Annotated in this window: 77 protein-coding genes, 1 tRNA gene and 2 pseudogenes; 19 read left to right on the forward strand and 61 right to left on the reverse strand. The window is 36.1% G+C overall.

From position 1 onward, the window contains the following. Positions 1–20: 20 nt before the first annotated feature. The 18 genes from HMPREF1528_RS09215 to HMPREF1528_RS09305 all read right to left on the reverse strand — a co-directional run bounded on the left by HMPREF1528_RS09215 (position 21) and on the right by HMPREF1528_RS09305 (position 13,503). Positions 21–95 (reverse strand) — tRNA-Val (locus tag HMPREF1528_RS09215). A gap of 111 nt (positions 96–206) precedes the next feature. After that, positions 207–2,321 carry an ATP-dependent DNA helicase RecG gene (recG, locus tag HMPREF1528_RS09220; RefSeq protein WP_016479537.1) on the reverse strand — a complete coding sequence of 705 codons (2,115 nt, stop codon included), beginning with the start codon at positions 2,319–2,321 and terminating at the stop codon, positions 207–209. Positions 2,322–2,389: 68 nt separating this feature from the next. Further along, on the reverse strand, positions 2,390–2,800 hold the full coding sequence (locus tag HMPREF1528_RS09225) for a HEAT repeat domain-containing protein (RefSeq protein ID WP_016479538.1): 411 nt from the start codon (positions 2,798–2,800) through the stop codon (positions 2,390–2,392). A 232-nt stretch (positions 2,801–3,032) separates the two neighbouring features. Continuing rightward, positions 3,033–3,590, reverse strand: a complete 558-nt coding sequence (locus tag HMPREF1528_RS09230) for a hypothetical protein (RefSeq protein ID WP_016479539.1) — start codon at positions 3,588–3,590, stop codon at positions 3,033–3,035. Continuing rightward, a complete protein-coding gene (locus tag HMPREF1528_RS12975; RefSeq protein WP_034568001.1) occupies positions 3,583–4,023 on the reverse strand; it encodes a hypothetical protein in 441 nt (146 codons plus the stop codon). Before HMPREF1528_RS12975 ends, HMPREF1528_RS09230 begins: the two co-directional genes overlap by 8 nt. A 638-nt stretch (positions 4,024–4,661) precedes the next feature. Next, the gene (locus HMPREF1528_RS09245) at positions 4,662–4,994 is read right to left on the reverse strand and encodes a hypothetical protein (RefSeq protein ID WP_016479540.1); all 333 of its coding nucleotides are present in this window, start codon (positions 4,992–4,994) and stop codon (positions 4,662–4,664) included. Positions 4,995–5,042: 48 nt separating this feature from the next. Beyond that, positions 5,043–5,492 carry a hypothetical protein gene (locus HMPREF1528_RS09250; protein ID WP_016479541.1) on the reverse strand — a complete coding sequence of 150 codons (450 nt, stop codon included), beginning with the start codon at positions 5,490–5,492 and terminating at the stop codon, positions 5,043–5,045. A gap of 108 nt (positions 5,493–5,600) precedes the next feature. Continuing rightward, complete coding sequence (locus HMPREF1528_RS09255; protein ID WP_016479542.1) at positions 5,601–5,966, reverse strand: hypothetical protein; 366 nt, start codon at positions 5,964–5,966, stop codon at positions 5,601–5,603. A gap of 11 nt (positions 5,967–5,977) precedes the next feature. Then, positions 5,978–6,301, reverse strand: coding sequence for a hypothetical protein (locus HMPREF1528_RS09260; RefSeq protein WP_016479543.1), 324 nt, complete (start codon positions 6,299–6,301; stop codon positions 5,978–5,980). Positions 6,302–6,366: 65 nt separating this feature from the next. Next, positions 6,367–7,035 (reverse strand): DUF4304 domain-containing protein, encoded by a 669-nt coding sequence (locus tag HMPREF1528_RS09265; RefSeq protein WP_016479544.1) that lies wholly within the window; start codon positions 7,033–7,035, stop codon positions 6,367–6,369. Positions 7,036–7,077: 42 nt separating this feature from the next. Beyond that, the gene (locus HMPREF1528_RS09270; RefSeq protein ID WP_016479545.1) at positions 7,078–8,133 is read right to left on the reverse strand and encodes a glutaminyl-peptide cyclotransferase; all 1,056 of its coding nucleotides are present in this window, start codon (positions 8,131–8,133) and stop codon (positions 7,078–7,080) included. Position 8,134: 1 nt separating this feature from the next. Further along, a complete protein-coding gene (gene truB / locus HMPREF1528_RS09275) occupies positions 8,135–9,802 on the reverse strand; it encodes a tRNA pseudouridine(55) synthase TruB (protein WP_016479546.1) in 1,668 nt (555 codons plus the stop codon). A 5-nt stretch (positions 9,803–9,807) separates the two neighbouring features. Then, positions 9,808–10,458, reverse strand: coding sequence for an epoxyqueuosine reductase QueH (locus tag HMPREF1528_RS09280; RefSeq protein ID WP_016479547.1), 651 nt, complete (start codon positions 10,456–10,458; stop codon positions 9,808–9,810). Positions 10,459–10,513: 55 nt separating this feature from the next. Beyond that, positions 10,514–10,960 carry a GNAT family N-acetyltransferase gene (locus HMPREF1528_RS09285; RefSeq protein WP_002672071.1) on the reverse strand — a complete coding sequence of 149 codons (447 nt, stop codon included), beginning with the start codon at positions 10,958–10,960 and terminating at the stop codon, positions 10,514–10,516. A 136-nt stretch (positions 10,961–11,096) separates the two neighbouring features. Next, positions 11,097–11,933, reverse strand: a complete 837-nt coding sequence (gene pyrF, locus HMPREF1528_RS09290; protein WP_016479548.1) for an orotidine-5'-phosphate decarboxylase — start codon at positions 11,931–11,933, stop codon at positions 11,097–11,099. Continuing rightward, positions 11,923–12,162, reverse strand: a complete 240-nt coding sequence (locus tag HMPREF1528_RS09295) for a hypothetical protein (RefSeq protein ID WP_002672069.1) — start codon at positions 12,160–12,162, stop codon at positions 11,923–11,925. The genes pyrF and HMPREF1528_RS09295 overlap by 11 nt, the downstream gene beginning before the upstream one ends. Continuing rightward, positions 12,159–12,848 (reverse strand): SIR2 family NAD-dependent protein deacylase, encoded by a 690-nt coding sequence (locus HMPREF1528_RS09300; protein WP_016479549.1) that lies wholly within the window; start codon positions 12,846–12,848, stop codon positions 12,159–12,161. Before HMPREF1528_RS09300 ends, HMPREF1528_RS09295 begins: the two co-directional genes overlap by 4 nt. Before the next feature lie 364 nt (positions 12,849–13,212). Continuing rightward, positions 13,213–13,503: an HU family DNA-binding protein gene (locus HMPREF1528_RS09305; protein ID WP_255346883.1), complete on the reverse strand. Its 291-nt coding sequence runs from the start codon at positions 13,501–13,503 to the stop codon at positions 13,213–13,215. A gap of 186 nt (positions 13,504–13,689) precedes the next feature. On the opposite strand from HMPREF1528_RS09305, the gene HMPREF1528_RS09310 reads away from it, so the two are divergent. Next, positions 13,690–14,631, forward strand: a complete 942-nt coding sequence (locus HMPREF1528_RS09310; RefSeq protein WP_034568004.1) for a transcription antitermination protein NusB — start codon at positions 13,690–13,692, stop codon at positions 14,629–14,631. A 75-nt stretch (positions 14,632–14,706) separates the two neighbouring features. Beyond that, on the forward strand, positions 14,707–15,015 hold the full coding sequence (gene yajC / locus HMPREF1528_RS09315; RefSeq protein ID WP_009421643.1) for a preprotein translocase subunit YajC: 309 nt from the start codon (positions 14,707–14,709) through the stop codon (positions 15,013–15,015). 78 nt (positions 15,016–15,093) lie between these two features. On the opposite strand, the gene HMPREF1528_RS09320 is transcribed toward yajC, so the two are convergent. Next, entirely contained in the window at positions 15,094–15,783 is a 690-nt protein-coding gene (locus HMPREF1528_RS09320) for a PAS domain-containing protein (RefSeq protein WP_009419714.1), read from the reverse strand. 371 nt (positions 15,784–16,154) lie between these two features. Here HMPREF1528_RS09320 and HMPREF1528_RS09325 point away from each other — a divergent pair, with 371 nt between their 5' ends. Next, the gene (locus HMPREF1528_RS09325) at positions 16,155–17,810 is read left to right on the forward strand and encodes a ribonucleoside-diphosphate reductase subunit alpha (RefSeq protein ID WP_002672050.1); all 1,656 of its coding nucleotides are present in this window, start codon (positions 16,155–16,157) and stop codon (positions 17,808–17,810) included. 103 nt (positions 17,811–17,913) lie between these two features. Here the strand turns inward: HMPREF1528_RS09325 and serC are convergent, their stop codons facing one another. From serC to HMPREF1528_RS09340, 3 genes are all read right to left on the reverse strand, one after another. Then, entirely contained in the window at positions 17,914–18,975 is a 1,062-nt protein-coding gene (serC, locus tag HMPREF1528_RS09330) for a 3-phosphoserine/phosphohydroxythreonine transaminase (protein ID WP_016479552.1), read from the reverse strand. Next, entirely contained in the window at positions 18,962–19,927 is a 966-nt protein-coding gene (locus tag HMPREF1528_RS09335; protein WP_009419717.1) for a D-2-hydroxyacid dehydrogenase, read from the reverse strand. Before HMPREF1528_RS09335 ends, serC begins: the two co-directional genes overlap by 14 nt. Before the next feature lie 163 nt (positions 19,928–20,090). After that, a complete protein-coding gene (locus HMPREF1528_RS09340) occupies positions 20,091–20,372 on the reverse strand; it encodes a GNAT family N-acetyltransferase (protein ID WP_002672042.1) in 282 nt (93 codons plus the stop codon). Positions 20,373–20,582: 210 nt separating this feature from the next. On the opposite strand from HMPREF1528_RS09340, the gene HMPREF1528_RS09345 reads away from it, so the two are divergent. The 3 genes from HMPREF1528_RS09345 to mscL all read left to right on the forward strand — a co-directional run bounded on the left by HMPREF1528_RS09345 (position 20,583) and on the right by mscL (position 23,494). Next, positions 20,583–21,251: an alpha/beta fold hydrolase gene (locus tag HMPREF1528_RS09345; protein WP_009417152.1), complete on the forward strand. Its 669-nt coding sequence runs from the start codon at positions 20,583–20,585 to the stop codon at positions 21,249–21,251. Positions 21,252–21,587: 336 nt separating this feature from the next. Next, positions 21,588–22,952, forward strand: coding sequence for an oxygen-independent coproporphyrinogen III oxidase (gene hemN, locus HMPREF1528_RS09350; protein ID WP_016479553.1), 1,365 nt, complete (start codon positions 21,588–21,590; stop codon positions 22,950–22,952). Positions 22,953–23,110: 158 nt separating this feature from the next. Then, a complete protein-coding gene (gene mscL / locus HMPREF1528_RS09355; protein ID WP_002672032.1) occupies positions 23,111–23,494 on the forward strand; it encodes a large conductance mechanosensitive channel protein MscL in 384 nt (127 codons plus the stop codon). Positions 23,495–23,590: 96 nt separating this feature from the next. Here mscL and HMPREF1528_RS09360 read toward each other — a convergent pair whose 3' ends face one another. From HMPREF1528_RS09360 to HMPREF1528_RS09385, 6 genes are all read right to left on the reverse strand, one after another. Then, complete coding sequence (locus HMPREF1528_RS09360; protein ID WP_016479554.1) at positions 23,591–24,490, reverse strand: NifU family protein; 900 nt, start codon at positions 24,488–24,490, stop codon at positions 23,591–23,593. 26 nt (positions 24,491–24,516) lie between these two features. Beyond that, positions 24,517–25,152 (reverse strand): viroplasmin family protein, encoded by a 636-nt coding sequence (locus HMPREF1528_RS09365; protein ID WP_016479555.1) that lies wholly within the window; start codon positions 25,150–25,152, stop codon positions 24,517–24,519. An 88-nt stretch (positions 25,153–25,240) separates the two neighbouring features. Further along, positions 25,241–26,314 carry a peptide chain release factor 1 gene (prfA, locus tag HMPREF1528_RS09370; RefSeq protein WP_002672024.1) on the reverse strand — a complete coding sequence of 358 codons (1,074 nt, stop codon included), beginning with the start codon at positions 26,312–26,314 and terminating at the stop codon, positions 25,241–25,243. A gap of 113 nt (positions 26,315–26,427) precedes the next feature. Continuing rightward, complete coding sequence (gene pckA, locus HMPREF1528_RS09375; protein WP_002672023.1) at positions 26,428–28,011, reverse strand: phosphoenolpyruvate carboxykinase (ATP); 1,584 nt, start codon at positions 28,009–28,011, stop codon at positions 26,428–26,430. Positions 28,012–28,621: 610 nt separating this feature from the next. Further along, positions 28,622–30,811, reverse strand: coding sequence for a DNA helicase RecQ (recQ, locus tag HMPREF1528_RS09380; RefSeq protein ID WP_009419726.1), 2,190 nt, complete (start codon positions 30,809–30,811; stop codon positions 28,622–28,624). Positions 30,812–31,027: 216 nt separating this feature from the next. Then, positions 31,028–31,636 carry a master DNA invertase Mpi family serine-type recombinase gene (locus HMPREF1528_RS09385; protein WP_016479556.1) on the reverse strand — a complete coding sequence of 203 codons (609 nt, stop codon included), beginning with the start codon at positions 31,634–31,636 and terminating at the stop codon, positions 31,028–31,030. A 133-nt stretch (positions 31,637–31,769) separates the two neighbouring features. On the opposite strand from HMPREF1528_RS09385, the pseudogene HMPREF1528_RS13205 reads away from it, so the two are divergent. Then, positions 31,770–32,987 (forward strand): annotated as a pseudogene (locus HMPREF1528_RS13205) (Eco57I restriction-modification methylase domain-containing protein); the annotation flags it as partial. A gap of 16 nt (positions 32,988–33,003) precedes the next feature. Here HMPREF1528_RS13205 and HMPREF1528_RS09395 read toward each other — a convergent pair. Together HMPREF1528_RS09395 and HMPREF1528_RS09400 are read right to left on the reverse strand one after the other, a co-directional pair. Continuing rightward, a complete protein-coding gene (locus HMPREF1528_RS09395) occupies positions 33,004–36,099 on the reverse strand; it encodes an Eco57I restriction-modification methylase domain-containing protein (RefSeq protein WP_016479558.1) in 3,096 nt (1,031 codons plus the stop codon). Between the two features lies 1 nt (position 36,100). Next, positions 36,101–39,400, reverse strand: coding sequence for a helicase-related protein (locus tag HMPREF1528_RS09400; protein WP_016479559.1), 3,300 nt, complete (start codon positions 39,398–39,400; stop codon positions 36,101–36,103). A 612-nt stretch (positions 39,401–40,012) separates the two neighbouring features. Between HMPREF1528_RS09400 and HMPREF1528_RS09405 the strand changes: the two genes are divergently transcribed. From HMPREF1528_RS09405 to HMPREF1528_RS09440, 7 genes are all read left to right on the forward strand, one after another. After that, positions 40,013–40,732 carry an ABC transporter permease subunit gene (locus HMPREF1528_RS09405; RefSeq protein ID WP_016479560.1) on the forward strand — a complete coding sequence of 240 codons (720 nt, stop codon included), beginning with the start codon at positions 40,013–40,015 and terminating at the stop codon, positions 40,730–40,732. Continuing rightward, a complete protein-coding gene (gene gldG / locus HMPREF1528_RS09410) occupies positions 40,729–42,417 on the forward strand; it encodes a gliding motility-associated ABC transporter substrate-binding protein GldG (RefSeq protein WP_016479561.1) in 1,689 nt (562 codons plus the stop codon). Before HMPREF1528_RS09405 ends, gldG begins: the two co-directional genes overlap by 4 nt. A gap of 1 nt (position 42,418) precedes the next feature. After that, positions 42,419–43,612: a tRNA 2-thiouridine(34) synthase MnmA gene (mnmA, locus tag HMPREF1528_RS09415; RefSeq protein ID WP_016479562.1), complete on the forward strand. Its 1,194-nt coding sequence runs from the start codon at positions 42,419–42,421 to the stop codon at positions 43,610–43,612. A gap of 66 nt (positions 43,613–43,678) precedes the next feature. Then, positions 43,679–44,953 (forward strand): glycosyltransferase family 4 protein, encoded by a 1,275-nt coding sequence (locus tag HMPREF1528_RS09420; protein ID WP_016479563.1) that lies wholly within the window; start codon positions 43,679–43,681, stop codon positions 44,951–44,953. Between the two features lie 357 nt (positions 44,954–45,310). Beyond that, positions 45,311–45,622 (forward strand): hypothetical protein, encoded by a 312-nt coding sequence (locus tag HMPREF1528_RS09430; protein WP_002672015.1) that lies wholly within the window; start codon positions 45,311–45,313, stop codon positions 45,620–45,622. A gap of 133 nt (positions 45,623–45,755) precedes the next feature. Further along, positions 45,756–47,054 (forward strand): TolC family protein, encoded by a 1,299-nt coding sequence (locus HMPREF1528_RS09435; protein ID WP_016479564.1) that lies wholly within the window; start codon positions 45,756–45,758, stop codon positions 47,052–47,054. A 191-nt stretch (positions 47,055–47,245) separates the two neighbouring features. After that, positions 47,246–48,472 (forward strand): alpha/beta hydrolase, encoded by a 1,227-nt coding sequence (locus tag HMPREF1528_RS09440; RefSeq protein ID WP_016479565.1) that lies wholly within the window; start codon positions 47,246–47,248, stop codon positions 48,470–48,472. Between the two features lie 106 nt (positions 48,473–48,578). On the opposite strand, the gene HMPREF1528_RS09445 is transcribed toward HMPREF1528_RS09440, so the two are convergent. Together HMPREF1528_RS09445 and dnaA are read right to left on the reverse strand one after the other, a co-directional pair. Beyond that, the gene (locus HMPREF1528_RS09445; protein ID WP_016479566.1) at positions 48,579–49,751 is read right to left on the reverse strand and encodes an alanine dehydrogenase; all 1,173 of its coding nucleotides are present in this window, start codon (positions 49,749–49,751) and stop codon (positions 48,579–48,581) included. After that, complete coding sequence (gene dnaA, locus HMPREF1528_RS09450; protein ID WP_016479567.1) at positions 49,751–51,172, reverse strand: chromosomal replication initiator protein DnaA; 1,422 nt, start codon at positions 51,170–51,172, stop codon at positions 49,751–49,753. Before dnaA ends, HMPREF1528_RS09445 begins: the two co-directional genes overlap by 1 nt. A gap of 201 nt (positions 51,173–51,373) precedes the next feature. On the opposite strand from dnaA, the gene HMPREF1528_RS09455 reads away from it, so the two are divergent. Then, positions 51,374–51,790 (forward strand): acyl-CoA thioesterase, encoded by a 417-nt coding sequence (locus HMPREF1528_RS09455; RefSeq protein ID WP_009417733.1) that lies wholly within the window; start codon positions 51,374–51,376, stop codon positions 51,788–51,790. A 97-nt stretch (positions 51,791–51,887) separates the two neighbouring features. Here HMPREF1528_RS09455 and HMPREF1528_RS09460 read toward each other — a convergent pair whose 3' ends face one another. Together HMPREF1528_RS09460 and HMPREF1528_RS09465 are read right to left on the reverse strand one after the other, a co-directional pair. Next, a complete protein-coding gene (locus tag HMPREF1528_RS09460) occupies positions 51,888–52,715 on the reverse strand; it encodes a purine-nucleoside phosphorylase (RefSeq protein ID WP_016479568.1) in 828 nt (275 codons plus the stop codon). A gap of 89 nt (positions 52,716–52,804) precedes the next feature. Beyond that, positions 52,805–53,620, reverse strand: coding sequence for a M48 family metallopeptidase (locus HMPREF1528_RS09465; RefSeq protein ID WP_015782949.1), 816 nt, complete (start codon positions 53,618–53,620; stop codon positions 52,805–52,807). A 948-nt stretch (positions 53,621–54,568) separates the two neighbouring features. Between HMPREF1528_RS09465 and HMPREF1528_RS09470 the strand changes: the two genes are divergently transcribed. From HMPREF1528_RS09470 to HMPREF1528_RS09480, 3 genes are read left to right on the forward strand one after another with little or no spacing between them, the layout of a single operon-like run. After that, positions 54,569–55,828: a tetratricopeptide repeat protein gene (locus HMPREF1528_RS09470; RefSeq protein WP_016479570.1), complete on the forward strand. Its 1,260-nt coding sequence runs from the start codon at positions 54,569–54,571 to the stop codon at positions 55,826–55,828. 39 nt (positions 55,829–55,867) lie between these two features. Then, entirely contained in the window at positions 55,868–56,656 is a 789-nt protein-coding gene (truA, locus tag HMPREF1528_RS09475) for a tRNA pseudouridine(38-40) synthase TruA (RefSeq protein WP_016479571.1), read from the forward strand. Positions 56,657–56,715: 59 nt separating this feature from the next. Continuing rightward, entirely contained in the window at positions 56,716–57,240 is a 525-nt protein-coding gene (locus HMPREF1528_RS09480; RefSeq protein ID WP_009421613.1) for a membrane protein, read from the forward strand. 56 nt (positions 57,241–57,296) lie between these two features. Here HMPREF1528_RS09480 and rsmG read toward each other — a convergent pair whose 3' ends face one another. After that, positions 57,297–57,914: a 16S rRNA (guanine(527)-N(7))-methyltransferase RsmG gene (gene rsmG, locus HMPREF1528_RS09485; RefSeq protein ID WP_016479572.1), complete on the reverse strand. Its 618-nt coding sequence runs from the start codon at positions 57,912–57,914 to the stop codon at positions 57,297–57,299. 46 nt (positions 57,915–57,960) lie between these two features. On the opposite strand from rsmG, the gene HMPREF1528_RS09490 reads away from it, so the two are divergent. Then, positions 57,961–58,926: a DUF4421 family protein gene (locus HMPREF1528_RS09490; RefSeq protein ID WP_016479573.1), complete on the forward strand. Its 966-nt coding sequence runs from the start codon at positions 57,961–57,963 to the stop codon at positions 58,924–58,926. On the opposite strand, the pseudogene HMPREF1528_RS09495 reads toward HMPREF1528_RS09490, so the two are convergent. From HMPREF1528_RS09495 to HMPREF1528_RS12985, 26 genes and pseudogenes are all read right to left on the reverse strand, one after another. Next, a pseudogene (locus HMPREF1528_RS09495) lies at positions 58,874–60,030 on the reverse strand (class I SAM-dependent methyltransferase). The gene HMPREF1528_RS09490 and the pseudogene HMPREF1528_RS09495 overlap by 53 nt on opposite strands. A 31-nt stretch (positions 60,031–60,061) precedes the next feature. Next, the gene (gene corA / locus HMPREF1528_RS09500) at positions 60,062–61,150 is read right to left on the reverse strand and encodes a magnesium/cobalt transporter CorA (protein ID WP_016479575.1); all 1,089 of its coding nucleotides are present in this window, start codon (positions 61,148–61,150) and stop codon (positions 60,062–60,064) included. A gap of 236 nt (positions 61,151–61,386) precedes the next feature. Beyond that, entirely contained in the window at positions 61,387–62,016 is a 630-nt protein-coding gene (locus tag HMPREF1528_RS09505) for a class I SAM-dependent methyltransferase (RefSeq protein WP_016479576.1), read from the reverse strand. A 15-nt stretch (positions 62,017–62,031) separates the two neighbouring features. After that, the gene (locus tag HMPREF1528_RS09510; RefSeq protein ID WP_016479577.1) at positions 62,032–62,319 is read right to left on the reverse strand and encodes a YciI family protein; all 288 of its coding nucleotides are present in this window, start codon (positions 62,317–62,319) and stop codon (positions 62,032–62,034) included. Positions 62,320–62,359: 40 nt separating this feature from the next. Then, the gene (locus tag HMPREF1528_RS09515) at positions 62,360–63,037 is read right to left on the reverse strand and encodes an SDR family NAD(P)-dependent oxidoreductase (protein ID WP_016479578.1); all 678 of its coding nucleotides are present in this window, start codon (positions 63,035–63,037) and stop codon (positions 62,360–62,362) included. Position 63,038: 1 nt separating this feature from the next. Then, entirely contained in the window at positions 63,039–64,514 is a 1,476-nt protein-coding gene (locus tag HMPREF1528_RS09520) for an SLC13 family permease (protein ID WP_016479579.1), read from the reverse strand. A gap of 165 nt (positions 64,515–64,679) precedes the next feature. Beyond that, positions 64,680–64,958 (reverse strand): SemiSWEET family transporter, encoded by a 279-nt coding sequence (locus HMPREF1528_RS09525; protein WP_009750494.1) that lies wholly within the window; start codon positions 64,956–64,958, stop codon positions 64,680–64,682. 81 nt (positions 64,959–65,039) lie between these two features. Next, positions 65,040–65,561, reverse strand: a complete 522-nt coding sequence (locus tag HMPREF1528_RS09530; RefSeq protein WP_009750493.1) for a hypothetical protein — start codon at positions 65,559–65,561, stop codon at positions 65,040–65,042. Then, on the reverse strand, positions 65,558–66,001 hold the full coding sequence (locus HMPREF1528_RS09535; RefSeq protein WP_016479580.1) for a hypothetical protein: 444 nt from the start codon (positions 65,999–66,001) through the stop codon (positions 65,558–65,560). The genes HMPREF1528_RS09530 and HMPREF1528_RS09535 overlap by 4 nt, the downstream gene beginning before the upstream one ends. A gap of 250 nt (positions 66,002–66,251) precedes the next feature. Then, positions 66,252–67,706: a lipopolysaccharide biosynthesis protein gene (locus HMPREF1528_RS09540; RefSeq protein WP_016479581.1), complete on the reverse strand. Its 1,455-nt coding sequence runs from the start codon at positions 67,704–67,706 to the stop codon at positions 66,252–66,254. Positions 67,707–67,712: 6 nt separating this feature from the next. Beyond that, positions 67,713–69,056, reverse strand: a complete 1,344-nt coding sequence (locus HMPREF1528_RS09545) for a tetratricopeptide repeat protein (protein ID WP_016479582.1) — start codon at positions 69,054–69,056, stop codon at positions 67,713–67,715. Positions 69,057–69,093: 37 nt separating this feature from the next. Beyond that, positions 69,094–69,795, reverse strand: a complete 702-nt coding sequence (locus tag HMPREF1528_RS09550; RefSeq protein WP_016479583.1) for an SMI1/KNR4 family protein — start codon at positions 69,793–69,795, stop codon at positions 69,094–69,096. A gap of 19 nt (positions 69,796–69,814) precedes the next feature. Continuing rightward, positions 69,815–70,876: a Fic family protein gene (locus tag HMPREF1528_RS09555; RefSeq protein ID WP_016479584.1), complete on the reverse strand. Its 1,062-nt coding sequence runs from the start codon at positions 70,874–70,876 to the stop codon at positions 69,815–69,817. A 94-nt stretch (positions 70,877–70,970) separates the two neighbouring features. Continuing rightward, entirely contained in the window at positions 70,971–71,426 is a 456-nt protein-coding gene (locus HMPREF1528_RS09560) for a DUF1569 domain-containing protein (RefSeq protein ID WP_002667695.1), read from the reverse strand. A 13-nt stretch (positions 71,427–71,439) separates the two neighbouring features. Then, positions 71,440–71,886, reverse strand: coding sequence for a GyrI-like domain-containing protein (locus HMPREF1528_RS09565; protein WP_016479585.1), 447 nt, complete (start codon positions 71,884–71,886; stop codon positions 71,440–71,442). A gap of 36 nt (positions 71,887–71,922) precedes the next feature. Continuing rightward, positions 71,923–72,576 carry a hypothetical protein gene (locus HMPREF1528_RS09570; protein WP_016479586.1) on the reverse strand — a complete coding sequence of 218 codons (654 nt, stop codon included), beginning with the start codon at positions 72,574–72,576 and terminating at the stop codon, positions 71,923–71,925. A gap of 231 nt (positions 72,577–72,807) precedes the next feature. Beyond that, positions 72,808–74,952, reverse strand: a complete 2,145-nt coding sequence (locus tag HMPREF1528_RS09575) for an AAA family ATPase (protein ID WP_016479587.1) — start codon at positions 74,950–74,952, stop codon at positions 72,808–72,810. A 68-nt stretch (positions 74,953–75,020) separates the two neighbouring features. Further along, positions 75,021–76,640, reverse strand: a complete 1,620-nt coding sequence (locus HMPREF1528_RS09580) for an ABC-F family ATP-binding cassette domain-containing protein (protein ID WP_016479588.1) — start codon at positions 76,638–76,640, stop codon at positions 75,021–75,023. A 30-nt stretch (positions 76,641–76,670) separates the two neighbouring features. After that, positions 76,671–76,964 carry a Txe/YoeB family addiction module toxin gene (locus HMPREF1528_RS09585; RefSeq protein ID WP_016479589.1) on the reverse strand — a complete coding sequence of 98 codons (294 nt, stop codon included), beginning with the start codon at positions 76,962–76,964 and terminating at the stop codon, positions 76,671–76,673. Further along, positions 76,964–77,185: a hypothetical protein gene (locus HMPREF1528_RS09590; protein WP_009422069.1), complete on the reverse strand. Its 222-nt coding sequence runs from the start codon at positions 77,183–77,185 to the stop codon at positions 76,964–76,966. The genes HMPREF1528_RS09585 and HMPREF1528_RS09590 overlap by 1 nt, the downstream gene beginning before the upstream one ends. A gap of 22 nt (positions 77,186–77,207) precedes the next feature. Beyond that, on the reverse strand, positions 77,208–77,699 hold the full coding sequence (locus HMPREF1528_RS09595; RefSeq protein ID WP_009422092.1) for a YfbM family protein: 492 nt from the start codon (positions 77,697–77,699) through the stop codon (positions 77,208–77,210). Positions 77,700–77,772: 73 nt separating this feature from the next. Further along, positions 77,773–78,468 carry a class I SAM-dependent methyltransferase gene (locus tag HMPREF1528_RS09600; RefSeq protein WP_016479590.1) on the reverse strand — a complete coding sequence of 232 codons (696 nt, stop codon included), beginning with the start codon at positions 78,466–78,468 and terminating at the stop codon, positions 77,773–77,775. Between the two features lie 19 nt (positions 78,469–78,487). Continuing rightward, positions 78,488–79,801 carry a 5-methylcytosine restriction system specificity protein McrC gene (locus HMPREF1528_RS09605; RefSeq protein ID WP_016479591.1) on the reverse strand — a complete coding sequence of 438 codons (1,314 nt, stop codon included), beginning with the start codon at positions 79,799–79,801 and terminating at the stop codon, positions 78,488–78,490. Then, a complete protein-coding gene (locus tag HMPREF1528_RS09610; RefSeq protein ID WP_016479592.1) occupies positions 79,782–82,160 on the reverse strand; it encodes an McrB family protein in 2,379 nt (792 codons plus the stop codon). The genes HMPREF1528_RS09605 and HMPREF1528_RS09610 overlap by 20 nt, the downstream gene beginning before the upstream one ends. A 96-nt stretch (positions 82,161–82,256) precedes the next feature. Then, positions 82,257–82,763: an Lrp/AsnC family transcriptional regulator gene (locus tag HMPREF1528_RS09615; protein ID WP_016479593.1), complete on the reverse strand. Its 507-nt coding sequence runs from the start codon at positions 82,761–82,763 to the stop codon at positions 82,257–82,259. Next, positions 82,750–82,956 (reverse strand): hypothetical protein (locus HMPREF1528_RS12985; RefSeq protein ID WP_232211474.1); only part of this gene is annotated, 207 nt, incomplete at its 5' end. The genes HMPREF1528_RS12985 and HMPREF1528_RS09615, both read right to left, overlap by 14 nt.

Genomic DNA, 82,956 nt, shown 5'->3' on the forward strand with positions numbered 1-82,956 from the left:
TTTTTAAAATTTAACCTAAGTGGGTCCTACTGGATTCGAACCAGTGACCCTCTGCTTGTAAGGCAGATGCTCTGAACCAGCTGAGCTAAGAACCCTTACGTTTAATTCGGGTGCAAAGGTACTATTTTTTTTTTACTCTCCAAATTTTTTGGTGAAAAAAAGTAGAAAAAGATTACAATGTAGTAAGCATCACCTCTTCAGCTCCTTTATGAAATGTATGTCCAGAGGTTCTTATAGCGTTGTAACTGATAGAGCGTGTGGGCTATACGTTGGTTTTGGGGCAACTCTAAATTAGGGTCGGCTTTCAGTAGATCGATAGCTTGAAAGCGTGCTGCTTTTAGTATATCTTGGTCTTTTACAAGGTCGGCTATTTTTAGAGCGAGCACTCCACTTTGTTGCGTACCCATTAGGTCACCAGGTCCACGCAATTTTAGGTCTACTTCAGCGATTTCAAAACCGTCGTTAGTACGCACCATCGTTTCCATACGCGTACGAGTATCGTTACTCATTTTGTTGCCAGTGAGTAATATACAATAACTCTGTTCACTGCCACGCCCTACACGTCCACGCAACTGGTGTAGTTGTGAGAGTCCAAAACGCTCGGCACTCTCAATTACCATTACGGAGGCATTGGGTACATTTACCCCCACTTCTATCACGGTGGTAGCCACCATTATTTGTGTTTCATTACGTAGGAAGCGCTCCATTTCAGCATCTTTTTCAGCTGGTTTGAGTCTACCGTGTACCATAGAAACCTTATATTTTGGCAAAGGGAAGCTTGCCGTGATATAATCATAGCCTTCGGTAAGGTTCTTAAAATCTAACGCTTCCGATTCTTCTATAAGTGGATATACTACATAAGCTTGTCGTCCTTTATCTATCTCTTTTTTAATAAATTCATAAGTCTCTGCACGGTGGTTTTCAAACTGATGTAGAGTTTTAATAGGCTTACGTCCGGGGGGGAGCTCATCTATTATCGAAACATCTAAATCACCATATACACTCATCGCTAAAGTGCGTGGGATAGGGGTGGCGGTCATTACTAAAATATGAGGCGGAATAGTGTTTTTATGCCATAACTTCGAGCGCTGTTCTACCCCAAATCGGTGTTGCTCATCGATAATGGCGAGTCCTAAGTTTCTGAACTGTACTTTGTTTTCCAAAAGAGCGTGAGTGCCTATAAGGATAGAAAGCTCTCCAGACTGTAATTGTTCGTCTAACATTTTGCGTTCTTTAGTTTTAGACGAACCTGTGAGCAGTGCTACAGTTACTCCTGTTTCTTTTAGTAGTTCACTAATGTTTTGGTAATGCTGATTGGCGAGAATTTCGGTAGGTGCCATCAAGCAGGCTTGACAACCATTATCTACTGCTAAAAGCATCGTCATTAGGGCTACGATGGTTTTACCAGAGCCTACATCGCCTTGCAACAAGCGGTTCATTTGGGCATTTGAGCCCACATCGGCGCGTATTTCTTTCAATACTCGTTTTTGGGCATCGGTAAGCGGAAAAGGCAAATGATGATTATAGAAGTTCATAAAAGCATCGCCTACATTCTTGAAAGGTTGTCCTTGGAACTTCTGTTTGTGCAGAAGATTCTTGCGTACCAACTGCACTTGTATGTAGAAAAGCTCTTCAAATTTGAGTCGTAAAGAGGCTTTAGTAAGCAAAGTTTGATTTGTAGGGAAGTGGATATTGCGCATTGCCTCCTGCTTGGAGATGAGGTTCATAGAAACGAGTATGTTATCCGGTAAATTCTCGGCAAAGCTATTGCCTATTTCTTCAAAAACTGTTTGTACTAATTGGCGCATCACTCTATTGGTAATGTTGCGTTTAGCTAATTTTTCGGTAGAAGGATATACGGGCTGAATACTGCTGTGTCCTGCCTTCTTGAATTCGCTGAGCAAGTCCATTTCGGGGTGAGGCATAGAGAAAGTGCCTCCAAAGAAATTCAGTTTGCCAAAAATCACATAAGGTTCGTTGATTTTTAGGGATTCACGCAACCATTTGAGTCCTTTGAACCACACGAGCTCCATAGCGCCCGTATCGTCTACAAAGGTAGCAACAAGACGAGTACCTTTTTGGTGAGCCGACTCTACTGTGCGTAAGTTTACTATCTTGCCTACGAGTTGCACCTCGGTATTATTGTTCTGCAATTCGTTGATTTTGTAAAACTTGGTACGGTCGATATACCTGTTGGGGAACAAGTTCAGCAAATCTTGATACTCATAGATACTGAGCTCTGTTTTCAGGAGTTCAGCCCGCTGATTGCCTACACCACGCAGGTAGTTGATGGGAGTATGTAAGATATTCTCTGGAATCATAAGAGCAAAAGTAATAAAAAAATACGAATGACGGTATATTGACCTTGATAAAGCATCATTATATAATACTATAATACACTATCTCTTAATTTTAAAATCCTCATCGCCTCTTTAGATATTTCATCATCCTTATCATTTACCATTTTTTTTAATAAATCAATTGGGATTCTCTTATTTCTAACAACAGCCATTCGGATTGAAAAGTCAGGGTCATTCATCAAAATCTCAAAAATATATCTATCATTTTTATTTTTCATTGCAACAGTAAATCGAACATCCGAATTTTTATCTTTACAAAGCAATTTTAATACATCAATGGGTATATATTTATTATGAACGAGCCACGCTTTCCTTTCAGGATAGTTATGTATTATCTCAGAGATTACTTCGGAAGATAATTGCTCTATTTTGGTTCTATTATTATCTTCCAAATCATCACTGTCTGCTAATTTTATATATTCTTTTATATTGTTAATCATATAATTATCCTCCACAAACTCTTTTTTCTTTTGTCGTAAATGTCATAAGTCGGCACTCCATACAAGTTCGCCATTGTCATCTATCGAACGTATAGGTCTACCTATATGGTCGGTTATTATGCTGTACGATTTACCGTTTGCAAGCTTCGCCGTCGGGGTAAAGCCTTCAAATATCCACGTCGTTAATTCATCTTCTCTTTTTCCCTCCCTTTTTATTTCGTGCAAAGGTACGTTACCTATTTGTGAAATTAACTATCTGATTATTTTTATTGAAAGCTCTTATAGTTTCCAATCTTTCACTTGAACATATCTTTTCCAATAATGTTTTTTGCATTTCAATTTCTTTAGCAATAATTGAATTATAATTTTCTTCCACTTCATAGCAAATATAAAAACATTGGAAAGGCATATCGCTACAATAGTTGATACTATTAATATCTTTATTTATCATATAATCAAAACCATAGGCGACACATAAAGAGGGCTTTTGAGCCAAGTCAGATATAGTAGTAGCTATTTCTTCCATATCGGGAGTTAGTCTGAAAACACAATTATCTATTATTTGTTGAATAATTAAAGGGTCTATTTTTGCTCCAGTACTAACATAATTAAATCCTCTGGACAAAATATTTTCTAATTCTTTATAATGGCCAAAATCATATATGTCTGTATGATTATTACATAAGTCATAATATAAAGGCATCATTCGTTCAGCCATTGAGAAAGCAAAAAGCTCTCTCTCTTTATCATTTAAAGATTCTATTCTTTGATATATTATTACATTATCCATCTTTGCAATCTATTTTCCTTTTTTTACTTTTTTTGCCTGTTGTTTCTGTCTCAAATTTTATATTCTTTTCTTCCATTAAAGTTTGGCAATCTATACATATTTTGGAACTGGCTTCAATTGCTATTATTCCATTGTTAGACCTCGCTAATGCTTCTTCTGCGTGAACATTTTCTAATCTACTATGCACAACTGTAATATTATTATCCTCAGCCCATTTCACAATTTTACTATCAACTTTTGGGGTGCTTGAAGAAACAAATAATGTACCATATTCATTTACACCAACAGCTGTAACTCTTCTTTTTTGAGCAAATTTATCCAAATTACTGTGAGCTTCTTTTGCTAAATCTTGTAATTCATTTAGCCCAAATACATCAACCCAACTATTTGTATCGTGAACATAAGCGTACAACGTAGGATTATTCCCTGCCAACCCTATCGGGTCTTGGCTTATGTAACAGCCTGTCTCTGAATTATACCATCTGTACCTAGTTATAATATAATTTTTCTATTATAAGTTCTTCTTGATACCCTCTGGACTTCAATTCTACCCCTCCAAACCTCAATTTTACTCCTCTGGACTTCAGTTTTACTCCTCCGAACCTCAATTTTACTCCTCCGGACTTCAATTCTACCCCTCCGGATTTCAGTTTTACTCCTCCAGACCTCAAATGCACCGCAACGGAGCATTACAAGACCGCAACGGAGCATTACAGGACTGCAACGGAGGGCTTCTGAAGTGGTAATTTGGTGTAAAATTGAAGTCCGGAGGACTAAAAAACACCTACGGAGGACTAAAAAAGAGGTTCGTACTACTAAAAAACTCCATCGGAGTTGTTTTATAGCGGTTCCGATGGAGAGTAAGAAAGAAAATACATACTTTATGTACGAATAATCGGTGGGGTTGCCTGATAATTGTCGTTATTGTGCATTAGCTTAGCATTGTAAACCCCTATGTTTAGCCTTTCTAAAACTGCGGTAGTGGTCGGAGATTATCGAATAATGTTTATTGCCTTGTGTTTTAGCGACAGAAACAAATTTTGGAAAACCTACGTTGTTATTTCACTTTAATTATATACTATTTTTTAATTTATTGAAATATTTTTCCAGCATTTTTACATTGTTTATTCTATCAATTTTACCATCCGTTTTATCCGTATAAACAAACCATTTTTCTGCTAAATCATCAAATAGTTGTTTTCCTAAGTCTGTTAAATCGCTTTCCTTGATGATTGTATCAATATTCAAATCACCTTGTTCATCGAAGGGATTTTTCTGTAAGAGCTCTTTTTCACAAGAAAAACGGAGCAAATGAAAACATATAGTAAACATTGCTATCTTATCGTCTTTCATTGGATAAGCATTAATCATACTGCTAACATTTAATAATACTGTATCTTTCATATTTTATAATTTGTGTTGGAACAAAAGATATGATATATTATGCTGTTACTAACTTTTTGTGTAAAAGGATAATATATCACCATAGTTATGTGTGTTACTGATGCATTCTATAACTATATTTTTATTAGGGAATTTATGTTTAAAATAAATACTCCAAGAAAATTGTAAGAACTCACCTATGTTTTTAAATAATTTATCATCTGTAATATCAGTACAATGAGCAAATAAATCATATAAATATAATTTATTTATCTCAAATTCTATTTCACTACTATTGTTATATTTCTTTTTGAGATTCTCATAGAGAAAATAATCATAATTATCCTTTAATAAAATACAGTTCTCAATTTCTATAATCTCAGGAAATAGCAATTTACCTATAATCAAAATGTCATCAGGATGAATATTAAAACTTATATATTGATATATGTCAATATTATCTTTCTGAGACCATCTGTTTTTCCATTCTATATACTTACCTATCTCTTCCAAATTCATATATTAAATATTTCGGGGGATTTCTTACTTTACCAATTTCTAAACGCTTAGTTCTATTGTTTATAATTAAAGTTGGAGTACCTTCTTCATTTATTTATAGGTTTAAAATTAATCATCATTAAACTGCCCACATTCAAGAACAACATCTTTAATTTCATTTGATTCAATAAGAAAATCTAATTGTTCTAAAGAAATATCTAAAGGAAATTTTCTATTGCTTTTAATATAATTCTGCAATAAACTTACTATAATATCAAATTGAGTTAGAGACATAAAAACAATAATATTACTATCTTTTATAACTATTTTTGATTCTTCGGACTGTATAATTTGCAAACTTATTCCATTACGAGAGATAAAGCTACTATTTTTTGATGTAAATAATTTGTAAAAAGCCTCTATATCTTCTTCATTTATGGATATGATTAAAACATCTTTGTAAGTATAAGTATTTATTGTTATTATATCTTTCATTTTCTCTGTTTTTATAATGTTTTATCATCAGTTATAATGATACCCGATATACCAATAGAAGGATTTAAATAATAAATAATCAGATGGTTGTTACGATTATTATGATAGTTTGATAAAAAGGGATAATCTTTAAGCAATATTTTTGGAACATTATTCATCGTGTATATTTCTATATCGAATAATACATTTTGGTCAGAAAAGAAGTTTAGTTCAAATTGAATGATATTATTGAAACTCAAATCTCCCTTATCAGCAAAGTAAAAAGTTAATTTTTTCTTTTCCTTATCATAAAAAACTCCTGTAATTTCCTTATCGTGATAATCATTCTTCTCCATAGTTGCTATTTTTTATTCTTTTGCATTTGTTTTTAGTAATCTCCGTTTCGAGCTTTTTATCAGTATTACCTCAATCTCAGTCCCTGCAAATATGCCATCTTCATTTCTCCCGCTCCCACAAACTCATTGTATTTAGGATCTATGTTATCTTCTTTCATATTTAATAAGGTATTATATAGTTTCATATATTGTCCTTTGTACCGACATTGGTTTATCTTCGTTTGAAATACTTGCTCTGCCGTTTCTTTTCCGCCGAATACAAGAAAATATGATAACGAAATGTCTAGCTTCTGGGTAATGCCGTATTCGATAATTTCGTCCGGCGATTTACAAAAGACATCGAACAACGGAAGTACCGTATCGGTAAGGGCTTTTTGTATTTCAGAAACTGTCCGTGCATAATTGGTTTTTGCAAGATCCCATACCTTATATTCAGCCCCAAGGATATAGCAAAGCTGTTTCCCCCAAACTATTCCGGTGCAATATTCGTTTTTATAGGCTTTAATATCAAACGTTTTTACGGCTTTTGAATACACAGTGATATGCGGAATAATCGTAACGGAATTTTCATCATTATAATGTGAAGACTGAAAATAAACCTGCAACGTAATATCCTTATTTGGTCTTTTTGAAACGGTTTGCCCTTTTTGTGCTACCTTAAATCCGTGCAGGATTAATACCTCTGCTATCTCGTTGCATCCCTTTAAAAATATTTCTCTCGGTTTCTTACTCATAAAATGGTCTCTCCTTATAGTTGAATGTATGAATAATTTATGTTACTTATTATTTGCTTCTATAAAAACCACCTCAAATATCTTACTCCAATTTTTACCCGTGATGAAGAACGTACTACGCCTAGCGTGATAAGCAATGCCATTAAGAACATCTAAATCAGGAGTTTGTTCTACTTTTTCTTTTAATCCTCGTACATCTACAACGCCTTCTATAGCACCATTATTGGGGTTGATAATCATAATACCATCTTTTAGATAAGTATTAGCATATATTTTCCCGTCTACAAATTCTAATTCGTTAGCATTGGTAAAAATAGATTTATTAGTACATAGTTGTAAACTGTCTACTTCTTCAAAAGTGTTAGGATTGAGTATCCAAATCTTTTCTGAACCATCACTTTTGTAAAGTTTACCACTACCGTTATGACAGAGCCCCCAACCTTCTTTACTTTTATTGTAAGAGAATATTTTTAACAATTTTAGCTGAGTATCATATACGAATCCTATATTTTCTCTCCAAGTGAGTTGAATAATTTTATCTCTAAAAACGGTAGCTCCTTCACCAAAATACATTGCTTGTAAAGGTACATTTTTGTACATTTCGCCCGTAAAAGGATTCCATTTGCGTATGGAAGATTCTCGGTATTGCCCTGTGCTTTCTACTAAAGTATCACCTATAAATTCTAAACCTTGAGTATAAGCCTGTTTGTCGTGGGGATATTCATTTAGTATTTTATAAGTATACAATTTAGGAGCTTGTCCTGCTAAAAGTAAAATTTCTTTTCGTACTTTATAAACTTCTCCTTTATCAGTATATACAGTTACTTCTAAAGGCTGTTTACCTAACATTAGGTTTTTAAGTACTATGTTCTCATTAGTAACAACAAGCTCTTGGTGATGAAACTGATAGCTAATCTTTACTATTTTACCTTCAAATTTAGGATTCACAACTTTTATCTGTAAAGTTTCTCCTATGTGGTATTCCTTCTTTTTAGGATACAGTTCTATATTGAAAGCGTCTTGCTTAGGTGGATTTGCATTTTTGCAAGCTCCTATTAATAAGAAACTTAATATGCAAATTAACTGTTGTAATTTCATTCTATCGTTTACTTTGAAAAATATAAGTAATAGTTCCTGTTTGCTCTTTTTTGCCTGTTACAGCATTAAATCTGGCTCTGCTAGCATATAGTAATGAGTTTTCTATAAGGCAATCATCATTGGTAGTTGAATTCATTTTGTCAAGAGCTGTTCTAATAACTCTTCCTGCTTCATCAACTGTAATAATAATCACTACTTGCCCTTCTTTTTCACAAGTAAATACAGGGTTAGGTATATTTCCTGTCCTGCCAGATAAGGCATATTTTACTAAAGTATTCTTATTTACTTTATTATCAGATGAAATTTTAGTTGTTTTTTGAAGAGTATTATCGTCCGATATTACTAAGTTAGACGACATTTTATTATTACTCACCAATTCTTCTTTAGCACTTTCCATCTCTTTAGAAGCACGCTCTGCCATTATTTCGTCTAAAGTTTTAAAATTCTCAGTATGACGTAAGTCAGCATCGGCTTGATTATAAGCATTAGTAGTCAGTTTCGCATTCATAGTTTGAGAAAGATCAGGCGCTTCAGTTTGTTCCTCTAATTTTGGAGGTTCATAAGGTAAATCATCTGGAGTGAGTGCCATTTCAATCATTATTTCTTTCTCTCTACTGCTAAGTTGTATCACCATAAGGGTTACTATCGTACCGAAAAGTATCAGTAAAGTAAGCATAATTGCCTTATCAGTATTTGAAAACATCGATAGAAAGTAGCGAAACTCATATTTGATTCCTGAGGTCTTTTTTTTCTTTTTTCGAGGAAAAATGGCTTCTATATTAAGGTCGGAAGTGTGTTGTTGTTTATTAAGGCGTTCTCGCTCTCGCTCTTCATACACTTCATTAATAGATTTTTTCCTATTGTTTTGTGTGTTCAAAGTAGATTCTTTTCGAGCGAAATGGTCATTAAGAGTTGTTTTATTCTTATCGATAAATCGCTCGAATACAGTAGTGAGAATAATAGGTTTTGTTTGCATTTTTGGAATATGTATGTTTATAAATTCATCAGGCGTTAAGGCATCATTTACCGAGAAATCACCTATCTTAGTACGTCGCAATGCAGATAGATAGCCACCAGACCCTAAGGCTTTACCAAAGTCGTTTGCCAAGGAGCGTATGTAGGTGCCTTTGCTACATACCACCTCAAAGTGCAATTTAGGAAACTGACTTGCATCTATATCGAAACTGTAAATATAGATAGTGCGTTGAGGAACTTCTATTTCTTTCCCGTCGCGCGCAAATTCGTAGAGCCGTTTGCCTTCTTTCTTGATAGCCGAAAATACGGGAGGCGTTTGCGTGAGCTCCCCTATAAACTGCATTCGTACTTCTTCTATCAGTTCAGGAGTGATATGGTCAGTAGGGTAGTGGGCATCTATTTCGGTTTCCTTATCGTAGGAAGGAGTCGTAGCCCCTACGGTGATAGTACCCGTATAAGTTTTTACAGCGTCTTGTATTTCAGTAATCTTCTTAGTAAATTTGCCCGTACAAATCACCAATAAACCAGAGGCAAGCGGGTCTAATGTTCCTGCGTGCCCTATCTTTATCTTCTTGAGCTTATAGTGTTTGAGTATTGCCCATTTGATTTTGTTCACCGCTTGAAACGACGACCATTGCAGGGGCTTATCGATAAGCAAGATACGCCCTTCTGTAAGTTCTTCTGGAGTTATCATACTATTCACTTTTCACTTCCGTAGTATTTTTCCCCTATTCGTATTTTTTCTCTTCCGTTGGCTACTCGCCATTTGTTAGCATCGCGCAACGAGAAAGCACAACCGCAGTACTCTTGTTGGTAGAACTTCTCGTTTTTACAGATTTCCATATTGCAGGCAGCACCTCCGTTTTTGCGCCAATTGTAGTCCCAATAGGTAAGTCCCTCGTACTTATTGGCAGCATTTTTACCTGCTTCATTCACTTGGTTGAGGTCTTTCCAACGCGAGATGCCCAGTGAGGTTGCAATGGTATCGAAACCGTTTTCGTAAGCATATAAAGCCGTACGCTCCATACGCATATCAAAGCACATTGCGCAACGGCTACCGCGTTCGGGTTCAAATTCCATACCTTTGGCACGTGCGTACCAATTATCAGTGTCGTATTCGGCATCTACAATAGGTACGCCACACTTTTTGGCAAAGCGTATATTTTCCTCTTTGCGAATTTCGTATTCTTTTTGAGGGTGAATATTAGGGTTGTAAAAAAATATAGTAAAGTCTATCCCCGATGCTTGAATAGATAGTATAATAGAGCCCGAGCAAGGCGCACAACAAGTGTGCAATAAGAGCTTTTTGCCATTATTGGGCAATATGAGATTCTTGTGGACTAATTCCATAGTATTTTTATTGTTTCCTTATCAGAGGGCAAAAATACAAAGAAATAGTAATATATCAAGATTCTGGTGGGTACATTTGTTTGAGAGCGTTCACATATACCTCTGCACCTTTACGTTTAAAGCCTTCATTTTCATAAAGCTTAATAGCTGCTTCGTTAGTAGGCGAGGTAAAGAGCAATATTTCTCCCAAACCCAATTCTTTGCCTTTGGCGATAAGAAGTTGTATGAGCTGAGTCCCTATTTTTTTACCACGTGCCATCTCGTCTACCACCACATCTTCTATCCAACCTTTATAGCCCGAAATCACTCTGTAGATAGCCATAGAAGCCATTCCGTGTAGGCGACCGTCTTCTATATAACCTACTACATAAGGTGCTTTAGTTTTGTCTTGAAAAAGGTCAGATAGTCGTTGTTGGTAGCGCCTGCTCAACAGTGAAAAAAGTCTGTGGGCGTCATCTTCAATGGTTGGTGTAATGTTGCTTTTATTTAAAAATGTAATCATATTATTTAGTTGTTAGTCATTAGTTTACTAGTTCTTAATCACCATATTCTGACAAAGTTTTAAACTTGTACAAAGTTGATATACCTATTACTTCTCACACTTATCATTTCTCTTGCCCCTTTTCATTACTACTCATTTACCACTTATCATTTACCATTAAGCAATTAAGCATTAATTTCATCTTCTGTTGTAGTTCCTCAGCTTTTTCACCTGCTACTTTGGCAAAGTCTTCGCCCTTAGAAGCGTAGATAATGCCTCTTGACGAGTTGATAAGCAGTCCGTAGTGGTCGTTCAAACCATACTTACATACCTCTTCCAAGCTACCTCCCTGAGCACCTACTCCTGGTACTAACAAGAAATGTTTAGGTATAATTTTGCGTATTTCCTTTAGGTATTCCGCCTTGGTCGCACCTACTACGTACATCAGGTTTTGACTGTTTTGCCAAGTGAGTGAGGTGCGTAATACCCTTTTGTACAGCTCTTCATCGTTGAGTTTTTGCGTTTGGAAGTCGAAAGCCCCTTCATTAGAAGTTAGTGCTAAGAGAATGGTGTGTTTGTTCTCAAAAGCTAAAAAAGGCTCTACCGAATCCCTTCCCATATAGGGGGCTACTGTCACGCTATCGAATTGCATATCTTCAAAAAAAGCTTTGGCATACATACTTGAAGTGTTGCCTATATCCCCGCGTTTGGCATCGGCAATAGTGAAAATCTCAGGGTGGTGACGGTTCAGGTAGTCAATCGTCTTTTTTAAGGCGCGCCAACCTTTTTCGCCGTGGGCTTCGTAGAAAGCTGTATTGGGTTTGTAGGCTACCGCAAAAGCGTGGGTAACCTCTATAATCGCCTTGTTGAACGCAAAGAGCGGGTCTTCCTCTTCAAGCAAGTGAGGAGGAATTTTAGTCATATCGGTATCCAAGCCCACACATAACAGCGATTGTTTAGCTTCGATTTGCTGTATGAGTTGCTTAGTAGTCATTTTCTTCTATACGGGCGATTTCTCGTTCGTAGAAAGCAATAGCTTCTTCTATAAGGTTCTCGCTTTCAGCCTCTAACTCTTTGGTGTCTTCTTCGTCAAACTCTTCAAGCCATTCTACTTCATCGTTGTCTAAGTTCAGCACGAAGCGCGGATACTCTAAATGCACCACGAACATAGCGTCGGGCATATCGGTGTTGTCACCTAAAATAAATTTTGGGAAGTTACTCATTTCAATTCTTTTATTAGTTCAATAGCTTTAGCTACCCCTCTTGAAGCAACGTCTTTAATTACAGTGATTTTATCTTTACTACTGATGCTTGGACGTGGGTCTATATAATATATAGGTGTATCTTTCTTGGCACAGTTCATCAATCCAGCAGCGGGATACACTTGTAATGAAGTACCTACAATAACCACTATATCGGCAGTTTCTACCTCTTCGGCAGCCTTTACAATCATTGGTACATCTTCGCCAAACCACACGATGTGAGGTCGTAATTGTGCTCCACTGGGGCTCAGGTCGCCCACTTTAATGTCGTCAGTACAGTCGTAGAGCGTATAGGGGTCATCTACTCCCCTCATTTTTAGCAGTTCGCCGTGTAAGTGAATAATGTGATGGCTACCCGCACGTTCGTGCAAGTCATCTACATTTTGAGTGATGATCACCACGTCGTACTCTTTTTCCAACTCGGCTAATAATAAGTGAGCGGGATTAGGTTGCACATTTTTCACCTGTTTGCGTAAGCCGTTGTAGAAGTTCAATACAAGTTCAGGGTCTTTCTCAAAACCATAAGGTGTTGCCACTTGTTCTATATCGTGACCTTCCCACAAACCATCGGCATCTCGGAAAGTTTTTACACCACTTTCAGCACTAATCCCTGCCCCTGTGAGGACTACTATTTTCTTCTTTTTCATATTGGTAATGTTAGTTATGGTCTTGTCAGAGAATTAATTTGCGCTTTCGTGCGCTTTGCACCTTGCCAAAGTTTTTAATTGCCTATCGTGCTACGATTTGCCTGTTGTGCTACGACTTTTAGCAAAGTAGAAGTCTACCAATTCCCTTCTTTTTATCTCTACTTTAGCATCAACTTAACTTCACTTTTCCTTCGTTCATTGTTCGTCCTTTGTTCGTCTTTCCTATAAGCTTTCTATAAGCTTCTCCCAAATTAACCATTAATCGTTAACCATTAATCATTAAATAAGGCTTCTATGCTAATTAACTCATCTACTAATAAATAAAAAAAGTCCCTTTCAACTGAAAGGGACTTTTTTACTGCAATTACTTTTTGTTTACTGCTTCAGATAATTCAGCCCCTGCTTTGAATTTTACAACTTTCTTAGCAGGTACTTTAATTACTGCACCAGTACGAGGGTTGCGAGCCTCTCTGGCTTCTTTTTTAGCAACTGACCAAGAACCGAATCCTACGACAGCTACTTTGTCACCTTTTTTTAGAGCCTTTTCAACACTTGAAAAGAACGCTTCAACAGCTTTTTTAGAGTCGGTTTTTGTAAGTCCAGACCCTGCTGCAATTGCATCAATTAATTCTGATTTGTTCATATGATAACTTATAAATACAGTTAATAAGGACAAAGGTAGTAATATATTTCATCATAGCAAGTATAAAACAAGAAAAAATGCGATTTTTAGTAAAAAATTAACATTTTAGGTGCTTTTTTAGCGCTTTTTTTTGGCTCGTTAAACCTTTTTTTCTACTTTTGCACTCTCAAAATAAAGTTAAGAAAGTTCTTACAAATTATGCTTACAAGACGACATATTAGGGCAAAAGTAATGCAATCAATTTATGCAATGCGTCAGAGCCAAAGTCAGGATTTAGACAAAGAATTGAAGTTCTTGCAAAACAGTGCTGATGAAATGCGACACCTATATTTATTAATATTATCACTTTTCATTGAACTGCATTCTTTGGCAACTCATCAACACAAAGTAGCTCAGAAAAAATATTTGGCTACTACTGAAGAAAGAACAGTACATCAAAAATTCTCTGAAAACCTTTTGCTCTTAGCCATCGTTCATAATACATTATTACAAGAAGCCATTGCTGATGCACGTATAAATCATTGGGAAATACACGAAGAGTATGTGCGTACTATATATAAAAACATTGTAGAAAGTGAGTTTTATAAGAAATACAGCAAACAGAAGAGCAGTTTTGAAGCTGATAAATCTTTTTTAATGACTATTTTTGAAGAAATTATAGCTCCCGATGAGACAATGTATGAATATATTGAAGATTATAATCTCACTTGGGTAGATGATTATCCCATTGTAAATACCTATATAAGTAGGTTATTTAGAGAAGTGCTTCCTACCTCACCTGATAAATATTTTGTTCCTTCACTTTATAAAGATGAAGAAGAAAAAGATTTTCTTACAGGTTTACTAAAAAAAGCAGTGCTCAATGATAGTAAGTGGGAGAATGAAATTATTAGTAGAATGACGGGTTGGGAGAAAGATCGTGTGGCTGTAATAGATAGTATATTGTTAAAAATGGCTGTTTGTGAAATGCTTAGTTTTCCTAGTATTCCAGTGAAAGTAACACTTAATGAATATTTAGAACTTGCCAAGGAATATTCTACTACTAAAAGTAGTGCGTTTATTAATGGTGTAATGAAAAATGTACATAAAGAACTCGAAGAAAGACAACAAATTAAAAAGATAGGAAGAGGACTTTTATAATTGAAAACCAAAAGCTAAAAGTTCCTAATTACAATTTTCTAAAATAACTAAAAACTAATAATTAAATTAATAAATATGCAACAATTGATGAACAGTGGTTTACTACCTCTTATATTGATAATCTTAGTATTCTACTTTTTTATGATTCGTCCGCAAGTAAGACGACAAAAACAAGAAAAAAACTTTATTGAAGGAATGAAAAGAGGCGATAAAGTAATTACTAAAAGTGGTATGCACGGACGCATTGTAGAACTTACTGATGATACTTGTGTCATAGAAACACTTTCAGGAAAAATCAAATTTGAACGTTCTGCTATTTCTATGGAACTGTCAGCTAAATTAAAAGACGACAAGAAAGAAATTCAAGACAAGAAAGAATCGTAGTCATAGAAAGAACCCAAAATGAGAGCGTATCTATTACAATAGATACGCTCTCATTTTTATTGTGATATTTGCAAAATTCTAATTCGTAGAAAATAATTTTGCAAAGAAACTCTTGCGTTGCATCATAGTTTCTTCTTCGTGATGTTCTTCACTAAATATATCATCAGAAATTTCATAGTCTCCAATGTTAGTATCGGTGTGAGGCATATTAGGGATAGGATCAAAGTGAATTTCTCGCTTGCTTTCGTCCATAATATCCATAATATATTCAATATATGATTTGCCTTGTTTTTCTAAAAAGCCCTTAAAATAACGATTACTGAGCTCCATATCTCCTATTTTTTCAAGTTTAAGGAGCGTTTGATATAAAGGCTCAATATGCTCTGTAATTACATACTTAGGTACTGAATGCTGACGCGCCATAATAGTAACAACATCCCCAATAATATTCCTGCCTACTTCAAAATCGGTAATTACCCAATAATACTTACCCGATTTAGCTAAGTTTTTAATAATAGCGTGAAAGTTCCTCCCCGCCAAAATATTATCCCAAGTAATCTTAAATATGATTTTAGGCATATCGGGGTGACGAATGATGCTATGTGGTTTTCCTAATAATTCAACCGCAGGATAACCACAAACGTCTATAAATGTTTGATTTACGTCAGTAATAGCACCCAACTTATCAGTAGTACTGATAATAGTTTTTGTTTTATCCCACACTACTTCTTCATCAATAGGTATAGGTCTAGTAATTAGTTCTGACATAAGATTTCCTTTTATACTTAACGCTACAAAAGTACAAAAGTTATCTGAAAGAACAAAATATTTTAGATAAAATCGTATTACTATTTTGTTTTAAATATAACAATTCTTTTTAACACGTTGATTTGTAGTGATTAACAGCTATATTTCTACTCTTCTATATCTTCTTATTTTTAGTAGTTTTTGCTTTCCCATATATTTAATTTTAATTATTTTAGCCATTCAAGTAATATAAAAGTATAACTGTATGTTAAAAAATTATCCTAAGAGGCTGATTTTATTATATTGTTAAAAACTTTGTTAATAACTTATTTTGGATAGAGAGTGAAATTAGGATATAAAGCTGTTACTTTGCACCCCGAAAATAAAAAGTTATGAACGAAGAAAAAGACATTTGGTGGCTCAATGAAGAGTCTGAACAAATCCTCAATAGAGGCTATTTACTAAAAGGAGAAAGCGTAGAAGGTGCAATAGACCGCATTACAAGTGCTGCTGCACATAGGCTTTATAAACCCGAATTACAGCCTGCTTTCAAAGAAATGATTACTAAAGGGTGGATTAGTTTCTCATCTCCTATTTGGGCAAATATGGGTACTGAAAGAGGTTTGCCTATTTCTTGTTTCAATGTGCACGTACCTGATAGCATCGAGGGGATTACTCATAAACTTGGAGAGGTGATTATGCAAACCAAAATAGGGGGAGGCACTTCTGGTTATTTTGGTGAATTGCGCAGTCGCGGTTCTGCAGTTACCGATAATGGTAAATCAAGTGGGGCAGTTAGTTTTATGAAGTTGTTCGATTCAGCTATGGACGTTGTATCACAAGGAGGAGTAAGACGCGGTGCTTTTGCTGCTTATTTAGATATAGACCATCCCGATGCCGAAGAGTTTCTACAAATTAAAGATGTAGAATTTCCTATTCAGAATCTTTTTTTTGGTATTTGTGTACCTGATTATTGGATGCAAGAGATGATAGATGGTGATGTAGAAAAACGTCGCCTATGGGCTCGTGTCTTGGAGTCTCGCCAGCAAAAAGGGTTACCTTACATTATCTTTACGGATAATGCCAATCGTAATCGCCCTCAAGTGTATAAAGATAAAGATATGCTCATTCGTTCAAGTAACTTGTGCAGTGAGATTATGTTACCTTCTAGTGAAGATGAATCGTTTATTTGCTGTCTTTCTTCTATGAACTTAGAGCTCTTTGATGAGTGGAAAGATACAAAAGCAGTAAAGTTAGCGGTATTCTTTTTAGATGCGGTACTTTCAGAGTTTATAGAAAAAACAAAGGGTAATTACTATTTACAGGCAGCTCGCAATTTTGCTATTCGTCACCGTGCTTTAGGTTTGGGTGTATTGGGATATCATTCTTACTTGCAACGTAATATGATACCTTTTGAGAGCTTTGAGGCAACTCAGTTCAATGCCCGCGCTTTTAGATACATTCGTGAAGAAGCTGATAAGGCAACTAAAGAATTAGCTCATATTTATGGAGAACCAGAAATTTTAAAAGGATATGGCAGACGAAATACTACCACTATGGCAATCGCTCCTACCACTTCCAGCTCGGCTATTTTAGGACAGGTATCACCAGGTATCGAACCTTATTCGAGCAATTACTATAAAGTAGGGCTTTCTAAAGGGAACTTTATGCGCAAAAATAAGTATCTCACTCAACTTTTGGAGGAAAAAGGTCTTAATAATGAAGAGGTATGGCGTTCTATTCGTTTGAATAATGGCTCTGTACAACACTTGCAAGAGTTATCTCAATTAGAGAAGAATGTGTTTAAAACTTTTAAAGAGATTTCACCGATGGAAATTATATCACAAGCGGCACAGCGTCAAGCATACATTGATCAAACGCAGAGTTTGAACTTAAATATTCCTTCAGCGATGCCTATTCGCGATGTGAATAAAGTGCTTATTGAGGCTTGGAAATTAGGAGTTAAAAGTTTGTACTATCAGCGCAGTCAATCAGTAGCAAAAGAAATGATGATGAATTTTGTAAACTGTAGTAGTTGTGAAGCTTAATACATTTGATTATAAATCCTTAGAAATTAAATAACATATTGTATAATATAAAATAAGTCCGATACAAATATCGGACTTATTTTGTTTTCCATATTATTCTTCTTTACGCGGTGCGTTCAAATTCTTTAAGTACATCTACTAATACTTGTACACTTTCTAAAGGCAAAGCGTTGTAGATAGAAGCACGATAACCTCCCACACTGCGGTGTCCTTTTATTCCACTGATATTGGCTTCTTTACACAAAGCGTCAAAGCGTTCTTTGGTGCTTTCATTGGTGAGGTTGAACACTACGTTCATTAGGGAGCGGTCTTCTTTGTTGGCATATCCTACTACTAACGGATTGCGGTCGATTTCTCCGTAAAGCAAATCGGCTTTAGCTCGGTTGCGTTTGCCTAAGGCTTGTAATCCACCTTGTGCTTGTATCCATTCGAGTACCAATAGGTTCACATATACTGCAAAAGTAGAAGGTGTATTGAACATACTATCGTTTTTAATATGCAACTGGTAGTCCATCATCGAAGGCAGTTTCCGACTTACCTTGCCCAATAAATCCTTCTTCACAATCACTAAGGTAGACCCTGAAGCTCCTAAATTCTTCTGTGAACCCGCATAAATCAAACTAAACTGCTTGTAGTCTAACGGACGTGAGAAAATATCAGAACTCATATCGGCTACCAAAGGGACGCTCGTTTGAGGTAAACTGTGGTACTCGGTACCGTAAATCGTATTATTGGTAGTGATGTGCAGATAATCGATATCAGTAGGAACAGTCACATTTTTTGGAATATACTTATACCCATCGGCTTTAGAAGAGGCTATCACTTCGGCATTTCCAAAGAGAGAAGCTTCCTTTTGTGCTTTGTTAGCCCAAGTACCTGTATCTATATAAGCAGCTTTGGTCTCGAGGAGGTTGTAAGGCACCATCAGGAATTGCATACTAGCTCCTCCTTGCAAGAAGAGTGTAGTGTACGAATCGTCCAATCCGGCGATTTCCAAAGCCAATACACGAGCGCGTTCTATCACGCGTACAAACTCTGGACTGCGGTGTGATATTTCTATTACCGATAAGCCAGTCCCCTCAAAATCTAATAAGGCTTCAGAGGCTTTTTGGAATACCTCAGGTGCTAAGATAGAGGGACCTGCGCTAAAATTATGCTTTTTCATTTTCCTTATGTTCTGTTTTATATTTTACGATAAAATCTTCTACTTGGCGTTTCAAGATACGCCATAACTTATCTTGTGCGTATTCGCTTGCCCAAGCTACGTGAGGAGTGTAAATCACACGAGGGTGGTTGGCTATTTTTAGTAGAGGGTCGTTAGCCATTGGAGGTTCTTCTTCAAACACATCGGTAGCAAAGCCCATTATACGATTGCTTTCTATAGCTTCATATACCGCCTGAGGGTCTACTATAGCTCCACGAGCCATATTGATAATTAATGGTTTTTTACGCAATTTAGAGATGAAATCTTCATCTACTAAATGCTTAGTCTCAGGAGTAAGCGGACAGTTAAGCGAGATGATATCACTCTGTGCCAATACCTTGTCGAATTCAGTATATTCTTTACTACGTGGCGCTTTACCTTGGCGTTCAGCCCATAGCACTTTCATACCAAAGGCTTCAGCTACTTTACTAATAGCTTTCCCTATGTTGCCTACTCCTATAATCCCTAAGGTTTTGGTATGCAATTCAAACACCGGTGGCTCAGTAAGGCAAAAACGACCATCTTTTTCCCAAGTACCATCTTCTACACTTGTGTGATAGGTTTTTAGGGCACGCATAGCCGATAGTAACAACAAGAAGAAGTGTTCTGTAACACTTTCAGTAGAGTAACCCGCTACGTTTTTCACTTCTATACCCAAGGCTTTCGCAGCCTCTTTATCGATATTATCCATACCAGTAGCGGTGAGGTGAATGAGCTTGAGGTTAGGCAATTGCCTAAGGATACTCTCATCGAGTTTCACCTTGTTCACAATAGCTATATCAGCAGGTTTGAGACGTTGAACAATTTCATCGGGAGCTGTTTTTTGGAAGGCTACCCATTGGGCTATCCCTTTTGGGATATCTACATCTATGCGCTCAGAGAGCGTGTTGCGGTCTAAAAATACGGCTTTCATATAATATATTATTAATTCTTTTTTATCTACATAGTTAAGAGAGTAGGGGAGAGCCCTGCTCTTTTTGTTAGAGCGTATACCTTACATACTCTGCCCTCGCATACTTCATCTGTATATAATCAATGTAAAACTAAGTTTTTAATTAACCGTTAATCATTAACTATTAAATCCTGATACCAGCAGGAAGTATGTCTTTACACTCCTTATTACGCTTAAAAAAAGCAATAGCCACAGGGCAAACGGGCACCACTCTATATTTTTTCTCAGCTACTAAGGCTATTACCCCTTTAAAGAATTCATCAATGAGCGCTTCGTCCGTCGTTTCAGGTAGCAATGTTTTGGTAAAGAATATCTTACGCTCCTGAATAGCGTATTCTACAAAGGCAAGTTCACCGTTGATTTTGGCTTGGTATTGACGTGAAAATTCGCTGTCTATTACTTCCATTGTACTATGTTTTTAATTAGTAATATTCGTTATTTGACAAAAATGTTGTACTTTTGCTTCTGTCTAGATAAGAGATAAGAAGTAAGAAATGAGCATTATACCTCATTCACATACCTAACTATCGTTAGTTTTTTACTTTTTACCTATAACCTGTTACTCATTTAAAATTTGGTGCAAAGTTACTTATTTTTCGTAAAAAAGCAATATCAAATGAATATAAAAGATAATCTTTCTATTTATTTAATGCCTGGAATGGCTGCCAGCCCTAAGATTTTCGAGCGTTTGCAATTCCCCAACAATTTCCGTGTGCACTTACTCGACTGGATTACTCCCGAAAAAGAAGAAAGTTTAGCACACTATGCAGGACGTATTGCAGTAGCAATTACCGAGCCTTCTCCTGTGCTCTTAGGGGTGTCATTTGGAGGAATTATTGTACAAGAGATAGCCAAACAACTGAACGATTATCGAAAAATAGTCCTCATTTCCAGCGTAAAAACGCAGTACGAACTGCCTAAAAAAATGCTCTTGGCACGCTATACAAACCTGCATAAGTTATTGCCCACTCGTACTATCAGCGATTTGGAGTTTTGGAAAAGATTTTCTTTTTCTGAACTGATGACCAAACGAATAGCTCTATACGAGAAATATATAGGAATGCGCTCCCCTGCCTATCTCGATTGGTCAATAGACCGCATAGTGAATTGGCAACAAAAAGAACCTTTACCCCACACAGTTCACATTCACGGAGATAAAGATCCTGTTTTTCCTATTCAGTACATAAAAAATGCTATTGTAGTAAAAAATGGTACTCATATTATGATTATCAATCGGTATAAATGGTTTAATGAAAACCTTTTAAATATATTGCAGTCAAATTAGAAAAGTACAAGATTAAAAGAGTCTTGCTATTTTTTCTGCAAACGAATCTAAACATAGATGTCTAATATTCAATATTCAAATAACTTTTCTTTGCCTTAGGTTCGTTATTCCTTCGTTCATCGTTCGTCTTTTGTTCGTTGTAGAGCCACTGTAGAGCCACTGTAGAACCTCTTGTTGTTTGTCTTATAATTATTTATCTGTATAGCTTGTCCCGTCATTCGTCCCTCGTCATTAGTTTGATATTATTGGCATTACGGTATTAGTGAATCTATATTTTTTTCTTTTCTCTTTTCACTTTCCACTTTTTTTTATACCTTTGCCCCGTTTTTACAGAAAATGGCAATATCTCTCATTCAAAAATACAATGTAGCTGGACCTCGCTATACTAGCTATCCTACTGTTCCCTATTGGGATAGTAGTACTTTTTCTACTGAAAAATGGTTAGAGAGCTTACGAAAATCCTATGCTGAGAGCAATAGTACCGAAGGGATTAGCCTATACATTCATTTGCCTTTCTGTGAGAGTCTTTGTACTTTCTGTGGTTGTCATAAACGTATTACTAAGCGTCACGAAATGGAAGCCCCTTATATAGAGGCAATACTTAAAGAATGGCAGTTATACACTGATTTTTTGAAAGAACGCCCTCGTATTAAGGAAATACACTTGGGGGGAGGTACGCCTACCTTTTTTGAACCTTTGCAGTTGCGTCGTTTGATAGAAGGTATTTTTGAACGTGCTGATAAAGCTGATGCTCACGAATTTAGTTTTGAAGGTCATCCTAATAATACCACTGAAACTCACCTACAAACGCTTTACGACTTAGGTTTTAGGCGCGTGAGTTATGGTGTACAAGATTATTCGCCTAAGGTACAAAAAGCCATTCACCGCATTCAACCTTTTGAGAATGTACAGCGTGTTACCCAGCAAGCCAGAGCTATCGGCTATACCTCTGTAAGCCACGATTTGGTCTTTGGTTTGCCGTTTCAAACTTTAGACGATGTACTCTTCACCATTGATAGGAGTAACACTCTTCGTCCCGACCGTATTGCTTTTTATAGCTATGCGCACGTACCTTGGATAAAAGGCAGTGGGCAACGTGGTTTTAAAGATGAAGATGTGCCCACAGGCGAAGTAAAGCGAGAGTTGTATGAAGTAGGAAAACAATACTTATTGAAAGCAGGATATGCCGAAATAGGAATGGATCACTTTGCTTTACCTACTGATAATATGTATAAGGCTTTCAAAAATCATCAATTGCATCGCAACTTTATGGGTTATACAGCCTCCAAAACGCAAGTGATGATAGGCTTAGGAATGTCTTCTATCAGCGACAGTTGGTACGGTTTTGCCCAAAACGAGAAAGATTTAGATGCTTATTATGCACGTCTTGAGAAGAATGAAATACCCGTGTGTAAAGGGCATATTCTCAATAAAGAAGATTTAATTATTAGGCGTCATATCCTCAACTTGATGTGTCAGTTTACTACTTCTTGGAACGACGAATCTCTTCAGTTTCCTGAAATAACAGAAGTAATAGCACATCTACAAGAGATGCAAAACGATGGTTTACTGCATATAGCAGGTAATCATATAGAAGTCCCCGATGAGGGAAAACCTTTTATTAGAAATATCTGTATGGCTTTCGATTTGCACTTACAACGCAAAATGCCTAATACCAAAATATTTAGTATGACTGTGTAAAGTTATACTTAACCATCATAGTGATTGAGTTTTTTAGTTAGTGATGAAAAGGGACAGTTGTGAAATTCGTCCCTTTTCTTTTTGTATTTCCGAAAAAAGTATTATTTTTGCCCCGAATTAAGTAACAAATTATTTTTATAAACTTAAAATGAATCATTATGGGATTTTTAAAAGAATTTAAAGAATTTGCCGTAAAAGGTAACGTAGTCGATTTAGCCATCGGGGTTATCATCGGGGCAGCTTTTGGTGCTATCGTATCATCATTAGTGTCTGATGTTATTACTCCTTTGTTATTAACACCTGCTTTGAAAGCTACGGGTGCTGAACACTTAGAAGGTTTGGTATGGAATGGAGTAGCTTATGGTAAGTTTCTTGCTGCTGTAATTAACTTTTTCTGTATTGCACTTGTATTGTTTATACTTCTAAAAGGTATCAACAAGCTAAACAAACAGAAAAAAGAAGAAGAGGCTCCCGCTGCACCAGCTGGTCCTACTCAAGAAGAGTTACTTACTGAGATTAGAGATTTATTGAAAAATAAATAAGAAGAATTTCGTGTAACCGCAACACTACACATTTCAAGAATTGTTTAACTAAACCACGCTCCATAAGGCGTGGTTATTTTATTTCAGAAAATGTTCTTATCCGTTAAGAGCGTTTACACTAATATAAGGGTTTTGTAGCTTATCTTTTAAGATGACTTCAATTCCCTTTTTTAAGGTTAGGGTAGAGGAGGGGCAACCACTACAAGCTCCTTGCAGTATTACCTCTACGTAATGCGTTTCTGGATTGTACGAAATAAACTGAATATTTCCTCCGTCAGAGGCTACAGCAGGCTTTACAAACTCATCTATAATAGCTACAATTTGTTTTGATACCTCATCAGTAGTAACCATAGAGAGTAGTCGTTCTTGTGTTGCTTGCTGATGTCGTTTAATTTCAGAAGAAGAAATAAGCGTATGCCCTTCTGAAAGATAATTCTTAATGAATTCTCGTATATTAGGAGTAACCATTGCCCATTCTTTGTTATCTTTTTTAGTAACTGAAATATAGTTATCATCAAAAAATACCTCCTCAATAAAAGGAAACTGAGTGAAAAGAGCTTTAGCCATAGGAGCCTCATCAGTCTCTTTTATATGCTTATATTCTATAATAGTAGGAACAAGACGTTTATTGGCTACAAACTTCATTACCGAAGGATTAGGTGTTGTTTCAGTATATACGGAAATAACCTTCTTTTGTTCACCCTCAGTGCTTACAATTTCTCTCCCTGACTGTAAATAAAGCAATACTTGCTGTGCTACTTCTTCTTGTACGTCTTTCCATTCTATAATTGGAAATCGTTTCAACGCAATAAAATTACTCGAGATATATACTGTCTTTACAAAAGGAAGGTAAAACAGCTCTTTTGCTAAGGGTGAGTTTCTAGCTTCATCAATATTTTTATACTCGTAACTACCTTTTACTAAGGCTTTATTCGCCTCCAATTTAATAATATCAGGACTCGAAGTAGGCTGTACAGATAGAGTAATATCAGTCATTTATTTTTTAGATTTAAGAAGAAAAGTTAAGAGTCTTTTCTACCAAAGTCCGCAGGATTTTCGCCCCACGCTTTGGTTTCCCATTTGAGAATACGATTAGGATAAGTGTTTTCTTGTAGCCATTTTTCAGCACGAGTTATTAGTTCAAATATTTTTGCATTATCAGCTGTCTTTCCAAGCTTAGTTTTACATACTTTTTGTTGTACCCAGCGCATTGCTATTTCACTATCCGAATAGATAGGCATTGTAAGGTTGCGTTGTTTTAAGAAAGCCAAAGCGTGTACTATAGCCAAAAACTCCCCTATGTTATTGGTGCCATCTTTCATAGGTGAAAGCCTAAAAATCTCGGCTTGTGTTTCAGTATCTATCCCCCGATATTCCATTATACCAGGGTTACCGCTACAAGCAGCATCTACCGCAATAGAAGGTAAAATAGGCTTCCCGATAAGTTTTAATGCATCTGATGAAAGTGCAGGCTCTTCTATCTTTTTACCTTTGCACGTTTCATAATTCCCTGCATAGGCTTTTTGTGCCATTTCTTCCGTAGGAAAACTTTTGTATTTAGCGTTTGGAAAATTATTAACAGCCTTCTTACATTCAGTCCACGAGGTAAAGACCCCCGTTTGGTGTCCCTCCCATACTACATAATACTTCTTTGCCATCTCACAAAATAAATAGGATTGCCAAAAAGAATATAACACCTACTATCGCTACAATAACAATATTGCTATTTTCTTTTTTAATAATAGTTTAAAAAACATCTCCTTCTTTTAGCTTCTCAGCATTTTCAGCCAATTGAAGTTCATCAATAAGACGTTGTACATCACCATTGATAACATTTTGCAAATCATAAAGGGTAAGACCTATACGGTGGTCGGTTACACGCCCTTGCGGATAGTTATAAGTGCGTATTTTAGCTGAACGGTCACCGCTGGAAACCATTGATTTCCTACGAGCAGAATCAGCTTCCATCTTCTTTGCCAGCTCCATTTCATACAAACGTGAACGCAATACTTTAAGTGCCTTTTCAAGATTCTTGTGTTGCGATTTCTCATCTTGGCAACGTACCTCAATGCCTGTAGGAATATGTTGCAACTGAATAGCCGAATAGGTTGTATTCACCGACTGCCCTCCTGGTCCCGTAGAAGTAGTACGAATGATTTTCACATCAGCCATATCAAGTTCCACATCAAATTCTTCTGCTTCTGGCAATACAATTACAGTTGCTGCCGAAGTATGTACACGCCCTTGTGTCTCTGTTTGAGGCACTCGTTGTACACGATGTACTCCTGCTTCAAATTTTAAGGTACCATATACATTGTCTCCCGTTACTTCAAAGATAATTTCTTTATACCCGCCAGCAGTTCCTTCATTAAAGTCCATTACTGAGGTACTCCAGCCTTTACTTTGGCAGTATTTGGTGTACATACGGTATAGGTCGCCTGCAAAGATTGAAGCCTCGTCACCACCTGTTCCTGCACGAATTTCCATTACGGCATTCTTAGCATCTTCAGGGTCTTTGGGGATAAGCATATACTTGATTTCTTCTTCTAACTGAGGCAAACGCTCTTTGCTTTCCTCTAATTGTAACTTTGCCATTTCCACCATTTCGGCATCACTGCCATCAGCAATAATTTCCTCAGCTTCTTGCAAGTTTCCAGTTACATTTATATACTCATCGCGCTTATCCATCAGTTCTTTAAGGTCTTTATATTCCTTGTTGAGCTGGATATAGCGCTTTTGGTCTGCAATAATATCAGGTTGAATGATTAAGTCCGAAACTTCGTCGAAACGTTGTTTTACGATATTTAATTTGTCGAGCATTTTTTATCTTTAAATTCTATTTGGGGTGCAAAAATAGTAATAATATTAGTAAAAAACAAAAATAAAAGGCTGTTCTTAAATGAACAGCCTTTTGAATATGGTTATCTAAATAATTACAATTTAGGAGCTCCAGCAAGGACGTCAGCACTTGCACCTTCAGCAAATTTTTTGTCTTTGAAGTTTTGTACAAATGATTCAGCCAATTCTTTGAGTTTAGCACTGAATTGTGCTTTGTCACTCCAAGTATTTTCTGGGTTCAAGATGCTTTGGTCTGATACACCTTCACAAGATTGAGGTACTTTGAAGCCAAAGATAGGCAATTCTTTGTACTCAACGTTGTTAAGTTTGCCATTAAGGGCAGCAGTGATAAGAGCACGAGTATCTTTTAAGCTACATCTTTTCATTTTTCCGTTGTAACCAGTGTTTACCAACCATACGTTTACGCCAGTTTCTTTGATTTTCTCAGCCAAACGTTTTCCGTATTCAGCTGGGTGAAGTGGCATAAAGGCAGCACCAAAACAAGCAGAGAAAGTTTTTTGAGGGGTAGTGATACCTACCTCAGTACCGGCTACTTTTGAAGTATAACCAGATACAAATTGATAAGCAGCTTGTTCAGGAGTCAATTTAGAGATTGGAGGCAATACACCATAAGCATCGAAAGTAAGGAAGAAGATGTTCTTAGGATTGTGTCCTATAGAACCTGGCTGGATATTTGCGATGTGGTAAATAGGATAAGAAACACGAGTGTTTTCAGTGATATCAGTGCGAGAGAAATCAACTACACCTTTATCGTCCATAATTACGTTTTCAAGGATAGCACCTTTCTTAATAGCTCCAAAGATTTCAGGTTCTTTTTCAGCAGTAAGGTCTACTACTTTAGCATAGCAACCACCTTCAAAGTTAAATACTGTATTTTCAGGAGTCCAGCCGTGTTCGTCATCACCAATTAAATGACGGTTAGGGTCAGCTGAAAGAGTAGTTTTACCAGTACCTGATAAGCCGAAGAAGATAGCAGTATCACCACCTTTACCTACGTTGGCTGAACAGTGCATTGGCATAGTGTTGCGGAACACAGGCAATTCAAAGTTCATAGCTGAGAAGATACCTTTTTTAATTTCTCCGGTATAACCTGTACCACCAATCAAAGCAATTTTTTTGGTGAAGTTCAAGATAGCGAAGTTAGCCTGACGAGTACCATCTACAGCAGGGTCAGCTTCAAAACCAGGTGCATTTACTACCAACCAATCTTCTTTGAAAGAAGGAAGTTCGCTATCATCTATACGCAAGAACATATTATAAGCGAAAAGGTTGCTCCAAGGAAGCTCAGTAATGGTACGAATGTTAGTACGGTATTTAGGATCTGCACAAACATAACCATCGTGAACGTAGATTTCTTTGTTAGATAAGTAAGCTACTACTTTTTCATATAGTTTGTCAAATTTTGCAGGTTCAAAAGGAATGTTAATACTTCCCCACCATACGCGATCTTTGGTGATATCATCTTTTACGATGAAACGGTCTTTAGGAGAACGCCCTGTAAATTTACCTGTGTTGATAGCAATAGCTCCTGAAGAAGCTTCAACGCCTAATTTTTTATCCAAAGTTTCTTGGTGTAATTCGTCAGCAGTTAACTGATAACGAACATTAGCGTTCTTAATTCCGTATTTATCAACGGAAAGTGTTTTTGGTTTACTCATAATGTCTTAAATTTGATATTAATTTAACAATTCTTTTTTATCTAATAGCAATATAAAATTGCCTCAATTTTTGAGAGGTCTCTCAAAAACCGGTGCAAATGTACAAATTAATTTTGATACTGAAAAATATTTTTTAATGTTTTTTTGAAGTTATTTTTACGAGTATTTATAACACTCTATATACTCCTTATTTACCTGTATTTTCAAGCTCTAATAAAAGATTTTTAGGTTTTATAATAATGCTCTAAATCATCTTATCTTTACTTTATTTCCATTTATCCTTCGTTCATTCTTTATTTGCCCCTGCTGCTCGCACCGTCATTTATTCGTTCTTTATTCGTTCTTTATTCGTTCTTTATTCGTCATTTATTCGTTCTTTATTCGTCATTTATTCGTCTTTTGTTCGTCTTTTGTTCGTCTTTTGTTCGTCTTTTGTTCGTCTTTTCATTATCTGCCTGTCGTGCTACGATTGCTCGTGTGCTCACACCTGCCTGTGTGGCTCACACCATTTTCACTAAAAAAAGTGTCTGAGAAATTATAGCTAACTCTCAGACACTTTTTTAATCTAACTTACTTATTTTAACATTGGTTAAATATAAGACCTCTTGTATTAATTCGCTACCTCACTAATGAATTTCAATCGGTAGATTCTTAGTTCATCATCTTCGTAATCACCGGCAAACTCTTTAGAAGCTAACGATATTTTATCACTTTCAGCTTCCATAAAGTATTCGTGAAGCTCTTCTTGTTGCTCTTCATCAAAGATTTCATTCACCCAATAATCGATATTCAGCTTGGTACCACTGTATACTATTTGTTCCATTTCTTTGAGGAACTCATCCATTTCCAATCCTTTAGCTTGTGCGATGTCAGGCAAAGGCAATTTGCGGTCTATATTTTGAATGATAAACAATTTCAAAGCTGAGTTAGACCCAGTAGTTTTTACTATTAAATCCTCAGCGCGTACAATATCATTCTCTTCTACGTAACGCTCAATGAGCTTTACAAACTCACTACCATATTTCTTAGCCTTGCCTTCCCCTATACCGTGTACATTAGTAAGCTCTTGAATAGTAATAGGATATTTGAGAGCCATATCTTCGAGCGAAGGGTCTTGGAATACCACAAATGGAGGTACCCCTTTTTGTTTGGCTACTTTCTTACGCAAATCTTTGAGCATTTCAAGAAGTACAGGGTCGGCCGCTACGGCATTAGCACTGTTAATATCTTCGGGTTCTTCTTCATAACTATGATCTTCAGTCATCATAAATGAAGGTACATCTTTTAAAAACTCTTTTCCTTTATCGGTGATAAACATCACCCCATAAGTTTCTATATCTTTACGTATGAGTCCGTTTACCATTACCTGACGGAGGAGTGCCATCCAGTAAGCATCGTCTTTTTCCTTCCCAATACCAAAGAACTCTTGTTCGTCAATACGGTGTGCTTTGATAATAGCACTCACTTTTCCAATAAGCGTATTTACAATCTCTTTAGCTTTAAATTTCTGTTTGGTAGCAATAATTACGTTTAGTAATTTCACCACATCGTCTTTAGCTTCTTTCTTTTCTTTAGGAAAACGCACATTATCGTCCATATTAGCACCTTCGCCATTCACCTCGTCAAACTCTTCACCAAAGTAATGTAAGATAAATTTACGGCGCGAACTAGACGTTTCGGCATAGGCTACAATATCTTGCAAGAGCGCTTGTCCTATTTCTTGCTCAGCTATAGGTTTGCCTATCATAAATTTTTCCAGCTTCTCTACATCTTTATAGGAATAGAAAGCCAAGCAATGCCCTTCACCACCATCGCGACCGGCACGTCCGGTTTCTTGATAGTAACTTTCTATACTTTTAGGAATATCGTGGTGAATTACAAAGCGCACATCGGGTTTGTCAATACCCATACCAAAAGCAATAGTTGCAACTACCACATCTACTTCTTCCATCAAGAACATATCTTGGTGTTTGGCGCGTGTTTTAGCATCTAATCCTGCGTGATAAGGCACTGCCGAAATGCCGTTTACTTGCAAGGTTTGTGCAAGGTCTTCCACCTTTTTACGACTGAGACAGTATATAATCCCTGATTTTTTACTGTTCTGTTTCACAAAACGAATGATATCGGCATCTACATTTTTAGTTTTAGGGCGTACCTCGTAATACAAGTTTGGACGGTTGAACGACGACTTAAACACGTTAGCCTCCTGCATTCCTAAGTTCTTCAAAATGTCTTCTTGTACCTTAGGAGTAGCCGTAGCAGTAAGTGCTACAATAGGTATATTACTGCCCAAACGCTCGATAATGGTTCTAATATTGCGGTACTCAGGACGGAAATCGTGTCCCCATTCCGAGATACAGTGCGCCTCGTCTACCGCTACAAAGGAAATAGGTACTGTTTTGAGAAAGTTAGCATATTCCTCTTTGATAAGCGACTCGGGAGCAACGTATAGCAATTTAGTCTTGCCTGCACTGATGTCTTCCATTACCTCGCGAATTTCATTTTTAGTAAGCGAAGAGTTCAGCACGTGGGCAATACTATCGGTTGACGAAATACCACGCATAGCATCTACTTGGTTTTTCATCAAAGCGATAAGCGGAGAGATAACAATAGCAGTTCCCTCCAAGACTAAGGCAGGTAATTGGTAACACAATGATTTACCACCACCTGTAGGCATAATAACAAAGGTGTTTTCTTTATTAATTACGCTGGTAATAATTTCTTCTTGATGCCCTTTAAACGCTTCAAACCCAAAGTAGTGTTTCAGGGCATTGTGTAAATCATCTTTTGTCATTTCCATATTAAAAATTCTTCTGTTTTAGTGTTGAGTTTTTCTGTTATTACATTCAGTTTACAAATATACGACATTTTTATAAACCACAAAAATTTTTGATAAAAAAAGTGTTTCCCGCCGACTCACTTACTCGACAATTGCTGACAATAGCAAGGGGGAAAGCACCAGCAAGAGATGAGAATGTAGGATCTGCAAAAGTGAGTGTTTATGAGGTAGATTATTCTAATGCGAAATTAAGGGTAAACGTTCTTTCACAAAACTACTCACTGTTAGTCTATGTACCCCCAAAATGCGGCCAATAGCTGAATATGATACTCGCTTATCTAGCAACTCTTTAATCTTTTTTTCCTGTCCGGTGAGTTTGGTTTTAGCTGACTTACTACCTTTAGGGCGCCCCAATACGACTCCTTCTGCTTTCTTGCGTGCTAACGCCTCTTTGGTACGCTGACTGATAAGATTGCGTTCAATCTCAGCAGAAAGCCCAAAGGCAAACGCCAACACTTTGCTATTGATATCGCTCCCCAAGCGATAATTATCTTTGATAGTCCACACCTGAATATCGCGGTTCATACACTCATTGAGCACCCCCATAATCATCAAGAGGTTACGCCCCAACCGCGAGAGCTCCGAACAAATAAGAACATCGCCTTTTTTCATTTTTTTGAGAAGTTTGCCGAGTTTTCTATTCTCCACTCTTGTCATACCTGAAATAGTTTCTTCTACCCAAACATCAATAGTTAGGCTGTTTTTCTCACAGAAATTACTAATTTCAAAACGCTGGTTTTCTACGGTTTGTTTATCGGAGCTTACCCGAATATATCCATAAATCATTGTATAAATAAATTTGGTATTAATTTTAAATATACAAATTTTGTTAGAAATAATTGTATAACTTAAATAATATTATCAATTTCTATAGATAAAAAAGAGTTAGGTATTTAGGGCAAATAATTTAGACAACCCTGGATTTGATATTGTTATTGGGAATCCTCCGTATGGAGCTGACATTGATAAATTGATTCCTATATTAAAAAAAATATATCCTGAAACTACTAAGAGTTTTACTGAAATATATAAAATATTTTTCGATAAAGGAATAGAGCTTTTAAATAAAAAAGGTATATTAGCTTATATCACTCCTAATACATATTTATTACAACCAAGATATAAAGATTTACGCAAATTTTTATTACAATATAAACTGAATATAATCATTAATTTAGGTGAAAATGTGTTTGATAATGCAGTAGTTTCTACTGCTATTATAATTCTTGAAAAGAAACAAGAAAGTAGTAAAATAAAAATGGCAGATCTTTCTGCAAACTCAAGATTTTTAGGTTCACTTGATAAAGTAGTTTTCTCAGAGATAGTACAAGTAACTTTTTATGATACAGAGAGCAATGTATTTGTTACGAATATTAGAAAAAAAGCAGAAAATGAATATTCTTTAGGTGAGATAATGGAGCTAAAAGATGCAGGATTTAAGTATCAACGGAAAAATGTAGGTTTGTCTAAAAAAGGTAATAATAATTTAGCTGAACGAATATTTTATGAAGGTAGCATTGAAAATAAAGAGGATATTCCTATTTTAATAGGTAAAGATATTAATGCTTATTATCATTCAGATGCCCCTAATAAAAAGCTAAGGAAAGAATATAAAAATCTTTTAAAAGATAATGAAAGTACCTATTATAACAAAGAAATTATGGATAGTAGAGAAAAATTAATATGGAGACAAACAGCTCCTTATTTTATAGGGACTATCTTAAGAGACAAAAATTATTTTGGAAATACAATACAAGCAGGAATTATAAAAAATTCTTTTGTTAATAAAATATCATATGAATATCTTTGTGGTTTATTAAATTCTAAATACTTAAGATATCTATATGAAAATAATGTAAGAGAAATAGGAAAGACCTTTCCTCAAGTAAAATTAGAAAAATTAAGACCATTACCTATTATTATATCTGAAAATCAATCATTTATTGTTGATCTTGTAAATGAAGCTGTTAAAACAAAAAGAGATAATCCTAAAGCTGATATTGCAAATATAGAAAAACAAATAGATATTTTAGTCTATAAACTTTATAACCTAACGTATGAAGAGGTAAAAGTAATAGATCCTAATATTGAAAGTATTATATCAAAAGAAGAATATGAAACAAAAAAAGTGAGTTAAAAAACTCACTTTTTTGTTAATCATTATCAGATAGTCTAAATTCAATTTCATAGTTTTTTATAAAATCTATTTCCTCTTGTGTAAGACCATACAAAGGACAAATAAGATCGTCTATTTGGTCTATGATGTGTTTTGATTTCTGAATTTTATATTCCTTAAATTCACTGATATGATAGCTTGAATCTTCTGTTACAGTCCTATTCTTAGCATTATTTTCTATATCAGCTAAGTATTTTTGATAAAGTTTTTCTAATGCTACAATATCTTTATCGCTAAGATAGGGTATTGTAAAATTCTCTATTTCATAACTTTTCCAACTCAAATTATCAGAGTAAATCTGATAGAACCAAAATGACAAACTACTACTTAAAATACATCCTATCGAATCAGCAATTTTAGATTCTAAAAGTATTTTTGTTTCTGAAGATGATTTTGTAGAATAATTAGTTACAACTTTGAAATATCTACCTCCAGCACTTCTATAATAAATAGGAGTACCTTTTTTTCTCATAAAAGCACTAACCTTCTGTTTAGAAAATATTTTCTGTAGAATATTTTTTTCTATCTCATAACTGATTTTTGGAATACGACCTATTAGTTTAAAATCCTTGACTTCTGTAAATTCTAAGTTATTGATTAGATTTTCAAGGCTAAATTTCTTTCCTCTTCTATACATTTTTGTAGCATAGATTCTTTTACAAGAAGTTTTTGTTTTTATAAATTGGAGAATAGAAGTATTTACTACTGCATTTTTAAAGACAGGTTTAGGACGTACAGCATAAGAAGAAAACTTAATTTCTTGACAATTATTCTCCAATAACTTATGAATTCCAGAAACAGAATCACTTGATGTGATTGAAATAGGCACTATAAAAGATAAACATCCATCTTTTCTTAATATATTGTATCCTAATTCTATAAAAAGAGTATATGTATTTAGTGAACCTTTTTGTGCTCCTTTAATAGTTTGAGCTGATATATACTTCTTCTTTAAAACCTCTTTATCTTCTTGTGAAAGTTTAGCTCCATACGGAGGATTCCCAATAACAATATCAAATCCAGGGTTGTCTAAATTATTTGCCCCTTTAAATACATCAGCAAAATAAGTATGCCAAAGAAAAAAATAAGGATTAGCACAAATATCTATATTTGTCATATCTATTTTAGGATATGATTGGTTTATTTGTTGTCTGATATTTTTATCTATTTCTTTACGAATAGTTATTTTTTCTTTGGAATTAGTACAGCTAAAGTATCTTTTGATATAATTTGATAAATCATTTCGATGAACATCAAGCATTTCATCAAAAATTGTAATTTGTGCTCCTGCTTCTTTTTCAGATTTAACTTTTGTTAGTTCACTCAAATCTACTCCCTGATAGCTTTCTAATAAGCTATTCCCTTGCATAATCTTAAAGTCTAAGTTTGGTAGTGGCTGTGGAAGTTGTTCATCTACTACTAAACTTAACCAAAAGCGCAAACGAGCTATGTCTACTGCACCTGCATCAATATCTACTCCATAGATATTTTTCTCAATAATATACTTTTTAATCTGAGCATCGGTCTGTTCTGGAGTTATTCCTAATTGTTGCAAAGTGATTTTGATATAGTATATTTCTTGCAAAAGTCCCATAGGGAAGGCCCCAGACCCAATAGCAGGATCGCATATTTTTACGTTTTCTAAAGAGGTAGTAATAACATCCCCTTTTTCTTTCACATAGTTTTTTTCCTCTTCGTTAAGAGGTTGATGCTCTATTATTTTTGTAATAACATCTTTTGCTTCTTCTGATTGACCATTAGAGGTTATTTTTGAAAGTAAAAAGGTTTTTAGGCTTTCTTTGCACATATAATGTACAATTTCTTTAGGGGTGTAGAAAGCTCCTTTATCCTTATTGTCTTCCAAAAGGTTTTCAAAGATATGTCCCAGCATTTCAGGGTCTACCGCTACGGTATGCTCATTAGGAGCATCTTCATAGACGGTGAAGTTATATGAGTTAAAGGTATCAAAAAGTTCAGTAAAAATAGAGTAAGGCAAATTTACCTTATCAAAGTGTTGATCTTGTGTTTTATCAAATAACCCACCATTAAGATAAGGAAAACGCAAGTCATTTGTTTCACTCTCTGACTTTTTATCTGTAAAACATTCAAAAAATAATGGAGCTAAACGTTTTTCATAAAAATAGGGTTGGTCTTCTCTAGGTGTTTCTTTATACAATTGGTATAAATAATCATAATTACCTTCTCCCCAATTTTTACCCTTAGATACTGCTAACCAGCCTTTCTTCTGTATAAAGTACAAAAAGACAATACGCCCCATCATCCGTTTTACAAAATCACGGACTGCTTTTTCATTTCCTCTAAAAAGATTTTGAAACTCTCTATTTTTAAATAGCTTGGTTTCACTATCAGGATGTGGTATAGGATAATCTTTATAGTCCTTATAACCATCAAAATTAGGGTGTGGTTGATGTTTTTTATTTTCGATATACTTATTTCCCTTTTTCTCGTAGCGAACTCCTATAATATGTTGTACAAAATCTTCATAGATATCCTTATATCTATCAAAGAAATCATTATTAAGAGCCTCTATTGCGAAGACATTTTTAAAATCTTCTAACGAAAGTTCTTTTCCTACTAAAAGTTGAAGTCTATCTGTGGCTGTTTTTGTCTTTTCTCCTTCTCCTAACAAGTAGGTGAAACGTTTTTCATTAGTAATTTCCTTAATAATCTTACCTTTCTCATCTACTTCTTTTATGATTTCAGAAATATATGACAATCGCCATTTCTTTTCTTGTACAAAAACTACCAACACACCATCTACATTATATTTGTAGATATTCTTCATCAATTGGCGAAGACCTACTTTGTTGCGATATAGCAACATATCTTCACTAATATTTACTTGGTAAATACCAATAAGCCTCCCTTCAGTAGTTTCATAATTACCTAATTCATAAGCTTCTCTCACTTTTTCACTTTTAGGAAGCTCTATTCTTTGAGGTTTTTGCAATATAACTCCTGTACCTGAATTATGAGCAAAAAGCTCTTTCAAGAAGCTAATCCAATCTTCCTGACGATAAGGAGATGAGAGTATTTGTCTTAAATCTTTCATACTATTTAATAAATGTTTCAGTGATTACTATTTCGGGTAATATATCCAATGCTTTTTCCTTATTATTTTTTATACTATCAAAAGATGATACTGCGTATTTATTAGCTAAATTCAGAATAAGTTGTTGTACATTTCCAAATGTTATTTTTTGTTTATCTAACTGCTGTCGTATCTTCTTTATATCAGTAGGTATATTTGTAAAAGTACCTTTGTCAATAAGTTTGATAAGCTGATCGCAAGCTATTTTTAGTTCTTCGTTATTTAAAGTTCCTTTTATATCACGTAAGAACTTTTTAGCTTGCATTGTATTTCCATCTGCTTTATCAGTCGGAGTTACAGTTTCAATATTAGCTTGTATAGTATCATTTTCAAACTTACTTTGTGCCAAATTTACATCTTTATAATGAGATGCTGGCACCTCAAAACCTTTCTCCGAAACAGTGGCTTCAAAGCGTTCGGCTGCTTCTAAAAAGTCAATACTTTCTATTTCTTCTTTTCCATTCACTCTATAAAATTCACTTTTATAAGGTGATTTCATAAAAATGATAGAACCATTTTTTACATCATCAAATGGAGTTTTTTCGTTTTCACGAGCTGTACGAGCTTTGAAAGGAATGTTAGAAATACGTTTAAATTCCTTAGGGTTATTATCCTTAAATTCACGGATAAAGCGTAGATAGTGCAAACGTTTGTCTTCTTCTCCTTCACCTCCTTCTTTGAAAAGTTCAAATTGTTCTACTAATTCTTCTTTAGAGAATACTTGTGCATCTTCTCCAAAAGCAGAATGGAAACCTTGCAGTTTGATATAGGCTTTTTTGTATAATTTTATTTCTTCATCACCTTGTGCTGAAGGGTAGAAAATAAAGTTATACACAATCCCTGCTTCACTTCCTATTCGGTTGATACGTCCAAGTCGTTGCATTAACTTAGTAGCATTCCAAGGAGTATCATAATTTAACAATACATTAGCACGATGCAAGTTAATACCCTCTGCAAGCACATCGGTAGTAATGAGTATTTGCAAATCATTTCTTCGCTCTTTTGTATAGTTAGCATCAAAGTTAGCTTGAATATCATCAAATATTTTACTTCTATTTTCTGAAGAAACTTTCAATATTTTGTTAGGAGCTATTTTAGTTGAAAGTTTTTCTGTTAAATAATCAGCTGTATCATTACTTTCAGTAAAAATAATTAACTGTTGTGAAGGATTCTTTTCTTTATCAAGTAAAGTACTATTTAAAATGCTAAATAACTTATCTATTTTAGGGTCATTCTTTATCTTTTGCCATTTTTCAAAAAGCGTTTTCAGTGAATTTGCATCTTTTTTTAAACCTTCTAAGAGTACAGGATCAAAATCATCAGCCGAAAAGATATTATTTCTTGCGTTTTTTGCATTTTTCTGAAGGATTATTTCTTCTATTTCCTCTTCTGAAAAACCTTTTTCATATAAAGTGTTGATATTCAAGTCAGGCGCAATATAAACTCTATCATTTTCAAACATTTCAATCATCCGTTGGGTTGATTTTAATAAGTTCTCTAATGTTTTCTTAAACGCTACAAAACTACTTTCCAAACGCTTCACCATTAAAGTTTTCATAATACCCGCTAACGATTGAGATACTAATTCAGCTTTTTCATAGTATTCTTCTTGTATCTCTTTGTTCAAAAAGCGAATAGCCTGATAACGATAATAACCTATTTTATCATCATCTGTTAAGTTAAATATTGTTTCATAAAACAGCTTACCAAGAGAGGTGTCTAACTGATATTCTATGGTTTGTAAAGGTGCTATTTCAGGGAAAATAATACCCTGTTCTTTTAAATCATCTAAATATTTAGGATATTTCTTAAGGTCTTTCCGTGTTCTGCGCACTGTAATTTCAGCAATTACTTTTTCACGAATTTGCTTATAGATATTCCTTACTTTTCCCATATCAGGAGTGGTAGTATTCATAATATCTTTGTATTCACGAATCAATGGAGCAAAGAAGTTTTGCAAATTATTTACTTTTTCCAAAGTACTTGTACGAATATCTTGGAATAGTTGTACTTGATAATAAAGATCTTCCGGACGATTATTAAGAGGGGTTGCTGAAATAAGTATTACTTTTTTCTTATTTCCCTCTATAAGTCCTTCAGCTTTTCGTGGGGTTTTACAAATTCGTTGTAAGTAATCAAAGCCTTGCGATCTATGATTGCGATATTTATGCGCTTCATCTACTAAAATTAAATCATATTCATCTATTTCCCAATAGTTATCCAAATCCTTTTGATCTACTATTTTATTAAGACTACCATTGGTAATAAACTTAGTATTCTTATCTAACTTAAAAAGTTTAAAAGTTTGCTTCCAGTTCTTTTCTACTGCTGGAGGAGTAACTACTAATATTTTAGTTTGTGCAAAACCATTAGCTATACAAAAACGATTAGCTATCATCGAGGCTATAACTGTTTTTCCTAATCCAACTACATCAGCTAAGAAAAAACCATTATGTTTTTGTAGCATGTCAAATCCTTGGTTTACAGCATCTATTTGATAACTTAACTTTTTGTAGGTTGAAGGTAAGTCGCCCACTGTATTAGGGTCGTAATCTATATTTTTTCCAAAATACTCTATAAGTAGTTTTATAAATATTTCAAAAGGAGTAAACGCTTGTCCAATATAAGTTTTCTTAATTAGTCCGTCTACATCAGCAGGAAGTAATACATCAGAGTCTTCCCATAGTTTATCAAACTCTTTTTTTGCAAATTCTACATCATCAAAATCCTTTAAAGCTATATTCAATTCATAGTTAGGAGCTTTTTTACTACCAATACCTGCATCAGTAAGGTTAGAAGAGCCCATTACTACCCAACCATCAGTATATTCACTATGTTCTTTTGGTAAAATAATATAGAATTTAGCGTGAATAGATTGACTATTGTGTACCCTTACTTCAATGCGCTTATCTACAATATCTTGAATAAACTGCAAGATACTTTCTTCTACTTCTTTAGAGTATTGAGCTTCTTTTACATCCTCAATAAACCACTTTTCAAACTCTTGTTTAGTTTTGTCCGAATTTTTAAAGTAGAGAATTCCTCTTTTTTGAGCATCAGCTATAAGAGTATCTACATTGATACCAACTAATATCTTAACTTCTTCTACTTCTTTTAGCATTTCGCGCATTTTGAAGTAGCCTGAAGAACGAAAATAAGCTGAAACAGCTTTAAAAGCTGCTGGTTTCATTGCTTTAATAATCCCTTCAAACTTCTTAAATAAGGTATTTCCTCCTGTATTAGTAAAAAACTTTGAACTCATATAATATGATTTTTACATCAATTTATTACATTTTCTGAAATCAGGCGCAAATATACCACAAAAACCCCAAACAGCCTAATAAAATACCGCTTTTTTTGCCAGCACTCTAAGACTGGTTTTTGACTTCTTTGAAAGATATGCAATAAATCGTTTTTTTTATTGAAAATAATGCAATATCCAAAAAGGGTAGGGGAGAGGGATTCCAAAAATAAAAAATATTACTAATAAAACAATAATTAATTATAACAACCTTTTTTAGAACGTGACAATGACCTATATCTGTTACTGAGAAAACTATAAAATAATAGTTTTGTAGAAAAAGATAACTGCTATAATGTATTTTTTTCAATGTTTTTTAACTTTTCACTTTTATTATTTTATTAAGTGGAAAAAGAAAGAAAGTAAGGTAAAAGAAAACAAAATAAGCATTACATTTTTCACAATAAGAAACCAATACTCTTGAAAATATGATAATTGTTACTAACTTTTATTGCCCCCTATAGTGGTAGTATCATATTATTTTTGTATTTTTGCACGCTGAAAAATCACTAAGAATAAAGATTATTGTTAAAGACTTTTTAAATCTCAAACTCTTACCTCTTAACTATAAAAATGTACGCACTATTCAAAAAAGAAATCCGTTATTTCTTCACTTCGCTCATTGGTTTTACTATCATTGGGCTCTTTATCGTGCTTAACGGCTTGTTCCTATGGGTCTTTAAAACAGATTACAACATTTTCAATGCTGGTTTCGCCGATATGTTGCCTTTTTTTAGGCTTTCGTCTTGGGTTTTCGTCTTTTTAGTACCCGCTCTTACGATGAGAAGCATCTCAGAAGAGAAAAAAAGCGGTATGTTAGTTCTTTTGTTCACCAAACCAGTCAGCACCCTGCAAATGGTGCTCGGCAAGTACTTGGGTATTCTCTTCTTACTTTTTGTAATCCTTTTACCGTCAGCCCTGTACGTCTATATGGTATGGGTATTGGGCAACCCCATAGGCAACTTAGATATAGCAGGTACCGTGGGTTCTTACATTGCCTTGTTTTTGCTGGTAGCCACTTTTGCAGCAGTGGGCTTATGGGCGTCGTCTATAAGTAGTAACCAAATCATTTCCTTTGTGTTAGCTGCCTTTCTGTGCTTCTTTTTCTTCTTTGGTATCGACCAGCTTATTGCCTTTGTAACCTCCGAAGATTTTGGTGGGGTAGGCTTCCAAACGCATTTCGATGCTATCAGTAGGGGAGTGCTCGACACCCGAAATATCGTGTATTTCCTCTCTATCATCTCATTTTTCATATATCTCACTACCTTATCACTCAAAGCCTATAAACGATGAAAAAACTCTTTCAAAACTCTATTAGCAAGGTAGTTATAGCCTTAGTATGTCTCCTTGCAGTCAATTATATCGCCAAACAATGGCACACGCGGATAGACCTCACCCAAGACAAACGTTATACGCTTTCAGAGGTGAGCAAGAAAACGCTTGCTAAAATACAGAATCCTATCGTGATTGATGTGTTGCTCAAAGGCAATATACCTACCGAATTTAAGAAATTACAGACTGAAACAATTCAGTTATTAGACGAGTATGCTGCTGCAAATAACAACATTATCGTCAATTTTGTAAACCCATTAGAAGGAGAGGAGCACCCCGAAAGTGTGATTCAGGAACTGATAAATAATGGCTATCAGCCCTTGCAAATCACTCAAAATGAAGCAGGAAAATCTTCTATTGAGTATATTTTCCCTTGGGCAGTCATTAGCGATGGCAAGAAGAGTGAGCGCGTTCGTCTCTTTATGAACAAACTCGGCTCTACCGACCAAGAGCAGGTACAGAACTCAGTACAGAAATTGGAATACAATTTTACCGATGCGCTCTATAAGTTTGCCTTAGATAAAAAGAAGAAAATCGCAGTACTCAGAAGTAACGGTGCGCTGGAAGATATCTATATGGCCGACTTCCTCAAAACAGCGCGCGAATACTACTTTATAGCACCTTTCACCCTCGATTCAGTGGCTACCAACCCCGAGAAGACTCTACACGACCTCGAAAAATTCGATTTACTACTCGTGCCTAAGCCTACTGAGCCTTTCACCGATGCCCAAAAGCAGGTCGTAGACCAGTATATAATGAATGGCGGTCGTGCTCTATGGCTGATTGACAATGTAGCGGTTTCCTTAGAAGATATGTACAAAACAGGTGGAATGACAATGGCAATGCCCGTCAATCTAAACCTTACTGATATGTTTTTCCAATATGGTTTCCGTATCAATTACACTTTGGTAAACGATTTGTACTTTTCTGAAATCATTGTAGCCACAGGCGATGGCTCTCAAACACGTTATATGCCTATTCCTTGGGTGTATAATCCGCTGGTGCTTTCAGGTAATAATCACCTTATCAACAATCATTTAGATGCAGTGAGGTTTCAGTTTGCCAATAGCATCGATACACTGAAAAACGGTGTGAAGAAAACAGTTCTTCTCGCTAGTTCGCCTTTCTCAAAAGCTGATGGCACTCCACGTGAAATTAACTTGCGTATTGACCCCAATAACCAGAATAAAGAAGCCTACAAACACGGAAATATTCCATTAGCAGTGCTTTTGGAAGGTGAGTTTAACTCAGTTTATAAAGACCGTATTCGTCCCATAAACCTCAAAGAAAAAGCCGAAAGAAGCAAACCTACTAAAATGCTTGTAGTAGCCGATGGCGATATTATCAAAAACGATATAGAAAGCAAAAATAATATTCCCTTAGAACTCGGATTTGATAAATGGACAAACAAATATTATGATAATAAAGCCTTTTTGCAGAACGCTTTAAATTATCTTTTAGACGATACTGAGTTTTTGAGTTTGCGTAATAAGAAAGTACAATTGGCTTTCTTAGATAAGGAAAAAGTAGCCGAAAGTGCCAGCAGTTGGCAAGTAAAAGTATTTGTGTATCCATTATTGCTTTTGATATTGGTAATGCTTTTGGTATTATATTTTTACAAAAAGAAGAACCTAAAGAAAGGATAAAATGAAAAGAGTAGTAGTAGGACTTAGCGGAGGGGTAGACAGTAGTGTAGCAGCCTATTTGTTAAAAGAACAAGGCTATGAAGTGATAGGCATTTTTATGAAGAATTGGCACGATGATTCGGTTACTATTTCAGATGAATGTCCTTGGTTAGAAGATAGTAACGATGCGCTTTTAGTAGCGGAAAAGCTCGGTATTCCATTCCAAACAGTGGATATGAGTGAACCCTACAAAGCCCGTATTGTCGATTATATGTTCAATGAATACGAACACGGCAGAACGCCCAATCCCGATGTGTTGTGTAATCGAGAAATCAAGTTTGATGTCTTTATGAAGCTCGCCCTTAGTTTAGGTGCCGATTACGTAGCAACGGGACACTATTGTCGCAAAGAAGAAATAGAGATAAACGGTGAAAAAATCTACCGGTTACTATCGGGGAAAGATGAAAATAAAGACCAATCGTATTTCCTATGTCAGCTTTCACAAGACCAACTTAGTAAAGTACTTTTCCCTATTGGAGAATTGCAGAAATCGGAAGTGAGATCCATTGCCAAAGCCCAAGATTTGATAACCGCTGATAAAAAAGATTCTCAGGGACTTTGCTTTGTAGGAAAAGTGCGTTTACCCGAGTTCCTACAACAAAAACTACAACCCAAACAAGGCGATATTATTGAAATCTCCAATGATTGGAAAGGATATACTGACTTTGATATGCCACGCACTTTTGAAACTTATCAAAGCGAATTGGAGTATTTATCACAACGTTTCGTTTATCGCCCCGAAGACGGTAAAAAAGTAGGTATCCATCAAGGGGCTCATTATTTTACTAAAGGGCAACGCAAGGGCTTAAATGTGGGAGGAACCAAAGAACCTTTGTTCATCATAGAAACTGATATCGAGAAGAATATCATCTATACAGGACAAGGACACACTCATCGCGGATTGTTCCGCAGTGCTTTGTTTATCGCAACCCCTGATGAACATTGGATTCGTGAAGATTTGGCATTAAAAGTATATGAATTGAAAGAGTTTATGGTACGTATACGCTATCGTCAGCCATTACAGAAAGCAGTTTTATACAAAGTGAAAAATGGTTTATATATTCATTTTTCAGAACCTCAAAGTGCTGTTACTGAGGGACAATTTGCTGCCTGGTACAACGGAGATGAATTAGTGGGTAGTGGTGTTATTTCATAGAAAAAGACACCTATTGTAAAATGGTTATAATGTATATTATGTCAAATAACAGATAGGGAAAAAGATATGAGAAAGGTACTTATCATCACCTATTATTGGGCGCCTGCTGGCGGACCTGGTGTACAACGTTGGTTAAAATTCGTAAAATATTTACGAGATTTTAATATAGAACCTATTGTATATATTCCTGAAAACCCAACTTATCCTATCACTGACAATGAAATAGGAAACGATTTGCCTACTGATATACAAATTATCAAACATCCTATATGGGAACCTTATGCTTGGGCTTCGTTATTCTCTAAAAAGAAAACCCAAAAAATTAGTTCGGGTATCATTCCGCGTAAAAAAGTTTCTATTTTAGATAAAGTATTACTTTGGATACGTGGTAATTTCTTCATTCCCGATGCTCGCAAATTCTGGGTAAAACCTTCTGTAAAGTATCTGAATAAGTTTATGAAAGAAAACCAGATAGAAACTATTATCACCACTTCGCCTCCTCACAGCGTACACCTTATAGGTTATGAATTAAAGAAACAAATTCCTCACCTCAAATGGATTAGCGATTTCCGCGACCCGTGGACAACTATTGGTTATTACAAAGATTTACGTCTTACCAAATGGGCAGATAAACGTCAGCATTATTGGGAAAAAGAAGTGTTACAACAATCAGACTTGGTGATTACAACCAGTTTCAAGACGCAAAAAGACTTTCAGCAGCTTACCAATACTCCTATTGAGGTGATTACCAATGGTTACGATGAGGAAAAAACAATCACCCCTCCCCTATCCAATAAATTCCTTATTTCGCACATAGGTTCTTTATTATCAGATAGAAACCCCAAAATGCTGTGGAAAATATTAGCCGAATTAGTACGTGAGGAACCTCATTTTGCCGAAGATTTCACACTTTGTTTTGCAGGCAAAGTAAGTGAAGAAATCGAAGAAGATATTCGTCATAACGGACTTACACCTTATTATATTAATAAAGGTTATATTAGCCATCAAGAAGCTATTGGTTTGCAAAAGCAATCGCAAGTATTATTGCTCATCGAAATAGATTCCGAAGAAACACAAGGTATTATTCCGGGTAAACTGTTTGAATATATGATTTCGGGGCGACCTATTCTCGCCATAGGACCTCATAACTGGGATGTTACACCTATTCTCACTGAAACACAAACAGGTACTTTTGTGAGATATACCGATGCCTCTCAAATGAAAGCCAAAATAGTAGAGTTCTATCATCAATTCCAACATAAAGCACTTAAAACTAACCCCAAAGAAGTAGAACAATACAGCCGTAAAGCCCTTACTCAGCGGTTAGCTCAACTGATATGAAAAGTTTTCTTATTTATCACATTTTTTTTCTATTAATGAAAGATTTTCTACGATAAATAATCTTTTTCTTTTGTTTATTAAAAAATAATACATACCTTTGCAGAGAAATCTCAAAAGGTACTTTTTCTGCTTCTTTTATAAAAGAAGAGAAAACTATCTGGGGAAAACAATTTTCTATATAGAGAATTAAAAAATATATCTCAATAAAACGATTTTTCATATAGAAAACCAAAAAAACTATCTCGGGAAAATGATTTACTATGTTGGGAACTGAAAAAACTATCTTAGTAAAACGATTTTCTATCTAGGAAACAAATAAAACAAGTAATTATTTCATAAAATTTAATTGACAATCTTATGGCAAAGAAAACTTATTCAACCAATTTAGTCGAATCACAAGTGATGATTGACGGATTAAAAGGTCGTAATGACAAGTTGCCTTTGGGCGTGAAAGCCGAAGACATTACCAAGCTTGAAGAACTCCGCAAGAAGATGGAAACGCTCAACAGCGAACAAGAAAAGCTCAAAGCCGATCTCAAAACTAAGACTCAAGAGCTTAGTAAAACTATTACCGAAATAGAAAGTAAAGTATCTTTCATTAAAAAACTCATAAAAATTGATATTCCCCAAACACAATGGAAAGAATTTGGAATTGAGGACAAACGGTAAAAAGAAATACCTTGTTAGGCAGTGTGTCCCAACAAGGTATTTTTTGTTAATGATAAATAGTTAAGAACGAATTACTTTGTATATATAATAATTCGGAAACTATACATAAAATCAACTTATTGAATAGAACAAAATGATGAAAAAGTTATTTTTTTTACTTTGTTTACTGCCTTTTTCAGTAGTAGCACAAAAACTGTGGACATTAAGCGACTGTATTCAGTATGCCAAAGAAAATAACCTATCTATTAAACAATCGGAAATAGATTTAAAAGCCACAGATATTGATAAAATGCAAGCCAAAGCAGGTTTCTTGCCCTCGGTGAATGGCAATGCATCTTATAACTTAAATGAGGGAAAAAATATCAATCCTGTAACCAATCAGTTTGAAAATGCTTTCTTTCAATCGGCATCAGGAAAAGTAAGCGTAGACCTTACTCTTTTTGCAGGACTACAAAATTGGCGCAAGTTACATCAGGCGGAACTTAATCGTATAGCTTCTCAATATCAGTTAGATAAAATGAAAGACGATATAGTACTGATGATTATCAATGCCTATGCTGAAGTGTTGAGCAATAAAGAACAAATCAAGAATTTGAAAGCACAGTTAGAAATTTCAAAGGAAAGTTTAACGCGTACCCGTGAACTTATTGGTACAGGTTCTTTACCCAAAGGAGATATTTATGAAGCCGAAGCACAACTGCTCACACAAGAACAGCAAATAATAGCTACCGAAAACGCTCTCTTTATTGCCAAAATGGGTTTGGCACAATTACTTTTGTTAAAAAACTATCGAGATTTTGATATTGCAGATAGTGCTTTTGAGCAACCTTCTGCTGATATTCTCAATAAAACTCCTGAAGAGATTTATGAGCGTGCCAAAGAGGTAATGAGCGATGTAAAATTAGCCGAAGCAAATATGCAAGTAGCTCAAAATAATTTGCGTTTATCACAATCGGCTTATTCACCACGTCTTTCTGCTCAATGGGGTTATAGTTCACAATGGAGTAAGAAGCAAGCGCAAGATTTTTGGCAACAGCTTGATGCGAATAAAGGTATGTATGCAGGGTTATCGCTTAATATTCCTATTTTTAACGGATTTTCAACTTTAGGAACTGTAAAACGTCAGCGATTAAATTTTCTAAAAAGTCAATTTGCTAAAGAACAAGCAGAACTTACTTCTGAGAAGAACATTTATCAAGCCTATAATGATGCTTCGAATGCTAAAAAGCTATATGAAGCGAGTGAAAAGACGGTACAAGCAAAACAACAGGCGTTTAGTTATGCGCAAGAGCGTCATAATGTAGGTTTAATGAATACTTTTGATTTTAGTCAAGCTAAGTATCAGTATGAGAATGCTCAAAACGATTTTGTTAAAGCTAAATATCAATATATTTTTAAGTTAAAAGTATTAGAATATTATTTTAGTCATTAATACAAGGTCGATGGTTTTTTGTACAACTTTGGTACTTTCGAACAAGCCTTATTAAAGATTATCTCAGATAAAGTACAAGCTTTAACTTTGTTGTTTACCTAAATATCTGACAATTGGAAAGGTGTAATCAAAGATGCTCGCAACGCTAAGTACAAAAGTCATAAAAAGTAAAATTACTAATTTATCTATATATGAAAAAATGCATACTATTCAGTGCTATAACCTTATTTGTTGTAGGGCTACAAGCACAAAACAAATTCAAAGTAACGCCTGATGAGGCACGTAATGGTTCGTATACTATTAGTCCTACTTTACCTAAGGACGGAATGGTAAAAGCAGGCACGGTTCTTACACTCAAAGCAACTCCTGCCACTGGCTATATTTTTGATAGTGGCTATTACTCTTTACCAGAACAGTGGGGAGCTATGTTTTATGAACAATCTACACCTGAGTTCAAAGTGAAAGTAAACAAAGATATGAATGTAGGAGCTTGTTTTATACCTAAAAAAGCGGAAGCTAATCTGAAAGTAGTGCAAGATATTGTTTATGCTAAACCGGGAGTAAAACCGCTGAAATACGATGTATATAGTCCTAAAGGTAAGCAAAACCTACCTTGTATCGTAATTATTCACGGAGGAGGCTGGAGCTCCAATACTGAATCGGTGATGAGAGGTTTGGCACGCGAACTAGCAAACAGTGGCAGATATGTGGTTTTCAACATTGATTATCGCTGGATAGACAAACTTGACGGAGATAGTACTCCTACTCAATTGCATCAAATTATAGAAGATGTGTATGGGGCTTTGTTACACATTGCTGAAAACGCTGCTAAATACGGAGGCGATAGCAGTAAATTACTTCTTACGGGCGATAGTGCGGGAGGACATTTATCGGCTTCAGCAGCAAATTTTGTAGAACGCATAGGCGATAGAGGTTTTGGTAAAACGCAAGGTGTTTACGAATTTATGCCTACCTATATGCCTAAAGGGAAAACTGTGGCACAAGTGCGTAATGAGTTGGCTAAAGCTATCAAAGCTGCTGCACCCAGCTATGGAGTATTTCGTCCTGAAATGCTTACCCATCGCTTTAAAGACTATCCTTATTTAAACGAAATTGCACCTATCAACAGTATTCCAGAGGCTTCTAAAAGAGCAGTACCCCAATTGTTGTTTAGAGGTTCAGAAGATGAACTTATAAAAGATGAAGAGGTTAAAGCTTACGAACATGCCCTTTCCAAAGCCGGTCAGAGGGTGGAGTATATACAAGTAGGAGGTGCCAATCACGCTTTCTTCGATTGGAAACCCGATACTAAAACACAAGCAACTTTCAACAAATACGGCAAATACCACGCTCACGAAATGTTGTTGTTCTTTGATTCAGTGTTAGAAGGTCTTGACAAAACAGAAAATACAAATTAGAAAATAGAAAAAGGAAATTAGAAATAATAGCAAAATGTCCGAGAAGTTAACTCTATAACTTCTCGGACATTTTATTATCAAAGTATTAAGAAAACTTATTCTGTGTCTATAAAAACAATAAATGTAAAGGTTTGTAAGAAAATCCGAACCACTCGGAGATGTTGTGATGAGTAATGATTCCGTGATAAGAATAGAGTCCGTTTCTAAAACCTTTGTCTATTTGTAAAAGGTTTTCTACACCTCCCTCCTCTCCTATTTTTAGTAAGTAAGGTAATAGGATATTGCTGAGCAAAGTTGAAGCTGTATGAGCATAACGGGAAGGTAAATTAGGCACTCCACAATGTACTACTTCGTATTTTGTAAAGGTAAGTTGTTCTAAAGTGGTAAGCTGACTGGTTTCTACACAGCCTCCTATCCCAATACTAGCATCTACTATCACAGCACCACGCTTCATCTGTTGTACCATCTCTTCGGTCACTACTATGGGCGAGCGACATTCTCCACTCATAGCTCCTATAAGCACGTGGCAATGTGTTAAGGCTTCTCCGAGCAACTGAGGTTGCAAAGTAGCGGTATATACTGAGGAGGGCAAATGTGTACGCAGTTTTCTCAAATCGGTGAGAGAAGGAGCAAATATCTTTACATTAGCGCCCAATCCTAAGGCAGTTTTGGCAGCGGCTTTGGTGAGTTCATTTGTACCCAAAAGTACTACCTCAGTAGGCGGTATTCCGGTAATATTGCCGAGCAAGAGTCGGTTTTCTTCTGCAAGCAGTTCAGAGGCGGTGAGTACAGCTGCGATACCTGTGAGCTCATCAACCGACTGCTGTATAGGGTGATTTTCTGCTTCGTCCTTTATATATTCAAAAGCTAAGGCAGTGATTTGCTTTTGTGCAAGCGTCTCGAAGTAAGTTTTATCTTGTGTGTTAAGTTGTAAAGCCGACAACAATACAGATTGAGCATTAAAGTAAGCGAGTTCATCAGTAGTGGGAGGTTGAACTTTTAACACAATAGGACACGCGAATATTTCTTGGGTATCGTATACTATTTCGGCACCTGCCTCACTATAGTCAGTATCGGAAAAATGAGCCTCCTCCCCTGCCCCAGCCTCTATTAGTATTTGATGTCCGTTAGCTACTAATACCGCTACTTCATCGGGAGTTAAGCAAATGCGATGCTCCTGAAAGGTGTGCTCTTTGGGAAGCCCTATTTTCAAAGATTTTTGTTCATTGCTTACCGCTAATCGTTCTTCTTGTGGTAATAGTTGAGATAAGGATTCCATCAGTCAGAGAATTTAGTTTCCAAATCACTTACATATTTCTTGAATGCACGGTCGGTTTCTATTAGATTTTCCACCGTTTTACAAGCGTGTAGCACCGTAGCGTGGTCGCGTTGTCCTATTTGGCTTCCAATAGTAGAAAGCGAATTTTTGGTGTATTTCTTCGAGAAAAACATCGCCAACTGTCGTGCTTGAACCACATTACGCTTTCTAGTTTTTGAATGCAAGGATTCTATATCTAAGCCAAAGTAATCGGCGATGATTTGCTGAATATGGTCAATCGTCAAATCGTTTCGATTATTTTTCACCGATTTATCAATGATGCTTTGTGCGAGTTCTATAGAGTACTCTTTGCGGTTGAAAGCTGCTTGTGCAATCAGCGAATTACTCACTCCTTCGAGTTCGCGTACATTGGTACGAATATTTTCAGCTAAATAAGCGATGATATCGTCGCCTATTTCAGCACCATCATTATAGAATTTATTTTCTAATATCTTATAGCGCGTTTCATAATCGGGCGTTTGGAGTTCGGCTGAAAGCCCCCATTTAAAGCGAGAGAGCAAGCGCTGTTCGATATCGAACAAATCGACTGGTGCTTTATCGGAAGTGAGGATTACCTGTTTTCCATTTTGGTGCAGGTGATTGAAGATGTGAAAGAAAGCATCTTGGGTTTTTACCTTCCCTGATAAGAACTGAATATCATCGACTATCAGCACATCGATGAGCTGATAGAAGTGTATAAAGTCGTTAAGTGTATTCTTATCTTTATCTTTGGCTGTGGAAGCACTGATAAACTGTTGAGTGAACTTTTCGGCAGAGACGTATAGCACTTTCTTTTTAGGGTATTTTTCTTTGATATCTACCCCTATTGCGTGTGCCAAGTGGGTCTTACCTAAGCCTACTCCTCCGAAGATAAACAGCGGATTGAAAGCCGTACCCCCAGGTTTGTTGGCAACTGCCATACCTGCAGAGCGCGCTAAACGATTGGAAGCCCCCTCCACAAAGTTGTCGAAGTTCTGATGTAAGTTCAGCTGAGGATCAACAGTTATTTCGCGAATACCTGGTATTACGAAAGGATTTTTAAGTCCAGGGTCTTTGGTTTCAGTAGCTAAAGTCAAAGTCTGTTTTGCTAATTCCGGCCGATTAGTACTAGGAAGTTGTTCTTTAGTAAGAGGAGTATCGACAATATATACGAGGCGAGAGTTTACACCTAAGGTAAAAGTCATAGCTGATTTGAGAAGAGAAATATAATTTTCTTCTAACCACTCGCAAAAGAATTTACTGGGCACTTTGATTTTTAGGGTGTTGCCCTCTAATTCTACAGGTACGATAGGAGCGAACCAAGTGTTAAATGGTTGCTCAGTGATATTGTCTTTTATGAATTCAAGACACCTACTCCAGACTTTTTCAGCTGCTTCTTTCATCTTTTTTAGTGCTACTTTTTAGCTAAAAATTTGATTATTAGATTTTTTTACTAATTTTGCCGGTGATAAAACTGTTGTTTTTTCAGTGAGCAAAGTTGTGAATAATTTTTGAATAAAAAAAATATTTAACATTTGTTTTTGTACTTTTATTTTATATGGGAGCACTGTTAATGTTTTGTTAATATTTATATCTATCTAAATATGAAAGAATTATATTTTGATTATGTACTGCGTACGCGCTATGCAGAAACTGACCAAATGGGGGTAGTGTACTACGGAAATTATCCTCAGTATCTTGAACTGGGAAGAGTGGAGTGGCTAAGGTCTATTGGCTTTACCTATAAGGCGATGGAAGAAGAAGGAATAATGATGCCTGTGGTATCTCTACAAATTCAGTATAAAAAGCCTGCTTTGTATGACGAGCTCATCACCATTCGTACCAAGTTAAAAGAATTACCCTCTACAAAAATAGAGTTTGACTATGAAATTCTCAATGAAAAAGGAGAATTACTCTCTACGGCTAATACGGTATTGGTGTTTGTAGATGCGAGGACTTTCAGACCGGTGCGTTGTCCTGAGAAGGTGCTAAAGCTTATAAAAGCAAAAAGTGAAGAGTAAGGAGTGAAAAGTGAATAATTTGGTAATTTAACTTTGCCAAAGGTTGTAGCGCAACAAGCTATTGAAACTTTGGCAAAGTTTATACCACAACTAAAAACTATTGATAGCTTTTAATCAAATTCTTCACCAATAATATCACGTTTGGCATTGCGATATTAGCGGCGTTGAGTACTTCTTCGTGTGATACGTCGGGGGAGATGTCAGGACCACCTAAGTCGGTGATGACTGAAAGAGCACACACTTCCATATTCTGATGACGTGCTACAATTACTTCGGGCACGGTACTCATACCTACTGCATCACCTCCTAAAATACGCACCATACCATATTCGGCTGGGGTTTCAAAAGAAGGACCTTGCAAACCTACATATACTCCTTTTTGCAGCTTGATTTTATATTTCTTAGCTATCTTTTCGAGCTCGGTTATCATCGCTTGGCTATAAGGCTTGCTCATATCAGGGAAGCGCGCACCAAATAGGTCTAAGTTCTTACCGCGTAGAGGGTGCTCAGGAAATAAATTGATATGGTCGCGAATAACCATTACATCACCTATTGAAAAGTTAGGGTTCACTCCTCCTGAAGCGTTAGAAACAATCAGACGTTTAATACCTAATTGCGCAAAAACGCGTATTGGGAAGGTTACTTCTTGCATTGTATATCCTTCGTAATAATGCACACGCCCTGCCATCATTAGCACATAGCGGTTTTCTATTTTACCGTAAATCAGTTTACCTTTGTGCCCTTCTACAGTAGATTTAGGGAAGTTAGGGATATTGTTGTATTTAATCTCAGAAATTACTTCTACTTCATCTTCTAACTTATTGAGTCCAGAACCTAAAATAATAGCAAATTCAGGAGTGTGCTCTGTGATGTACGACTGTATGATGCGAGCCGTTTCATTAATTTTATCGTAAACTTGTTGCATATCTTTATAATGTTTTATTTGTTACCTATATTGGTGTGAATAATACTAAAATAAGGGGGAATCGTAGCGATGCTTATCATATCTTTTAGTTATTGAAAATGGGTGACTCCAAACTTAGCAGCTTCAGCACGTGCTTTGGGTACTAAGGCAGTGAGGTTTTTGATACGAGAGGCATCAGAAGGGTGGGTGCTTAAAATAGTAGGTGTAGATTTACCATTATTCTTGGCACTCATACGTTTCCACAATTCAGGAGCTTCAGCGGGGTCATAACCAGCAATTGCCATAATCTGGATACCTATGGCATCGGCTTCTGTTTCGTTGGAACGACTAAAGGGTAACATTACTCCTAAATTAGACCCTAAGCCGTAAGCGAGCATAAACTGGTCGGTATAAGCAGCGTATTTGCTAGTTTGCAAGGCTACTGAACCTGCAATAGCACCTATTTGTTGTAAGGTAGCAGCACTCATACGTTGTGCTCCGTGGTCGGCTAAAGCGTGAGCCACCTCGTGCCCCATTACCACTGCCAAACCTGTTTCGGATTGTGTAATAGGTAAAATTCCCGTATAAACCACAATCTTCCCCCCTGGCATACACCAAGCGTTCACCTCGGGACTATCTACCAAGTTATATTCCCAACGATAATCATCTAAATAGCCTTTATAACCATTGGTATCGAGCCATAGTTTGGCAGCTTTAGCTATGCGTTCGCCTACGCGTTTCACCATAGCGGCATCGTTTGTATTTTTCACTACCTTATTAGATTTTAAAAAGGTGGAATACTCACTAAAAGCCATCGGAAATACCTGACTATTAGGCATAAAGTTAAGGGTACTCTTTCCTGTAAAAGGGTTTGTCTTACAAGAAAAGACAATTAAAAGGAATGCGATTAAAGTTAATTTCTTCATAAGATTTTATTTGAGGGCAAAGATACGAATAATAATCGGAAATACAATAGTAATACTTTATAAATTTTATTGTTAATGAAAAACAATAATATAATAGGTGAAAAGTATTCTTTTTACAGTGAGACTACGTGCCAGAAATTGAACAAATTGGTTTCAAAATTAAAAGAGAATTAAGGATATGCCTTGTGAAATGATTATTTTAAGACTTCAACTTTGCCAAAGTTTAAACTTTAGCAAAGTGTATACCGCAAAGGAGACTAGTAATTAGTATTGTAAATATATAGGACTCACATTAATATTATAGGTGAAAAGTATTCTTTTTACAGTGAGACTACGTGCCAGAAATTAAACAAAATTGATTTTAAAATCAAAAGAGAATGAAGGTTGATTAATGTAAGCACTATATGACTTTGGAGAAGCTGAGAAAAAAATGCTAAAATTTCTAAAATAGAGCATATTTTTTTAAAATAAGACAACAAAATTCTTTTTCATCTTTTAGCGAATTAAAAATAATAATTGTTTGTATATCAGTTAGATATAAAATATACCTATCTTACCTTTTAGATGTATCTTAACCGAAGGAAGAGCGAAGGTAAGACGAACCTAAGACGAAGGAAAGACGAAGGAAGGAGGTTACTAAGTTGAATCTCAATTAGTAGAAAGAGGTATTTACGTTATTGAGAAAAAAATCATAAAAACGTGATTTTGGCGAAAAAAATGCAATTTTTAGTGTGAGTAACTTTTGAGGAACGTTTATGAGAATTGAAAATAGAGAGATATAACTTTCGAGGAACTTCAACGGACTAATTGTCAGAAGTATGCGGTTGGCACAAGTTTTGTTGCTAAATAAAAAGTTGATAATATTTGGTGCTTTAAAAATAAAGTGCTACATTTGCGACTTCAAATTAGTATATAAAACAAAAAACTGCGTTAAAATTGCAAAACAATATGAGAAAACCATTATTAATGGCTGCTGCCTTACTGATTTCGGCAGTGGCGTTCGGACAAAAAAAAGAACTCAAAGAGATTGAAAAACAAATCCGTAAAGGAGATTTAACAACTGCCAAAAGCGGATTAAGTTCCATTAAAGGTTCTATTGAGGGTACTGAATTTGCACCTCAGTTCTATTTCTTGGAAGCACAAGTGAATGTGGAGGCTGCTAAGAAAAATGAAAATGTATTGCCTTCGTTGCAAGCGGCTTCTTCAGCTTTTGCCAAAGTAAGACAATTAGAAGGAGGTAAAGGCAAATACACAAACCAGTTGCAAACTTTGGCTGATGAGGCTATTAATATTGCAGCTAAGCAAGCACAAGACAATTACGAGCGTAAAAACTACAAGAATGCTTCGGTTGCTTTTGAACAAGTATACCGTCTCAGTCCGCGTGATACTGTATTTTTGTACAATGCGGCAGTAGTATCGGTTGAAAATAAAGATTATGACAACGCTGTGAAACTTTATAAAGAGTTGAAAGACTTAGGTTATGACGGTGCTGAAACACTTTATTTGGCTACTAATAAGCAAACTAAAAAAGAGGAAACTTTCCCTGATAAAAACCAGCGTGATTTGATGGTAAAAGCAGGTACTCACGAAAAAGCTAGAAATGAAAAAACGCCTTCAAAACGTGCTGATATCGTGAAAAATATTGCCTTTATTTACGTAGAGCAAAACAAGACTGATGAGGCGCTAAAAGCTTTTGCTGAAGCAAGAAAAGCTTATCCTAAAGATGCTAACATCATTCTTGCAGAAGCGAATGTTTACTTGCAATTAGACAATAAAGAAAAATTTAAACAACTAATGCAAGAAGCTGCACAGCTTGACCCTAATAATGCTGACCTTCACTACAATATTGGGGTTATCAATATGCAACAAGGTAACAATATAGAGGCTCGTAAAGCTTTTGAACAAGCCCTTAAAATTAAGCCTAAATATGCTGATGCTACTTTGAACCTTTCGACTACTTACATTAATGAAGGTAATGCTTTGGTTGAGCAAATGAATTCATTAGGCAATTCGGCTGCTGATACTAAGAAATTCAATGAACTTAGAGACCAAAAAGAAGCTTTGTTTAAAAAAGCTGCTGAAGTATTAGAAAGCTACGTGAAAGCTAATGGCAACGATAAAAATATCTTGGAACAACTAAAGAGCATTTATGGAGCTTTGAGCGACAGTGCTAACTTCCAACGTGTTAAAAAACTATTGGGTGAATAATAATTTAGTATAAGATGTTCGTTAAAAGGTAACAGAGTTATGCTCTGTTACCTTTTACTTTTTATAAAGATAAAAATGCGTTATTTTATAGAACTTTCTTTCTTTGGTAAAAACTATTACGGTTGGCAATTCCAGCCCAAAGCTATTTCAGTGCAAGAAGTTTTACAGAAGGCTCTTTCTACTCTTTTGCGAACGCCTATAGAAGTTGTGGGAGCAGGTCGTACTGATAGTGGTGTGCACGCTTCGCAGATGTATGCTCACTTTGATGTGACAGAAGCGTTGCCCGCTAATCTGGTTCACAAGTTAAATGCTTTTCTTCCAAAAGATATAGCTGTTCATCATATATATGAAGTACAGCCTAATGCCCACGCCCGTTTTGACGCTTTGAAACGCACTTATCAGTACCATATTAGCACTCAGAAAGATGCTTTTGCTTACGATTATGCGATGGCATTTACTCTTCCGTTAAATGTAGCGCTTATGAATGAAGCGGCTCAAATACTTTTTGATTATACTGATTTTCAGTGCTTCTCTAAAACACATACCGATGTAAAGACATATAATTGCAAAATATACGAAGCGCATTGGGATAAGGTGGAGAACCAACTCATTTTTACTATTACTGCCGACCGTTTCTTGCGCAATATGGTACGGGCGATTGTAGGAACACTTATAGATGTAGGCTTACAGAAACTTTCGCTTACAGATTTTGAAAATATTATCCTCAGTAAGAAACGCAGTAAAGCAGGAGCATCGGTTCCCGCTTGTGGGTTATATCTCACTCATATAGAATACCCCGAAAGTCTCTTTGTTGAAAAAAAGGATTAAATATTAGCATTATTCAAGAAGAATTACTACCTTTGCAAACTTTTAAAACAAAAACAGAAATGAAATATTTACAGAACAAATATTTAAAGATAGTTATAGCCGTGCTTATCATAGCGTGGGCGGTATATCAGTTCACACAAGGGAATATAGGAAATGGTATAGCGCTTATTTTGCTTTCTCTTATTCCTATTTTACTCTATTTTCGGAACGAATTTATACTTCTCACATTCTTACGTTTGCGCAAGCAAGACTTTGCAGGAATGGAAAAATGGCTCGGCAAAATAGCAGACCCTCAGACAGCTTTACTCCGCAAACAACAAGGCTATTACAACTATATGTACGGTATTATCTACTCGCAAAAGAACCTTACTCAAGCAGAAAAATACTTTCGTAAAGCCCTACAATTGGGACTTACGATGAGTTATGACGTAGCGATGGCAAAATTGAGTTTGGCAGGTATTATGATGCAAAAGCGGAAAAAACGCGAAGCACAGGAGCTCCTTACTGAGGCTAAAAAGCTAGATAAGCAAAACTTGATGAGCGACCAAATAAAGATGATGCAACAACAACTCAAGAAAATTTAAATCATAAAAAAGGCTGTCGTTTTAGACAGCCTTTTTTATGATTTGGTTCTAATATTTTACCCCTTTAAATACACTATTTTCTTAGTCTCGAAGAAAGGTTCATCGTAATAACTACTGATATCAGTCAGTTCTGCCTTAGGGAAAGGTGCTAACTCCTCAGTAAGGTCACCGCCTTTTAAGTAAAGAATACCATTAGGGAGGTCGTTTTTAGAAGTCTTCTTGAACTTTCCTTTTACCCAAGGCACAAAGTCCTTCATTTGAGTAACAGCACGACTTACCACAAAGTCGTAAGTATCTTTTAGTTCTTCGGCTCTTATCTGCATAGCCGTTACATTGGTTAGTCTTAAAGCTTTTACTACTTCTTGTACTACTTTTATTTTCTTTCCGATAGAATCGACCAATGTAAACTGACAGTTAGGAAACATTATAGCCAAAGGTATGCCAGGAAAGCCTCCACCAGTACCGACATCTAATAGTACTGTGCCATCAACGAACTGAATGCGCTTAGCAATAGCCAAACTATGCAACGCGTGTCGCTCGTAGAAATCGTCTATATCTTTGCGAGAGATGACGTTTATTTGAGCATTCCACTTTTCGTACAGCGGTTTGAGCTCTGCAAATTGTTGTTGTTGCAACTCACTAAGTGAGGGAAAGTATTTGAGTATGATTTTCATAGTTGCTAAAAATGTATTACTTTTGCACCCGTCTTTATATATTATAATGAATTTACGAGCCTTATTATTGATTTTTTTGTGGGGAGGTTGCCTTTCGTTCTTTGCACAAGAGCGCGATACTACCTACATTCAACCTTATCCGCAAGAAATATGGCTCAGAGCATATACTCCTACCAAAATGCTCATACTTACGCAAGGGAAAGAGGCTTATTCACCCAACTATCCATTTAGTTTAGGAGTTGGAATAGGTTTGCGAAAGATATTGGGGCTTAACGTACTTTATGCACAGAACTTATTCCGACTAAAAAATGAAACAAATCTAAAAACTCGCAGTATTGATATACAAGCACATAAATACGGTAAACGCATACTTATAGATGCTTATTATCAAGACTATACAGGATTTTATATCGATAGAGGTAAAGGGAACTATACCCTCTTCCCTACCCTTTCTACCCAGCAAATAGGTGTAGAAAGCACTTACGTATGGCGTGCAGACAAGTTCTCGGCACGAGCTGCCTTTGAGCAAAGCGAACTCCAAGTGAAATCGGCAGGAAGTTTGCTTTTTGGCAGTGGTTTCTATTGGCATCGCATAGAGCCTGATGCTAACACAGAGAATGTGAGTAGCGAGGCTTTTGAGAATTTCCAAATAGGTTTTCACGTGGGCTATGGCTATTCGTGGGTAGCTGGCAAACACTGGTTACTTACAGGGGCGTTTATTGGTGGACTGAATTTTGGTAACCAAATGGACATACTGCAACAGCTGAATATTAAGGTTTATCCTACTTCTGTGACGCGCTTTTCGTTTGTATATCTGAAAGATGATTGGACTGTAGCCTTATCGGGAATTTTTAATAACAAGTCAGTTTATCCTACAGATAGCAAACCTATTCGCTTGATTACTCCCAGTGTACAACTATCGTTTACTAAGCATTTTTACCTCAAAAGGAAAAACTTTCTCACTCGATTACCTTCCCTAAAAGTACGACCAACCCCTCAACGGAACGGGTAAAGATAAGATATTCATTACCACCTTCCACGATATGGTATTTCTTTTTAATTTCTGCTACCGATAACGGATAGTTTTTAGAGAGAATACAATATTTACTACCTTTTTTTAACTCTTTAGGATTGATAGGAGTTACCTGCAAAACACGTCCGGCAAAGGGCTTTTTTAGCCGCTCGGAAGTGTATAGATGGGTATTTACGTCCAACTTCTCTACCTCAAAATACTGCGTTATATAATTAAAAGCTCCTGATTTCAACAAAGCATTATTAGGAATATACAAGTACTTTTTAGGCGCACTATACACCACTTGAGAACTATGCAACACTTCTTCTGCAAATTGCAAAATAGGCTCTTCAGTCTCCAAATTCGCACAATGTATTTGTACTTGCGTTTCTTTTTTAGGTTCTTGTACTGTACTACCAATACCTCCTTTACTTCATTGCGCAAAGCTACCAAATGAATATGTGTTATCTTGGGTAGCGTATGCAACAGATAACTAATGTCTATCATAGGTGATAGTTTGGTAAGCACTTTATCTGCTTTTTGCAATAGTACAGACTGTAACTCTAAGATATTAGGTGAGAGGTCTTCTAAGAGAAACTTCTTTTGTTTGAGAGCGTCTCTACGAGCAGGATCGAGATAAATAAGGTTGTAATGTGTAGTTGTAGCTTTCAAAAAAGCTTCTGCGCTTCCATTTATAAATGTGGCCTTGCGTCCTAGAACCTGCCAATTATGCTCTACTTTGCTCAGAAGTTCCTTATTTTGTTCTATCAACATAACTTCTTTAAACTTCTCTGAAAGAAAAAAAGCATCAATACCGAACCCACAAGTAAGATCTAAAAAACGTTCTCCGTGCAAGCTTTGTGCCTTGTACTGAGCGGTTGCCTCTGAGGAGGTTTGCTCTAAATTAAGTGTTGGAGGGAACAATATACCTTCCGTAGTAAGCAAAAAAGGAAGTTTTTTAGCTGCTGTACGCCTGCCTTCAATCTGTTGTGCTAATTCTTTGTTAGAAATGCCATTGAATACAGGTTTCTTGAGGAGCAATGTTGTAGTTGTCCCCTCGTATTCCCTGATAAAGCGTTGTACATTCTCGTCTAACAAATTCATAGCGCGCAAAGATAGTGCATTTTTACAAAAATCAAAGCCATTTTTTGCGTTTGAAGTAGAAAATCATTGTTACTGAAATACCTATCATCACCAACCATACTAACGGATATGCCCACCATACTTCTAATTCAGGCATATACTTGAAATTCATACCGTATACCCCCACAATAAAAGTGAGCGGAATAAATATAGTAGAAATAAGGGTGAGCAAGCGCATAATGTTGTTCATTTTGTTACTCATTGCCCCCATATAGGTATCCGTAAGTCCCCAAAGGATATCGCGGTAGGTGCTTAGAGTCTCTACAATTTGGACCGTGTGGTCGTGTAGGTCACGGAAATAATGCTTAGTATCGATGTCGATAAGATGATGAGGGGTTTTCTCTATCTTGTTTACTACCTCACGCGAGGGCGTAATTGATTTCTGCAAAAAGATAGCACTCTTTCTCAGCAACTGGATTTCGGAAATCATATCTTCACGAGGATGAATAATAATATCATCTTCAATGGTTTCAATCTTATCGCTTACTTTATCCAAAATTACAAAATAGTTGTCTACAATAGCATCTAAGAGTCCGAATAGCAAATAGTCAGCGGGGCGTTTGCGTAGACTGCTATCGGCGTTTTGCAAACGTTTGCGTACGGGGTCAAACACGTCTTCGTCTTCACTTTCTTGAAAAGTGATGAGGTAATTTTTGCCTAATAATAATGCTAAGTGCTCTGAAATGAGTTGCTTATCTTTGCCGTAGTACAGCATTTTGATTATCACTAAAATATGGTCGTCGAGGATTTCTACTTTAGGTCGGTGTTCGGTATCGAGTACGTCTTCCAAAAATAGGTTATCTAAATGAGTATAAGCACCTAACTTTTTTACTTCCTCAATATTGTTTAAGCCGTTTACATTCACCCACGTGATACGGCTATCGATTATAAATTTAAGGGCTTCCTCAGCCGAAGAGACTTTCTTTACCTCACAAGAATGCTCGTTATAGGCAAAGACTTCTATATTGAGAGGCTTCTCTTTATTACCGAAATACACCAGACTACCGGCAGGCAAACCTACCTTTTTGGAGCGATTTGCCTTGCGTTTCCTCCTGGTAGTAGAGACTATATTTTTACTCATATATAATTATTGTATTAAAATATTGGTTATTAATATTTTATTAAAACATTTTAAAGCTAAAGTATAAGTATCATAACAAAAACGAAAGCGTTAGTAAGTGTAATAAATGCCTGTTGCTTTTGTTTAAATTGGTGCTTAATATACTGATTATTAGATTGTTTTTACATTTATATACATATTAAATAGATACTTTATAGAATATATATTAAATAAAAGGTTTATATTTTTATTATAAGTTACTTATATTCAGTAGTTATTAACTTGTAAAACACCCAACCTTGCATTCTTTCTTCTTGTATTAAGGATAGTCCTACTGAGTTTAAAAATTGACTAAAATCTTCTGTTCTTTTTAGCTTAGGAAGGTAATAACTAATCTTTGCATATTCACAAGCAATGAGAAAAATACCTTTATCTGAGAGTATACGTTTGACTTCCAAAAAAGCCTCTTTGAGGTCTTGCCAATGGAAGTGTGTTTGAAAAGCAGTTATCAAATCAAAAGTTTTATCACCAAATGAGGTATGCTGAATGTTCTCTAACTGAAAGATGGCCCTTGTATGAAGCTTCTTTGCTTCCTTAATAGCGATTTCGGATATTTCAATTCCCCAAACTTCACTATGAGGAAAATATTCAGTGAGTAGGACAGTTGATTTGCCATTTCCTACCCCTATATCTAATATTTTTCGTGAAGCTTCTGACGGTTTATAAAATCCTAATGCCCATTGTACCATTGGTATATAAACACGATTAAAAAGTTTCATCATTATTACACCTACAAAACCCGAAGGCTTTTTAGACTGCTGAATTAGGTAATAAAGCAGGAGTATTAAGATTGAGAAAGTAAGGGCTGTTAGAAAAATAATTTTCACTTGTTAATTGTGGTTTTAAGAGAGTACCTTACCGAACTCTTCAGAGAATTTGGTAGGAGTAAACTCAATGACCTGGTAGGTTGCTATTTGGTGCTGATAAAAAGGGTCTTGGGCAATGATAGTTTCTACCTCTCCCCTACTACTTGCCTTGCACAAAATTATACCACCTACACGAGGCACTTGTGCTCCTGAAGCGACAAAATGTCCTGAAGCATAATGCTTATCTAAATAAGCGCGATGTGCTTCTAAATGTTTTTCAACCTCTGAAAGGTCTTTTTGATACGTTAAAATAATGATATACATATTATTAAATATTAGTTTTTATTCTTTACTCGTTAGTGTTTTAAGGTGTTGTATTGGCTACTTGTAATACCTTTCCATTAAATACCTCTCCCCCATTCAAAGCAAAATCGGCGATGTAGCGCGCCATTTGCTGTGGGGTGATATTAGCTTTATAATCAGGGAAGGCTTCGGCGAGCATCTCGGTCTGTACCGCACCTAAAGCTAAAGTGTTGAAGATGATACCGCGCTCTTTGTATTCTTCGGCTAAGAGCTCCGATAGGGTAATAAGAGCACCTTTAGAGGAACTATACGCTGCCAAACCGCTAAACTTCAAACTTCCTTGTATGCCTCCTATACTGCTGATACTTACCACGTGCGAGCCATTCCTCATAAAAGGCAATACTTTTCGGGTGAGTTGCGCCACTCCGAATACATTTACCTTGTACACTTCTAAAAAGTCAGTTTCAGTAAGTTGTTCAAAGGGTTTATTGATGAGTTTTCCTGCGTTATGAATGAGTATATCCACGCACTGCCATTGTTGCAAATAAGTGACTACCGTTTGTATGTCTTCTGTTTTTGTAATATCAAAAGAGAAACAATGTACATTAGGCAAATTGAGTGCCTCTATAGTAGCAGTATGCCGCGAAAGGGCTAAAATATTATGCCCTTCCGCAGCCAACTGTTGTACTAGCGCAAAGCCTATACCTCTGCTGGTACCTGTTATGATAATGTTCTTCATATTACCCTAAGAGATGTGTTTCTCCTACAATAAATAAAACAAGGTATCCTATCACCATACTGATAAGCCCTACGATAAGCCCCATTTTCAGCATATCGTTTTGTTTAACTAAGCCTGTAGAGTACGCAATGGCATTTGGAGGGGTAGAAATAGGCAAGCACATCGCTGATGATGCTGCCAAAGCTATCCCAATAATCACCGTAGAAGTACCGCCTATCGCGCTTAGGTTTTCTCCCATTCCTTGACAAATAGTTACCAAAATAGGAATTAACAAGGCTGCCGCAGCGGTATTGGAAATAAAGTTACTGAGAATATAACAAATAAGTCCTGAGGCAATCAATACTATTATAGGCGACCACGACCCAAAGGGTATGGTATCAATAGCAAGTTCGGCTAAGCCCGATTCATTGATACCTAAACCTAAAGCAAATCCTCCCGCTACCATCCAGATAACGCTCCAATTGATGGACTGTAGGTCTTTGGCAGTAATCACACCTGTTGCTGCAAAAATACCCATTGGTACTAAGGCAACGGTATTGGCATCAATACCCGTTAATTCACTGGGGAGTAGCCATAAAAGAATGGTAATGATAAAAGTGCCACTAACTACCCACATACGCCAACCTTGGTGTACTTTTCCTAGAATATGTAAGTTAATTGTTTTTTGAGTAAAAGGGAAGAATTTTAATATAAGTCGCCACGAGATGAAGAGTAACAAAAGTACCAATGGGAACATAAACGACATCCATTCGCCAAAATCAACGCCCATATTCAGTCCTTTTGGGTCATTAAGAGCTTGTAGAGCAATAGCGTTAGGGGGTGTACCAATAGGGGTAGCCATACCGCCCAAGTTAGCAGCAATCGGGATACTCATCGTGAGTGCGGTACGTCCTTTGCCACTTGCAGGCAATGCTGCAAAAACAGGTGTAAGGAAAGTGAGCATCATAGCTGCCGTAGCAGTATTGCTCACAAACATTGAGAAAATACCCGTAATGAGCAGGAAACCCAATAACACATTCTCGCTTCTATTCCCAAACGGACGTATCAAATTCTTGGCAAGCAAGACGTCTAACCCCGATTTGGTGGCGGCAATAGCCAAGAAAAAACCACCTAAAAAGAGTATAATTACAGGGTTGGCAAAGGTAGCCATAATCTCTTTACTGCTGAGTAGTTTTCCGAAAATCTCGTTCTCTTCTCCTTTAAAGAAGAACAGACTGTGGTTAGAAACCGTTAAACACATTAGGGTGATGATACCCAGCGAAGTAGCCCACGAAGGGATAGCCTCACTAATCCACATAAGAGTGGCAAACACAAAAATAGCGATAATTCGCTGATGTACCACCGTTAGTCCGCTAATATGAAACACCTCAGTAGGTAAATTCCACACTACAGCGGTTACAATCACTATACATATCAAAGCGATAAGGTGTTTTTTTTCAAAGTGATTGGTCATTACATTTTCTAATTCTTTAGACATAATATTTTGGTAAGTTTAAAAAGTTATTTGCTATTTAACAAACGAATGACAAAGGTATAAAAAAAGAATAATCCACCAAAGAAAAACGATAGTTTTTTATTGATGGATTTATTTATATTTTACTTTCTTTGTTTTAATTGAAATATATCCTATAACTCAATGTATTTAAAGAGAAGTAATAAAAGTTAAAAATCCTAAAACCACTCCTACAAAATTGGGAATAATGAGAATATAATCTGGCTTAGGTTCTTTTGTCCAGCCATACACCACCCAGATAAGACAAGACCCTGCTGCAAACAATGGTTGCCAAGGTTGCGCTTTATGCCCCTCTAAGTTTGCTATAATTTGAGGAATATAGGCTATAAATACCATTACTCCTATAAAGGCTCCAATAGAACCTATGAATAAGTTAATTTTTTGCTTAATATTTCTTTTTTTGTTCATAATAATATGGTTTTCTGCAAAGATATAGATAATTTATGCATTTTACAAAAAACATCAAAAATAATTAGAAAAATTTTCGTTTTACACTCCCCATAATGCTTGTTGTAATCGCTGAATTTGAGTATCTTCTATGTTATCCAAAATAGCTAAAGTATCTCTTGGAATAAAAATACATTTTTCCAAAAGGCTTTTCAGTAAGTTTTCCAATGCCAAAGTATATTCTTGATAAGTAATAAGCTCTTTTATCTGTTCAATAAATGATAAAACTAGTGAATCGGTTAAGAAATCATTGGTAAGTTGCTTTATAAACAAGTTAGTTGTGTAAGAAAGTATACTGATAGGTTCGCAAATACTAATTCCTAATTTCTCTTGAATGAGAGCTTCTACTTCTTCTTTGGTTTTTTCCCATTCTTCTCCTTCTCCCATAAGCCGTAACTCATTGATAACCTCCCACAGCTCATTTGTGGTATTATAGTCTCTGAAGTCTTTGCATATAAAATTGGAAGTATAATCTCCTACTTTTTTAGCATTATAGCCTTCTTTCCAAAGGGCTTGTAAGCCTTGAATGTAATAGACAATTGCTTTTATCTCTTCTAAAGTCATTTTATTACACTTAGTTTTTCAGGTTTATTAATAGGAATTCTTAGTCGTAAGCCAAGTTCAGAACGAGCGATTATATGGTTTGTATCCTCAAAATAGGCTTCCTTAAAATACTCGCTATTATCCAAAAACAAAAACCATAAAAGTTTCCCTTTTTCTTTATTGATAATGTAAATAAAACCATCTCCTTCCCAACTACATTCACCTCCATAAATTTTATATTGGGCATTCTCTACCATAATTTTCGGATAGAGATTAGAGACATAATCCTCTTCGTTATAAGAAAAATAACTATCTAAGGACGATTTACACAAAATTCTTAGGTGATACTTCTCTTTAATCCATTGTCCCCCCAAAACAAGCATATCACCATTAGGGTAAGTAATAGATTTGATAATAGGATAAGTGTAATTTTCAAGAATGTTTTTGATACGTGGATGCATATTACATTAATTTTTTTAGTACATTTTATGGTTACTAAAATCCAACGACAAAGATACAGAAAAAAAGTATCATATACAAAGATATTTTAGGTTATCTTTTATGATGAACAAATTCATAACAATCATACAAACATACTTAGTATAAAGTTTCACCGAACAATAAATGAAAGAAGAACGAACCTACAGTGGGTCTACAGTGGGTCTACAGTGGGTCTACTCTATACGAAAAGCGAATACAAGGACTAATTTACTAATTACTAAATCGGCGAATAAGCCTTATTAACTCGTCCGAAATTCCCAATTTAAGAAGAAAAAATACACTGACTCCCCCTACGAGTAATGATTTTAAGCTGATATTTACAAGAGGGTGAAACGGAAAATCCCAAAAGAAGAAACCTCCTATGACTATAATACCAAAGAGGGTGGTCTGTAACGTTTCTTTATAAAAAGGCTGTAAGTTGTATTTGCGATACACAAAAACCGACTTGAGTAGGTTATACGAACTAAAAGCGATTAGGGTTGCTAATCCCGCACCATTGATGCCGTAAAGCGGTATGAGCCACATATTCATTAAAACGGTGCCTATGACCAAAAAAACACCCAAAAACAGTACGGTACGATAGTAAGGTGAATTGAGCAATACCGCATTATTGAAGCCTACTAAGGCGTCCGATAGCTTTACTACCGATATTATGACAAGCACCGTGAGTCCTGTGCTGTAATCCTTATCGGGCAAGAGGGCATAACACTGCTGGGCGTTCACGATGATAAGCACACAAATCACCATACTCACAAAATAAGTGTTCACAGTGCTGCGCTTATACAGGTCGGATAGCTCTTTTGGCTTGCTTTGATTCATAAATTGTGCCGTCAGCGGACTCACAATCTGGTACATACTCCTATACGGAATGGCAATCACCGTAGCTGTAAAAATGGCTACATTGTACACCGCTATTTCGCCAATGGGCAAGTATTGGTTAAGCATAAACTTATCAATATCCATCAATACGGAAGCTACCGACCCCGATAAAATCACAAAAAGGCTGTACAAAAAGACTTCTTTCTTGTTCTTAGGCAACCCCCAAGCAAATTGCGGTCGGCGGACATAGAAAGCGAAAACGAACATCAAGAGCATACGCAAGGCATATACCCAAAATACGCCCCATATCAATTGGTGAAAGTCGATGAGCTGGAAATAAATGGCTAATAGCAGGAGCATCACCCCTACCCTATGGAATACCTCTTTAAGGAAATTGCCAAAAACGGTTTTTAGCTGTACACGCGTCCACGCATAAGCAATTTCAAAGTAAGCCATCGCTATGGAAGTGAGGAAGATGAGAAAAACGTAATTGTGCACTTCTTCGTTTTTAGCCGAAAGCCATTGTGCAATCTGTTCGTACCCAATTACCCCGACAAAGGTGGCAGGCACAATGATGAGCAAAGGCAAAAAGCAAAGCATCAGGTTGAATTGCGCTTGCTCTTTCTTATCTCGATAAGCGGTATAGTAACGCACCAAGGTATTGTTCACCCCAAAAGCGATAAGAGGGGACAGAATGGTGGCAGTAGAAGTAACATAACTTACTAATCCGTACTGAGCTTTGGAGAGGAAGTAAGTAAACAAGAAAAGGGTGTTCAGTGCCCCTATAGCAAACCCTAAATAGGTAGCCACCAAATTCTTAAACGATTGACGGAGCACTATCCCCATAAACTATTATATTTTAAAGTTGAATTTGTGTTCAAAAAACGACTGCCACTCGGGTGCGTGTTGTAAGCCTAAGTGGTAATAATGAGTAGCCTCCTCTAAATCGTCTAATCCGTAATAAGCCAAAGCAATACGATAGTAATTCTCCAGCTCGTGCGGGTAGATTTGCACTATATCGGCAATGATAGATAAGGCTTCTCGGTATTTTTGAGAGAGCAATAGTAGGTCAATCCATTCGATGAGGGTAGTATAGGAATAATCGCCGTTTTGCACCGCTTTCCGATAGCCGTATTCTGCTTCTTTTAGGTTCTGAAAATGATAATAATTCAGCTCGGCATAACGGCGCCAATAATAAGGCTCATTAGATTCAAAAGTAAGTACCTTTTTAATGTATTTTAGAGCCTTAGCGTGATTATGACGCAAGTAATGGAAGTCGGCTAAGGTAATCCAAGCCTTGTCGAGCTGAGGATCTTCGTGAGTAGCCCTGAAATAATACTCTTCTGCCTTGGCATCGTTACGCATTTTCTCATAACAACGCCCAATGTGCAGATAAGCCAAAGCCGAAGGGTCGTCTAACGTAAGAGTAATCTTATAGTTTTCGATAGCTTTTTCGTAATCTTCCATCATTTCGAGCACACGAGCTTTCTCGAAATAAGCCCCCGTGAAAGTATCGTCGCTGATGATAGCAAAATCAAAACAACGCAAGGCATTTTTATGGTCGGTAATGGATAAATACAGCTTACCGAGGTAATACCAAGCAACTTCACAATAAGGATTTTGGTCTAAGTAAGTGTTTAGAAAATCGGTTGCCTCTTGCACTTCTCCCAACACCTCATAGCAGAACACTAACTGTTGGAGCGCAGTATAATCCTGAGGGTCTTCTTTCAAACATTTGGTAAAATATTTTTTGGCATTGGTATAATCCTCCGTATAGAGGTATTCCATTGCCATTAGGGCATAGATATTCGAAACGTCATCGGTAAGAGTGATGGCATATTGTAGCAACTCAATAGCGCGATGATGTTTGTTCATTTTAGAGTACAGATTAGCCTGTTGCACGTGTACTTCAGCATTCATAGGTTCTATGAGCAACAGTTCATTGAGGAGTTCCGAAGCCTCTTCTAAGCGGTCTTCAAACACCAATTGCTCAGCGTTTAGCAATTTCAGTGAAGACGCATCGGGGTGTTGCGATAATCCAATCTCTAAGGCACGTTTGGCTTTACTAATACGCCCATATTCTACGTAATATTCTACAATCTCCTCAAATTCATCCACATCAAAAAAGAGGATATTATTCTCTTTGAGCATTGATTCAAATTTGCTAACGGCGTAGTTTTCTTCTTCTGGTAACATTTATTTTAGTTAAGATCTATGAGTTATGAGTTAAGAGTTACGAGTTGTTGTTGTTTCTTAATTCCTCAGGTATTATCCCCAATACCTTATACCACGCTTGGGCGTTCTCACAAGTGGGGTCTAAGCCTTTGCCTTTGGTATAAAAAGGATCCCATTGCCAATCCTCACCCCCTGTACAACCGATAGCAGCGTAGTTCATCAGGAATTCCTTAAAGTTATCGGCTATATAAAGCCCGTGGTTCTCACTACCATCGTGACTGAGATACACAACCTTACCATAGTTCTCTGGCTCTAACTCAATAGCGATATAATCGCCGTTGCCTACTTGGTGAAAGGACATTTTATTATGCCAAACACGATCATATTCATTATTGTAATCGGGATATACCTCTTTTACCCAACCTTTGCGATCGTCCTCATAGTCCAAAAGCAAATCCAATCCAAAAAGCAACTGTCCGCGAAAGATTTCAACTAATTTATCAGGTAGAGAAATGTCTCCCTCATCCGTAATATCATTAATATCCCAATAAAAATCCAAATGAGCGGTGTTTTCCAAAAGTACTTCGCGAAAATGCGGAGGCAGTGTATAGCCCAATTGTGCCTCTATAGCTTTGATTTCATCCTCTGTAGCAGGCTTTTCTATCGTAAGAGGTTCTATCTCGCCACCAAGGTCTTCTATCTTTTCTAAAAATAGGTTTAAGCGCTTTTTAAAAAGCTCAAAATTGAAAGTTATTTTCATAATGATACTTATTTTAAGATTAATTGTTTGTTTTTACTTCCCAAAAGCCATTTCGCTTACCATTTTTGCGTTCGATAAGTCCTTTTTCTACCAGATTTGCTGTAATAGTCTTTACAGTACGTTCCGATTTTCCTATATGCTCAGCAATAATCTTTTGAGTAGCGGTAGGATTTTGTTGTAAGTATTGTAATACTGCCATTTCCTCCAAAGTGCAATTCAAAGTGCAAATTTTGCCCTTTGGAATTTGCTCTTTTGCACTTTGAAGTTCATCCTCTACTAATAAATACCTATTTTTAAGCTCGTTTTCCTCGCCTAAAATTAGGTTTCTAAAGAAACGTTCTATGTATTCAGTACTTGCAGTTATCCCTTTAGCAAGGTTGTTGTAATTGGCACGGACTAAGGCGTTACGAAAATACCAAGAATGATAAGCAAAGGCTTCATTGCTCATCGCAAAGCCAAAGGTACGCAAATATTGAATCGTGAAAACCGCCGTTGTACGCGTATTTCCCTCACCAAAAGGGTGTATTTGCCAGAGTCCTGAAATAAATTTGGCTATGTGCTTGATAGCTTCCTCCACAGGCAAGCCTTGATAAGAAAAACGCTTTTCTTGCTCGAAATCATAGTCCAAAGTCTCGCGCAAATTGTGTGCACTGGCGTAGAGAACCGTATCTCCACCGAGTACCCACTCCTTTTTAGTAATATTGTAGTCGCGCAATTTGCCTGCAAACTTGTAAATACCAGTGAACAACTTGCGATGAATGCCTATATATGCCACTGGGGAAAAGCTAAAAGCTGACTCGGTAAGCAATTCGGTGATGCGTGCCGAAACTTTGTCGGCTTCCTCAGTCCGTTCTTTCCCCTGCTCGTGGCGTACTGTCTTGGAGTGATAATAACTATCAATGAGGTGCTTAGCCTCCTCCATAGTAATATCCCCCTCGATGTGTTGCTTAGCCGTTTGCACGAGGTAATCCGAAGGTTTCAATCCATCTACCGCCTGCAAGCCAATAGCCGTCTGCCACGCCTCACCTTTTTCACGACGATGGGGTTCAGTTTCCCTTATATATTGCTCAAAGTCATTCATTGTACTACTTTTTTAAGAGCTAAAGGTAATTAACTCTTACTTGTCTAACACTAATTTTTTACAAATTATTTCTAATTGAGTAGCATTGCACTCATTACGCTCCAAATTGTCGCAGATGATGGTCAAAATGCTTCCATTGCAGGATTCCCCACTCGTCAGGAGTGAGTTTGCCAAAGAAAGAATGTGGGTGCTGACTACATTTTTCCCTTCCATTGTTATAAAAAAGGGTGATAAGCTCTTTAGCTCGTTGCTTTTCTTTCTCAAAATCCTCCATAGAGATGTCGGTGATGACATACATCTTATCAGTAGGGGAATTTTTAGGCATAGGCTGGTCGTTGATAAACTTTTTCTTTACCAATTTTCCTATAAGCCTACCGATAAATGCCCGCTTGGGGAAGTTTTTCCCTAAGGGAGTTTCTAAAGAAACATTCAAGTGGGCTAACATCTGTACAATGTTCATCTTTCCCCACTGACGTACCGCATCTACTTTCAGATTTTCTAACCGATTGAGTATTTCGTTCTTATCTGCTTCGTTATATAAATTTTTCATTTGTTTGTTAGGGTTATTTGTTCTCTTTTACGCCTATAAAAATGTCTACTTCGGAGGCTTCACCTTGCTGAGACTTCTCGGTGTAGCGCTCATAGTCGTATATATAAGTGCGATTGAGCGTGGCGTCGTTGTCCCAGATATGTTGCCACATTGCCCCTACTGCTTGAGGCATTGCGCCCTTGGCTACAAACTTTTGAAAGGTTTGCTCAGGGAATTCCCTGCCTTCTAAGCCGTCGGGAATTGTGCTGAGCGTGGTAACTTCCACCCCTATCATACAAGTGTAAGGCTCGGTATAGTCCTTTTGGTAATCGGTGTAGATGCTGTAAATGGCGTCGCTTACCTTATTGGGTATTTTTGCCAAAAGTTGCTCGCTAAAAAAGCGTTGCCAAAGGTTTCCGATGTCCTGCATCGCCTGTCCGTTCTGATTGGTAGTGCGTACACTAATTCCTATTATTTTCATTTTTTTTGTATTTAAATAGTTTTTAATAAATTTTCTTTAACTTCTTACAAACTTCCCGATACTCTCTAAAAGTTGGGGTTTGTCTTCCAAAGCGATTTTAGCGATGGCGTAAAACTCGCGTACCCACTTCTCGAAGGCGGCAAAAGCGGTGTCTTTATCCTTAGTAGCCTGCTGACTTTCACCTCTTTCGAGGACGTAAGTGGCTTCGGCTTGCTTTACATCGGCGAGGGCGGTGAGCTGGGTTTCGATATGCTCAGCAGTGATTTTAAGTTTATTGAGCGGAGTGAGCAAATCGGGTTTGGCTTTGAGCTCTTTGTAGAACGCCTCGATGTCTTCAAGAAGCTTATTGGTACGCAAAGGCGCCACTCCCTTGATATGAAGGGCAATAAGGATTTTAGGCTCCTCTTTGTAGATGATTTTAGCCTTTTTGCGGTCGGTAGCGTAAACGTTTTTGAAGGCTTCGAGCTTTTTGGAGAACTCGTTATAGGCGAGAGCTTCCTCAGAGGTCTCGCGCTTGTTGGTTTCGTACATCTGGGCGGCGGTATCGTATAGGGCTTTGCCTTGTGCGATTTCCTTATCGCCATAGCCGTACTCAGCTAATTCCTTTTTCAGGACATCATTTTTGGAAATATTCTCAAAAATGAAGGAATAATTCTTGAATTTTTCGGTTGAAATGTGGATAATTGCCATATTAATTCAATTTTTAAATGATTATTAAATTATTTTTACTATTTTTTACTTGATTTTGCGTTCCCGCGAATTAATATTGTATTCCCGTGAGTTGATTTCGTATTCCCACGACTTAATATTGTGTTCCCGTGAGTTAATATTGGAACTTTTATAATCTATTAAGATTTAAATTTACCAAATATTATTTTTCAAAAGCAAAAATACATATTTTTTTAGAATATCTATATTATATTATTCTATCCACTCTATATTGTCTGGATTTTTTAAATAAATCTCTCTCAAAATTTTAGTTATTTGAGTATTTTTGTCTTTAATAGTAATAATTAAAGTATCTATTGCTCTTGTAAGAGGAATTAATGTCCATAAATTTACAAATCTTTCCCTCTTTTCATCAAAGGATTCTAAAGCTAACTCTTCTTGATTAATTTCTTCTTTATATGTATTGAATTTATACTTCATAAATTCATCTAACTCCAAACAAACGACAGTCCACCCTTCTAAACCTCTACATGATTCATATTGTAAAAGTCTATGTTGATTAATATCTACAGGATAATTTGTCCTTAAATCTTGTTTTGTGCCATCCCATATAGAAATCTCTTTTTTGAAAAATTCCTCTGTTTTAATAAAATATCTTTCTTCTTTTCCTTCTTGATTTCTCTTATAAACTAAATTAGGTGGGCATAGGAACATCATGTCATAGGCACTATTCAGGTTAGCTTTACATGCTTCAAACTCTCTTTTATGGAGTTCTTCTGTATAATCTCCTATTTTGACAATTATTTTTCCTCCATAATAGTCTTCCTTTGCTTTCAAATTCCAATTTGTATTTAATTTAGTAGCTATATCATTTACAAAATTTACAAGTACTACTTTTTGTCGCAAACTTATTTTTTCATTGGTTTTTCTAAAATCAATATCTTTCCTCAATCCTTCTATCCAATTACATTTTTTTTGAGAACGAATTAATTGATCTACTCCATCTGCTACAATAGATTTTTGTCTTCCAAAAATAAAAAAAATGATTTTCTTTTCTATTTCATTCCAATCTTGACCTTCATCAATTAACACATAATCCCATGCTATTTGCTGATGTCTTGTTTTCATTAATTTTTCTAAGTCAGAATGTTCTATTACTTTATTTTCTACGTACTCATAAAACTCATTTAACAAATCATAATAGCGATTTAAGTAATTAGGTATATAAACATTTCCTTTATTACTTTTTTCAGTTTGTATTTCAAAACCTAATAGTATTTCATAAAAAAATTTATGAAGAGTTGATATATTGACGGAACGACTATCTATATCATCAGGTATTTCACCCAAAGCTAGCATTCTTTTTATATCACTAACTAAAGCATGATTATAAGTAAGTATCAAACACCTTGCTCCTTCATTTTCAGCTAAATCACAAGCAATATTAATTAGTTTTATAGTCTTTCCTGTTCCAGCTCTTCCAGAAATAACAACAAGTTTTTCTCCTATGGCTTGTGCATAAATTTGTTCTTTAAGTATTTTTTTTGTGATTTGTTCTAATTTTCTTCTATTTAAGTCTCCCATAGATTCTTTGACTTTTGAAAACAAATCAAAAATCCTATCCATTTCATTAAAATCATAACTTTGATTGTACTTTAAACTTTTAAAAGTACAATACCCTTTGGGTTGATTAGTATCTTTATTTATAGGATTATAAGGTATTGACTGAACGCAGGCTAATTGGAATAACCATCTTAAAGTAAATTTATTAGGTAGATAATTATGCTTATCATAAAGGTTAGGATTACTATTTAAAAAATCTTTTTTAATTGTATCAGCACTTACATTACGAAGCCAGATGAAATTACATATATATGGAGAAAAGTTAAGTCTATCTTCAAAATAATTTTTTAGTGAATATTTCTGATTTTCACTTTGGGTTGTAACATCGTGAAGTTTATCGTTATAACGGACTAATAAAGTTGTACCTTCTAATTTAATTTTATCAGCAGAATGAAGTTTTGTTTCAATTACAAAACAAAAATCATTTATAAAGAGATTCCTATTTTCTTGAGGATAAAATATTTCTTTCCTATTTTGGAAAGTTTTTGATTTTGTTTTAATATTCATTGAAAAACTATCAAACTTTCCTATTACAATAATATCAACATCCTTTGTTTCTTGACCGAAAAGTGTTACATTACTTAATATTAAAATCTCTCCATTTGTGCTTGGAGATTTTCTAAGTTCTTCTTCAAATATTTCTTTCAAAACAATAGCATCTTTATATTCATTAGAGTCCTGTTTCCCTTTTATTCTAATCGTTACTCCCATTCTTATATTTTTAATTGATACTATAACTTTTTCTATGATATAAAACGCTCTGGCAAAGCTCATTTTTATCACTTTTTATGCAAATACCTTTGCCAAAGTGTTGTGATTAACCATTAATCATTAACCGTTAATCATTGTTTATACATTTTTTCCCTCAATTCCTGAATATTCTTGTCGTCCATATATTCATCAAAGGTCATATAGCGGTCGATAATGCCATTAGGGGTAAGCTCAATGATACGATTGGCGACGGTTTGCGAAAATTCGTGGTCGTGGGTGGTGAAAAGCACGGTACCTTTGAAGTTTTTCAGCGAGTTGTTGAAGGCGGTGATGCTCTCCAAATCCAAATGGTTGGTAGGTTCGTTAAGCATTAGCACATTGGCGCGCAACATCATCATACGGCTGAGCATACAGCGCACTTTCTCGCCTCCTGAGAGCACTTTGCAGTTTTTGAGGGCTTCCTCGCCACTGAAAAGCATCTTGCCCAAGAACCCGCGCACATATACTTCCTCGCGCTCCTCCTCTGTTTTCGCCCATTGGCGCAACCAATCCACCAAAGAAAGGTCTTGAGTGAAGAAATCGGAGTTATCCACCGGCAGGTAAGACTGCGAGGTGGTAATCCCCCACGCAAAAGTGCCCGCATCGGGCTTGAGGTTGCCGTTGAGAATCTCATAAAAGGCAGTGGTGGCGCGTGAATCCTTAGAAATCACGGCTACTTTGTCGTCTTTAGCAAGGTTGATGTCTACATTTTGGAACAATACCTGTCCGTCGATAGATGCAGCGAGGTTTTCCACGTGTAGGATTTGGTCTCCAGCCTCGCGGTCACGCTCGAAAATGATGGCAGGGTAACGACGAGAGGACGGTTTGATTTCCTCGATATTGAGTTTCTCCAACATCTTCTTACGAGAGGTCGCCTGCTTTGATTTTGCCACGTTGGCACTAAAGCGCGCGATAAATTCCTGCAACTCTTTGGCTTTCTCTTCCGCTTTTTTGTTCTGTTGCGCACGCTGACGAGCTGCTAACTGGCTACTTTCGTACCAGAAAGTATAGTTACCCGAATAATGATTGATTTTCCCGAAGTCAATATCGGAGATATGGGTACAAACAGCATCGAGGAAGTGGCGGTCGTGGGAAACTACAATCACCGTATTGTCATAGTTTGCTAAAAAGTTCTCCAGCCAGCTGATAGTCTCGAAGTCGAGGTCGTTCGTAGGCTCGTCCATTATGAGTACATCGGGGTTACCAAAGAGTGCTTGCGCGAGAAGTACTCGCACCTTGAGCTTGCCGTCCATTTCGGACATCATAGTGTAGTGCATATCTTCGGTAATGCCCAAATTGGAGAGTAGGGCTGCCGCATCACTCTCGGCATTCCAGCCGTTCATCTCATCGAACTGTATTTGTAGCTCACCGATGCGTTCGGCGTGTTCATCGGAATAGTCGGCATAGAGGTCGTCCATCTCTTTTTTGACTTTGGAGAGGACTTTGTTGCCCATAATCACAGTGTCGAGCACGGTGTAGTCGTCATAAGCGTAGTGGTCTTGTTCGAGCACCGACATACGCTTGCCTGGTTCGAGGATCACACGACCCGAAGTAGGTTCTTGCTTGCCAGAAAGGATTTTTAGGAAGGTAGATTTGCCTGCCCCATTGGCACCGATAATGCCGTAGCAGTTGCCTTGTGTAAAAGTTACGTTTACCTCATCGAAGAGGACGCGCTTGCCGAATTGTACGGATAAATTGGATACTGATAACATTGTTAATGATTAATGTTTAATGATAAATGACTATTTATTTTTGTAATGACCATAAGCAGTCGCTAAGACCACTAACTTTTTTTCTTCAAAGATTTCATAAACAAGCCTATGCTTGTCATTGATACGCCGAGAATATACAAGGCGTTCTCCCTTACCTTTAAGACGCTCTACCTTGCCTGTTCCTGTTGTCGGGTGTTGCTTTATTTCTTCGATAAGGTTAAGTATTCTCTCAACAATTTTTTTCTGTCCTGAACTTATATGCTTTGCCATATCTTCAGAAAAAATCTCTGTTTCTTCCAAAGAATACGTTTCTAATTCTTCCATTATTTCAAATATTTAGCTCTAAGTTCTTCTATGGTAACTTTCGTTCTTTTGCTTTTCATAGAGCGGTCTATTTTTGCAAGGAACTCTTCCTCTGTCATTTCTGTTTCATCTTTCTTCTCTTTGATAATTTTGATATCCTTGGCTTTGAACTTTTTCAATATTTCCTCTATAATAGGAAAATCTATTGCTTTTACATTTGTTTGAAAAGTTATTGTTTCCATAAAATAATGTTTTAACGATTTATTAAATATCTACGGTAAAGATAACATTGAGCTCTTTGTCTAAAGCGTTTTTATAAAACTCTAAAAGTCCTTCGCTCCAGTCTAAAAGAAATGTAAGATTATCCTCATCTTTTGGGAGAGTATATTCCTCTTCGGGGATTTTATCAAAATTGTTTTTAATAGTTTCTTGTAGGTTATTGGTTTCCAGATAAGCCACAATATCTTTGATAACTTCGGGCTTTTTGAGCGAAATAACATAGTCATTGTGGTCTAAAATCAGTTCCCCACCGAAAACAACATTGTAAGGTACTTTGTTTTCTTCATTCCACGTGCCTTTCCCAAGACAAAACTGGACTCCTTCCCACGCTTTGTTAATCTCAAAGCCTTCAGAAGTATTAAATAGTTCTTCTTCTATTTCTTCAAGCATATAGTCGTACATCTCGTCTATATCTTGCGCTTTTAATTGTTCTAACGCTTCATCAGTAATAGCGTAAAGCATTCCTAATCGTGCCATAATGTATTGTTTTAAAGTGCAAAAGTACGGAATATTTGTGAGATATGAAAATAATAGCAATTGTATAGAGAAGTTATTTCTGAGCTATTACAATAAGCGCCATTGAAGTTTCAGAATTAAAAGACTCTTTTTTGAAGTTGCCGTATAGTTTAAGGTCTTTAAAACCTATTTGAGAGAGCCATTGGGTGAGTTCTTCGGAAAAAATAGGCTGTAAAAGCTCTTCATTAGCGATAGTTTCGTCCAAAACTGTCCTAAATATTACCTTGTTATCGCTATTTAAGTGATAAGAACGCTCAAACTTTACTTTTTCGTTCTCTATTAGAGGCAGGTTACCGAGAAAATTACCTTCTTTCTGGGCAAAATACTTTTCAAAGTTTACCATTTGCAAGATAAGCTTGCCTCCTTGCGTGAGTTGGTTATAAGCCTTTTTAAGAAAAGTTTGCACTTCGTCTTTATTATCCAAATGTGGAAGCGTGTTCCCAATGTTGATAATGGTATCGAACATAAGTAAAGTATCGATAGCAAGCATATTGAGCTCTTGCACTTCAATATCCTTGGCAGTAGCCTGAGCAATAAGTGCTTTACTGAGGTCGATAGCCGTAACATCATAGCCCTGTGCGCGCAGATAGGCGGTAAGGTTGCCCGTACCTGCCCCTACATCAAGAACTGTCTTGCCGTACACTTCGGCATCGAAAAAGACTTTATGTGCAGGCGATAGCGGAAAGATAGCATCGTATTTCTCAGCGATACTATTGTAGAATTGTGACATATTTTTTAATGATAAATGATTAATTGTTAATGATTAATGGAACAGAAACACTTAATTTGTAAATATTTCTGTACTGATGTATCTCCTTTTTATTTGCGATGTTTAAATCGGTATTTTGTTCGAATGAGGGGTAGACGATAAGGCAATCTATCAACCTATCATCATCTATTTTTAGAGCTTTATAAACCCTTTCCAAACGCGCATAAGCACTCACCTGACGAATGTCGTCTATCACTCTACTATCTTCATAAACAGTTTTGTATTTGGCATCAATCACCATTTTGTATTCTGGAGTGTTGAGCAAGAAATCTAACTCAGTGTAATCACCCGTAAAATGATAGTGTACCTCTCCCCTACTGCCGAACTGTTCTTGTAGTTTTTTGTATACATATAACTCAAAAAGTTTGGGCATATCTATCCAAAAAGGCGGAATAGCTACTTTTTGTTGGGTTGTTTCGGTGATATTATACGAAAAACGCTTCAAAATCTGCTTCCCGATGCGAATAGCTTCCTCATATTCTTTAAAAAAAGGATTGGTAGTGAGTTTTTTGAGGTTTTCTACGTCAAGTTCTTCTGAAATCAACTCAAAATGCGGACTACAATACGTAATCAGTTCTCGAATAGATTCGTCATTGCCTGCAAAGTAATTAGAGTGTGTATTCTTAAAGCTGATGATAAACTGCAAAACTTTCTTCAAAAAGCGATTTTCTAGACTATCCATTCCAAACTCTTGATACCTACATACGTGGGCTGTGAGTTTGTTCTTAAAAACATTTTGTTTGAGGTGTTTACCTAACTGTATCTTGCCTTTGATGCGGTTATTAAGATTCTCCTCCACCGTGTAGTACGATTTTTTAAGTCCTTTGCGCACAATACGCTTCAGTAGCAATAGGAATTGTACCATTAGGAAAGGCGTGAGCGTGTCTTTTTGCTGTTCGATGGCAATTAGCGGTTCGTCCCAATAGATTTTGATAAGATTTTGTGTATGTTTGGGGTCGAGCGCCGTAATGCTGAGAAGCATTTTTAAGTAGTCGATTTCTGCCCATTCTTCCTCTTGGGTAGGTAAGCCTTCAACAATCTGTTTTTTATTCATTTTAGGCTCTATATATACGAATTTGTGATGTTTTACCAACCACAAAGCTCCCACGTAATAGCCTGCCTGCAAACACACTTCTTCCTCATTTGTACGACTGATTTCAAAAGGATATATAGGATTTCCCCATTTATCTTTCTTCAATACATACGGACAAATCTTAGGTATTGCTTCAAAGTAAATACTTCCCTCCTCTTTTTTGATGCTATAGGGTTGATGTTCAAGAAGGGTTATTTTCATAGACTAATGTTTTAATTTCTTGCATTTGTTCTTCAATCTTTATATTATCTATGAGTATCCCATCTTTTATGTATTCCAATAGAATGGGCTTGATTTCGTATTCCCAACGAATAGACATAGGCACATCTTTTCCATCGCTATATTTTTTCTGAATAAAATACGACTGTCCAAGCCACACATCTTCTGGTTTAAATTCAGGTGATAAGGTTTTGGCACGTTTTAATTCAGTATCTGTATTGTTAATATATTCATCATAGTTCTCAATAAAGAGCTTACTTACTGCTTTAAACAAGTTTTTATCAAAATTACCTTCTAACTCCTTAGGCAACACATTCACAAAGGCAAAGCGCCGACGAATGGCATAATCTATATGCCCTACCGAGCGGTCAGCCGTATTCATTGTACCGATGATGTAGAGATTAGGCGGTAGTGTGAAACTATTGTCATCATCGATGGCATACATACTCTCCACGGATTCCCCGCGATATTCCAAGGCATAGATGAGTTCCCCCAATACTGTTGAAAGGTTCGCACGGTTGATTTCGTCGATTATGAGGACGAAGGGTTTAGTACCTTTCTTTTTCTTTACAATGCTCTTACAAGATGTATAAGTTTTTACAATATCAGCCCATTGTATAAAATAATCAGTCATTATTTCCCAATATCCACCTTTGTTACGTTTTATATTCTCATAAAAACTTTTAAAATTATCATTTAGATTTTCTTGAGAAAAATCAAAAATTGATATACTACTTATTTTTCCCTTTGCTTTATAAAATAATCTACCATTTTCTATTTTATCAAACACAACTGTTCTTTCTATAGGATCAAAAAAGAACTCTTCTTTATTCTCTCTTTTTTTATTTAGAAATTTTTTAAATTCTTCTGTAATATCATAGACCTCGTTTACTACTATTTCTTCCTCCTCTTCAATACTTTCTGTATTGTAAACTTCCAATGCTTTCTCTGCAAACTCAGCTAACACTTTATTTTCAGCTGTATAGACAATCCCGTCTCCCTCTTCATTAGGCTTGGCGACAATGCCCCTTACAAAATCTTCATAAGAGTAACTGGGGTGAAACTGAATGAGTTTAAACTGCTCATTACCCTCTAAACTATCATTGTCATTCAAACCTAATAGCTGTTTGGCAATACGCTTGGCTTCACGGGTTTTACCTGTACCTGGAGGACCTTGTAAAATGATTTGGTGTTTGTAATGTAGTAGGTCGATAATCGTAGGCTTAATCGCTTGATTTGTCATATTACTTTCTATTGTTTCAAATTCTACTTTGTATTTCTTTTCAAAAACATATTCTCTGAAATAACTATTGTCATAACTTTTAGGATAGGTCTCCTTATCAAGTGCTATCTCTTCTTTGACAGCATTTTTGATATCAGGGTAATATGTTTCAATATGTTGTGGGGTTCCCTGATAATAAAGAAAAGCATTGTTAGGTCTTTCAAACTCTTCCCTTCTCAACTTTGGAATATCTACTTCCCTTCCTGTAATAAAAAGAAATTCTTTGGGACTTACACTTAAACAAATCCTCTTCCCTATGTGATAACGAAGTGATTTTTCATCTAATCTAACACTGAATACTTGATTTTCGGTATCTTCTAATGCTAAATCCTCTATAATATTTCCTAATTTGTAAAAGAAAACAGAAGCCCAATGCTTAGGAATCTTATCCAATACGTTTCTAAATGCTTTTTCTGAAGAAATTGTCATATTCTGGTACACAATATCCTGAGCCAATAGCAAAGGTTCATCAAAACCTTGTGGAATAAAGTTGCTCGTGAGTTGTCTTAACTCAGGATTGTTAAAATAAGTCGTAATTTCGGTAAGCAACTCAATAAAATGCTCGTATTTGCGCTCTTTTCGGGAAACTTCTCCTAAATACTCACATAACTTAGTATAAATATCCCTTTTATAAAAAGTATACTCATTAGGGAATTTCAGCGTCAGTAAAAAAGAAAGAGTACGCTCATCAATTTTTGTACTAAAATTTATATTACTTTTCTCTTTTAAGTCATCAATAACATTTTCAGTGAAAGTCCTGCATTTTCCCAATTTGGTATAGAAATCATCAGCCCCATAAACAATACCCAACAATTCCTTTAATTTCGTTGGATAGTTTTCTCCTAACGCTTCCAATATACCAAAAGGACGGTAATCTACTAAATTATCCTTTTTCCGAAAAGCCTCTTTAAACATTTCGTAAAAATCAGGAGCATTAATATCCCAATGCTGCTCAAAATGTTCTATTGCCTGCCATTTGTACACTTCATCAGGATTAGAAGGCTTTTCTTGTAAGAAACGAATGTAATTGCTTATAAGTGCTTGTATTTTCTCATTCATAGTATTTCAGTTTTTGCGCAACAAAATTACTCAATTTTCTGTATAAACAAAAAGAGCTACCCGATTTTTCATTCAGATAGCCCTTTTAAGAAGTTCTTATTTAGTAGTTAAAAAATCATATAAATCTAATTCTCGGAAAGCCTTATGAAGCAAACGACTCTTATCGTTAAAAGCCTCTTCCATCGATATCATTGTCTCTGAGCGCGACACACCTTGAATGTCGTCTATCATATAAATAACTTCCTTAGCGTGTTTCACCCCCTTTGTCCTAATTTTACAAAACAGATTGTATTTCCCCGAAGTAATGTGTGCCTCTGTTACAAACGGAATAGCCTCTAATTGTTCCAAAACATACTCAGCTTGATGATTGCGCTCCAAAAAGATACCCACATAAGCAATAAAAGTATACCCCATTCTCTCGTAATCTACTGAAATGGCAGAACTTTTTATAATTCCCAATTCTTCCATTTTTCTTATCCGTACATTCACTGTCCCCGACGATATATCAAGTGCCTTAGCAACATCTATATAGGGTTTTCGTGCATCTTCTATAAGAATATCCAATATCTTAAGATCCATTTCATCTAATCTATATTTTGCCATCTACATTAAGTTTACGAGTTCTTTTTTTAAAAGCGCAAAGTAACAATGTTTTTTTGTATATTCCAAATTGCAACGTACTTTTTAAGTTGAAGTCTACCCATAACCTTCTTTTTATCTCTGCCTTAGCTTCAACTTTCCTTCTACTTAGGTTCGTTGTTCCTTCGTTCATCGTTCGTCTTTTGTTCGTTGTAGA

The organism is Capnocytophaga sp. oral taxon 336 str. F0502 (genome assembly GCF_000411575.1).
Lineage (GTDB): Bacteria > Bacteroidota > Bacteroidia > Flavobacteriales > Flavobacteriaceae > Capnocytophaga > Capnocytophaga ochracea.

What these genes read in the sequence shown, in the direction of transcription:
- truA (WP_016479571.1), top strand. Translation starts at nt 55,868, where the DNA reads ATGCTCTGTTACCTTTTACTTTTTATAAAGATAAAAATGCGTTATTTT.
- HMPREF1528_RS09460 (WP_016479568.1), bottom strand. Translation starts at nt 52,715, where the DNA reads ATGCAACAAGTTTACGATAAAATTAATGAAACGGCTCGCATCATACAG.
- HMPREF1528_RS09385 (WP_016479556.1), bottom strand. Translation starts at nt 31,636, where the DNA reads ATGATTTATGGATATATTCGGGTAAGCTCCGATAAACAAACCGTAGAA.
- HMPREF1528_RS09605 (WP_016479591.1), bottom strand. Translation starts at nt 79,801, where the DNA reads ATGAAAATAACCCTTCTTGAACATCAACCCTATAGCATCAAAAAAGAG.
- HMPREF1528_RS09525 (WP_009750494.1), bottom strand. Translation starts at nt 64,958, where the DNA reads ATGAACAAAAAAAGAAATATTAAGCAAAAAATTAACTTATTCATAGGT.
- mscL (WP_002672032.1), top strand. Translation starts at nt 23,111, where the DNA reads ATGGGATTTTTAAAAGAATTTAAAGAATTTGCCGTAAAAGGTAACGTA.
- HMPREF1528_RS09365 (WP_016479555.1), bottom strand. Translation starts at nt 25,152, where the DNA reads ATGGCAAAGAAGTATTATGTAGTATGGGAGGGACACCAAACGGGGGTC.
- HMPREF1528_RS09455 (WP_009417733.1), top strand. Translation starts at nt 51,374, where the DNA reads ATGAAAGAATTATATTTTGATTATGTACTGCGTACGCGCTATGCAGAA.
- HMPREF1528_RS09615 (WP_016479593.1), bottom strand. Translation starts at nt 82,763, where the DNA reads ATGGCAAAATATAGATTAGATGAAATGGATCTTAAGATATTGGATATT.
- HMPREF1528_RS09490 (WP_016479573.1), top strand. Translation starts at nt 57,961, where the DNA reads ATGAATTTACGAGCCTTATTATTGATTTTTTTGTGGGGAGGTTGCCTT.
- HMPREF1528_RS09280 (WP_016479547.1), bottom strand. Translation starts at nt 10,458, where the DNA reads ATGGAATTAGTCCACAAGAATCTCATATTGCCCAATAATGGCAAAAAG.
- HMPREF1528_RS09595 (WP_009422092.1), bottom strand. Translation starts at nt 77,699, where the DNA reads ATGGCACGATTAGGAATGCTTTACGCTATTACTGATGAAGCGTTAGAA.
- recQ (WP_009419726.1), bottom strand. Translation starts at nt 30,811, where the DNA reads ATGGAAATGACAAAAGATGATTTACACAATGCCCTGAAACACTACTTT.
- mnmA (WP_016479562.1), top strand. Translation starts at nt 42,419, where the DNA reads ATGAAAAGAGTAGTAGTAGGACTTAGCGGAGGGGTAGACAGTAGTGTA.
- gldG (WP_016479561.1), top strand. Translation starts at nt 40,729, where the DNA reads ATGAAAAAACTCTTTCAAAACTCTATTAGCAAGGTAGTTATAGCCTTA.
- hemN (WP_016479553.1), top strand. Translation starts at nt 21,588, where the DNA reads ATGGCAATATCTCTCATTCAAAAATACAATGTAGCTGGACCTCGCTAT.
- HMPREF1528_RS09320 (WP_009419714.1), bottom strand. Translation starts at nt 15,783, where the DNA reads ATGTCAGAACTAATTACTAGACCTATACCTATTGATGAAGAAGTAGTG.
- HMPREF1528_RS09480 (WP_009421613.1), top strand. Translation starts at nt 56,716, where the DNA reads ATGAAATATTTACAGAACAAATATTTAAAGATAGTTATAGCCGTGCTT.
- HMPREF1528_RS09545 (WP_016479582.1), bottom strand. Translation starts at nt 69,056, where the DNA reads ATGTTACCAGAAGAAGAAAACTACGCCGTTAGCAAATTTGAATCAATG.
- pyrF (WP_016479548.1), bottom strand. Translation starts at nt 11,933, where the DNA reads ATGACTACTAAGCAACTCATACAGCAAATCGAAGCTAAACAATCGCTG.
- HMPREF1528_RS09395 (WP_016479558.1), bottom strand. Translation starts at nt 36,099, where the DNA reads ATGAAAGATTTAAGACAAATACTCTCATCTCCTTATCGTCAGGAAGAT.
- HMPREF1528_RS09540 (WP_016479581.1), bottom strand. Translation starts at nt 67,706, where the DNA reads ATGGGGATAGTGCTCCGTCAATCGTTTAAGAATTTGGTGGCTACCTAT.
- corA (WP_016479575.1), bottom strand. Translation starts at nt 61,150, where the DNA reads ATGAGTAAAAATATAGTCTCTACTACCAGGAGGAAACGCAAGGCAAAT.
- HMPREF1528_RS09300 (WP_016479549.1), bottom strand. Translation starts at nt 12,848, where the DNA reads ATGAAAAAGAAGAAAATAGTAGTCCTCACAGGGGCAGGGATTAGTGCT.
- HMPREF1528_RS09575 (WP_016479587.1), bottom strand. Translation starts at nt 74,952, where the DNA reads ATGAGCTTTGCCAGAGCGTTTTATATCATAGAAAAAGTTATAGTATCA.
- HMPREF1528_RS09430 (WP_002672015.1), top strand. Translation starts at nt 45,311, where the DNA reads ATGGCAAAGAAAACTTATTCAACCAATTTAGTCGAATCACAAGTGATG.
- HMPREF1528_RS09585 (WP_016479589.1), bottom strand. Translation starts at nt 76,964, where the DNA reads ATGGAAGAATTAGAAACGTATTCTTTGGAAGAAACAGAGATTTTTTCT.
- HMPREF1528_RS09250 (WP_016479541.1), bottom strand. Translation starts at nt 5,492, where the DNA reads ATGAATTTGGAAGAGATAGGTAAGTATATAGAATGGAAAAACAGATGG.
- HMPREF1528_RS09600 (WP_016479590.1), bottom strand. Translation starts at nt 78,468, where the DNA reads ATGTCACAATTCTACAATAGTATCGCTGAGAAATACGATGCTATCTTT.
- yajC (WP_009421643.1), top strand. Translation starts at nt 14,707, where the DNA reads ATGCAACAATTGATGAACAGTGGTTTACTACCTCTTATATTGATAATC.
- HMPREF1528_RS09580 (WP_016479588.1), bottom strand. Translation starts at nt 76,640, where the DNA reads ATGTTATCAGTATCCAATTTATCCGTACAATTCGGCAAGCGCGTCCTC.
- HMPREF1528_RS09590 (WP_009422069.1), bottom strand. Translation starts at nt 77,185, where the DNA reads ATGGAAACAATAACTTTTCAAACAAATGTAAAAGCAATAGATTTTCCT.
- HMPREF1528_RS09435 (WP_016479564.1), top strand. Translation starts at nt 45,756, where the DNA reads ATGATGAAAAAGTTATTTTTTTTACTTTGTTTACTGCCTTTTTCAGTA.
- HMPREF1528_RS09405 (WP_016479560.1), top strand. Translation starts at nt 40,013, where the DNA reads ATGTACGCACTATTCAAAAAAGAAATCCGTTATTTCTTCACTTCGCTC.
- pckA (WP_002672023.1), bottom strand. Translation starts at nt 28,011, where the DNA reads ATGAGTAAACCAAAAACACTTTCCGTTGATAAATACGGAATTAAGAAC.
- HMPREF1528_RS09570 (WP_016479586.1), bottom strand. Translation starts at nt 72,576, where the DNA reads ATGGCAATTATCCACATTTCAACCGAAAAATTCAAGAATTATTCCTTC.
- HMPREF1528_RS09465 (WP_015782949.1), bottom strand. Translation starts at nt 53,620, where the DNA reads ATGAAGAAATTAACTTTAATCGCATTCCTTTTAATTGTCTTTTCTTGT.
- HMPREF1528_RS09260 (WP_016479543.1), bottom strand. Translation starts at nt 6,301, where the DNA reads ATGGAGAAGAATGATTATCACGATAAGGAAATTACAGGAGTTTTTTAT.
- HMPREF1528_RS09270 (WP_016479545.1), bottom strand. Translation starts at nt 8,133, where the DNA reads ATGAAATTACAACAGTTAATTTGCATATTAAGTTTCTTATTAATAGGA.
- HMPREF1528_RS09420 (WP_016479563.1), top strand. Translation starts at nt 43,679, where the DNA reads ATGAGAAAGGTACTTATCATCACCTATTATTGGGCGCCTGCTGGCGGA.
- HMPREF1528_RS09565 (WP_016479585.1), bottom strand. Translation starts at nt 71,886, where the DNA reads ATGAAAATAATAGGAATTAGTGTACGCACTACCAATCAGAACGGACAG.
- HMPREF1528_RS09530 (WP_009750493.1), bottom strand. Translation starts at nt 65,561, where the DNA reads ATGACTTTAGAAGAGATAAAAGCAATTGTCTATTACATTCAAGGCTTA.
- HMPREF1528_RS09255 (WP_016479542.1), bottom strand. Translation starts at nt 5,966, where the DNA reads ATGAAAGATATAATAACAATAAATACTTATACTTACAAAGATGTTTTA.
- HMPREF1528_RS09265 (WP_016479544.1), bottom strand. Translation starts at nt 7,035, where the DNA reads ATGAGTAAGAAACCGAGAGAAATATTTTTAAAGGGATGCAACGAGATA.
- HMPREF1528_RS09295 (WP_002672069.1), bottom strand. Translation starts at nt 12,162, where the DNA reads ATGAGTAACTTCCCAAAATTTATTTTAGGTGACAACACCGATATGCCC.
- HMPREF1528_RS09555 (WP_016479584.1), bottom strand. Translation starts at nt 70,876, where the DNA reads ATGAATGACTTTGAGCAATATATAAGGGAAACTGAACCCCATCGTCGT.
- HMPREF1528_RS09325 (WP_002672050.1), top strand. Translation starts at nt 16,155, where the DNA reads ATGAACGAAGAAAAAGACATTTGGTGGCTCAATGAAGAGTCTGAACAA.
- HMPREF1528_RS09535 (WP_016479580.1), bottom strand. Translation starts at nt 66,001, where the DNA reads ATGCATCCACGTATCAAAAACATTCTTGAAAATTACACTTATCCTATT.
- recG (WP_016479537.1), bottom strand. Translation starts at nt 2,321, where the DNA reads ATGATTCCAGAGAATATCTTACATACTCCCATCAACTACCTGCGTGGT.
- HMPREF1528_RS09510 (WP_016479577.1), bottom strand. Translation starts at nt 62,319, where the DNA reads ATGTATATCATTATTTTAACGTATCAAAAAGACCTTTCAGAGGTTGAA.
- HMPREF1528_RS09445 (WP_016479566.1), bottom strand. Translation starts at nt 49,751, where the DNA reads ATGGAATCCTTATCTCAACTATTACCACAAGAAGAACGATTAGCGGTA.
- HMPREF1528_RS09245 (WP_016479540.1), bottom strand. Translation starts at nt 4,994, where the DNA reads ATGAAAGATACAGTATTATTAAATGTTAGCAGTATGATTAATGCTTAT.
- HMPREF1528_RS09285 (WP_002672071.1), bottom strand. Translation starts at nt 10,960, where the DNA reads ATGATTACATTTTTAAATAAAAGCAACATTACACCAACCATTGAAGAT.
- HMPREF1528_RS09440 (WP_016479565.1), top strand. Translation starts at nt 47,246, where the DNA reads ATGAAAAAATGCATACTATTCAGTGCTATAACCTTATTTGTTGTAGGG.
- HMPREF1528_RS09230 (WP_016479539.1), bottom strand. Translation starts at nt 3,590, where the DNA reads ATGGATAATGTAATAATATATCAAAGAATAGAATCTTTAAATGATAAA.
- HMPREF1528_RS09520 (WP_016479579.1), bottom strand. Translation starts at nt 64,514, where the DNA reads ATGTCTAAAGAATTAGAAAATGTAATGACCAATCACTTTGAAAAAAAA.
- HMPREF1528_RS09515 (WP_016479578.1), bottom strand. Translation starts at nt 63,037, where the DNA reads ATGAAGAACATTATCATAACAGGTACCAGCAGAGGTATAGGCTTTGCG.
- HMPREF1528_RS09470 (WP_016479570.1), top strand. Translation starts at nt 54,569, where the DNA reads ATGAGAAAACCATTATTAATGGCTGCTGCCTTACTGATTTCGGCAGTG.
- HMPREF1528_RS09225 (WP_016479538.1), bottom strand. Translation starts at nt 2,800, where the DNA reads ATGATTAACAATATAAAAGAATATATAAAATTAGCAGACAGTGATGAT.
- dnaA (WP_016479567.1), bottom strand. Translation starts at nt 51,172, where the DNA reads ATGAAAGAAGCAGCTGAAAAAGTCTGGAGTAGGTGTCTTGAATTCATA.
- HMPREF1528_RS09400 (WP_016479559.1), bottom strand. Translation starts at nt 39,400, where the DNA reads ATGAGTTCAAAGTTTTTTACTAATACAGGAGGAAATACCTTATTTAAG.
- HMPREF1528_RS09345 (WP_009417152.1), top strand. Translation starts at nt 20,583, where the DNA reads ATGAATATAAAAGATAATCTTTCTATTTATTTAATGCCTGGAATGGCT.
- HMPREF1528_RS09310 (WP_034568004.1), top strand. Translation starts at nt 13,690, where the DNA reads ATGCTTACAAGACGACATATTAGGGCAAAAGTAATGCAATCAATTTAT.
- serC (WP_016479552.1), bottom strand. Translation starts at nt 18,975, where the DNA reads ATGAAAAAGCATAATTTTAGCGCAGGTCCCTCTATCTTAGCACCTGAG.
- HMPREF1528_RS09340 (WP_002672042.1), bottom strand. Translation starts at nt 20,372, where the DNA reads ATGGAAGTAATAGACAGCGAATTTTCACGTCAATACCAAGCCAAAATC.
- HMPREF1528_RS09360 (WP_016479554.1), bottom strand. Translation starts at nt 24,490, where the DNA reads ATGACTGATATTACTCTATCTGTACAGCCTACTTCGAGTCCTGATATT.
- rsmG (WP_016479572.1), bottom strand. Translation starts at nt 57,914, where the DNA reads ATGAAAATCATACTCAAATACTTTCCCTCACTTAGTGAGTTGCAACAA.
- HMPREF1528_RS09560 (WP_002667695.1), bottom strand. Translation starts at nt 71,426, where the DNA reads ATGAAAAATTTATATAACGAAGCAGATAAGAACGAAATACTCAATCGG.
- truB (WP_016479546.1), bottom strand. Translation starts at nt 9,802, where the DNA reads ATGATAACTCCAGAAGAACTTACAGAAGGGCGTATCTTGCTTATCGAT.
- HMPREF1528_RS09610 (WP_016479592.1), bottom strand. Translation starts at nt 82,160, where the DNA reads ATGAATGAGAAAATACAAGCACTTATAAGCAATTACATTCGTTTCTTA.
- prfA (WP_002672024.1), bottom strand. Translation starts at nt 26,314, where the DNA reads ATGCTCGACAAATTAAATATCGTAAAACAACGTTTCGACGAAGTTTCG.
- HMPREF1528_RS09550 (WP_016479583.1), bottom strand. Translation starts at nt 69,795, where the DNA reads ATGAAAATAACTTTCAATTTTGAGCTTTTTAAAAAGCGCTTAAACCTA.
- HMPREF1528_RS09335 (WP_009419717.1), bottom strand. Translation starts at nt 19,927, where the DNA reads ATGAAAGCCGTATTTTTAGACCGCAACACGCTCTCTGAGCGCATAGAT.